Genomic DNA, 115343 nt, shown 5'->3' on the forward strand with positions numbered 1-115343 from the left:
TGCCGGGCACCGACGCAGCGCTGGCACACCTGCGCGCTTATTATCCGGTGCTGCGGTTACGTGATGCGCGGTTTGGCCGCCGGGCCCGGCATACTGAACACGACGCTGAATATCGTGCCACAACGCTGACAGCGTTAGCGCAGGAAGTGGAAAAACTGACGCGAGATTTGGTCGTGCGGCCGCAGACTCTCAGTGATGATCTTCTTCGGCAGGGATTACACACCATGCAGCAACTGCTGGAGCACTATTTTCTGGTGCAGCAATCAAGTAGTAGCGCGGTAAGGGTTGCCCCGGAAATGCGGGAGGGGAGCCAGGGTTGGCGCTCACTCGATAAGCTCAACCATCTTATTGCGGGCACGGAATCGCGGAGCCGTCAGGTGATTTTGCTGCGCATGTTTTCATTACTTATTCAGGCACACGGTAACGAGGCGCTGCCCGCGGGTGCGCACCCGCTGCTGTTGGTGGAAGATCCTGAAACGCGGCTGCATCCTATTATGCTGTCAGTGGCGTGGAATTTACTGGAGCTGATGCCACTCCAAAAAATTGCGACCACCAACTCGGGTGAACTGCTTTCGCAAGTACCGCTGGAGAACGTGTGTCGCCTGGTGCGTGAACCTACCCGCGTGGCGGCATGGCGCATTGGTCCTGAAGGCTTGAGTGCTGAAGAGAGTCGTCGCATCGGTTTTCATATTCGTGTTAATCGTCCCTCCGCGCTCTTTGCCCGCTGCTGGCTTTTGGTGGAGGGCGAAACGGAAGTGTGGATCATTAATGAACTGGCACGGCAACACGGCTATCACTTTGCGGCGGAAGGCGTAAAAGTGATTGAGTTTGCGCAGTCGGGTCTTAAGCCTTTACTGAAGTTTGCCCAACGAATGGGCATCGCCTGGCATGTTCTCACCGATGGAGATCAGGCGGGCAGCAAATATGCTGCTACCGCCCGCAGTCAGCTCCCTTCGCACGGTCGCGAAGAGGAACATCTCACACAATTTCCGGCACCGGACATTGAACATTTTCTCTACAAGCAGGGTTTTAGCGATATTTATCATCAAATGGCGCACCTGCCGTTAAACGTCCCCATGAATCCGCGGCGTATTATTACTAAAGCGATTCAACACAGCTCAAAGCCTGAGTTAGCGATTGCCGTTGCCATGGCCGCGGCAGAACGTGGGCCTGGCGCCATCCCGCCTCTGCTTGAACAGTTGTTTTCCCGCGTAATGTGGTTAGCGCGTGGTCGAGCAGATTAAGGAAGGCGGAGTTCGCCAAATAAAAATGCCAGCGTCTGCGGCTGGCATTTTTTTTCGGGAGTGGTCAGAATACGTGAAACAGCATGCGCGTTAAGCGACCGCGGCTTGCGTGGCTTCACAGGGCACTATCAAGCTGGCGTGATTGCCTTTTGGTCCTTCATGGACATCAAACTGAACCTGCTGGCCAGCTTTCAGCGTTCTGTATCCCTCCATCTGGATCGTGGAGTAGTGTGCGAAGATATCGTCGCCGCCGCTAATCGGACAGATAAAACCGAAGCCTTTGGCGTTGTTGAACCATTTTACTGTACCCGTCTCCATGCTTTTACTTCCCTCGCAAGACATTTTGATAAGTAGGTGAGGTCATTGAAGCTGTGAGTCGAGCTTGTTTAAAACTCAATCAGCTTGTGTTAGTAGAATGTAGAGAAACGGACCTTATCGTCAAGCAAACGGCCCTGGCGGATGGGGATAAATTCATCAAAATTTGAGGCAGTTAACGCTATTGCAAATTTTGTGATACAGGTCGCGCATGTGCTTTTAGGGCCACTTTTTAGCAAGTAAAAGCCGGCTTGACAGGCATGTTAAACTTTAGGAATGGGCGCAGAAATGTGCACAACCGTAACGCAGAATTTCGACGGAACATTATGGCAAACACAAACGACTGGCTTAATTTTGAACATCTCGCCGAAGATAAAGTACGCGAAGGGTTAAAGCCGCCTTCAATGTATAAAGTCATTCTGAATAATGACGATTATACACCTATGGAATTTGTTATTGACGTTCTGCAAAAGTTCTTTTCTTATGATATTGAACGTGCAACGCAGCTGATGTTGAAAGTTCACTACCATGGAAAAGCAATCTGTGGTGTATTCACTGCAGAAGTGGCGGAGACCAAAGTAGCCCAGGTGAACAATTACGCACGAGATAATGAACATCCGTTGCTGTGTACGCTAGAAAAAGCCTGAGACCATCTCCATATAGGAAATAGGTTGTCAGAGCGATAATTGTGGGAGGTGCCAAATGCTCAATCAAGAACTGGAACTCAGTTTAAACATGGCTTTCGCCAGAGCGCGCGAGCACCGTCATGAGTTTATGACCGTCGAGCATCTGTTGCTGGCATTGCTCAGTAACCCGTCGGCCAGAGAGGCACTGGAAGCCTGTTCGGTGGATATCGTGGCTCTGCGTCAGGAACTCGAAGCATTCATCGAACAAACCACACCGGTGCTGCCAGCCACTGAAGAGGAGCGCGATACCCAACCTACGCTCAGCTTCCAGCGTGTGCTGCAGCGTGCAGTATTCCACGTCCAGTCCTCCGGTCGCAGCGAAGTCGCCGGCGCCAATGTGCTGGTCGCGATTTTCAGCGAGCAGGAGTCACAAGCGGCTTATCTGTTACGTAAACACGAAGTGAGCCGTCTCGATGTGGTTAACTTCATCTCCCATGGTACGCGTAAAGACGAACCCGGCCAGCCGCAGAACAATGCGGAGAATCCGGTTAACGAAGAGCAAGCAGGCGGGGAGGATCGTATGGAAAACTTCACCACCAATCTTAATCAGCTTGCTCGTGTCGGCGGAATCGATCCGCTGATCGGCCGCGATAAAGAGCTGGAGCGTGCCGTACAGGTGTTATGCCGTCGTCGTAAGAATAACCCGCTGCTGGTGGGCGAATCGGGCGTAGGTAAAACCGCGATTGCTGAAGGTCTTGCCTGGCGTATTGTGCAGGGCGACGTGCCTGAGGTGATGAAAGAGTGCACCATTTACTCTCTCGACATCGGCTCGCTGCTGGCCGGTACTAAATATCGGGGTGATTTTGAAAAACGCTTCAAAGCGCTACTGAAACAGCTGGAACAGGACAGCAATAGCATCCTGTTTATTGACGAAATCCATACCATTATCGGTGCCGGTGCGGCATCGGGTGGCCAGGTGGATGCGGCAAACCTGATCAAGCCATTGCTCTCCAGCGGTAAAATCCGCGTGATGGGTTCAACTACTTATCAGGAGTTCAGCAACATCTTTGAGAAAGATCGTGCGCTGGCGCGTCGTTTCCAGAAGATCGATATCACCGAGCCTTCTGTGGAAGAGACCGTGCAGATCCTCAATGGTCTGAAGCCGAAGTACGAAGCGCATCATGACGTGCGCTATACCGCGAAAGCGGTGCGTGCGGCGGTGGAGCTGGCGGTGAAATATATCAACGATCGTCATCTGCCCGATAAGGCAATTGACGTGATTGATGAAGCTGGTGCGCGTGCGCGCTTGGTGCCGGTGAGTAAGCGTAAGAAAACGGTCAATGTCTCTGATATTGAAACGGTGGTTGCGCGTATTGCACGTATTCCCGAGCAGAGCGTGTCACAAACCGATCGTGATACGCTGAAAAATCTCGGTGATCGCCTGAAGATGCTGGTGTTTGGTCAGGATAATGCGATTGAAGCACTGACTGAAGCAATCAAAATGAGCCGTGCTGGTTTGGGGCAGGATCGTAAGCCGGTGGGTTCGTTCCTGTTTGCTGGACCTACAGGTGTGGGTAAAACCGAAGTCACAGTTCAGCTGGCAAAAGCGCTGGGCATTGAGCTGCTGCGTTTTGATATGTCCGAGTATATGGAGCGTCACACCGTTAGCCGTTTGATCGGTGCACCTCCGGGTTACGTCGGCTTCGATCAGGGTGGTTTGCTGACCGATGCGGTGATTAAGCATCCACATGCTGTGGTGTTGCTGGATGAAATCGAGAAAGCACACCCGGATGTGTTCAACCTGCTGCTGCAGGTGATGGACAACGGTATGCTGACCGATAACAACGGCCGCAAAGCAGATTTCCGCAACGTGGTGCTAGTGATGACCACCAATGCTGGCGTGCGTGAAACGGAACGTAAGTCGATTGGCCTGATTCATCAGGACAACAGCACAGACGCGATGGAAGAGATTAAAAAGATCTTTACGCCAGAGTTCCGCAACCGTCTCGATAACATTATTTGGTTCCGTCACCTGTCACAGGAGGTGATTCATCAGGTAGTGGACAAATTTATCGTCGAGTTGCAGGCTCAGCTGGATGCTAAGGGCGTATCGCTTGAAGTGAGTGATGATGCGCGAGATTGGCTGGCTGATAAAGGTTATGACAAAGCGATGGGTGCGCGTCCGATGGCACGTGCCGTCCAGGAAAATCTGAAGAAACCGTTGGCGAATGAACTGCTGTTTGGTTCGCTGGTTGATGGTGGATCGGTGTCAGTCGCGCTGGATAAAGAGAAAAACCAGCTTACTTATCATTTCCTGAGTGCGGAAAAACGTAAAACCGAAGGTACCGTTCACTGATTGTGGCGTAGATATGAAAAAGGCCGGATGCGAATCCGGCCTTTTTTTCGCGCTAAATAAAGGTAACCAACGCGAGGTGTGAACAGTTACTTAGCGACTACGGAAGACAATGCGGCCTTTGCTCAGGTCGTACGGGGTCAACTCGACAGTCACTTTGTCGCCCGTCAGGATGCGGATGTAGTTTTTGCGCATTTTACCGGAGATATGAGCGGTAACCACGTGCCCGTTTTCAAGCTCTACGCGGAACATGGTGTTCGGTAACGTATCCAGTACGGTACCTTGCATTTCAATATTGTCTTCTTTGGCCATCGAATCCTCTGGGTGTACTACCAAACTGTTGAACCGGCAAGATAATGCCGAATTCCATGATTTATGTAAAGAACCGTTGATGATTTTGCCAACGCTTCGCCGTGCGTCGCGCCGTTGCGCGTGCAGTACGGATAAATTAGGGTGTTTTTTGACGTCTGCGGGGGATTAGCGGGCTAAGAATCTGTAGCAATCGGCATCAGGTGCACAATCAAAACAGCTTCGGGAAATGTGTGAGATTCCCAACCTGGCAATTCCGGCTCGCCACAGCGAAGCGCGGACGACATACCAAACTCGCTTATTGTATCACTTTTGTCGGGAATTGTGTGCAAAACATCTGGGAGCAATGTCAAAAAAGGGTTTGTGTTTGCCAGCAATGATCTAAAACGGGTTGCCACGCCAGCGTTTGCACGTACTGTAAGTAATCGACACGGGGGATTTCAACCGCTCCCAGCGAGGCAGTATGCGGATTCAGTACCTGGCAATCTATTAACCGCCCATGATGAGCAAGAAAATGCTGCGAGAACACCCAAAGCGCAGTTTTTGAGGCATTTTCCTGGCGGCTAAACATCGACTCGCCGCAAAAGATTTGTCCCAGCGCCAATCCATACATGCCACCTACCAGTTGCTGATCGTTCCACACCTCAATCGAATGCGCATGGCCTAATTCGTATAAACGTAACCAGGCGCGTTTCACTTCAAAAGTGATCCAGGTACCTTCCTGGCGATTGCTGGCGCAGCCTTCCAGCACCTGAGGAAAGGCATGATTCATGGTGACACGATAAGGCGATCGCTTATGGAAGCGCGCCATACTGCGGCTGAGATGGAATGATTCCGGCAACATCACTGCGCGAGGATCCGGCGACCACCAAAGTATGGGATCGCCAGGAGAAAACCACGGGAAAATGCCACGCTGATAAGCATTCATTAAACGGGCAGGGGAGAGATCGCCGCCCATCGCCAATAATCCATTTGGCTCGCGCAGTGCCATTTCAGGGGGGGGGAAATTTAATGAATCCCGTGAAAGCTGTATCAGTCTCATTGCATTAATCACACTCAGTGCTGTTGGCTAAGACTATAGCGTAAAGCGCTGATGGAAACGCCAGTAGCGGCCTGCTTTTGAGATTAATTCGGCGTGGGTACCGGATTCAACAATCTGCCCCTGATCCATCACGCAAATACGATCCATTGCGTCTAAACCGGTCAAGCGATGCGTCACCATAATCAACGTTTTACCGCTGCTCACGTGCCGCAACAGCGCAAGAATCTGCTGTTCGGTGCTGGCATCCAAACCTTCGGTGGGCTCATCGAGTAACCATAAATCGCCATCGTGCAGCAATGCACGAGCAATCGCCAGGCGACGCATTTCGCCGCCGGATAGCGGTCGGCCGCCATCACCCATCCATGCATTCAAACCTTCGCTCTGTTCGACAAGCTGTGGCAAACCAACGTGATGCAGCACCTCAACTAACTGCTCATCAGTGGCGTTTGGTTTGGCCAGCAACAAATTATCGCGCAATGTTTGGCTGAACAAATGTACGCGCTGCGTAACGACGCTAATGCGGCTTCGCAACGTTGCTTCATCCCAATCAGCCAGCGCGATGTCATTCAACGTGATTGAGCCTCGTTGTGCTTCCCATCCTCGGGTAATCAGGGCTAACAGACTCGATTTGCCGCAGCCAGTCGGCCCAAGGAGTGCCACATGTTCGCCAGCACGAAGTGATAAGGAGAAATGCTGTAATACGGGTTCTGGACGTTGCGGATAGCTGAAGCAGATGTTTTCCAGTTTTAAGTGAATACCCGCAGCGCTTTCAACCTTAACGCTGGGGAAACGAATGGCTGCGGGTTGTTCAATGATCTCCTGCACGCGCTGTGCAGCGCCGCTCACCTGCGCCAGAGGCAGAAAGGCGGCGGCAACCGGTGCAAGGGCTTCAAAGGCCGCTAATCCACAGAATACAAACAGCGCAATCAGTGCACCTGGAGCAGAATTATCGCCTACGCCGTTGGCAGAAATCCACAGCAGAAGCGTGACCGTAGCTCCACTGATCAGCATTAACAGACTTTGCGCCAGCGCCTGCAAACGATGCTGCCGGCGTTGTGCCTGTTGCCAGCGGAACTCTTCTAGATTGAGATGTTTGCGCCATAGCTGCGCTGCGCCATAGATCTTCAGCTCAGATAATCCGGTAAGCCAATGTGTTAATTGCATGCGCCAGCGGGATTGATGTTGCGCAATTTGATGTCCAGATGCCGTACCTAAACGCCAGAAAAGCGGTGGCATAAGTAGCAGCGTAAGTAGCATGACGCCTCCCAACAGCAGTGCTAACGGGACATCCAGCAGGGCTAAACCGCAGGTGACGACCACGATGACGACGGCTGCGCCAACCAGGGGGGAAATCACCCGCAGATAAAGGTGATCTAGCGTATCCACATCGCTGACGAAGCGGTTCAGTAATTCACCCTGACGAAAACGCGCTAACTGTTCAGGTGCCAACGCAATAAGTTTGCTGAAGGTGAATACCCGCAAATGTTGTAGTACGCGGAAGGTGGCATCATGGCTTACCAAACGCTCAAAATAGCGTGCTGCCGTCCGCGTAATAGCCGCACCTCGCACGCCTGCGGCAGGCAGCATGTAATTGAAGCTGTAAAGTCCAGCGACACCCGCCAGGGAAGATGCGGCGAGAAACCAGCCTGATAGCGTTAGTAGTCCAATGCTAGCGAGTAAGGTGACGATCGCGAGAATAATGCCAAGTCCCAGTCGCCACGGGTGACGACGAAAAAGACGCAGAAAGGGCAATAAGCTGTTCATCATGCGATCTCCTTCAGACGATGTTTAACCATCTGGCGTAACGGTCCATCCTGTGCAATCAACTGCTGCCAATGACCTTGCTGGATCAACTGTCCCGCCTGCATGACCCACACTTCGTCCCAGTTCTCCAGATCGTTAAGTTGATGGGTGATCATGAGCGTGGTCTGTTGTGTTGCCGCCTCGTGTAATGCGTTGATAACGTGTTGTTCACTTTGACTATCAAGGCCAGATCCGGGCTCATCAAGCAGCAACAGTTGCGCGGGTTTAAGTAGCGCACGCGCAACAGCAACACGCTGCGCCTGACCAACGGAAAGGCCAATTCCTCCATCGCCCAGAACGGTATCTAATCCTTGTGGCAGACGGTCTAAAAATTCAGTTACTCCCGCTTTCTGAAGCACGGCTTTAAGCGTGACGTCATCCACGTGGTTGTTCAGCAGCAAGTTTTCACGCAGCGTCAAGGCGGGTAAATGCGGATTTTGTCCTACCCATGCGAGATGGTGTTGCCAGCTATCGCGATTGATCTCCCGCAGTTCCTGGCCATTTATCCATAGAGAACCCTGGTAAGGCAGGAAGCCGAGCAGTACGTTCATCAACGCCGTTTTCCCGGCACCGCTTTGTCCTACCAAAGCGACACGCTTACCGGCAGCAAGGGTGAAATTCAGCGGCTGCGATAATGCTTCGCCTCTGGCGGTCATCACGACCAAATTCTTCGCCTGTATCACCAGCGGTGCAGCGAGGGAAAGCACAGTCGAATCTTGTTCAGTGACGGTATCGGGGCTTTCGCGGAGAAACTGATCCAGCGCATCTGTTCCACCAATCGCCTGGGCTTTAGCGTGATAGAAGGTGCCTAAGTCGCGCAAGGGTTGGAAAAACTCCGGTGCCAAAATCAACGCCAGGAATCCGGCAAAGAGCGTTACGCCGGTACCGTAATGGCCAAAATTTAATTCGCCAAGATAGGAGAAGCCGAAATAGACCGCCACGACCGCTATCGCCAGAGAAGCGAAAAACTCCAGCACGGCGGAAGAGAGGAAAGCCAGGCGCAACACTTCCATGGTGCGCTGGCGGAAATCTGTAGTGCTATTGGCGATTGCCTGTTCTTCGGCGGCGGCACGATGGAACAGGCGCAGCGTTTCACGACCCCGCAAACGATCGTAGAAATCGCCGCTAAGCCTTGCCAGGGCCAGGAAGTTACGACGATTCGCATCCGCTGCCCCCATACCGACCATTGCCATAAACAGCGGAATGAGCGGTGCGGTCACGAGTAGAATCAGCCCGGCTGCCCAATTGATTGGGAATAGGGCAATCAAAATGGCCAGCGGAATAAAGACAGCGAGTGACATTTGCGGCAAATAGCGCGCGTAATATTCCTGCATCTCTTCGATTTGTTCGAGCAGCAGTGTAGCCCAGCTACCAGCGGGCTTGCCCTGTATCCAGGCAGGACCTAATGCACTGAGCCGATCCAGCACCTGCTGACGTAGCGCACGACGAATCGCGACGCCAGCACGATGTCCTGCCATTTCGCGTGCATAGTGCAAACCTGCTCGTAGAACAAAGCACAGCAGTAATAGCAGGAAATCGTTGAGAAGCGTTGCGCGAGGCTGTTGCGCCACAATCAGATTTTGTAAAAGCGACGCCAGTAGCCAGGCTTGCGCGATAATCACTAATGCGCCAGCAAAACCCAACAGTGAAGCCACGCGTAAGCTGCGCGCACCATGATGCCGTTGCTGACGAAGCCAGCGGAGAAGTTCTTGTTGCCGTGATTTGTTCATGCGATGCCGTTTGGTAACTCAAAAGAGATGTAAATCCCGGATGAAAACCCAGCAATGTCGGGCGCCTGAACTGTAGCATGCAGGTAACAAAAAAGGCGACCAAAACTGGCCGCCTCGTAGCGATTATGATCAGGTTATTAACAACTTACTTATCGTTTTTAACCAAGCCATCGAGGAAACGTTCGGCATCCAGTGCTGCCATACAACCGGTGCCAGCGGAAGTGATCGCCTGGCGATAGATATGGTCCATAACATCACCGGCAGCGAACACCCCAGGAATACTGGTTTGCGTGGCATTGCCGTGCAAGCCGGACTGCACTTTGATATAGCCATTTTCTAAATCCAGCTGACCATCAAAAATCGCAGTATTTGGGCTGTGGCCGATGGCGACAAAGAGGCCCGCGACGTCGAGGGACTCTGGTGCCTCGCCTTGCGTCGACAGCAGTTTTACCCCCGTTACGCCCATTTGATCGCCAACCACTTCGTCGAGTGTACGGTTGGTGTGCAAAACGATATTGCCATTGCGTACTTTTTCCATCAGACGATCGATGAGAATTTTTTCGGCGCGGAAGCTATCGCGCCGGTGAATCAAATGTACTTCAGCAGCGATATTTGCCAGATAGAGGGCTTCCTCAACCGCGGTGTTACCCCCGCCTATCACGGCAACTTTCTGATTGCGATAGAAGAAACCATCGCAGGTGGCGCAGGCTGAGACGCCTTTACCTTTGAAGGCCTCTTCAGAAGGTAAGCCGAGATAGCGTGCTGATGCGCCTGTCGCAATGATCAACGCGTCCGCTGTGTATTCTCCGCTATCTCCCACCAGACGGAACGGGCGGTTCTGTAGATCAACGGTATGAATATGGTCAAAAATGATCTCGGTGTTGAACTTTTCGGCATGCTCTTGCATGCGTTCCATCAGCGCTGGCCCCGTCAGGTCGTTGGGATCGCCCGGCCAGTTTTCTACGTCGGTAGTGGTAGTGAGCTGGCCGCCTTTTTCCAGTCCGGTAATTAAAACCGGGTTCAGATTAGCGCGCGCTGCATAAACCGCAGCGGTATAACCGGCAGGACCGGAGCCCAGAATGAGCAGCTTACTGTGTTTGGCCGTACTCATACGTTCCTCAATATTTTTGACAACATAGTTTTTGATTGTAGGGAAATTAACGCTGCAAAAAAAGGTTTCAGCAATTTTGTTAACAATCACTGCAAATGGCGTAGACGATGAGCGGAGATTCTGCACGCGCGTTGCGCTAAAAGGGGGCAATGCTCGGCAATTAGTGGTGCAGCAGCATAAAAATTCTCATTTAAAAACAGCAACCCAGATCTCTATCTGGCATCTTGTACTGAATTTGGATGTTTTACTTTGACAATCGCCTGCGCTTTTGCGAAAACATTGGGAGAAGCAGAGAATATTTAGCGATTCGAAACAGAATTTCCTTTCTGTTTTGGGCTTTTTAGCCGAATAAACTCAGCCTGACATTGGTAATGACGCATGGTGTGGACAGACAACATGCGTCATACGGATGGATGCATCACTGCACAGGCTTAATGTCTTCACTTCAGTAAGGCCCTGAACAATGAGCGTTTTCAGGGTGTGGCAGGTAAAGGGAAGGAATTAAGAGAGACAATAATAATGGTAGACAATAAGAAACGCCCCGGAAAAGATTTAGATCGTATCGACAGAAATATTCTGAATGAGCTGCAGAAAGACGGTCGTATTTCCAATGTCGAGCTATCGAAACGGGTTGGATTATCGCCGACACCTTGTCTTGAGCGCGTGCGTCGCCTGGAGCGTCAGGGCTTCATTCTGGGTTACACCGCTCAGCTCAACCCACATTATCTGGACGCTTCACTGCTGGTATTCGTTGAGATTACTCTGAATCGTGGCGCGCCTGATGTGTTTGAACAATTTAACGCCGCAGTGCAAAAACTTGAGGAAACTCAAGAGTGTCACCTGGTTTCAGGTGACTTTGACTACCTGCTGAAAACGCGCGTACCTGATATGTCCGCCTATCGTAAGCTGCTGGGTGAAACCTTGCTACGCCTGCCGGGCGTAAACGACACCCGTACCTACGTGGTGATGGAAGAGGTCAAACAGAGCAATCGTCTGGTGATCAAAACCCGGTAGTGCAGGGCAGGTGCAAAGCTTGCAGGATTTCGGTACACTCCTGTGAATTCATACAGGACCAGCGTCGGGCATGCCCGACGTTGTTGCCTTCTTAATTTACAGGCACCTGGAGAGTTCTCTTGAGCCAGGAATATACAGAAGATAAAGATGTTTCGTTACAACCGCTGAGCAGTGGACGTCGTCTGCTGGAAGCGTTGCTCATTCTTGTGGCCTTGTTCGCCATCTATTTGATGGTGTCGCTGGTTAGTTTTAACCCTTCAGATCCAAGCTGGTCACAAACCGCATGGCACGAGCCCATCCATAATCTGGGTGGCAGCGTCGGCGCATGGCTGGCAGATACGCTGTTATTCATTTTCGGCGTGATGGCCTACGCCATTCCTCCGGTCATTATTGGTCTTTGTTGGATCACTTTCCGTCAGCGTGACCGCCAGGATTACATCGACTACTTTGCCGTTGGTCTGCGCCTGATTGGTGTGCTGGCATTAGTCGTGACGACTTGCGGTCTTGCTGCGCTGAACGTCGATGACATCTGGTATTTTACCTCAGGCGGCGTTATTGGCAGCCTGGTAAGCAATGCCATGGCACCTTGGTTTAGTTCAGCGGGCGGCACGCTGACGCTGCTGTGTGTATGGGCGGCAGGCATCACGCTGTATACCGGTTGGTCCTGGCTGACTATCGCTGAAAGAATCGGCGGTGTCGTGATGGGCGTTCTGACGTTTGCCAGTAATCGCTCACGACATGAAGAACCGTGGCAGGAAGAGGAGTATGACGACGAGGAGCAGTCTGATGATGTGCCGGTTTCATTGCCTGCAGCTCAGTTTGAAAGCGCAGACGATGATGTATTGTTGGCGAAACCCCGCAAAATTAGCGAACCCGTCACAGAAGCGTTAGGTGATGATCCGCTGCTGGCCAAAGCCAGTGCCGCAACTGCCGCTGCGATTGCTGTCACCACGCAAGCCGCACAACAAGCGCCAGCAGCCGCGCAGCCAGGGAACAGCGCGTCCGTAGAACCTGCACCTGTACCACGTTCTGTTGAACCCGTGCCAGCGTCGACTTTTGCTCCCGAGCCCGTTACTGCGACACCGGAACCGGTCGTGCAATCCTCGACACCGCGTTATCGCTTCGAAGTGCCAAATGAACCGGTGCCTTCACCCTATTCGCCTGCCGAGGATGACGAAGGCCCAAGCATGGGCAACTGGCAGGATGCAGCCCCGTCTTCAGCGCCATTAAATACCGCCGCTGCCGCATCATTGGCCGCGGGGGCGATAAAAACGGCGTCATCAACTTCGGCCTACTCGCCAGCATTTGATATCGTGCCCGAGCGTGATTACAACCCGCAAGTGAAGCAGGGCATTGGCCCAGAATTGCCGCGTCCGAACAAAGTCAAATTACCAACGCGTCGTGAATTGGCGTCGTATGGTATTAAGCTGCCTTCACAACGTATGGCGGAAGAGCAGGCAAAAGAAGCTGAACAGCAGCAGCCTGAGGTGACGGCCAGCTATAGCGCGACGTCGCATGAGGATGATGTTGCGTTACAGGAAGCGCAATTGCGTGAGGCCTTCCAGTCTCAGCAGCAGAATCGTTATGGTGAAAGCTGGCAGAATGTGGCTGAGCCCGAAGATGAAGATGCGTTGCAGCAAGCGCAACTTGCTCGTCAGTTTGCCGATCAGCAGCAGCAACGCTATAACGAACCTGCGGAAAAGGAGACTCCAGTCTTTAATCTGGATACGTCTTCTGCCTTTGATTTCTCACCAATGAAAGATTTGGTTGATGATAGCCCAAGCGAGCCGCTGTTCACGCTTTCTGCAGCTCCAGAGGCTGAAGAGCCAGCGCATTGGCAGCAACCTGAGCCGTCACAACCTAAACCGATGCCTTCATTGAGTGAAGAAAGCAGCCCCTGGTCTTCGCCCGAGCAGGAAGCGTATTCTGCGCCGGCGGCCCCCGTAAAACCTGCCGCGCCGGTTCAGGACAGTTTGTTCCACCCGTTCCTGGTTCGCCATGAGCAGCCGCTGGAAAGACCGTCTACGCCGCTGCCAACATTGGATTTGCTCACGCCGCCGCCATCAGAGGAAGAACCCGTTGATATGTTTGCGCTCGAGCAAACGGCGCGTTTGGTTGAAGCGCGACTGGCCGATTATCGTGTGAAGGCCGAAGTCGTTGGTATTTCACCGGGCCCAGTTATTACCCGTTTCGAACTCGATTTGGCGCCGGGCGTTAAGGCTTCACGCATCTCAAATCTGTCGCGAGACCTGGCCCGCTCACTCTCTGCCGTCGCAGTACGCGTAGTGGAAGTGATCCCCGGTAAACCTTACGTTGGGCTTGAGTTACCTAATAAACATCGTCAAACCGTTTATCTGCGCGAAGTGCTGGATTGCCCTAAGTTCCGTGAAAATCCTTCTCCGCTTGCGGTGGTGTTGGGTAAAGACATCGCTGGCCAGCCGGTCGTGGCTGATTTGGCGAAAATGCCTCACTTACTGGTTGCTGGTACTACCGGTTCCGGTAAATCAGTGGGCGTTAACACCATGATCATCAGTATGTTGTATAAAGCTACCCCGGAAGAGGTGCGCTTTATCATGATCGACCCCAAAATGCTGGAGTTGTCAGTCTATGAAGGCATTCCGCATCTGCTGACCGAAGTCGTTACCGATATGAAAGATGCGGCGAATGCGCTGCGCTGGAGTGTGGGTGAGATGGAGCGTCGCTATAAGCTGATGTCAGCATTGGGCGTGCGTAACCTTGCGGGTTACAACGAAAAGATTGAGCAAGCTGCAGCGATGGGCCGACCAATCCCCGATCCATTCTGGAAGCCGGGCGATAGTATGGATACCACGCCACCGGTACTGGAAAAACTGCCGTACATTGTGGTGTTGGTCGATGAATTTGCCGATCTGATGATGGCCGTGGGTAAGAAAGTCGAGGAGTTGATTGCTCGTCTGGCACAGAAAGCGCGTGCGGCGGGTATTCACCTGGTGCTGGCGACGCAGCGTCCTTCAGTTGACGTCATCACCGGTCTGATCAAAGCCAACATTCCAACACGTATTGCCTTTACAGTTTCCAGTAAGATTGATTCACGCACCATTCTTGATCAGGGTGGCGCGGAATCACTGTTGGGGATGGGTGACATGCTCTACATGCCGCCTAACTCCTCCATGCCTGTGCGTGTGCACGGTGCGTTTGTACGCGATCAGGAAGTGCATGCAGTGGTTCAGGACTGGAAAGCACGTGGTCGTCCGCAGTACATCGAGAGTATCACCGCCGGTGAAGAGAGCGAGGGCGCTGCGGGTGGGATGATGGGCGATGAAGAGTTAGATCCGCTGTTCGACCAGGCCGTCTCTTTCGTGGTGGAAAAACGGCGTGCATCAATCTCCGGAGTTCAGCGTCAATTCCGCATTGGTTATAACCGTGCAGCGCGCATCATCGAGCAGATGGAAGCGCAAGGCATTGTTTCTGAACCTGGACACAATGGTAACCGCGAAGTGCTTTCGCCGCCGCCACACGAGATGTAATTTCTGCGTACAGTTGTTTGCTCATGGGCCAGTTAACGCTGGCCCATTGTTTATCTGTTGGTCGATCCCCATATTTTCGGGAGCTTTCGGCTTTTTCTCCTGTCGAAGAGACAGGGCGGCAACTACGTTTAATGTTGTAAGTGTCGGGAAACAATGAATAAGGAATCGAATCAGATGAAATTACGCGTTATTGCCTGCGGCCTATTGGCCAGTTTTGTTTCCGCTTCAGCTTTGGCGGATGCGTCTAGCGATCTACAACAGCGTCTAAATAAAGTGAACAGCTTCCACGCCAGCTTTAGTCAGAAAGTGACTGATGGCAGCGGTGCGAATGTGCAGGACGGTGAAGGCGAACTTTGGGTCAAACGTCCGAGTCTGTTTAACTGGCACATGACTGCGCCAGACGAAAGCGTAATTATTTCTGATGGTAAGAATCTGTGGTTCTATAATCCATTCGTTGAGCAAGCGAGTGTCAGCCTGCTGCAAAATGCCGCGAGTAATACCCCGTTTATGCTTATTGCTCGTAATCAGCCAAGTGACTGGAAGCAATACAATATCTCGCAGAAAGGCGATAACTTCGAGCTGACCCCAAAAAGTAGTGACGGCAATCTTAAGCAGTTCACTATCAATGTTACCTCCTCCGGCACAATCAATAAGTTCAGTGCTGTTGAGCAAGATGGTCAGCACAGCGATTATCAGCTAAAAAGTCAGAATAATGGCGCAATTAGCCCGGATAAATTCACCTTTACTCCGCCAAAAGGAGTAACGGTGGACGATCAACGACAATGAGGTAATGGTGAGTAATCTGTCTCTGGATTTTGCCCCATCAAATGAGTTTCAACCGCTGGCCGCACGCATGCGGCCGGCTACGTTGCAACAATATATTGGGCAGCAGCATCTGCTGGCGCCTGGCAAACCACTGCCGCGCGCCATCGAGGCAGGACATCTGCATTCAATGATTTTATGGGGACCACCAGGGACAGGTAAAACAACGCTCGCAGAAATTATTGGTCATTATGGCAAAGCCGATGTGGAGCGCATCTCTGCCGTGACCTCTGGTGTCAAAGAGATACGTGAAGCCATTGAGCGAGCACGTCAAAATCGACAGGTGGGACGGCGTACTATTCTGTTTGTCGATGAAGTGCATCGCTTCAATAAAAGCCAGCAGGATGCTTTCCTTCCACACATCGAAGACGGCACGATAACCTTTATTGGTGCCACGACAGAAAACCCCTCATTTGAGCTGAACTCGGCGCTGCTTTCGCGTGCGCGCGTATATTTACTCAAATCTCTTACCACAGCCGACATTGAGCAGGTTTTGCTGCAAGCCATGCAAGATGACGATCGCGGTTACGGTAAGAGCGATATTCTGCTACCGGATAATACGCGTCGCATGATTGCCGAGCTGGTGAACGGTGATGCACGGCGTGCGTTGAATACGCTGGAAATGATGGCGGATATGGCAGAGAACAATGCGCAAGGCCAGCGTGAACTAACGCCACAACTGCTCAATGAAGTATCAGGTGAAAGGGCGGCGCGCTTTGATAATAAAGGCGACCGTTTCTACGATTTGATTTCCGCCTTGCATAAATCTGTTCGTGGCTCTGCACCGGATGCTGCGCTTTATTGGTATGCCCGTATCATCACTGCAGGTGGCGATCCTCTGTATGTCGCACGTCGTTTACTGGCTATCGCTTCGGAAGATGTCGGCAACGCCGATCCACGAGGCATGCAGGTTGCGCTTGCTGCCTGGGATTGCTTCACTCGCGTTGGTCCTGCTGAAGGCGAGCGAGCTATTGCACAGGCTATTGTTTACCTCGCCAGCGCCCCCAAAAGTAATGCCGTTTACACCGCTTTCAAAGCAGCGATGCGTGATGCGCGCGAATTTCCAGATTATGATGTGCCGGAACATTTACGCAATGCTCCAACCAGGTTGATGAAAGAGATGGGACTGGGCAAAGAGTATCGCTACGCACATGATGAAACCAACGCCTATGCGGCCGGGGAAGTCTATTTTCCACCTGAAATGGCTAAGACGCGATATTACCAACCTACCAATCGCGGGCTTGAAGGAAAAATTGGTGAAAAACTCGCCTGGCTCGCTGAGCAGGATCAAAATAGCCCGATAAAACGCTACCGCTGATAAACACCTTACGGTAAGGTGAGCAAGGATTTCATTGCATTCCATAGGGATGCGTCCCGCCTTTCATTCAATCAACCTTTTATTACACAGGATTAGCATGCTCGATCCCAACCTGCTGCGTAATGAGCCAGACGCAGTCGCAGAAAAACTGGCACGCCGAGGATTCAAACTGGATGTGGAAACGTTACGTTCGCTCGAAGAGCGTCGTAAAGTCTTGCAGGTAGAAACTGAAAATCTACAGGCTGAGCGTAACTCCCGATCCAAATCCATCGGTCAGGCCAAAGCACGTGGGGAAGATATCGAGCCGCTGCGTCAGGAAGTGAACGCACTGGGCGAACGCCTGGATGCGGCTAAAGCAGAACTGGATGTCCTGCAGAATGAAATTCGTGATTTTGCTCTCGCGTTGCCAAATTTGCCGGTTGATGAAGTTCCACTGGGTAAAGATGACAGCGAGAATCAGGAAATCAGCCGTTGGGGACAGCCGCGTCAGTTTGATTTCCCGGTAAAAGATCACGTCGAGCTGGGTGAAGCCGCCAAAGGCCTGGATTTTGCCGCAGCGGTAAAACTGACCGGCTCACGTTTCATTGTGATGCAAGGGCAAATCGCGCGTCTGCATCGTGCGCTGAGCCAATTTATGCTGGATCTTCATACGCAGCAGCACGGTTATCTCGAAACCTATGTTCCGTATCTGGTGAATCAGGAAACGTTATTTGGTACCGGTCAGTTGCCCAAGTTTGGTGAAGACCTGTTCCACACCAAACCTTTGGGTGAAGAAGCGGGAAGCAGTAATTATGCTCTGATCCCAACGGCGGAAGTGCCACTGACTAATCTGGTGCGTGATGAGATTGTTGAGGAAGAAGCGCTGCCAATTAAACTCACCGCGCACACGCCATGCTTCCGTTCAGAAGCGGGCTCATACGGACGCGATACGCGTGGTTTAATTCGTATGCACCAGTTCGACAAAGTTGAGATGGTGCAGATTGTTGCGCCTGAAACCTCAATGGATGCACTCGAAGAGCTAGTCGGCCATGCAGAGAAAGTGCTGCAGCTGCTGAATCTACCTTACCGCAAAGTGTTGCTATGTACGGGCGATATGGGCTTTGGTTCAGCCAAAACATACGACCTGGAAGTGTGGTTACCTGCGCAGGATACCTATCGCGAAATCTCATCATGTTCCAACATGGGTGATTTCCAGGCGCGCCGTATGCAGGCGCGCTGCCGCAGTAAAACCGACAAAAAGCCACGTTTGTTGCATACCCTTAACGGTTCAGGCTTAGCGGTTGGCCGTACCTTGGTTGCGGTGCTGGAAAATTATCAGCAAGCTGATGGCCGTATTGAGGTACCTGAAGTGTTGCGCCCCTACATGGGTGGCCTGGAATTTGTAGGCTAATTAACACTCTGATATACAAACCCGGCAATGCCGGGTTTTTTTATAACTTAAGCGGTAAAATAATTATTTTTTAGTCGAAATTAATCACAAATAAACGTTATCGACATTATTTGCATGCCAATGGCTAAAAACACTAAATTCAAGTAGATAGATATCCACTCAAGACCGTTCTTATCTCTTCTAACCTGCTGAAGATAAGAAAAATAAATTGTTCCGCAGCAAATCGTGCTGCGACTATTTTTTGCACGTTGACTTTACATTAGCGGATGGCAAACTGCGCGCAATTATCTTCATCTCTTTTGGTTTTACTCCCTATGTCAACCTGGTCGCGCCCCGTCATTTTGCTGCTCTGTGGCTTAATGCTTATGACGGTGTCTATCGCTGTGCTCAATACGCTGGTACCGCTATGGCTTACTCACGATCTGCTGCCAACCTGGCAAGTCGGTATGGCGAGCTCATCGTATTACACTGGTAATTTGCTGGGCACTCTGTTGGCTGGCTGGTTGATCAATCGTTATGGTTTTAATCGCTGCTTCTATCTGGCCAGTGTTCTCTTTGCCTTGGCGACCATGGGTATGGTGCTGCTTGATGGGTTCTACAGCTGGACGATGCTGCGTTTCACCGCAGGTGTAGGTTGTGCATTGATTTGGGTTGTCGTGGAAAGTGCTTTGTTGTGCAGCGGTACCGTACGTAATCGGGGCCAACTGCTCGCTGCTTACATGATCATCTACTATCTGGGTACTGTCGCTGGCCAGTTGCTGGTCAGCCGTGTCTCTACAGAGCTGCTGCATGTTATTCCGTGGGTTACTGCTCTGATTATCTGTGCTGTATTACCGGTGGTTTTTGTACAGGTTACTGTCACTGCGGCAACCGAAGAGGCATCAACTGGGCGCATCTGGATTATGCTGCGCCGTCGCAGTTCTCGTTTAGGAATTAATGGCTGCATCATTTCCGGTATCGTTCTGGGTTCTTTATATGGCCTGATGCCACTTTATCTGTCTCATCAGGGCATGAGCGATGCTACCGTCGGTTATTGGATGGCGCTGCTAGTCAGCTCAGGCATTATTGGCCAATGGCCGGTTGGACGTCTTGCCGACCGTTTCGGACGTCTGATGGTACTGCGCGTGCAGGTTTTTGTGGTCATTTTGGGGGCTATCGCCATGCTTAGCGGTGCCGCGATGGCACCGGCGCTGTTCGTACTCGGTCTGGCTGGCTTTACGCTCTATCCGGTGGCGATGTCATGGGCATGTGAAACTGTGGCCCACCATGAGCTGGTGGCGATGAATCAGGCCTTACTCTTCAGCTATACCGTAGGAAGCTTAGTGGGACCCGGGATGACAGCGCTGCTGATGCAGAATTACTCTGATCGTCTACTGTTTGTGATGATTGCTGCTGTCGCGCTGGTTTATTTGGTTATGCTGTTGCGTAAGGCCGATCATCAGGCAACGCCCGTTGCCCATGCGTAACGTAATCAACATATTAAAAAGGGGAGCCAATGTGGCTCCCCTTTTATTATACGTTTAGTACATCACTTCGTGACCGTAGCTGGCGAGAATATTCTTTACTCGCTCCATAGTTTCTTTGCTCGGCGGCTTAACGCCGTCTAACTTGTACTCTTCACCCATGGCAATCCATTTGTGTTTGCCTAATTCGTGGTAGGGAAGGAGTTCAATCTTTTCGATGTTATCCATATCTTTGGTGAACTCGCCCAGACGGTGAACAGAATCATCATCATCGGAGTAACCGGGTACGACGACAAAACGAATCCAGGTGCGCTTACCCTTCTTCTGCAAATAACGTGCAAAATCCAGGGTGCGATGATTGGAAACACCAACCAGAATCTGATGCACATCATCGTTAATCTGTTTCAGGTCGAGCATCACTAAATCAGTGGCTTCCAGAAGTTCATCGATTACCGGGTCGTAACGGCGAACAAAGCCATTCGTGTCCAGGCAAGTATGGATCCCTTCTGCCTGGCAGGCGCGAAACCAGTCTCGTACAAATTCGGCTTGTAAAATCGCCTCACCACCTGATGCCGTAACGCCACCGCCTGATGCATTCATAAAGTGACGATAGGAGAGGACATCCTTCATCAACTCATCAACGGTGATTTCCTTACCGCCATGCGTATCCCAGGTATCGCGATTATGGCAGTAAAGGCAGCGCATCAGACAGCCCTGGAAAAAGGTGATAAAACGGATGCCTGGGCCGTCAACGGTACCGCAGGATTCAAAAGAGTGGATACGACCGATGGTTGACATTGCGATGTATTCTCCAGGTAAGCCTGAGTATCAGGCAGCACAATCTTTGTTGTGCTTAAAGTGAAAGTCGATTTTGCCAGATTGCCGGAACAAGCAAGCTGGCAAAACAGACTTGTGAAGAAAAGGCCCCCGCAGGAGCCTTTAATCTTAGCGAAAAGCGATTACAACGACTGAGTGAAAGTACGAGTAATTACATCTTTCTGCTGCTCTTTAGTGAGCGAGTTGAAGCGAACAGCGTAACCAGATACACGGATGGTTAACTGAGGATAGTTCTCAGGATGTTCCATTGCATCCAGCAACATCTCACGGTTCATCACGTTGACGTTAAGATGCTGGCCGCCCTCAATGTTGGCTTCGTGATGGAAATAACCATCCATCAGGCCAGCAAGGTTGGTTTTACGCACGTTATCATCTTTACCCAGCGCATTTGGCACGATGGAGAAGGTATAAGAGATACCGTCTTTAGCGTAAGCGAACGGCAGTTTCGCGACTGAAGTCAGTGATGCAACGGCACCTTTCTGGTCACGACCATGCATTGGGTTAGCACCTGGTCCGAATGGCGCACCAGCACGGCGGCCATCTGGGGTATTACCGGTTTTCTTGCCGTAAACCACGTTAGAAGTAATGGTCAGTACCGACTGGGTTGGAACCGCGTTACGGTAGGTTTGCAGTTTCTGAATTTTCTTCATGAAACGTTCAACCAGATCGCAAGCCATGTCATCAACACGCGAGTCATTGTTACCGAACTGCGGATATTCGCCTTCAATTTCGAAGTCTACCGCTAAGCCATCAGCATCACGGATGGTTTTAACTTTGGCATACTTAATTGCAGACAGGGAATCAGCCGCAACCGATAGGCCAGCGATACCACAGGCCATGGTGCGATAGACGTCGCGGTCATGCAGCGCCATGAGTGAAGCTTCATAGCTGTACTTATCGTGCATGTAGTGAATGATGTTCAGGGAAGTGACGTACTGTTTCGCCAGCCAATCCATGAAATGATCCAGGCGAGTCATTACGGTATCGTAATCGAGCACTTCGTCAGTGATTGGCGCTTCTTTCGGGCCAACCTGCATTTTCAGTTTCTCATCCACACCGCCGTTGATTGCGTACAGCAGTGTTTTTGCCAGGTTGGCACGCGCACCGAAGAATTGCATCTGTTTGCCGACAATCATCGGGCTCACACAGCAGGCGATAGCATAGTCATCGTTATCAAAATCAGGACGCATCAGGTCATCATTTTCATACTGCAATGAAGAGGTATCGATGGAGACTTTTGCTGCGTATTTTTTAAAGTTAACCGGCAGTTTTTCTGACCACAGAATGGTCATGTTAGGTTCCGGAGATGGACCCATAGTGTACAGCGTGTTCAGGAAACGGAAGGTACTTTTGGTGACCAGCGTACGGCCATCTACGCCCATGCCTGCCAGCGATTCTGTCGCCCAGATTGGGTCACCTGAGAACAGCTCATCGTATTCAGGGGTACGCAGGAAACGCACCATACGCAGTTTCATCACCAGATGGTCAATCAGTTCCTGTGCAGCTTCTTCGGTGAGCTTACCTGCTTGAATATCGCGATCGATGTAAACATCAAGGAAAGTGGATACGCGACCAAAGGACATTGCCGCACCGTTCTGCGATTTCACTGCCGCCAGGTAGCCGTAATAGGTCCACTGTACTGCTTCTTGTGCGTTCGTGGCTGGCAGAGAGATATCCGAACCATATTTTGCCGCCATCTCTTTAATCTGGCCCAGCGCACGATGCTGTTCAGAGATCTCTTCACGCAAACGGATGGTGGCTTCCAGATTAACGCCATTCTCCATGTCACTTTGCAGTGAATTGAACTGCGCTACCTTATCTTTCATCAGGTAGTCGATGCCGTACAGCGCAACGCGACGATAGTCACCAATGATACGGCCACGGCCATAAGCATCTGGCAAGCCGGTCAATACACCTGATTTACGGCAGCGCATGATATCTGGAGTATAAACATCGAAAACACCCTGGTTATGGGTTTTACGATAATCTGTAAAGACTTTTTTCAGCGCTGGGTCCAGCTCGCGGCCATAAACCTTACAGGAACCTTCAACCATTTTGATGCCGCCAAACGGTATGATGGCACGTTTAAGAGGCGCTTCAGTTTGCAGACCGACGATTTTTTCCAGCGATTTGTTAATGTAACCGGCGTCGTGAGAAGTAATGGTTGATGCCAGGTCGGTATCAAAATCAACCGGAGCATGGGTGCGGTTCTCAATTTTGATGCCTTCAAGCACGCTATCCCACAATTTAGTGGTTGCCGGAGTCGCACCGGCCAGGAAGGACTCATCGCCTTCATACGGTGTGTAGTTTTTCTGGATAAAATCACGGACGTTGACACTATTCTGCCATTCGCCGGCGCTAAATCCTTCCCAGGCTGACGCCATTTTTTCATTCAGTTCGGACATGATATACCTGCCTTATTTAGGGAGACTTTGACGATGGCGCGCTAACTCAGCACGCCCGTATCAATTAATTAATGCACCGACTCATTGCCACGCAGATAGATTACCCAGTAGGTCAAACCGACGAGCAATCCTCCGCCAATAATGTTGCCGATGGTCACTGGAATGAGGTTGTTAAGAATAAAATCGCTAATACTGAGTGCTGGAAATTGTGCTGCACTTGCCCCGGCCATTTGCCAGAACTCAGGGCTGGCAAAATCACGAATAACAATGGCCATCGGAATCAGGAACATGTTGGCGATACTGTGTTCGAAGCCAGAAGCAACAAACATCGCGACGGGTAAGATCATCGCGAACATCTTATCCATTAAGCTGCGGCCGGAATAACTCATCCAGACAGCCAGACAAACCAATAGGTTAGCCAGCGTACCAAGACAGACAGCTTCAATAAAGGTGTGATGCATTTTATGGTCGGCCGTTTGCAGAACATTTAAGCCCCAGGCTCCATTCGCCACCATGTGTTCACCAGCGAACCAAATTAGCGCCACGAAGAACAACGCGCCAAACAGGTTGCCGACATAGACGTTTAACCAATGTCGACCCAGTTGCAGCCAGGTAATACGTCCGCTAGCTTTAGCCACCACGATCAGTACGGTCGAGGTGAAGAGATCCGCACCGCATACAACGACCAACATTAAACCTAATGAAAAACACACACCGCCGATGAGCTTGGCTATACCATAGGGTATCGCTCCACTACCGGTTGTCGCAGTGATGTAGAAAACAAAAGCAATTGAAATAAATACGCCAGCAGTGATGGCCAGGAAGAAAGTGGTTAAAGGGTGTTTTGTTGCTTTATAAATGCCGGCCTCTTCTGCAACTTTCGCCATGGCTGCCGGTAATAATGAATTAAAAGGGTTGTCAGCTTTCACACTAACGCTCTCCAAAAATTGCCTGTAAAGATACTAACAAAGGAGTATAGGTCAGAAATTGACATGGATCATATTTGCCCGAAGGGTGGGTAGTAAGCGAAGCGTTTTGGAGTGAAATTTTTGGTTAAGCACTTGAATATAAATGAATAAATAATTTTTAATTTATGCGAAATAAGTTGAATGGCTATCTATTCCTTACTGTGAATTGTTAAATTGCATTAATAAATGAAGCTCAGTTGTTATTTATTTTTCGGCAAAACGGCTGCTGAATTTGCATTATATAAAAATGGCACTGATTTCTTTCAGTGCCATTTACGTTTGAGCTAATCAGCATGTTTAAAAATTAAATAATGATGATTATTTTTGTGACCAATAACGACGCTTAGCGGCCTGCAGTTTTTCATAAGCTGCTAACAGTGATTGATGCGCAGGGAACGCTTTCAAATCCAGGTCTACAGCTTGCAATCCATAGAATGGTGCTTCGCCGCTGATTGCCGCGGAAGCCGCATCAACAGCTGATTCGCCATACATACGAATAAAGGCGCGATGATATTGAAGCGGATCGCGTTCTTCTTCCATCGCCAGCAGCAGCAGAGTTTGCAGGCAACGGTAATAGTTAGCGCGCTCTTCGCTGAAGATCGACTGATTGAATTCCATTGTCCATTCAGTCCAAATCAACGCCTGGTCCAAATCACCACCGGCCAGAGCCAGCATCGCTTTTAACTCACCAATACGCAGTGTGTACCAGCCATTGTCTTTGCCCGATGCCAGACCTAATAACTCGCGCACGCGGGTAAAATCATCGTGACCTTCTTCATCTAACTGCTCGATAAGCTCGAGGTAGGCTTCAGGTTCCCAGTGGCTTTCTGGTAATGCGATCAAGGTCTCACGCAGCGATGCGCCCATGCTGTTATTAGCTAATAAAAGATCTTCAGCAGGATAGATATCGGACATGCCAGGCACGATGATGCGACAGGCGTAAACGCTCAAGTGCTCGTAATCAGCGATATACACTTCTTTATCTTCCGCACGGAAGATTGCCATTAGTGTATCGAACTCTTCCTGAGTTGTACCCGCAAAGCTCCAGTCGACAAAGGGATAATCCGCATCGTCTTTAAACAGATCCCAGGAAATCAGGCCGCTGGAATCGATGAAATGCGTTTCGAGATTCGCGTGCTCTGCAACTTCTTCATCATCAAAAGTAGGTGGCGTAAAGACATCGAGATCTTTCAGACCACGACCCTGCAATAGTTCAGTTACGGTACGCTCCAGCGCAACGCCGAAGTCTGGATGTGCACCGAACGAGGCGAAGCAGGTGCCGTTTTTGGGATTAAATAGCACAACGCAAATAACCGGATATTTGCCACCCAACGAAGCGTCATAGGAGAAGATGGGGAAACCTTCGGCTTCAAGACGTTCTATCGCTTCAATCACGCCCGGATAGCGCTGCATCACCGCTTCAGGAATCTCTGGCAGACTAATGGATTCTGCGATAATACGATTCTTGATATGGCGCTCAAACACTTCAGACAGGCCTTGCACGCGCGCTTCATTGGCGGTGTTACCCGCAGACATACCATTCGAAACGTACAGATTACCGATGATGTTCATCGGAATATAAACGGTTTGCTGATCTGATTGGCGGGTAAAAGGCAGGCCGCAAATACCGCGCTCGTTGTTGCCCGATTGCAGATCAATCAGTTCTGATGCACCCAGACTCTCTTCAGGATCGTAGAACTTGCGCAGACGCGCATCCAGAATGCCTTCCGGCAAGCTGTCATCTTGCGTGAGCGGGAACCATTTTTCATTTGGATAGTGAACGAAGTCACCGTTCGCAATAGATTTACCCAACCAAAAATCCGCGAAGAAATAGTTAGTTGAGAGGCGCTCAAAATATTCGCCCAGCGCTGAAGCCAGTGCCGCTTTTTTGCTGGCACCTTTGCCGTTCGTAAAGCACAGCGGGCAATCGCGATCGCGAATGTGCACTGACCAGACGTGTGGTACCGGGTTCAGCCAGGAAGCTTCTTCAATGTTGAAACCCAGGTCTTGCAGTTTCTGCTGAAAGCGGGCAATGGAATCTTCCAATGCGGCGTCTTTACCGGGGATAAACGTTTGCGTCATGATGGCGCTCTCTCAAGTCAATGGGGTGGGCGTAAAGCGCGCAATAATACGGGTTTTACGCATGCTTCGCTATTCAGTCCGCCAAATTTATCTCGGCATGATGATGGCGTATACGCCATCTGCCCTTCTGATTTTGACTTCAGGAAGCCGCCTCACAAAATTCCAAAGCTTAATGCATTTATGACATAAGCTGCGGTGGAGCCGGCTCTGGAAATGTGATCGCTGCCGGATTAATGATTGCAGCCATTCGGAGGCAATGATAAAACCGGGGAAGTATTCATAACCGTTCGATATGACAGTGGTGAGGGGAAATGACGCAGGTTTATAATTTTAGCTCCGGTCCGGCTATGCTGCCGGTGGAAGTGCTCCGTCGCGCAGAACAAGAACTGACAAACTGGCATGGATTAGGCACCTCGGTGATGGAAATAAGTCACCGCAGTAAAGAGTTTATTGCTGTCGCGGAAGCGGCCGAACAAGATTTTCGCGATCTGCTAAAGATCCCAGCCAACTACAAAGTTTTGTTCTGCCACGGCGGTGCGCGTGCGCAGTTCGCGGCGATCCCAGGAAACTTACTGGGTGACGCCAAAACGGCGGATTACATCGACGGCGGTTACTGGGCTCATAGTGCCATCAAAGAAGCCGAAAAATTCTGCGTACCCAATACTATTGATGTAAAAACCACGCGTAACGGTAAACGCGCTCTGTTGCCTATGCGCGAATGGCAGTTGAACGATGATGCGGCTTATGTTCATTTCTGCCCGAACGAAACCATTGATGGTATTGCTATTGATGAAGAACCCGATTTTGGCGATAAAGTTGTGGTTGCGGATCTCTCTTCAACTATTTTATCGCGTCCAATTGATATCAGCCGCTACGGCGTTATCTATGCCGGTGCGCAAAAAAATATCGGTCCGGCGGGTTTGACGCTAGTCGTTGTGCGTGAGGATCTGCTAGGTAAAGCACAGCGTTATGTGCCCTCAATTCTTGATTACAAAGTACTAGCTGAAAACGAATCAATGTTTAATACCCCGCCGACTTTTGCGTGGTATCTCTCTGGGCTGGTATTTAAATGGCTGAAAGAGAAGGGCGGTGTTGCTGAGATGGACAAGCTGAATCAATCTAAAGCCGATCTTTTATATGGCGTGATTGATAACAGTACGTTTTATCGCAACGATGTCGCAACCGAAAACCGCTCGCGTATGAACGTGCCATTCCAGCTTGCGGATTCGGCTCTGGATAAAGTGTTTCTTGAGGAGTCTCTCAACGCCGGTCTGCACGCGTTGAAAGGCCATCGCGTGGTTGGCGGTATGCGTGCATCGATCTACAATGCGATGCCGTTGGAAGGCGTTAAAACACTGACTGAATTTATGGTCGACTTCGAACGTCGCCACGGTTAATCCCTCTTTTCATGCCAGTCTGACTGGTATCAGGCCCCGTCACACGATGGGGTCTCGTATTTTCTGGAGATTTGGTTTCACATGCAGGACTCCCTGACTCTACAACCGATTACTCGCGTTGACGGCACGGTAAATTTGCCGGGTTCCAAAAGTGTTTCTAACCGCGCACTTTTGCTGGCTGCACTTGCAAAAGGCACTACGCGCCTGACCAATTTGCTTGATAGCGATGACGTCAAACATATGCTGAACGCGCTACATGCGTTAGGTGTCCAATTCACTCTCTCAGCCGATCGCACGGTGTGTGAAGTTGTAGGTAACGCTGGACCTTTGCAAGCAGAAAAATCGCTCGAGCTATTTCTCGGTAATGCAGGAACGGCAATGCGCCCATTGGCGGCTGCGCTGTGTTTGGGCCAGCAATCGGTAGTGTTGACTGGCGAACCGCGTATGAAAGAACGCCCGATTGGCCACCTGGTTGACGCACTGCGTCAGGGTGGGGCGAATATCGATTATCTGGAGCAGACCGACTATCCACCCGTGCGTCTCAATGGTGGATTTGTGGGCGGTGAAGTTAGCGTAGATGGCAGTGTTTCCAGCCAGTTCCTAACCGCATTGCTGATGACTGCACCGCTGGCAGAGCAAGATACTATTATCTCCATCAAAGGCGATTTGGTTTCCAAGCCCTATATCGACATCACGCTGCATCTGATGCGTAGTTTCGGCGTAGATGTTGATAACCAAAACTATCAGCGATTTGTCGTTCAGGGACAACAGCAGTACCTGTCGCCGGGTGAATACCTTGTGGAAGGTGATGCGTCTTCAGCCTCATATTTTCTCGCTGCGGCAGCCATTAAAGGTGGTACGGTGCGCGTGACGGGCATTGGTCGCAACAGCGTTCAAGGTGACATCCGTTTTGCAGATGTACTTGAAAAAATGGGCGCAGTGATTGAATGGGGAGATGACTACATCTCTTGCACACGTGGTTCACTTAACGCTATCGACATGGATATGAACCATATTCCCGATGCGGCGATGACTATTGCCACGACCGCTTTGTTCGCTCAAGGCACCACCCTGATGCGTAACATTTATAACTGGCGCGTGAAAGAGACCGATCGTCTGGCTGCCATGGCTACTGAATTGCGTAAAGTCGGCGCTGAAGTGGAAGAGGGACACGATTTTATTCGCGTTACACCACCTGAACAACTGCAGCATGCGGACATCGGTACGTATAACGATCACCGGATGGCAATGTGTTTCGCTCTTGTCGCGCTTTCCGATACGCCGGTAACGATCCTTGATCCCGGCTGTACGGCGAAAACCTTCCCGGACTATTTCCAGCAGCTGGCGAAAATTAGCCACGCTTCTTAATGACCCAGCCCGGTGCATCGTACCGGGCTTCTTTGTTCTCACCTGGCCTTATCAGGCGGAAATTTCTCTGAATCTGTCTATATTTCTAGCGCTGTCTAAGCTAAAGGGTAACGAACCTCTCGCAGGCAGCGTATAATGCCGCGCAATCCAAGGCGGCCAAGAAGGCTGACAATAAGCACGCAGCAACAGGAGAGAACAATGACGGCAATCGCCCCGGTTATTACCATCGATGGGCCAAGTGGCGCGGGTAAAGGGACATTATGTAAAGCGATGGCGGAGTCGTTGCAGTGGCACTTGCTGGATTCAGGCGCCATTTATCGCGTTTTGGCGCTGGCTGCCCTTCACCATCAGGTTGATATCGAATCTGAAGAAGCATTGGTGCCGATGGCTGCGCACCTCGACGTGCGTTTTTTATCGGTAGAGGGTGAAATGCAGGTTGTATTGGAAGGTGAAGATGTCACTGGTGAAATACGTACGCAAGAAGTGAGTAATACCGCATCGCGGGTTGCCGCTTTTCCACGTGTACGTGAAGCGCTTTTGCGCCGCCAACGAGCCTTCCGCGAAGAGCCCGGTTTAATCGCCGATGGAAGAGACATGGGCACGGTGGTTTTCCCTGATGCTCCAGTGAAAATCTTCCTCGACGCCAGCTCGGAAGAGCGCGCGCACCGCCGTATGCTACAGTTGCAGGAGAAGGGCTTTAATGTTAACTTTGATCGCCTTTTATCCGAGATAAAGGAACGTGATGACCGCGATCGTAGTCGCGCAATCGCGCCTTTAGTGCCTGCCACAGATGCTTTGGTACTGGATTCAACCAGTATGTCTATCGAGCAAGTGATTGAAAAGGCACTTGATTATGCCAAAAGTAAATTAGGCATTTAATCGTCGGCAAATGAATTGCTGTAACCCTGTACCAAGGACCCGGTGCAGGGCATGTGAAACAACCCCATCCGACAATGAAGTCAGGTGGACGTTAAATTGAAGAATCCTAAGATTATCAATATGACTGAATCTTTTGCTCAACTCTTTGAAGAGTCCCTGAAAGAAATCGAAACCCGTCCGGGTTCCATCGTTCGTGGCGTTGTTGTCTCTATCGACAAAGACGTAGTCCTGGTTGATGCGGGTCTGAAATCTGAATCTGCTATTCCTGCAGAGCAGTTCAAGAACGCAGCCGGCGAACTGGAAATCCAGGTGGGTGACGAAGTTGACGTTGCGCTGGACGCAGTAGAAGACGGCTTCGGTGAAACCCTGCTGTCCCGTGAGAAAGCTAAACGTCATGAAGCTTGGATCACGCTGGAAAAAGCTTACGAAGACGCTGAAACCGTTACCGGTGTTATCAACGGCAAAGTTAAAGGTGGCTTCACAGTTGAGCTGAACGGTATTCGTGCGTTCCTGCCAGGTTCACTGGTAGACGTTCGTCCGGTTCGCGACACACTGCACCTGGAAGGCAAAGAGCTTGAATTCAAAGTAATCAAGCTTGATCAGAAACGTAACAACGTCGTGGTTTCACGTCGCGCGGTTATCGAATCTGAGAACAGCGCTGAGCGTGATCAGCTGCTGGAAAACCTGCAGGAAGGCATGGAAGTTAAAGGTATCGTTAAGAACCTCACTGACTACGGTGCATTCGTGGATCTGGGTGGTGTTGACGGCCTGCTGCACATTACCGATATGGCTTGGAAACGCGTTAAGCATCCGAGCGAAATCGTCAACGTGGGCGACGAAATCACTGTTAAAGTGCTGAAGTTCGACCGCGAGCGTACCCGCGTATCTCTGGGCCTGAAACAGCTGGGCGAAGATCCATGGGTAGCTATCGCTAAGCGTTATCCGGAAGGCACCAAGCTGACCGGTCGTGTAACCAATCTGACTGATTACGGCTGCTTCGTTGAAATCGAAGAAGGCGTTGAAGGTCTGGTACACGTTTCAGAAATGGACTGGACCAACAAAAACATCCATCCGTCTAAAGTTGTTAACGTAGGCGACGTGGTTGAAGTAATGGTTCTGGACATCGATGAAGAACGTCGTCGTATCTCCCTGGGTCTGAAGCAGTGCAAATCTAACCCATGGCAGCTGTTCGCAGAGACCCACAACAAAGGCGATCGTGTTGAAGGTAAAATCAAGTCAATCACTGACTTCGGTATCTTCATCGGCCTGGACGGTGGCATCGACGGTCTGGTTCACCTGTCTGACATCTCCTGGAACGCGACTGGCGAAGAAGCCGTTCGTGAGTACAAAAAAGGCGACGAAATCGCTGCCGTTGTACTGCAGGTTGATGCAGAGCGCGAGCGCATCTCTCTGGGCGTGAAGCAGTTGGCTGAAGATCCATTCAACAACTACATCACCCTGAACAAGAAAGGCGCTATCGTGACGGGTAAAGTCACTGCAGTTGACGCGAAAGGTGCTACAGTAGAATTAGCTGACGGCGTAGAGGGTTACCTGCGCGCTTCTGAAGCTTCTCTGGACCGCATCGAAGACGCAACTCTGGTTCTGAGTGTTGGTGACGACGTTGAAGCGAAATTCACCGGCGTTGACCGTAAGAACCGCGTTGTAAGCCTGTCTGTTCGTGCTAAAGACCAGGCTGATGAGAAAGAAGCTATCAACACTGTTAACACTAAACAGGATGAAGGCAGCAACTTCTCTAGCGCAATGGCTGAAGCGTTCAAAGCGGCTAAAGGCGAGTAATCGACCTAAAGCACCGGACGATGCAAATCGTCCGGTTTCGGTAAAAGCTGTCATACCTTTCCAAACAAGGATTAACCGGAGGTTACATGACCAAGTCAGAACTGATTGAAAGACTTGCTGGCCAGCACACTCATATTCCGGCGAAAGTCGTTGAGGATGCGGTCAAAGAGATGCTTGAGCACATGGCCACTACGTTGGCACAGGGCGAGCGCATTGAAATCCGGGGATTCGGCAGCTTTTCTTTGCATTACCGTGCACCACGTACCGGGCGTAACCCGAAAACGGGTGATAAAGTGGATTTGGAAGGTAAATACGTTCCCCACTTTAAGCCGGGCAAAGAATTGCGTGACCGTGCGAACATCTACGGCTAAGCCGTTACCGAACGATAAAACGACACTTTCGAGTGTCGTTTTTTTTGACTGTAACCAGGCGTGTGCTTTAGCTCCCAAAATGCTGTTGCAGCAAATGTAATATCTGAAAAACTTCTGAATCCCTCTCTGTAAGCCACTTTTTCACCAAAGCTAAATGTTCGTCTGCGATGCAAACTCTTACTCTTCTCAAGGAGAGTAACAATGCAGATGAGCTGGATAGTGCTGGCCAGAATAATGATAGTGGCAGCGTTGCCATTAGGAGTATTGCCGCATATACCCCAAACCAGCGTAATAATCGCCACCGTGGGATTTGCTGTTCTGCTCGGACTGATGCCGCAGCAATGGTTACGTCTGGCCGGCGTTGGCTTATTAATGCTGGCTTGGGCGCTGATGGAAGCCCGGCATATTATCAATACCATCGAGTATTTGGCTGCTGCCCCTGTAGACGCAACAGTACGTATCACCGACGTTCGCGAAGAAAAGCAGCAGTTAACCGTACAAATCATGCGTGTCGGCGAGCGTTATCAGTTTCCGCCAATATATGCCTCACTTAACTATGTCGCGGCGGAACAACCATTCTGCGCCGGTCAACGCTGGCAGATGAAGCTGCGATTACGTGCTATTCACGGCAGGCTAAACGAAGGCGAGTTCGATATTCAGCGCTTTGCATTATCCAACCATATACCGCTGCAAGGTCGAATTATCAGCCAGCGGCCAGAATCGCTAACTTGTAGTTGGCGAACGCGCTTAATCAATTATCACTTGCCTGCTTTTTCTGCATTACAGCAACCTGCAATTGTGCAGGCCCTCGCGTTTGGTATACGTGACAATATGACCGATGAGCAGCGACGGCTACTGCGTGAAACCGGAACGGCTCATTTGATGGCAATCTCTGGCATGCATATCGCGCTTGCGGCTAGCGTGGGGTGGCTGTTGGCGCGTGTCATACAGGGGATCCTTCCGGCACATTTAATGAGCTATTTGTTTCCGCTAGCAGTCAGCGCTTTTACCGCAGTAATTTATGGCTGGGTCTCCGGCAACCATGCCCCGGCACAGCGTGCGTTGATAGCCCTCATGCTCTGGATAGCAATCCGTGCTGCCGGTTGGCAAATGAGTGGATGGCAAGTTTGGACGCTCTGCATTGCGGGATTACTGTGGCTTGATCCGCTAACCGTGTTATCAGAAAGCTTTTGGTTATCGGCACTTGCGGTTGCAATGTTGATTGCATGGTATCAGTGGTTTGCTTTACCCCATCATTTTCGCAGTAAGCGACGATGGTTACCTCTGCAACTGCTGCACCTCCAGTTAGGCATGATGATCCTGATGGCACCGTTACAGATTTTTCTGTTCCAGGGAATTAGCCTAAGTGCTCTGATCGCGAATCTTATCGCGGTCCCCGTCGTCTCTTTTATCACGGTGCCATTGATATTGTTGGCCATGCTCTTTCCTTTGCCATCGATTTCGAATGGGTTGTGGCACCTGGCCGATTTTTCGGTAAGTAAAGTGATGCAAGGATTACAGTGGTTACCTGCGGGCTGGTGGGCATGGAGCGATACGTTGCCCGCTCTCATGCTGATTTGGGGGGGATTGCTATTCTGGCGTAGCGGGTTGATTTATCGCAGCATAATGCCTTGTATTAGTTTGACCGTCGTCCTTTTCCTTTGGCGTAGTAATACACAGCGTGATGATTGGCAAATCGACATGATTGATGTAGGCCACGGTTTAGCGATTGCCATTACGCAGGGTGATGACGTGATGCTGTATGACACTGGCCCAGGTTGGAAGCAGGATGATGCGGGGGCGCGCGTTATTCTGCCGTGGCTGCACTATCACGGCCGCAAGCTGCATTCACTGATATTAAGCCACAAGCATCTGGATCACCGCGGTGGACTACACTCACTCGTTAGCGCTAATCCGAGCATAGAAATTCGTAGCGCCTTGTCAGAAGCGGGGCATATGCCTTGCCATCGAGGGCAGCAATGGCAATGGGGTAAATTGCGATTCACCGCCATATGGCCGCCAGTTAATCAAACGGAAGGGCAAAATAATGATTCATGCGTGGTTCGCGTCGACGATGGACGAGTGAGTCTTTTACTCACGGGAGATATTGAGTTAGAAGCGGAGAGAAAAATTGTCGCGCTGGAAAAAGAGGCGCTGAAAGCGACGTTGTTACAGGTTCCTCATCATGGCAGTCGCACATCTTCGGGACCATTACTGTTACGTAATGTTGCAGGGCAGGCGGCATTTGCTTCGGTGGCACGTTATAACGCCTGGCGTATGCCGGCACAAGCCGTAGTCCAGCGCTATCTTCAGCAGGGTTACATGTGGTTTGACACCGCTCAATCTGGGCAGATTCATATCAGTGTCAGGCAGGGGCATTGGCAAATTAAGGGGTTAAGAGAACAAATAAAGCCTCGTTGGTATCATCAGTGGTTTGGCGTCAAACGTGATTCCAGGTAGAATGAGCGGCTATTTCAAACAGCGTGAATAAATAATGCATCAAGATAAAGATCTCTCAACGTGGCAGACATTCCGCCGACTCTGGCCGATGATTGCGCCCCACAAGGCTGGCCTCTATGTGTCAGCAGTGGCGCTGATACTCAATGCGGCAGGCGACACCCTGATGCTCTCTCTGTTGAAACCTTTACTGGATGACGGCTTCGGTAAAGCTGACAGATCCGTAATGCTGTGGATGCCGCTGGTGGTGATCGGCCTGATGTTGGTCCGTGGCGTAACCAGCTATATCTCAAGCTACTGCATATCCTGGGTTTCCGGCAATGTGGTAATGAACATGCGCCGTCGTTTATTCGGCCATATGATGGGCATGCCGGTAACATTTTTTGACCAGCAATCAACGGGTACCTTGCTGTCACGCATTACCTATGATTCTGAACAGGTTGCCTCATCTTCTTCGAGCGCACTGGTCACGGTCGTGCGTGAAGGTGCTTCGATCATCGGCCTGTTCATCATGATGTTTTACTACAGTTGGCAACTTTCACTGATTCTCATCGTGTTAGCTCCAATTGTCTCCTTTGCGATTCGTACTGTTTCCAAACGCTTCCGCAGCATCAGCAAAAATATGCAGAACACGATGGGACAAGTCACCACCAGTGCCGAGCAAATGCTGAAAGGTCATAAAGAAGTATTGATCTTTGGTGGCCAAGAAGTGGAAGCTAACCGTTTTTCCCAGGTGAGCAATAAAATGCGTCAGCAGGGCATGAAACTGGTGTCGGCATCTTCTATCTCTGACCCTGTTATTCAGCTGATTGCATCGCTGGCGCTTGCTTTCGTGCTATATGCAGCAAGCTTCCCAAGCGTAATGGATACGCTCACCGCCGGGACCATTACCGTGGTGTTTTCTTCCATGATTGCGCTGATGCGACCGCTTAAGTCGTTAACCAACGTAAACGCGCAGTTCCAGCGCGGTATGGCAGCTTGTCAGACCCTGTTCTCGATTCTCGACAGCGAACAGGAAATTGACGAAGGTAAACGTGAAATAGAACGTGCTCATGGTGATGTTGAATTCCGGAATGTGACCTTTACTTATCCAGGGCGTGAAATCCCCGCGCTGCGCGATATTAATCTGTCGCTGCCTGCTGGCAAAACAGTGGCGCTGGTTGGCCGTTCAGGTTCTGGTAAATCCACTATGGCCAGTTTGCTGACGCGTTTTTATGATATTGATAGCGGTGAAATTCTGCTTGATGGTCACGATCTGCGTGAATATACGCTGCGCTCATTGCGTAATCAGGTGGCTCTGGTTTCTCAGAATGTGCATCTTTTCAACGATACCATTGCCAACAACATCGCCTATGCCCGCAACGGTCAGTACACCCGTGAACAGATTGAACAGGCCGCAACCATGGCACATGCCATGGACTTCATCAAAAAGATGGATAATGGTCTGGATACAGTGATCGGTGAAAATGGTGTGCTGCTCTCAGGGGGACAGCGCCAGCGTATTGCCATTGCCCGTGCATTGCTGCGTGACTGCCCAATTTTGATTCTTGATGAGGCAACCTCCGCGCTCGATACCGAATCAGAACGTGCGATTCAGGCCGCGCTGGATGAGCTGCAAAAAAATCGTACATCGCTTGTTATTGCGCATCGCCTGTCGACCATTGAAAAAGCCGATGAAATCGTCGTTGTGGAAGATGGTCGCATCGTGGAACGCGGCACGCACAGTGTGCTGCTAGAACAGAAGGGCGCGTATGCGCAACTTCACAAGCTGCAGTTCGGTCAATGATTGAACGCATCTGGAGCGGGCGCTCACCGTTATGGCTGCTGCTCTGGCCGTTGAGTGTATTGTATGGGGCGATCACCTGGCTGATTCGCCTCAGCTTTCAACGCGGCTGGCGTAAAAGCTGGCGTGCGCCATGCCCCGTTGTGGTAGTCGGTAATCTTACCGCGGGTGGTAATGGTAAAACACCGGTGGTGATCTGGCTGGTGCAGGCATTACAACAACGCGGGTTACGCGCTGGCGTAGTGTCGCGTGGTTACGGTGGTAAGGCAGATCGTTATCCACTACTGGTAACGGGGGAGACCTCTACGGCATTAGCCGGGGATGAACCGGTATTGATCGCGCAGCGTACTCAGGCGCCGGTTGCCGTTGCACCCCAGCGTCGGCTGGCTGTGGAAGGCTTGCTTGCTGTACACGATCTGGACGTCATCATTACCGATGATGGCCTGCAGCACTATGCATTGCAGCGCGATCGCGAAATTGTGGTGGTGGATGGTATGCGCCGCTTTGGTAATGGCTGGTGGTTACCGGCTGGGCCAATGCGAGAGCGCGCCTCTCGGCTTCGGGAAGTCAATGCGGTGATCGTTAACGGTGGGGAGGCGCAAGGCGACGAAATCGCTATGACATTGCAGCCGGGTCAGGCAATAAATCTCATGAGTGGTGCCACCGCATCGCTGGACCAATTACCTGAAATCGTGGCAATGGCTGGCATTGGACATCCTCCTCGCTTCTTCAATACGCTCAAACAGCAAGGCATCAAGGCAGTAGCAGAAATCGCCTTTGCCGACCATCACGCATACAGCGAAGACGAATTATCCCGGCTGACAGATGCTAAACAATGCCTGCTCATGACGGAAAAAGATGCGGTGAAATGCCGTCAGTTTGCCCAACCTAATTGGTGGTACCTGCCAGTAGATGCTCATTTGCAAGGTGCAACCGTTTCAACCTTGTTAGACGATATCGTCCAACTCTGTTCGATGGCGCGCTACGCCCGCTCGCACTAACCTTCGCAATGGGAAAAGAGTTATGAACCTCGCTGCTTCCCTGTCATTACAAACCGCTCGCCATTTGCACCTGGCTGCCCAGGGACTGTTACGTCCTTTGGTCCGGCGCGCACGTTTCACCGATATTCACGCTACCGTGCGCCAGATGTCCTTGCTGCAGATTGACACAATAAATGTTGTAGCGCGTAGCCCTTATCTGGTGCTGTATAGCCGTCTTGGTGCTTATCCTGCCCATTGGCTGGAGGAGGCGCTGGCAGCCGGTGAGTTGTTTGAGTACTGGGCGCATGAAGCCTGCTTTATCCCCTTCGAAGATTACCCCTTGCTTCGCCATCGTATGTTGCAACCGCAGCGACTTGGCTGGAAGTACAGCGCGCAATGGGTAGATGAACATCAGCAGGAAATTGCTGAGCTACTGGCGCACATTGCAGCTAATGGTCCGGTACGCGCCGCCGACTTTAGCCATGATAAACAAACCAAACCCGGCTGGTGGGCGTGGAAGCCTCACAAACGGCATTTAGAAAACTTATTTAGCGCCGGTGAGCTGATGGTGGTGGAGCGACGCAATTTCCAGCGGGTTTACGATCTGCATAGCCGCGTGATGCCAGACTGGATTGATGAACAGCATGCGTTAAGCGAAGAGGAAGCGGTAATACAGATGTTGCATCACAGCGCGCGCAGTCTTGGCATTTTTCGCGTCAGTTGGTTAGCGGATTATTATCGTCTTAAACGTGCGCCGCTAAAAGCGTGGCTGGCGGAAACTGCAGCGCGTGGGGAGATAGTTCGCGTTGAGGTGGAGCAGCTCGGGGAAATGTGGCTGCACCAAACACTGCTACCGTTGCTGGAAAAGCCGCTGTCGGCAACGCATACCGTCCTGCTCTCGCCGTTTGATCCGGTGGTTTGGGATCGGCGGCGCGCGCTAGAACTGTTTAATTTTGATTACCGTATTGAGTGTTACACGCCCGCAGAGAAGCGCAAGTATGGCTATTTTGTCTTGCCGGTATTGCATCGCGGGGCACTGAAGGCTCGCATTGATGCCAAAATGGAGCGCCAGGCACAGCAGTTGGTCATTCGCGCATTCTGGCTGGAGCCGAGTGTGCGCCTGAGCAACACCTTTCTTAATGACGTAAAGAAGGCCATTAATCGCTTTGCTCAGTGGCAAGGTGCTACAGAAGTGATTATCGAAAATGCGCCTGCTGAATTGCTGGCAGCGTGGTCAAGCCGCTGGTTGATTGGATGCTGAAGCCGTTGTGATACGGGCGTCGGTACGCCCATTTCGCGCACGCTATTATGATATGCTAATCGTCTGAATCGGTCCTGAAGGAGAAGATAATGGATCATCGTTTACTCGAAATCGTTGCCTGCCCGGTTTGCAACGGAAAACTGTATTTCAACAAAGAGCAGCAAGAGCTGATCTGTAAACCTGATGGCCTGGCTTTCCCGGTACGTGACGGGATTCCGGTACTGCTCGAAGTAGAAGCTCGTACGCTCTCTGTTGAAGAGATCCATCCATGAGTTTTGTTGCCATTATTCCGGCGCGTTTCGCCTCAACACGCCTGCCGGGTAAACCGCTGGTGGATATTCAGGGCAAACCCATGGTGCTGCACGTAATGGAACGCGCCCGTGAATCGGGAGCCGATCGGGTGATTGTCGCGACCGATCATCCTGATGTGGCTGCGGCCGTAACGGCAGCGGGTGGCGAAGTGTGCATGACGCGCGTGGATCATCAATCGGGTACCGAACGTCTGGCCGAAGTCGTTGAGAAGTATCAGTTTGCTGACGATACCATTATCGTCAATGTTCAGGGCGACGAGCCAATGATCCCGGCGGAAATAGTACGCCAGGTGGCCACCAATTTGGCACAGTCCGAGGCGGGCATGGCAACGCTGGCGGTACCGATTATCGATGCGGAAGAGGCATTCAATCCTAACGCCGTTAAGGTCGTCATGGATGCTAAAGGTTACGCGCTGTACTTCTCGCGAGCCACCATTCCATGGGATCGTGAACGTTATGCCCGTTCGCGTGAGCAGATTGGCGACACGCTGCTACGGCACATTGGTATTTACGCCTATCGCGCCGGTTTTATTCGTCGCTATATAGCATGGGAACCTTGTCCGCTAGAGCACATTGAGCTACTCGAACAGCTGCGGGTGCTATGGTACGGTGAGAAAATTCACGTCGCGGTGGCAAAAGCCATACCCAGTGTTGGGGTGGATACGCCGGAAGACCTTGAGCGGGTTCGCCTCGCGATGCAAGGTTAATCTCCGACCGGCCAGCGGCTCTCGCTGGCCTTAAAGTTTGATCTGGCGCTAAGTTTCTCGCCACCATCACCTCCAGCATATTCTAGCCTTTTGACTTCGGAGGATATCGCATGGAACAGCTCCGTTCAGAACTGGCGCTGGTGCTGGGTGAAAGCATCAGCCGCCTCGAAACTATTAGCGAGCAGGCGCATACGCGGCTGTACGCGCTTTACGATAACGCCGGCAAGCCGATGCCGCTGGTGGCGAAGTATTTTCGTCATCAGGGACGCGCCGCGCTGGAAGCGAAAAAACTCACGATGCTGGGCCATGATGGCTTGATCGCCGTGCCTGCGGTATTTGGATTGGTGCTTAGCCAGCAAAAACCCGCGCATGAGATGCTGCTAATGGCGCGTTTTAATGGCGTATCAGCGGAAGCCCCAACGCGCAACGCCGCGCGCTGGGAGCAATTATGCGAACAAATTGTGGAAGGCGTGCTGGCCTGGCACCGCATCGACAGTCAGGGTTTAGTCGGCAGCGTCGACAGCGTACAAGAAAATACCTGGCCTGCATGGTATCGCCAGCGAGTTGATGTGCTGTGGTCGACGCTAGGATATCTGACGCCGCCCTTTTTCACGCTGGAAGATCGGCAGATTTTGTTCCGCAGTCGCCAACTATTGCCGCGTTTTTTTAATGGATTTGACGATCCGTGCGTGTTAATTCACGGCAACCTTCGCCTCGCCAGCATGCTAAAAGATGCACATAGCGATCAGCTGATTGCGATGATGCAGCCTGGCAATATTCTCTGGGCTCCGCGCGAATATGAGCTGATGCGGCTGGCGGATAGCGGAGCCGAAGCGTCATTATTGCAACACTATTTACAGCGTGCGCCTGTTGCAGAAGGGTTTATCTGGCGACGCTGGTTATATCAGCTGTGGGATTGCGTCGACACGCTGGTGAGTAGCGGACAGTTTGACCGTCCGCGCTTCGATCACGCGCGCACGCAATTACTCCCCTGGTTGGGTTGAGCTGAGCTCGTCACCGCGCAGTTTCTGCCAGATTTGCCCCAGCGATTCATAGGTCGCGCGCTCACTGTGGCCAAGCCACAATGGCGACGGGATTGCGCGTTCCCACCAGTTCAATGGCGAGGTTACCGCCAGTTGATTAGCCGGTGCTGCGAGCGGATTCATGCCGGCGCTTTGGAAGAACTGCATTGCACGTGGCAAATGATTGGCAGAAGTCACGAGCAGAAAGGGATGTTCGCCAATGGTTTGTTTCACCGCCCGCGCTTCGCCAAGGGTATCTCGGGGCTGATCCAGTTGGATTATCGCGCTGCGCGGCACGCCAAGACTTTCTGCCACTTCAGCGGCAACGCTGGCGCTGCTGCGTGGATTCTCTCCTGCGGCCGCACCTGTAAAGATCATTTTTGCCTGCGGATAGCGTCGCCACTGGCGAACACCTTCGGCCACGCGCGGCAGGCTATTGCTGATTAAGTTGGAACTCGGCGCCCAATTCGGATTGAAGGTGTAGCCGCCACCCAGCACCACGATATAATCAACCGGCTCATGACCGTTCCAGGTCGCATAGTGCGTTTCCAGCGGCGACAGCAGGCGATCGGCCACCGGTTGCAGGCTCAGCAGCAACAGCAGCAGCCAGCTGCAAGAGATGAGGATTTTACCGCTTTTTTGCCAGCGGCTGAACCAGAGCAGCAAAAGTCCCGCTGCCATCAGTAATAACAGCAGCGGCAAGGGTAGCAACATCCCACCAATGACTTTTTTTAATGCGAAAAACATTGAATATTGCTCCTTTTGTCCGAAAAAACAGCAGCCAGACAGTTACTGCGGCATGAAAGGTTCATTCTTGATGAGCCTGTGACAAAATAGCACAAGTTGAATGCAGCAAAGCGGAGCCATCATCATGCAGGATCGTAACTTTGACGATCTGGCGGACAAATTCTCACAGAACATTTATGGCACGCGCAAAGGCCAGGTACGGCAGGCGATTGTTTGGGACGAGCTGGAAGCCCTGCTGCCAACGTTGCCCGCCGGGCCGCTTTCGGTGCTGGATGCCGGTGGGGGCGTTGGACAAATCTCCAGCGGCTTAGCCGCGCGCGGTCATCAGGTGCTGCTGTGCGATCTCTCTGCCGAGATGTTGAAGCTGGCGGAAGCCCATGCGCATAACGCGGGTGTGAGCCACAACATGCAATTCAAACAAATTAGCGCCCAGCAGGTGGGCGAACATTTGGATACGCAGGTTGATCTGGTATTGTTTCACGCGGTGTTGGAATGGGTCGCGCAGCCAGAAGAGGTGCTGCAGGCGTTATGGCATACATTAAAGCCCGGCGGCGTGCTGTCACTGATGTTTTATAACGCACACGGCTTAACCTTCCGCACCCTGACGCTCGGCAATTTCGGCTATATGCGCGCCAATATGAGCAAACGCAAAAAGCGTACTTTGTCGCCGGATTTCCCACGCGATCCTGATGATGTGACGCGCTGGCTAACACACTGCGGATTTGAAATTGAACGACGTGCGGGCATTCGCGTCTTCTGCGATTACATGAAGCCGCAACCCGGCGCAGGGAAGAGCGTTGAGGAAATCATTGAGATGGAACGGCGTTTCTGTCGCCAGGAGCCCTTTTTAAGTTTAGGGCGCTATATCCACGTGACCGCGCGCAAACCCAGCTAGAAGGATCAACTATGAGCGAATTTTCCCAGACGGTCCCCGAATTGGTGGCATGGGCGCGCAAGAACGACTTTTCGCTTGCGTTGCCGGTAGAACGTCTGGCCTTTTTGCTGGCTATCGCCACCTTAAACGGTGAGCGCATGGACGGCGAAATGAGTGAAGGCGAGCTGATTGACGCGTTTCGTCACGTTAGCAAGGCTTTCGAGCAAACCCACGAAACCGTGCAGGTGCGTGCTAACAACGCCATCAATGACATGGTGCGTCAGCGCTTGCTCAACCGCTTTACCAGCGAGTTGACGGAAGGGCACGCTATCTATCGCCTGACGCCGCTGGCCATTGGCATTACCGACTATTACATTCGTCAGCGTGAGTTCTCTACGCTGCGTCTCTCGATGCAGCTGTCGATCGTGGCGCAGGAGCTGAAACGCGCCGCCGATGCCGCCGAAGAAGATGGCGACGAATTCCACTGGCATCGCAACGTCTTTGCGCCGCTCAAATATTCGGTGGCGGAAATCTTCGATAGCATCGATATGACGCAACGCCTGATGGATGAGCAGCAGCAAGCGGTGAAAACCGATATCGCCGATCTGCTCAACAAAGATTGGCGCGCGGCGATCTCCAGCTGTGAAATGTTGCTGTCAGAAACCTCCGGTACCCTGCGCGAGTTGCAGGATACGCTGGAAGCCGCGGGTGATAAACTGCAGGCCAATCTACTGCGCATTCAGGACGCCACGCTCAGCAGCCCCGATCTCGGCTTTGTCGATAAGCTGGTGTTTGATCTGCAAAACAAGCTGGATCGCATCATCAGCTGGGGTCAGCAGGCTATCGATCTGTGGATCGGCTACGACCGCCACGTACACAAATTTATTCGTACCGCCATCGACATGGATAAAAACCGCGTTTTTGCGCAGCGTTTGCGCCTGTCGGTGCAAAACTATTTCGACCAGCCGTGGGCGCTGACATACGCCAATGCCGATCGTCTTTATGATATGCGCGATGAAGAGATGACGCTGCGTAATGACGAAGTGATGGGCGAGCTGCCGCCGGAAATGGAATATGAAGAGTTTAATGAGATTCGCGAACAGCTGGCCGCGATGATCGAAGAGGCGCTGCAGATCTACAAGCTGGAGCAGAAGCCACTCCATCTTGCCACGGTGATGCGCGACTACCTGTCGCAGTATCCACGCGCGCGTCATTTTGATCTGGCGCGTATCGTCATTGATCAAGCAGTACGACTCGGCGTGGCCGAAGCTGATTTAGCCGGTCTGCCCGCGCAATGGCAGGCCATTAATGATTACGGAGCCAAGGTGCAGGCACATGTCATCGACAAATATTGAACAAGTGATGCCAGTTAAACTGGCGTTGGCCCTGGCAAACCCGATTTTCCCGGCGCTTGATAGCCAGTTACGCGCGGGTCGCCACATTGGTATTGAAGAGCTGGATAATCACGCTTTTCTGATGGATTACCAGGAATATCTTGAAGAGTTTTACGCGCGCTACAACGTGGAGCTGATCCGCGCGCCGGAAGGCTTTTTCTACCTGCGTCCGCGTTCTACCACGCTGATTCCACGCTCGGTGCTCTCCGAACTGGACATGATGGTGGGCAAAATTCTTTGTTATCTCTATCTCAGCCCGGAACGATTGGCGAATGAGGGGATTTTTACCCAGCAGGAGCTGTACGACGAACTGCTGTCGCTGGCGGATGAGAGCAAACTGCTCAAGCTGGTAAACCAGCGTTCCACGGGTTCCGATCTTGATCGCGCCAAGCTGCAGGAAAAAATGCGCGCCTCGCTCAGCCGCCTGCGCCGCCTCGGCATGGTGTGGTTTATGGGCAACGACAGCAGCAAATTCCGCATCACCGAATCGGTATTCCGCTTTGGCGCTGACGTGCGCAGCGGTGACGATGCGCGTGAAGCGCAGCTGCGCCTGATTCGTGACGGCGAAGCGATGACGCTGGAAAGTGCGCCAGCTGCGGCAGAAAACGATGAAGCGGATAATGATATTGACGCTGAAAGCGACGCGAGTGATAACGCGGAGGATGAGCAAGCATGATTGAACGCGGTAAATTTCGTTCGCTAACGCTGATCAACTGGAACGGCTTCTTTGCCCGTACCTTTGATCTTGATGAATTGGTGACCACCCTGTCGGGCGGTAACGGTGCCGGCAAATCCACCACCATGGCCGCCTTCGTCACGGCGATGATCCCAGACTTAACGCTGCTGCACTTCCGTAACACCACCGAAGCCGGTGCAACATCGGGTTCTCGCGATAAAGGTCTGCACGGCAAACTGCGTGCCGGCGTCTGCTATTCAGTGCTGGATGTGGTCAACTCCCGCCACCAGCGCGTGATAGTGGGCGTGCGTCTGCAACAAGTGGCGGGACGCGATAAAAAAGTCGATATCAAACCGTTCAGTATTCACGGTTTGCCGACCGATTCGCAGCCGACCGATATGCTGACTGAAATCCTTAATAGCCGTCAGGCGCGAGTGCTACCGCTGTCGGAAGTGAAGGAACGCGTTGAAGCGCAGGAAGGCGTGCAATTCAAACAGTACAACTCCGTAACCGACTATCATGCGGTGCTGTTCGAGCTTGGCGTGGTGCCGCGTCGCCTGCGTAACGCTAGCGATCGCAGCAAGTTCTATCGCCTGATCGAAGCCTCACTCTATGGTGGTATCTCTAGCGCCATTACCCGCTCGCTGCGCGACTACCTGCTGCCGGAAAACGGCGGCGTACGCAAAGCCTTCCAGGATATGGAAGCGGCGCTGCGCGAAAACCGCATGACGCTCGAAGCCATTCGCGTCACGCAGTCCGATCGCGATCTGTTTAAGCATCTGATCTCGGAAGCCACAAGCTATGTTTCCGCCGACTATATGCGCCACGCCAACGAGCGACGAATTCATCTCGACGGCGCGCTGCAGCTGCGTAATGAGCTGTTCACCAGTCGCAATCAGCTGATCTCCGAGCAGTATCGCCATATTGAAATGGCGCGAGAACTCTCTGAACACAACGGCGCCGAGAGCGATCTGGAAACCGATTATCAGGGCGCCAGCGATCACCTGAATCTGGTGCAAACCGCGATGCGTCAGCAGGAGAAAATCGAGCGTTACGATGCCGATCTGGAAGAGCTGACTTACCGCCTTGAAGAGCAGAACGAAGTTGTTGCCGAAGCGCGTGACGTGCAGGAAGAGAATGAAGCGCGTGCCGAAGCGGCTGAAATTGAAGTGGATGAGCTGAAAAGCCAGCTCGCCGACTTCCAGCTGGCGCTCGACGTACAGCAAACGCGTGCTATTCAATATCAGCAGGCCTTACAGGCGCTGGAAAAAGCGCGTACGCAGTGCCAGCTGCCTGACCTCAGCATTGATAACGCCGCTGAATGGCAGGAGACCTTCCAGGCGCGTGAAGAGGAAGCCACCGAGCAACTGTTGCGTCTGGAACAAAAACTGAGCGTTGCTGAAGCGGCACACAGCCAGTTTGAACAGGCGTTAGCATTAGTGACCAGCATCGCGGGTGACGTGAGTCGTCAGGATGCGTGGCAGGTAGGGCGCGAATTACTGCGTGACGCGGGCAATCAGCGCCACCATGCCGAACAACTCTCCTCGCTGCGTTTACGCCTCAATGAATTAGAAACGCGTCTGCGCGAGCAACACGATGCCGAACGTTTACTGGCGGATTTTTGTAAACGTCAGGGACAGCAATACGATGCGGATGCGCTGGAAGGTTTGCAGCGTGAGCTTGAAGCGCAGATTGAACAGCTGAATGAGAGCGTATCGGATGCTGGCGAACGCCGCATGTTAATGCGTCAGGAGCTGGAGCAGCTGCGTGAACGGATTACCGCGCTTACCGCGCGTGCACCACACTGGCTGGCGGCCCAGGAGATCCTCACCCAACTCAGCGAGCAAACCGGCCAGGAGCTGACCAGCAGCCAGCAAATCACTGAATTTATGCAGCAGCTGCTGGAGCGTGAGCGTGAAACCACCGTTGAGCGCGATGAACTGGCGGCGCGTAAGCGTGAAGTTGAGCAGCAGATTGAACGCCTGAGCCAACCGGGCGGTGCGGAAGACGCGCGCCTGACGCAGCTGGCGGAACGTTTTGGCGGCGTGCTGCTCTCTGAAATTTATGATGATGTCACGCTGGATGACGCGCCTTACTTCTCCGCGTTGTATGGTCCTTCGCGTCACGCCATTGTGGTGCCGGATCTGTCGCTGGTGCGCGAACTGCTCGATGGTTTAGACGAGTGCCCGGAAGATCTCTATCTGATTGAGGGTGATCCGCAGGCGTTTGACGATAGCGTATTCAGCGTTGAAGAGCTGGAAAAAGCGGTGGTCGTCAAAGTGGCGGAGCGGCAATGGCGCTACTCCCGCTTCCCGAAAGTGCCGCTGTTTGGCCGTGCGGCGCGTGAAAATCAGCTGGAACTGCTGAACAATGAACGGGAACAGCTGGCTGAGCGTTATGCCACGCTGTCGTTTGACGTACAGAAAACTCAGCGTCTGCACCAATCCTTTAGCCGCTTTATTGGTAGCCATTTAGCGGTGGCCTTTGATGAAGATCCCGAAGCGCTGATTCGTCAACTCAACAGCCGTCGCGGCGAGTTAGAGCGGGCTTTGGCGCAGCATGAAAACGACAATCAACAGCAGCGCGCGCAGTTTGAGCAGGCAAAAGAGGGCGTCAGCCAGCTGAACCGCCTGTTGCCGCGCGTTAATCTGCTGCTCGACGACACGCTCGGCGACCGTTGTGAAGAGATCCGTGAGCGCGTGGAAGAAGCGCAGGAAGCCGCGCGTTTCCTGCATCAGCATGGCAGCAAACTCAGCAAGCTGGAGCCGCTGATTTCGGTATTGCAGAGCGATCCGCAGCAGCATGATCAGCTGCAGCGTGATTATCAGCAAGCCCAGCAGCAGCAGCGTGATGCGCGCCAGCAGGCCTTTGCGCTGACAGAAGTGGTGCAGCGTCGGGCGCACTTCAGCTACGAAAGTTCAGCGGGAATGTTAGGCGGTAATACCGATCTCAATGAACAGTTGCGTCAGCGTCTGGAGCAGGCGGAAGGCGAGCGCAGCCGCGCGCGCGAACGTCTGCGCGGACATCAGGCGCAGCTGACGCAGTATTCGCAGGTATTGGCATCGCTGAAAAGTTCTTACGATGCTAAACGCGACATGCTGAAAGAGCTGCAGCAAGAGATGCAGGACATTGGTGTGCATGCAGATGCCAGTGCGGAAGAGCGGGCGCGTATTCGTCGTGATGAGCTGTATACCGCGCTGAGCCACAACCGTGCGCGTCGTAACCAGCTGGAAAAACAGATCACCTTCTGTGAAGCCGAAATGGAGAGTTTGCAGAAGAAACTGCGCAAGCTGGAGCGCGACTATCATCAGATTCGTGAGCAGGTGGTGAGCGCCAAAGCGGGCTGGTGTACGGTGCTGCGCATGGTTAAAGAGAACGGCGTTGAGCGTCGTCTGCATCGTCGTGAATTGGCGTACCTCAGCGGTGATGAGCTGCGATCCATGTCGGATAAGGCGCTCGGTGCACTGCGTCTGGCGGTGGCGGATAACGAACATCTGCGCGATGTGCTGCGTATGTCAGAAGATCCGAAACGTCCTGAACGCAAGATTCAGTTCTTTATTGCGGTGTATCAGCATCTGCGCGAGCGTATTCGTCAAGACATCATTCGTACCGACGATCCGGTTGAAGCGATTGAGCAGATGGAGATTGAGCTGAATCGTCTGACGGAAGAGCTGACGGCGCGCGAACAGACGCTGGCAATCAGCTCACGCAGCGCGGCGAACATCATTCGTAAAACCATCCAGCGCGAGCAGAACCGTATTCGTCAGCTAAACCAGGGCTTGCAGGCCGTGAGCTTTGGCCAGGTACGCAGCGTGCGTCTCAACGTGAACGTACGTGAAGCGCACTCCACGCTGCTGGATACGCTGTCGGAAGAGCATGAGCAGCATCAGGATCTGTTCACCAGCAATCGCCTCACCTTCTCGGAAGCGCTGGCGAAACTCTATCAACGTCTGAATCCGCAGATCGATATGGGGCAGCGTACGCCGCAGACCATCGGTGAAGAACTGCTCGACTACCGCAACTATCTGGAGATGGAAGTGGAGGTCAACCGTGGTTCGGATGGCTGGCTGCGTGCAGAAAGTGGGGCGCTCTCGACCGGTGAAGCGATCGGTACCGGGATGTCAATTCTGGTGATGGTGGTGCAGAGCTGGGAAGAAGAGTCGCGTCGCCTGCGTGGCAAAGATATTTCACCCTGCCGCCTGCTGTTCCTCGATGAAGCGGCACGCCTTGACGCACGCTCTATCGCCACGCTGTTTGAACTCTGCGAACGACTCGAGATGCAGCTGGTGATTGCTGCACCAGAAAATATCAGTCCTGAGAAAGGCACCACCTATAAGCTGGTGCGTAAGGTATTTAACAACACTGAACATGTGCATGTGGTGGGACTGCGCGGCTTCTCGGCAGATCCTTCGCCGGTGAAACAGGAAAATACGGGAATAGGACTGCAAACCGAAAATACCTAGCGCTGAATCTGGTTAAAAAACGGCACTACGTTTAATCTGTAAGCGGCATTTGCACTCAGAGGCAGATGCCGTTTTTTATTCGTATACTCAATATTAAGAGTGTGGCTGTACATGGCGATTACAGGGCGCCGTGTCTTTGGTGAGAAGGGGGCAGGGATGTTGCTAAACAATAAGATCAAAATGAGTCGTGCTGCAGTAGCACTCGGTTTATCACTGCTGTTGTCTCCGTTAGCAGTAAGCTATGCGGCGATCACCTCAACGTTGCCGAAGTCAACGCACAATACCCTCTCGGTTGCTGCGAGCCAGCAGCAGATCCAGCAGGCGTTTAGCCCAACTGAACAACCTTTCTATTTACCTGGCCTTGCGGGCATTTATGCGGCGCGCGATATGGCGCCGTTATGGCAAGACCAGCAGGCAGTGCAGGTTTTCCAGCAGCAGCTGGCGGAAGTCGCACTCTCCGGTGTACAGCCGCAGTTTACCCGGTGGGTAGAGCGGTTAACGAATCCCAACATTAAAGGCTTAGCGCGCGATATCGTGCTCAGCGATGCCATGCTGGGCTACCTGCAATTTGTAGCGAATGTACCAACGCAGGGTGAAACCTGGCTTTACAGCAATGTGCCCTATAAGTTGACCATGCCAACGCTGGCGGCTATTAACCAATGGCAGAATGCGGTCAATGCCGGTAACAGCCGTACATTTGTCGTTTCACTGCAGCCGCAGCATCCACAATATGCGCCCATGCACAACGCGTTGAAAATGTTACTAACTGATAATCGTCCGTGGCCGCAACTACGCGACAGCGCTACGCTGCGCCCGGGGCAAATCAGTAATGACGTGCCTGCGCTGCGCGAGATTCTGCAACGTACCGGCATGTTAACCGCCAGCCACAGTACGACACCAACGCCGGCGGAAGATGCGGTGCCTACGGCACCCGTTCCGGTGGGGCAAAGCAATCAGCCGGTGGCGATCAGTCCGTCTGCTGCAAACTTTGATGATATTGATGCCGGTTCGGCTCTCGCCACAACACCTGAAGTGGCCAATAATGTTGCTGCAGATCCGACAGCATCCGGCCCTAACGTGTATGACACCGCGCTAGTGGAGGGGGTGAAACGCTTCCAGCACTGGCAAGGATTGGCCGATGATGGCGCGATTGGCCCGCGCACACGTGAGTGGCTGAATGTGCCACCACAGATGCGAGCATCGCTGCTGGCGCTGAATATCCAGCGCCTGCGACTACTGCCGGATGATATGCATAATGGCATCATGGTGAATATTCCCAACTATTCCCTCACCTACTACAACAATGGTGCCACTATCCTGTCGTCACGGGTAATTGTAGGTCGTCCCGATCGTAAAACGCCGCTAATGCGCAGCGCGCTGAATAATGTGGTGCTTAACCCGCCGTGGAACGTGCCGACAACCCTGGTGCGTCAGGATATTGTGCCGAAGGTGAAGCAGGACCCCTCTTATCTGTATAAGCATGGCTATACCTTGCTGTCGGGCTGGAGTGCGGACGCCGAGGTGATCGATCCGTCGATGATTGATTGGCACATGGTGTCAGCCGCGAATTTCCCTTACCGCATTCGTCAGGCGCCGGGCGCGACCAACTCACTGGGACGTTACAAGTTCAATATGCCTAGTTCGGATGCCATTTATCTGCACGATACGCCAAATCATGCGCTGTTCCAGCGTGATATTCGTGCGCTTAGCTCGGGCTGCGTACGCGTTAATAAAGCCTCGGAATTGGCCGACCTTCTGCTGCAGGATGTCGGCTGGAATGATGGTCGTATTTCAGACACGCTGAAACAGGGTGATACTCGCTATGTGCCGATTCGTCATCGCATTCCGGTCAACCTTTACTATTTAACCGCCTGGGTGGCAGATGATGGGCAACCGCAATATCGTACAGATATTTACAATTATGATAATCCTGCCCGTTCAGGCAGTCAGGCACTCAAAAAAGCGGGGCAACTGCTGCTCTAGTGCTTGATTTGGCTGTTTTCTTAGCGGCGTAAACTCTTCAAAACCCGTGGCGAAAATTTGACTTCGCGCGGGTTTTGCTCATTCTGAGCCGTATTCCGGGTTGACTGAGATTTTGGCTGCGGTTAATGTTCGGCCTTGTGTACTTTTCGCACATATTTTATCCGCTTTAGATTAGGTAACTCCGCTTCATGGCTAATTTTGATTCTCAACGTCGTCGATTACTCCTGATTGGAGGGGCAGCAGCAGGCTTATCACTGCTTCCTGGCTCCGCACTGGCTTCGCTTTCCACCTCCCGCCCTCGAGTATTGACGCTTAGTAACCTTCACACCGGTGAAACCCTTAAAACTGAGTTTTTCAACGGTAAGCGTTATGACAAGGATGAGTTAGTCCGCTTAAATCACTTCTTCCGCGATTATCGTGCTAATCAGGTGAAGAACATCGATCCCCATCTTTTTGATCAGCTTTATCGCCTGCAGGCGCTGCTTGATACGCGTAAACCGGTGCAGCTCATTTCGGGATATCGCACGCTGGCAACCAATAATATGTTGCGTGAATCAGGGCCGGGCGTCGCCAAGCATAGTTATCACACCAAAGGACAAGCGATGGATTTCCATATTGAAGGGATTTCATTGAGCAATGTTCGCAAAGCGGCGTTATCTATGCGCGCTGGTGGTGTAGGATATTACCCGCGCAGCAACTTCGTACACATAGATACCGGGCCTGCAAGGCACTGGTCCTGATACCGGCAGCGCTGCGTGTGTCGGTCATGGAGCGCTATGAATTACCAAATTATTCCGGTTACCGCCTTTTCCCAGAACTGCTCAGTGATTTGGGATGACGAAACCCAACAAGCGGCCTTAGTCGATCCCGGCGGTGATGCGGAAACCATTAAAGCTGTGCTGGCAGAACGCGGTTTAACGCCGTCACAGATCCTGCTTACGCATGGACATCTCGATCACGTAGGTGCTGCTGCTGAACTCGCCGCACATTACCAGGTGCCGATTGTCGGCCCGCACCCGCTTGACGCCTTCTGGCTGGATAATCTGCCCACGCAAAGCCGTATGTTTGGTTTACCTGAATGCGCACCGCTTACTCCCGATCGCTGGCTGGAAGAGGGCGAAACCGTGCAGCTGGGCAACATCACACTGGAAGTGCTGCTTTGTCCGGGTCATACGCCGGGGCATATTGTGTTGCTGGATCGCGCGGGGCGTCTGCTCATTTCAGGCGATGTGATTTTCAACGGTGGCGTGGGACGTACCGATTTTCCACAGGGTAGCCACAGCGATTTGATCGACGCGATTAAAACCAAGCTGCTGCCGCTCGGCGATGACATCACCTTCGTGCCGGGTCATGGACCTATCTCAACGCTCGGCCGTGAACGTATCAGCAATCCGTTCCTGCAATAAAAAATGGGCCAATATGGCCCATTTATTCGCTGAAAAGGATTACAGCACCGCGACAATCGCCTCACATAGCGCAGACATATTGTCTGGCGTCATTCCCGCCACGTTAACGCGACCGGAGTTCACGGCGTAAACGCCGAACTCCTCACGCAAACGTACCACCTGATCTTTGGTCAGGCCGCTGAACGAGAACATACCGTTTTGCTTGATGATAAAGCTAAAGTCTTGCTTAGCACCTTTCTCCGCTAGCGTATTCACAAACAGCTGACGCATACGCTGGATACGCTGACGCATATCGGTTAGCTCTTGAACCCAGATAGTACGCAATGCCTCATTGCTGAGGATTGTCGCCACCACTGCCGCACCGTGTGAAGGCGGGTTTGAATAGTTGGCGCGAATGGTGTATTTCACCTGGCTGAACGCCGTTTTTGCGATGTCGCTGTTAGCTGCAACTAACGTTAACGCGCCTACGCGCTCGTTGTATAAACCAAAGTTCTTCGAGAAGGAGCTGGCAACAATCAGTTCCTGGTGAGAGGCGGCAAAAATACGCAAGCCTTCCGCATCTTCATCCAGACCACGAGCGAAACCCTGGTAAGCGAAATCGAACAGCGGTAGCCAGCCTTTCTCTTGCGACAGCTGCGCCAGTTGCTGCCACTGCTCTGCAGAAGGATCAACGCCGGTTGGGTTATGGCAGCAGCCGTGGAACAGCACCACGTCGCCCGCTTTGGCTTCCTGCAGCGATGCCACCATGCCATCGAAATCAAGGCTATGGCTTGCTGCGTCGTAATAGTGGTATTCGCACACTTCCAGACCGGCAGCGTTGAACACATTCTTATGGTTTGGCCAGCTAGGGTTGCTCACCCAAACGCGTTTTACGCTGGTTTGATTCGCCAGAAAATCGGCTGCAACGCGCAGGGCTCCGGTGCCGCCTGGCGTCTGTGCTGTTGTGGCGCGACCGTCAGAAATCAGCGAGCTCTCTTTTCCGAACAGTAGCTCCTGTGTACACCGCGCGAAATCTGCCAGACCATCAATGCTCAGGTAATTCTTGGTGGTTTCGTTTTCCAGCAGATACTGCTCGGCTTTCTTAACGCTGGTAAGCACCGGCGTTTTACCGGTTTCATCTTTATAGACGCCAATACCAAGGTTGATTTTATTCGGGCGGTCATCGGCGCGAAAAAGGTCAGCCAGTCCAAGAATAGGATCGGCGGGTGCGGCAGAGATCGATTCAAACATGAGTCAGTTCCGTTTGGGTGAACTTTAGCGAAATGAGCTATCAGGTTAGCGTCAGACGAGAAGATTTCCAACCGCTGAAATAAAAAAGAAATAACTCCCGTGTATAAAGTAGTGGCGCTAATTGAGAAGCCGATCACTGAATAGCAAAACGGAGCCCGAAGGCTCCGTTTTTAGGTAATCCGCGTTGCTAATCGAGTGATTAGAACTGGTATACCAGACCAACAGCCACTACGTCGTCGGTAGCCAGACCCAGTGGGTTGTTGTCATCCAACTGGTTGATTTTGTAATCAACGTAGGTAGCCATGTTTTTGTTGAAGTAGTAGGTTGCGCCCACATCGATGTATTTAACCAGGTCAGCATCGCCAACGCCTTCGATGTCTTTGCCTTTAGACTGAACGTAGGCGATGGACGGACGCAGACCGAAGTCGAACTGGTACTGTGCAACCACTTCGAAGTTCTGAGCTTTGTTAGCGAAGCCAGAAACGGTAGCCTGAGTGCCATCAGCCAATGTGGCTGTTGCACCTGAAATTGGCGTTGAGTTACGGGTTTCACCGTACATTGCGGCCAGGTAAACGTTGTTAGCGTCATATTTCAGAGCGGTTGCCCAGTTTTCAGCACGTTTACCAGCACCAACGCCAGTCGCTACAACATCACCATCGCTATTTACGACAGAACCAGCAGATTGGAGGTTAGTACGGTCGCTGCTGCTATATGCTGCAGCAATACCTACACCGATTGGTGAGGTGTAAGAGGTTGACAGGCCATAGCCGTCACCGTTTGCACGACGGATATCAGAGCGATCGTTTTTGCCCTGGTACTGTGCAGCGAAGTTCCAGCCGTCAACCAGACCGAAGAAGTTGGTGTTACGGTAGGTCAGCAGACCGGTGCTACGACCGTTCATGAAGTTGTCTGAGTAACCTGAGTCGCCACCGAATTCTGGCAGTACGTCAGTCCAGCCGATTGCATCGTAAACTACACCGTAGTTACGGCCGTAGTCGATTGAACCCGCATCGCCAAATTTCAGACCTGCGAAGCCCAGACGGGTTTTGTTGCCGTCTTGTGCATCAGAACCTTCAGAGTTGTTAGCCTGAACGTTGTATTCCCACTGGCCGTAACCGGTCAGCTGGTCATTAATCTGAGTTTCACCCTTGAAGCCGAAGCGAACATAAGTCTGGTCGCCGTCGCTGCCAGCGTCATCCGAGAAGTAGTGCAGACCAACAGCTTTACCGTACAGGTCCAGCTTGTTGCCGTCTTTATTATAGATTTCTGCTGCGTTTGCTGCGCCGGCAGCTAACAGAGCAGGGATAACCACTGCAAGAATGTTGCGCTTCATCATTTTTTATTACCCTCATTGGAGTTATTTGGACATCTGCCACTGCTGCCAAGAAATCTTTACAGAACCTTGAGAGAAGTTTGATGTCTCCTGTGTCTGCACGCATCTTTCCATCACGGGGTTGCTAATTCTAGCCCGAAGATGATTCAAATCTCGCAATTAAGTATCAAAAGGAAAAATTGTATGACAATTTGTAAAAATCCGGGAACTTTGTGAGAGAACTCTAAATTTACAAAAATAAAAAAAGGCCGGCTAAGCCGACCTCTTTATATATATGAATTACTTATAATTAATCGCGAAATTTAGAAATTCGCATTGCGTGGAGTACGTGGGAAGGGGATAACATCCCTTACATTTTGTACGCCAGTGACATAGGCGATTAATCGTTCGAAACCTAATCCAAAGCCAGCATGTGGCACGGTGCCGTAACGACGCAGGTCACGATACCACCAATAATCTTCTTTATTGAGGCCCATTTCTGCCAGTCGCGCATCTAGCACATCCAGACGCTCTTCACGTTGTGAACCACCGATGATTTCGCCGATACCCGGCGCCAGCACATCCATCGCCGCTACGGTTTTGCCATCGTCGTTCATACGCATGTAGAAGGCTTTGATGTCTTTCGGGTAATTTTTCACAACGACCGGCGCTTTGAAGTGCTGCTCTGCGAGATAACGTTCGTGCTCGGATGACAAATCCACACCCCATGAAACCGGGTTCTCGAAGGTCTGGCCGCTCTTCAGGAGAATCTCTACCGCATCGGTGTAATCCACCTGCGCAAAGTCGGTCTGAACGAAACGTTCAAGACGGGCAACCGCATCTTTGTCTACACGCTCAGCAAAGAACGCCATATCATCGGCGCGTTCATTCAGCACGGCCTGGAATACGTACTTCAGCATGGCTTCAGCCAGCGCGGCCGCATCATCCAGCGTGGCAAAAGCGACTTCCGGTTCCAGCATCCAGAATTCCGCCAGGTGACGACTGGTATTGGAGTTTTCCGCACGGAAAGTCGGACCGAAGGTGTACACCTTGGAGAGCGCGCAGGCATAGGTCTCAGCGTTGAGCTGACCCGATACGGTCAGGAAGGCTTCTTTGCCGAAGAAATCTTTGTCGAAATCTATTTTTCCCTGCGGGTCGCGCGGCAGGTTCTCCAGATCCAGCGTGGAAACGCGGAACATCTCGCCTGCGCCTTCGGTGTCCGATGCGGTGATCAGCGGGGTCGACACCCAGAAATAGCCGTTTTCATGGAAGAAGCGATGCAGCGCCTGCGCCAGCGTATGACGCACGCGCGCCACGGCACCCACGAGGTTAGTACGCGGGCGTAAATGGGCGACTTCACGCAGATATTCGATGCTGTGACGTTTGGCCGCCATCGGGTAGGTATCCGGATCATCAACCCAGCCGGTGACCTCAACCTGGGTCGCCTGCAGTTCAAACGCCTGGCCTTCGCCCGGGGATTCCACCACTTTGCCGGTAATGATTACCGAGCAACCGGTGGTCAGACGCAGGACTTCGTCCTGATAATTATTCAGAGAATTATTGACGACAGCCTGAACGGGATTAAAGCAGGAACCGTCATAAACGGCGATAAAGGAAAGACCGGCTTTTGAATCTCTTCGGGTACGCACCCAACCACGTACGGTGACTTCACTGTCAACCGCGACACGGCCGTGCAGTACATCCGCTACAGGCACTACGCTCATAAATTTCTCTCTTTATATAAGGAGGTTGATAAAAAGCCCCTTTTCCGGGGTTTTGCTATGTTACTTGTGAGCCAACAGGAAACAAGCAAAATTGGCAGGAGAAAGGGAGATTTGTTGACGAGGAGCAGGGTGCAAGCACCCTGCATTAAGAATTAGCTGGCTCTTTTGACCAGCGGGAGATCAAAGGCCTTACGCAGGGCGCGTACAAAGGCTTTATCCTGACAAATGGTTTTGCCGGGGCTGTCGGAAAGCTTTGCCACCGGTTTGCCATTGCAGCTCACCAGTTTAATCACGATGTTCAGAGGCGTAACGCCGGGAATGTCGCACGTCAGGCGCGTACCGATGCCGAACACCACATTCGCACGTTGACCAAAGTGGCGATAGAGCGCCAGCGCTTTATCCAGATTAAGATTATCTGAGAACACCAGCGTTTTACTTTTCGGATCAATATCCAAACGCTGATAGTGCGCAATGGCTTTTTCACCCCATTCCACCGGATCGCCGGAGTCATGGCGCAGGCCCTGATAACGATGGGCAAAGCCTGGACCAAAATCGCGCAAGAAGGCATCCATGGTGATGCAGTCGGTCAGCGCGATGCCCAATTGATCGTCATACTCATCCAGCCAGGATTGCAGCGCGGCGCGTTGGCTATTCGCCAGCACCGGGCTGATTTGCTGATGCGCCTGGAACCACTCATGCGCTTGCGTACCCACCGGATTGAGCTGCAGGCGACGAGCCAAATCGTAGTTGCTGGTCCCCACCAGCCACGGAAATTCGGTTTTCAGCGTGCTGACTATCGCTTCCTGCACCGCTTTGGAGTAGCGGCGTCGCGTGCCGAAATCCATCAGCTGGAAGCGCGACATATCCAAATCGCCAACCTGCTCACGGAAATCCACCAGCTTGCGCTGCAAATGCGATACCGCCTGCTCCACGCCCATTTGCGGGGTACGATGACGATGCACGACTTCACTGATCAACGCCAGCAGCGGGACTTCCCACAGGATGACTTCGCGCCATGGGCCATGAATCTGAATCGTCAGCCGGCCATGATCGTTACGCACATTAACCTGCGAAGGATCGAGGCGGAACTGGCGCAGCCAGTTAACGTAATCGGTTTGAAAGAAAGGGAGACCGCTGAGGTAGTGGTATTCATCGTCACTCAGTGCGAGCGCTTGCAGGGTTTCAATCTGTTCACGGATCTCGTCCGCATAGAAGCCCAGCAGTTCATCGCCACGGCAGCGAAATTCAGCCGTCACCGGGACATCGTAATAGCGATGATATACGGCCTGCTGCATATGAAGCTTGTACGCATCGGTATCAAGCAGCGTGGTTAAAATCGGGGAAGCATGTCCAGTCATGGTGCGTTTCAGCATCCTCTTCCGCGGAGCAGAGCCCGGTGTTCAACAAAGTCATAAAGACGCAGGAGTATAAAACAGTAATGACCGCGATCACACCATAATTGCGGGTGGCAGGTCGAGGGTCATTTGTGCCATTGTTAATGAATTGTAGCCTTTTCAACGAACGCACGCATTGTACGTGGCAACGAAGGCACAACCCGCTTAGACTTTGACGGGTCAACATATTAACGATTAAAAGATGCGAGAAGGATTTATGACGCAACAGCCGCAAATTAAATATCGCCACGATTACCGTGCGCCGGATTACACCATTACCGATATCGACCTGACTTTTGATCTGGATGCCGCCGCAACGCGCGTTACCGCGGTGAGCCAGGTGAAGCGACTCGGCGCGGCGGATGCGGATCTGCGTCTGGATGGTGAAGATCTTACGCTGGTATCGCTGGCAGTGGATGGCAATCCGTGGCCGCATTACCGCCAGGAAGAGGGCGCGTTGTTCATCAGCCAGCTGCCGGACAATTTTACGCTGGCCATCATTAATGACATCCACCCGGATAAAAATACCGCGCTGGAAGGGTTATACCAGTCCGGCGAGGCGCTTTGCACGCAGTGTGAAGCGGAAGGTTTCCGCCATATTACCTGGTATCTTGATCGCCCGGATGTGCTGGCGCGTTTCACCACCACCATTATTGCGGATGCCGCACGCTATCCTTATTTGCTGTCAAACGGCAATAAGCTGGAGAGCGGACGCCATGAAGATGGCCGCCATTGGGTGAAGTGGCAGGATCCTTTCCCGAAACCCTGCTACCTGTTTGCGCTGGTGGCCGGAGATTTTGACGTACTACGCGACAGTTTTACCACCCGTTCGGGCCGCGATGTGGCGCTGGAAATCTTTGTCGACCGCGGCAATCTCGATCGCGCCGACTGGGCGATGACGTCACTGAAAGCCAGCATGAAGTGGGATGAAGAGCGCTTCAATCTTGAGTACGACCTCGACATCTTTATGATCGTCGCGGTGGATTTCTTCAACATGGGTGCGATGGAGAATAAAGGCCTCAACGTCTTTAACTCCAAATACGTGCTGGCAAAAGCCGAAACGGCCACCGACAAAGATTATCTCGGTATTGAAGCGGTTATCGGTCACGAATATTTCCATAACTGGACCGGTAACCGCGTGACCTGCCGCGACTGGTTCCAGCTTAGCCTGAAAGAAGGGCTAACGGTGTTCCGCGATCAGGAGTTCAGTTCAGACCTGGGCTCACGCGCGGTTAATCGTATCGATAACGTGCGTGTGATGCGCGGCGCGCAGTTTGCGGAAGATGCCAGCCCGATGGCGCATCCGATCCGCCCGGATCAGGTGATCGAGATGAACAACTTCTACACCTTAACGGTGTACGAGAAAGGTTCGGAAGTGATCCGCATGATGCACACTCTGCTGGGCGAAGAGAATTTCCAGAAAGGGATGCAGCTGTACTTCGAACGCCATGATGGTAGCGCTGCAACCTGTGATGATTTCGTGCAGGCGATGGAAGATGCGTCGAATGTCGATCTGTCTCAGTTCCGTCGCTGGTACAGCCAGGCGGGTACGCCGATCCTGACGGTACGCGATGACTACAATCCTGAGCTGGAGCAGTACACGCTGCACGTCACGCAACGTACGCCAGCCACCGCCGAGCAGAAAGAGAAGCTGCCGCTGCACATTCCGCTGGATATCGAGCTGTATGATAATGAAGGCAACGTGATCCCGCTGCAGCACAACGGTCATCCGGTGCATCATGTGCTGAATGTTACCGAAGAGTTCCAGACCTTCATCTTCGACAAGGTGTATTTCCAGCCGGTGCCCTCACTGCTGCGCGAATTCTCCGCGCCGGTGAAGCTTGACTACAAATGGAGCGATGCGCAGCTCACCTTTCTGATGCGTCACGCACGCAACGATTTTGCCCGCTGGGATGCGGCGCAAAGCCTGCTGGCAACCTACATTCGCCTGAACGTCGCACGTCATCAGCAGGGCCAGCCGCTGTCGCTGCCGCTGCATGTCGCCGATGCGTTCCGCGCGGTGCTGCTGGATGAGCAGGGCGATCCGGCGCTGAAAGCGTTGATTCTTTCGCTGCCGTCTGAGAATGAAATTGCTGAACTGTTTGATGTCATCGATCCCCTGGCCATTGCTGCGGTGCGCGATGCGCTGGTGCGTACGCTCGCCACTGAGTTAAATGACGAGTTCTTTGCGCTCTATCTGGCCAACCAAAGTAGCGAATATAAAATTGAGCATGCAGAAATTGGCAAGCGCACGTTGAAAAATGTCTGCCTCGGTTATCTGGCCTTTGCCGATGCTGCCCAAGCGGACAAATTGGTGCAGGCGCAATATCAGCAGGCGAACAACATGACCGATGCGTTAGCAGCGCTGTCCGCGGCAGTTGCAGCAAATCTGCCATGCCGCGATACGCTGCTGGCCGCTTACGACGAGCGCTGGCATCAGGATGGTTTGGTGATGGACAAATGGTTTGTGCTGCAAGCCACCAGCCCGGCGGCGGACGTGCTGAGCAAGGTGCGCGAACTGCTGCATCACCGCTCGTTCACCATGGGCAACCCGAACCGTATTCGTTCGCTGATTGGTGCATTTGCTTCCGCTAATCCGGCGGCATTCCACGCCAAAGATGGCAGCGGTTATCAGTTCCTGGTGGAGATGTTGACCGATCTCAATACGCGCAATCCGCAAGTTGCTGCGCGCATGATCGAGCCATTAATTCGTCTGAAACGTTACGATGCCGATCGTCAGGCGCTGATGCGTAAGGCGCTGGAGACGTTGAAAGGGCTGGATAAGCTGTCGGGGGATTTGTACGAGAAGATCACGAAGGCATTGAACGCTTAATCATAGTGGTCGCCATGAATGGCGACCCTACGCGGATTTTACCGGGTGCGCATTTATGCGCACCTTTTTCAACTCTGCTGCGCAAACTTCAGCGGCTGCTCCGATGAACCCCGTTTCATCACGCGATCCAGCACTTCGGCTTCAAGTTCCGCCAGACGCGCAGAGCCGCGACGGCGCGGACGCGGCAAGTCGACGATCAAATCCAGACCAATCTTTCCTTCTTCAATCAGCAAAACGCGATCGGCGATGGCGACGGCTTCGCTGACATCGTGCGTCACCAGCAGCACGGTAAAGTTATGCTGCTGCCACAAGGACTCAATCAAGCCCTGCATTTCAATACGCGTTAACGCATCCAGCGCCCCCAGCGGCTCATCAAGCAGCAGCAAACCGGGACGATGAATCAACGCACGCGCCAGCGCCACGCGCTGTTTCTGGCCACCGGACAATGCTGCCGGCCACTCGTTAGCACGATCGGCAAGGCCAACGGCCTCCAGCGCTTCCAGGGCGGCGGCTCGCCATTCGCGACCTTTTAGCCCGAGCCCAACGTTATCAATCACCTTTTTCCACGGCAGCAGACGTGAATCCTGGAACATCAAACGCGTATCTTCACGTGCTTGCGATAACGGCGCGTTGCCCGCCAGCAGCGCACCGCGCGTAGTCGATTCCAGGCCAGCTAATAGGCGCAGCAGGGTACTTTTACCGCAGCCGCTGCGACCCACCACCGCGACAAATTGCCCGGACGGAATATGCAGATCAATATTGTTCAGGATGGTGCGATCGCCATATTGCTTGCTGACACCATTCACACCAACCGGCGTACCGCGATTCAAACGCGCCGGATTTAGGGTTGCGTTGCTCATGCGTTCTCCTTTAATTGGTAAGCCGGATGCCAGCGCAGCCACACGCGCTCAAGCAGTTGTGCCGCGACGTCGGCCAATTTGCCGAGCAGGGCATAGAGAATGATGGCTACCACCACCACATCGGTTTGCAGGAATTCGCGGGCATTCATCGCCAGATAACCGATGCCGGAGTTGGCTGAAATGGTTTCGGCCACAATCAGCGTCAACCACATCAGGCCAAGAGCAAAACGCACGCCAACCATAATAGAAGGTAGCGCACCCGGCAGAATGACCTGAATGAACAGGCTCCAGCCGGATAAACCATAGCTACGCGCCATCTCCACCAGGCCACGGTCAATATTACGAATACCGTGATACGTGTTCAGGTAAATTGGAAACAGGGTGCCGAGGGCCACGAGAAAAATTTTTGCGGATTCGTCGATGCCGAACCACAAAATGACCAGCGGGATCAGCGCCAAATGCGGCACGTTACGCAGCATCTGTACGGAAGTATCCAACAGGCGTTCACCCACACGTGATGTGCCGGTGATTAATCCCAGAATCAAACCAATGGAGCCGCCGATGGCAAAACCAATGGCGGCGCGCCAGCTGCTGATGGCCAGGTTCTGCCACAGCTCACCGCTCACCGTCAGTTTCCAGAAGGTGATGAGGATATTTTCCGGCGACGGCAAAATACGCGTCGACAGCCAACCCACCTGCGATGCCAGTTGCCACAACGCGATCAGCACCACCGGTAACACCCAGGGCAGCACGGCATTACCCAGCTGTTTTTTTACGTTTGCCATCCTCGGCTCCTTTAGCTCTGCGACACTTTTTGCGGCGTGAAATCATGGGCTACCGCTTCGCCGTGCGCCTGCATCACACGCGGCTGTGGCACTTGCGGAATCGCCAGATCGAGGTGCGGGAACAGCAGCTCACCCACGCGATAAGCTTCTTCCAGATGCGGATAGCCAGAGAGAATAAAGGTTTCGATGCCGAGATCGCTGTACTCCTGCATGCGTGCCGCCACGGTTGGGCCATCGCCCACCAGCGCCGTGCCTGCGCCACCACGAACCAGGCCAACACCGGCCCACAGATTCGGGCTGATCTCCAGCTTATCGCGCCGGCCACCGTGAAGTGCGGCCATGCGCTGCTGTCCAACCGAATCGGTACGCGCAAATGCGGCTTGCGCTTTGGCAATGGTGGCATCGTCGAGATGGGCGATGAGGCGGTCCGCTGCTTGCCAGGCTTCTTCATTGGTTTCACGCACAATCACATGCAGGCGAATGCCGAAGCGGACGGTGCGTCCCTGCGCGGCGGCTTTGGCACGCACTTGTTCAATCTTCTCCTTTACTAACGCCGGCGGCTCGCCCCAGGTGAGATAAACATCCACCTGCTCGGCGGCCAGATCCTGTGCCGCATCCGACGATCCGCCAAACCACAGCGGCGGACGCGGTTGCTGCACCGGCTTAAACATCAGGCGCGCACCGCGCACTTTGACGTGCTTGCCATCGTAATCGACGGTTTCACCTTCCGAAACGCGACGCCAGACGCGAGTAAATTCGGCAGACTCTTCATAGCGTTCACGGTGATCGAGAAACACGCCATCGCCAGCAAGCTCTTCCGGATCGCCGCCGGTCACCAGATTAAACAGCGCACGGCCATTCGACAGCCGATCGAGCGTGGCCGCCTGACGCGCCGCCTGAGTCGGCGAAATCACCCCCGGGCGCAGCGCCACCAGGAAACGCAGACGCTGGGTGACCGGGATTAATGAAGCCGCCACCAGCCAGGCATCTTCACAGGAGCGGCCGGTGGGAATCAGCACCCCGCCGAAGCCGAGACGATCTGCCGCCTGGGCAATCTGTTGCAGGTAACCATGATCAACCGGGCGCGCGCCTTCCGCGGTGCCAAGATAGTGACCATCGCCGTGAGTCGGGAGAAACCAAAATACGGATACGCTCATGATTAATTTCCTTTCGGCTGGGCAGATTGTGGCTGCCAGATGCGGTCAGCGATATTCACTTTCACCGGCATCAGATGATTGGCATAAAACAGATCGGCCGTTTGCTGTTGGGCCTGCGCGGTATGGGCGCTGACCGGCGTAATAGTGGTAGGCGGACGATGGTCGAGATAGCTGGCAATGACCGGTTTCGGCAAGCCCATCGCCTGTGCCAGTAAATCAATACTTTGGTCGCGTTGGCTGCGGGTTAATGCATCGGCATCGCTGAAGGTATTCAACACGTGCTGTACGAATGCCCCGTTCGCCTCGGTGTATTTGCGCGTCGCTAAATAGAAGGAGCCGGTTTGATTGAGTTTGCTGCCGTCAACCAGCACGCGTACGTTGCCTTGCAGCAGGGCAGCCGAGTAGTAGGGATCCCAAATCGCCCAGGCATCCACGTCACCTTGCTGGAACGCGGCGCGCGCGTCGGCGGGAGTCAGATAGGTTGGCTGAATGTCTTTAAAACTCAGCCCAGCTTGCTCCAGTGCGCGCAACAGCAGGTTGTGCGAGCTGGAGCCTTTCTGGAATGCCACTTTGCGGCCTTTGAGGTCGGCTACGCTGTGAATCGGGCTGTCCTTTGGCACCAGAATCACTTCTGCCTGCGGTTTAGGCGGCTCGGAGCCGACGTAAAGTAGATCCGCACCGGCGGCCTGCGCAAACAGCGGTGGAATATCGCCGGTACTGCCTAAATCAATACTGTCGACGTTGAGCGCTTCCAGCATCTGCGGGCCAGCCGGGAATTCCACCCATTTAATTTGCGTGTGTGGAAAACGCTGCTCCAGTAGCTTATGGCTTTTCGCTAATACCATGCTCACTGAACCTTTCTGATAACCGATGCGCAGTTGCTCGGGAGCATCAGCGGCGTGTGCAGTAATGCTTAAAGAGAGCAGAGCGACCATCGCTGGCATCAGCCAGCCCGTTACTATCCGTTTCATAACGCTTCCTTTATACCGCTTGTGCATAGGGTTGGTGGCGACGATGCAGCGCGTGCCAGAACGTATCTAACGCTTCATCTATACGTTGTGACAGCAGCGGATCTAACTGTGGTTGACGATCGTAATGGGTAATCTGCACATCCGTTGCAAATACGCCGTGCAGAACTTCCTGCGCCTTGAGCGCGTTGAGCACCGGCTTAAGCGCGTAATCAACCGCGAGCAAATGGGAAGCGCTGCCGCCGCTGGCCAGTGGCAGCACCACTTTATGCTCCAGCGCGCGCTCAGGTAGCAAGTCGAGCAGCGTTTTCAGCGCCCCTGAAAATGATGCTTTATAAATAGGTGTGGCGACGATTAAGCCGTCCGCCAGCGCTAAATCGGCTTTTAGAGCAGCTAATGCTGGAGAATCAAAACGCGCGTAGAGCAAATCTTCAGGCTGAAAGTTGTGAATATTCCACGGGATCACCTCAACACCGCGTGCTTCCAGCGCGTGCTGGCAGAGGCTTAGCAGCGCAGTAGAGCGTGAAGGGAAGCGAGGGCTGCCCGCCAGCGTAATAACCCGCATGGTCACTCCTTATAACTGAAAGTTATTGATTATCTGATATTCAGAACTGATAGCTTCAATACTGTCAGAGCAGGGGGGATGGCTTAAATGATTTATCCGGCAATCAAAAGGTGGAAAATGCAAAAAGAATAAGAGGGGATAAAAACAAGTCAGTTTTCAGCGCATACGCATTTACGATTAGTCTTAAAACCCGCCGTTAAGTCCATTAGCATTGATTACAAACCATGATTTAAAAACCGTTTTACCGTTACGCTTAACCCTGAACTGCGCGTCGGATGTAATTGTAACTGCGGTTACGTTTGGTCAAATTTGTCCTGTATTGGACAGCGAAATAGATTCAAGAGGAAATGTGGCTGAGCAACGTTAAAAAACAGTGTTAAATCAATTGAAGAACGCGTTTTTAAACGACGCTTTTATCTTCCAGGCAAAAAAGGTGCCGCAAAGGCTATCTCTTTATTTTTTATTAAGTAAACCCTCGTAAGATTTTCCGTGAAAAAATGTGTGTCATTATTCGCTGAGATGACACAAAGCTTAAGAGTGGTAATGTTTTTTTACGAAATCAAAGCGAAGTGTTTAGAGGGGGTAATGTATCTGCATTGATTTATTTTTCTTAATTATGATTGGTCCTGTGATTTAAAATAACAATCTGCTTAACTGAGAGCGAAATCAAAACTCTTGCCGTTTATATTGCGTTTAAATAATTGGCGTAATGTTTTATGCCGTGATGTCGGCAGCTTAAGACTTGCTTTTTTCTATCTACTCCAGGAAAGGTTTATGGCTAAAATCCTATTATCCATCATTATCCCTACCTACAACGTAGAGAATTATATTGTCGAGTGTGTGGATTCGTTATTGAAGCAAAAGGGGGCGTCCAGTGAGATCATTATTGTTAATGATGGTTCTACCGATGGCACGCTGGCTTTGGTGGAGCAGCACTATGGGCATCTACCGCAGGTAAAAATTATTACCACACGTAATGGCGGAGCCGGTAAAGCGCGTGATATCGGGTTAGATGCAGCACTCGGAGAATTTGTATTCTTCTGTGATCCCGATGATATCGTCGCCGACGGTTTCCTGGCTGAACTGCAGCAGGTTTATCAGGCACATCCGGAAATTGACCTGTTCTGCTTTAGCTCACAAATGTTTGAAGATGGACACCGTGAGCGCATCCGGCCCAAAGTGCGCCACGAGGTTTTTGGTCTGCAGCCGCCGCAAAAAGTCCTCTCAAGCCTGCTGCGTAATGGCTCGTACACTTCCGCAGCGTGGAACTATGCGCTGAAAAAGAGTGTGGCAACCCAGTATGATTTACGCTTTGTCGACCGCGTCCACGAAGATCACAAATACACGCTGTCTGCATTTGTCCGCGCTCGTCATGCATGGGTGAGTAAGCATGTTTATTACTACCAGCGGGTGCGAAACGGCTCATTAACTAACAGCCGCAAGAGTGAAGAGTACTTCCTACAGCGCTATAACGCCTTTATGCACGCTTTTAGTACGCTCAAGCATGCACTTGATACATCGCCGGCCAGCAAAGCGCTGGAGAAAGACTATCTCATGCACTCTTTCCGGTTGATGATTTATCTCTCGCTTTATAACGGTACGCCTGTACCTGAATATGTTATTAATGCCATTCGCTTTATGGGTGGGCAGCATGAGCCAGCAAATATTAAAGAGTGGTTGTTAATCAATCGGCCGCAAATATTTATCATGCTGCAAAATTTAAAAGTGACGAAAGAGTTGAAACGTGCCGCCTGATTCGTGATTATTCCATCAGTAACAAATAATGGTAGAAGCAGAAAGTGAATAGCGTTAATTGCATCTGTATGTAAAAAAGATCGTCACTTCTGCAAACTCTGTTACAGATGATGTTTGCCTCATATGCAGGCCACTTTTGATAATAAAAAGGTGGCCTGTTTTTTAGGATAACCGAAATAAGCGATTTACGGCTTGTAAACTAAGATTAGTTACTCACCTCAGCACCACTGATAAATTTAAGATTAAGTCTGGTAGGCAGCTATGTTGTTCTGTGTCAGTCTTGGTTTTTCAGCTAATTTTTAGACGCCGCCATACTTATGTCAATAAAACGTAACGCGATTGCCAACTATGTTGGTCAGATTTACCTGACGCTATCGGGTATTCTGGTTGTACCGCTCTATATTCAACATTTGGGCATGGAGGCTTACGGTTTAGTCGGATTTTTTTCGATTTTATTAACCTGGCTTCAGCTATTAGACGCCGGTGTTTCAACCACCTTAATGCGGGAAGCGGCGCGTTATCGCGCTAATCAAGCCGAATTCATTTGGTTCCCTCCGCTGTTTGCCGCGCTGTCAAAATTCTTCCTGCTCTCAACGCTTGTACTGGTGGTCATTGGCTGGCTAGCAACACCGTGGATTGCACACAACTGGTTGGACGCACAGCACCTGCCTTCAGGTGATGTGGTTACTGCGGTTGCAATTATGGTGATTACTGCCGCGATACGCTGGCGGACCAGTCCTTATCGCAGCGTCATTGTCGGCTTTGAACATCAGGTATGGCTGAATGGTGTCAACCTGATCATCGTGACATTGCGTACCTTTGGCGCAGTGCTAGTGATTCAATTATTCTCCAACCCGGTGTTGAGCTTCTTTATATGGCAGCTGCTGGTCTCGATTGCCGAGGCGGCATGTCTTATCTACAAGTGCCTCCAATTGGTGCCGGCATCCGCGCGTAAAGAGAAACGTTCAGATCTTAAAGAGGTGTTAAAACCTTTTATTCGTTTTGCACTGAGCGCCGCTTATGCCAGCGCAGTGTGGACGTTTATTTCGCAGATAGATCGCCTGGTTTTATCGAAAACCCTGCCGTTGAGTGAATACGGATCCTTTACCGTGGTCGCTACGGCGGCAACCGGCATTATTCTGTTGAGCAGCCCGATCATGCAGGCCATTGTGCCGCGTATGACGGGCATGAAAACCAAAAAAGAGGGCGATTCACAATCGCTAATCCTCTATCGCTATACCACGCAGGCGGTGTCCATCTTTATGGCGCCGCTTAGCATTACGATTGCCTGTTTCTCCGCCCCTCTGCTTTGGGCCTGGACGCAGAATACTCAGGTTGTCACTGAGATGTCGTTTGTTCTCAGCTTATATGCGATAGGGAGCGGCGTGCAGGCGATTTGCGGTCTGCTTTATCATCTGCAATACGTTAATGGCAACCTTAAGCTGCATATCAAAGGTTTCTCCTGTTTTGCCATTGTGCTGGTGCCGCTGAATATCTGGGCGGCCATTCACTATGGGGCGCACGGCACGGGTTGGCTCTGGCTGGGTCAGAACGTCTTTTATCTGTTTGGCTGGGCGTGGCTGGTACATCGCCGCTTTGCACCGGGTATCCATTTCACCTGGTTGACGCGCGATGTGTTGCTGATTTGGCTGGTGGCGGGCGTTATCGCCGGCCTGGCAACCCTGCTACCGATTGCCTGGGATCAAAACCGCTGGCTCAATTTGCTGTGGCTGGGACTGATTGGCATGGTCAACCTTGCCGTATGCTGTCTGCTTCATAGTTTGGTCATCAAGCGTTTGCCGCGACCGTTTAATAAAGGCTTTAACGTTGAGGAAAGAGAATGATCGCACGGAATCACGCTGCATCCGCTGCAACCATCACGGTTATTGTCCCGAACTGGAACTGCGCACCCTGGCTGACGGAAGCGATGGCGTCACTGCTTGGACAATCCTCGCCACCCGAGCAGATCATCGTCATCGATGACGGTTCAACCGATAACAGTGTTGAACTGCTGCGCGCTATGGCCGCCAAACATCCTGAAATCGTTCTGCTGCAAGCAGAGCGCGGGGGAGTAAGCGCCGCACGTAATCGCGGGCTGGAGATCGCTAGCGGTGACTTCATCTACTTTATGGATGCGGATGATTTCGTTGGCAACACGCTGTTCGCCGATTTCCGAAACGCCCTCGTGCAACATCCAGAGATGGAGATGTTCTGCTTTGGTGCCAAAATGTTCACTGATCTACCCGTTGAGCAGCGCGATTATCAGCTGTTTCATCAGCGCCGTATTAGCGGCGCCTTCGCGGGTGGCAGCGCAACGCTGCGTAAAATGATTGCCAACCAGTCGGCACATCGCGTGCTGTGGAGCAGCATCGTTTCACGCGCTCTGATTAAGCGTGTGGGCGTGCAGTTTCTGCCAATTCAGAACCATGAAGATGCGCCTTATATGTTTGCACTCTATATGCAGGCGAACACGGTGGTGCTCTCGAGTGAAAGCTATTACTTCAAACGCTTTATGGTCACGTCTTTGTCGCAGCGCAAAGCGACCTTTTCCTGGGTGGAGAATTACTTCATTGCGCGCGGCAACAGCGAGAGCTTTATGCAGCAGTGGGGCTTGCCCGCAGATGAGTCACTCCTTGATCGTTACTACGAACCGGTGATGTATGGCTGTCTGATTGAAATGCGCAAAAATAACATTGAAGTTCCGCAGGCGTGGCGCGTCACGATTGATCAGCTGATCCGCAAGGTGACGGGTGAAAGCAGGCGCATGAAATTGCAGTGGTATTACCCAACGTTGTACAACGGTTTGAAAGCCAGCCGCAGTTTGCTGGCGCGCTATACCGGCAAGCGCTGATTTCGATCAACTCTCCGTCTCTCAATAGAATTTACTTTTGCGCCAGAGCACCTTACCATTCTGGCGCACAAATTCCCGTGCACCCCGACTTCCCTGGTTCCCGTCATTGAGGAGAGTGCATGTTATATCCTATCGTCCGGCCGGCGCTGTTTAAGCTTGATCCTGAGCGAGCGCACGAACTCACCTTTCAGCAGCTGCGTTTTATCAGCGGTACGCCGCTTGAAGGGCTGATTCGCCAGTCGCTGCCATCACGTCCGGTTACCTGCATGGGATTGACGTTCCCGAATGCGCTCGGCTTAGCCGCCGGTCTCGACAAGAATGCCGAATGCATTGATGCCTTCGGCGCCATGGGCTTTGGTTTTGTCGAAGTCGGTACGGTGACACCCCTGGCGCAGCCAGGTAACGATAAGCCACGCATGTTCCGCCTGGTTGCCGCCGAGGGGATTATTAATCGCATGGGCTTTAATAATCACGGTGTTGATCATCTGATTGAGAACGTTAAAAAGTCGCGCTTTAAAGGCGTTCTAGGGATTAATATTGGCAAGAATAAAGACACGCCGGTAGAGAAGGGCAAAGACGATTATCTCATCTGCATGGAAAAGGTGTATGCCCATGCTGGTTATATCGCCATCAATATTTCCTCGCCAAACACCCCAGGATTACGCACGTTGCAATATGGCGAAGCGCTGGACGATCTTCTTTCTGCTATCAAATTAAAACAAAAAGAGCTGCAAGAACGCCATCTTAAATATGTGCCGGTGGCAGTAAAGATCGCGCCGGATCTTTCAGAAGAAGAATTGATTCAGGTTGCCGACAGTTTAGTGCGCCATGAAATTGATGGCGTGATTGCCACCAATACGACGCTCGATCGCTCGCTGGTGACTGGTCTGAAATATGCTGAGGAGATGGGAGGATTAAGTGGTCGTCCGGTCCAGTCGCGCAGCACTGAAGTGATTCGCCGCTTGTCGCAAGAGCTTCAGGGCCGCTTACCCATTATTGGCGTCGGCGGTATTGATTCCCTGGTTGCAGCACGCGAGAAAATCGCCGCAGGTGCAACGTTGGTGCAGATATACTCCGGATTCATTTATAAAGGCCCGGGTTTAATTAAAGATATCGTGACTCACCTCTAAGACATTTCCCACTTTACTGCGCCGAGGGGTTTATTTATCCCTTCGGCTCGTTTATATTTTGTCCTGCTGGTGTATTTTTCAGCCTTTTCTCAGATTTACTTTTTCTAATTTAGCGCTATTTAGCGCAGCGAAAAACTACAGGGCAGATCATGAAAATCAAACCTGATGACAACTGGCGTTGGTATTTTGACGCAGAGCATGACCGTATGATGCTGGATTTAGCCGATGGCATGTTATTTCGCTCGCGCTTCTCACGCAAAATGCTTACGCCCGATGCGTTTAATGTCAGCGGTTTCTGCGTTGATGACGCCGCGCTCTATTTTACCTTTGAAGAGCGTTGCCGTCAGAGTGGATTAAAAGGCGATCAGCGTGCTGAATTAGTATTAAATGCGCTGGTGGCGAGCCGTTTTCTTAAACCCTTAATGCCGAAAAGCTGGCATTTTACCAATCATGCGCACAGCTGGCAGCCTGCTGCGGGCGAAATGGTTGCTGTAACCCTGGCGGATAGTGGTGAACAGGCGCAGTTATTTGTGGTTGAAAGCGGTGAGAATGCGGCGCTGTGCTTATTAGCGCAAAACGCGTTAACCGTGGCAGGGAAGGGCATGCAGCTAGGTGATGCGATTAAGATCATGAACGATCGTTTGCGTCCGCAGCAGCAGGAACAAACCGCCCACTTTGCGCGGGCGGTTTAATTACTTCAGGCCAGTTCGATATCGCCAGCGGGAATACAGCTGCAGCTTAGAATGGTGCCATCGGCACGCACCGCGCTTTTCTTTAACGCCTTCACTTCACCTGCAACCAGTGTGACTTTGCAGCTGCCGCAAATACCGGCGCGGCAAGAGTAGGGAATACGAAATCCCTGCATCTCCAATTGTTCCAGCAACACCTGCTGATTATCACCGTTAAAGGCAGTGCCCTGATAATCAATAGTGACTGCGCGGTGGCTAGTGGTGGTTGGCGCCAGCGTTTCAACCACGGCGCCTGAGCCGTAAGCACGTGGCGACTGTTGCTGCAGAATCGTGACCGTATCGCCCACGCGAATAATGCCGCTATTCATCGCAATCAAATTCAGGCCGAAATCAATATCCCCGCTGCCATCCTGCGCGCTACGAAAACCTTGCAACGTGGTGAGCGGTTCGCCATCAGGATGTTTGCGTCCGCTTTCGGTACCCACGGTGGTGAACACGCAGCGACTGCACGGCTTGGGCATCTCAAAGACGATCTCGCCAATTTGCAGGCGTTTCCAGCTGTCCTCTTCCCATGCCGCCGCGCCGCTAACCACCAAATTGGGGCGGAACTGCTCAACGCGCACGCTGGCCGGGCAGCGCTGTTGCAGATCCTGCAGCGACGCCATATTCACCAGCAGGAAGGGAAAACCGTCGGCAAAACTCAGCGGCACATGATCAAATCGCTTCACTCGACGCGTGGGTTCTACACCGGTCCAGCGCAGCTGCACCGGACGCGGGAAGAACGCACTTAACCAGCTATTAATCTCGTCGGGCGCGATACGCGCGGTGAAATGGTTGCCCCACACTTCGGTTGGCGCCTGCTCAGGAGTAAAGTCGGCAAAGCGGATCAGCGCTTGTGTTCCATCGGGTGCCTGAAGAAACAGGCCGTCCGGCAGCAGCGCAGGCGTAAAGCGCACCATTTCTGGATATTGACGCGCGGTCACAAAGGTTCCATCCGGTTCTGTCACCATGAAGATGCGATCAAAGGCCAGACCGCTCTCCAGCACCTGCGCATGCGACAACTGCAGGCCGCGCATTGATTTAACGGGATGAATAAAAAGGCGAGATAACGTGATCATAGCGTTCCCGGTAAAGGTATTCGGCAAAAAGAAGCTAACTTTATGACATAGCACGCTGATTCGCTATAATGCGCAGCAATTTAAGCAAGAGTAAAAAGTGACGATATGAATTCTCTGTTTGCCAGTACGGCGCGTGGGCTCGAAGAGCTGTTGAAAAGTGAGCTGGACGCGCTGGGTGCGCAGGATTTGCAGGTGGTGCAGGGCGGCGTCCACTTTCAGGCCGACGACCATGTAATGTACCAAAGCCTGCTGTGGAGCCGTTTGGCTTCGCGCATTTTGCTGCCGCTGGGAGAATTTGGCGTATGGAGCGATCTCGATCTCTACGTGGGGGCGCAAAGTATTCCGTGGACCGACATGTTCGATAGCAACACCAGTTTTGCCATCCATTTTAGCGGTACCAACGAGGTGATCCGCAATAGCCAGTTTGGCGCGCTGCGCATTAAAGATGCCATCGTCGATAGCTTTACGCGTCAGGGGCTGGAACGTCCAAGCGTCGACCGTGAACAGCCGGGCATTCGTATCAATGCGTGGCTGAATAAAGATCGCGTCAGTATCGCCCTGGATCTAAGCGGTGATTCACTGCATCAGCGTGGCTACCGCCAGCAAACGGGCGCCGCCCCGCTGAAAGAAACGTTAGCCGCGGCAATCGTAATGCGTTCCGGCTGGCAGAGCAGCACGCCACTGGTCGATCCGATGTGTGGCTCCGGCACGCTGCTGCTGGAAGCAGCGCTGATCGCCTGCGATCGTGCGCCAGGCTTACTGCGTACCCATTGGGGCTTTCATCGCTGGAAAAAACACAATCAGGTGATATGGCAAGACGTTCACGCTGCAGCAAAAGAGCGTGCTCGCGTGGGAACCGCTGCCGCGACGGCCCGTTTCTTTGGTTATGACAACGACAGCCGCGTGCTGGAGTCCGCACGTGCCAATGCCCGTCGTGCAGGCGTGTTCGAGCTGTTCACCTTCACGCAGCAGGACGTGATCAAGCTGAAAAATCCGCTGGCCGGGCAGGACATTACCGGTACGGTATTGAGCAACCCGCCATACGGTGAGCGTCTGGAAAGTGAACCGGCGCTGATCGCGCTGCATAGCCAGCTTGGCCGCATCATGAAGCAGAATTTTGGCGGCTGGAATCTGTCCTTATTCAGCGCATCGCCCGAGCTATTAAGCTGCCTGCAACTGCGCGCCGATCGCCAGTTCAAAGCCAAAAATGGTCCGCTGGAGTGTGTGCAGAAAAATTATCAGCTGGCCGCAACCAGTGGCGAAGGCAGCGCGCAGATTGCCGAAGATTTTGCTAATCGTCTGCGTAAAAACCTGAAGAAGCTGGAAAAGTGGGCGCGTCAGTCGAATATCGACTGCTACCGTCTGTATGATGCCGATCTGCCCGAGTACAACGTGGCGGTCGATCGCTACGCCGATTGGGTGGTGATTCAGGAATATGCGCCGCCGAAAACCGTGGATGCGAACAAAGCGCGTCAGCGTTTATTCGATGTCATCAGCGCCACGCTGAGCGTGCTGGAGATTCCGGCCAATCGTCTGGTGATGAAAACGCGCGAGCGTCAGAAAGGCAAAAGTCAGTATCAAAAGCTGGGCGAGAAGGGCGATTTCTTCGAAGTGCAGGAATTTGATGCGCGCCTGCTGGTTAATCTCACCGATTATCTGGATACTGGCCTGTTCCTCGATCACCGTATTGCGCGCCAGATGCTGGGTAAAATGAGCGCAGGTAAAGATTTCCTTAACCTGTTTGCTTATACCGGTACTGCCAGCGTACACGCCGGCCTGGGCGGGGCGAAAACCACCACCACGGTGGATATGTCGCGCACCTATCTGGAGTGGGCTGAGCGCAACCTGCGTCTGAACGGGTTGACCGGACGTCAGCATCGGCTGATGCACGCAGATTGTCTAAGCTGGCTGCGTGAGAGTGATGAGCAGTTCGATTTAATATTTATCGATCCGCCGACGTTTTCTAACTCTAAGCGCATGGAAGATGATTTCGACGTGCAGCGCGACCATATGATGCTGATGCAGAATCTGAAACGTCTGCTGCGTCGCGGTGGCACCATTATGTTCTCTAACAATAAGCGCGGCTTCAAAATGGATCTCGACGGTTTAGCTCGTCTGGGTCTGCAGGCGCAGGAAATTACCCAAAAAACGCTGTCGCAGGATTTCGCGCGCAACCGTCAAATTCACAACTGCTGGCTGGTTAGCCACGCCGGTAAGGAATAAGTTTTATGTCACTGATCAGTATCCATGGCGCTTACCTCTCATTCAGCGATGCGCCGCTGTTGGATAACACCGAGCTGCATATCGAAGAAGGCGAACGCGTCTGTCTGGTAGGTCGCAACGGCGCCGGTAAATCGACGCTGATGAAAATTATCAACGGCGAACAGCCGCTGGATGATGGCCGCATCATTTATGAGCAGGATTTGGTGGTGGCGCGTCTGCAACAGGATCCGCCGCGTAATATTACCGGTTCTGTTTACGACTTCGTCGCAGAAGGCGTGGCCGAGCAGGCTGAACATCTCAAGGCTTATCACGCTATTTCCCATCTGGTGATGGAAGACCCGAGCGAGAAGAATCTTAACGAAATGGGCCGCCTGCAAACCATTCTCGATCATCAGAATCTGTGGCAGCTGGATAGCCGCATCAATGATGTGTTACAGCAGATTGGTCTTGATGCCGATACCGAGTTGTCTTCGCTCTCAGGCGGCTGGCTTCGTAAAGCAGCACTCGGTCGTGCGTTGGTGAGCAACCCGCGCGTACTGATGCTTGACGAGCCCACTAACCACCTTGATATCGAAACCATCGACTGGCTGGAAACTTTTTTAAAGACTTTCACCGGCAGCATTGTCTTTATCTCGCATGACCGTTCGTTTATCCGCAACATGGCGACGCGTATTGTCGATCTCGATCGCGGCAAGCTGGTTTCATGGCCGGGCAATTACGATCTGTTCCTGACCGGCAAAGAAGAAGCGCTGCGCGTGGAAGAGATGCAGAACGCCGAGTTTGATCGCAAATTGGCGCAGGAAGAAGTGTGGATCCGCCAGGGCATCAAAGCGCGTCGTACGCGTAACGAAGGCCGCGTGCGCGCCCTGAAAGCGCTGCGTAACGAGCGTTCGGCGCGCCGTGAGGTGATGGGCAAAGCCAACATGCAAGTCGGCGAAGCAGCCCGTTCAGGCAAAATCGTATTCGAGATGGAAGATGTCAATTACAGCGTGGGTGGCAAAATCCTGGTAAAAGACTTCTCTACTCAGGTACAGCGCGGCGACAAAATCGCCCTGATTGGCCCGAACGGCTGCGGTAAAACCACCTTGCTGCGCCTGATGCTGGATCAGTTGAAGGCCGATAGCGGCCGCGTGCATTGTGGCACCAAGTTGGAAATTGCTTACTTCGACCAGCACCGTGCTGAGCTGGATCCGGATCGTACCGTCATGGATAACCTCGCTGAAGGTAAGCAGGAAGTGATGGTTAACGGTAAACCGCGTCACGTGCTTGGCTATCTGCAAGACTTCCTGTTCCATCCGAAACGCGCCATGACGCCGGTGCGTGCGTTGTCCGGTGGTGAGCGTAACCGCCTGCTGCTGGCGCGTCTGTTCCTGAAGCCAAGCAACCTGCTGATCCTCGATGAACCGACCAACGACCTCGACGTCGAAACGCTGGAACTGCTGGAAGAGCTGGTGGATGGTTATCAGGGCACCGTGATGCTGGTGAGCCACGATCGTCAATTCGTTGACAACACCGTAACTGAGTGCTGGATTTTTGAGGGCAACGGCGAGATCGGCACCTTTGTAGGTGGCTATCACGATGCGCAACAGCAGCGCGCTGCCTACAAACAGCTGAAATCCGCGCCAGTAAAATCAGCCCCGGCGGCCAAATCGGTAGAGAAAAATGATGCCGCCAAACGTTCCGCCAGCAAGCTAAGCTATAACCTGGCACGGGAACTGGAACAGCTGCCGCAAAAGCTGGAACAGCTGGAAACACGCATCGGTGAGCTGCAAGCCAAAATGAGTCACCCGGACTTCTTCAGCCAGCCACATGATAAAACCCAACCGGTGCTGGATGCGTTAGCGCAGACAGAACAGGAACTGGAAGTGGCGTTTGAGCGTTGGGAAGAGCTGGAAGCGCTGAAGAACGGCGCATAATTGGAAGGAGTCAGCATGTGTGCAGCGGATCAGGCGCATCAGTGGAGTCTCTGTCCACAGTGTGATTTAACAGTAAAGCTGCCCGCAGTACCGGTAGGCAGCCGTGCGCGTTGCCCGCGTTGCCATACAACGCTGTTGGCCAACTGGCAGGAGCCGCGCAGACGACCTACCGGTTATGCCATCTCAGCGTTATTTATGCTGGTGCTGGCCAATCTGTTTCCTTTCATCAATATGCACGTGGCGGGATTAAGCAGCCAGATATCGCTGCTTGAAATCCCGCAGGTGATGGAACGCGAAGATTATCGCAGCCTGGCAACGCTGTTTCTGCTGTTTGTACAGGGAATTCCTGCCTTCTGCATGATCACCATTATCCTGCTGGTGAATAACGTACGCATGCCGCATAACCTGCGACTTGGCCTTGCGCGTATTTTGTTCCAGCTGCGTAGCTGGGGCATGGCTGAAATTTTTATGGCAGGCGTGTTGGTCAGCTTCGTTAAGCTGATGGCGTATGGCGAGATCGGCCTTGGCAGCAGTTTCTGGCCATGGTGTTTGTTCTGCGTGCTGCATCTGCGTGCGTTTCAATGTGTCGATCGCCGTTGGGTTTGGCAGCGCATCGATCCTATGCCGCCGTTATCAACGTTGCCGCAGGCCGGTATCAGCGGCCTGAAGCAAGGTTTGCGCAGCTGTCCATGCTGTACTGCCATTTTGCCTGCTGACCAACTTGCTTGCCCACGTTGTGGGGTGAAAGCGCATGCGCGCCGCAAGCACAGTTTGCAATGGACGTTGGCGCTGCTCATCACCTCGGTGATGCTTTACATTCCCTCCAATATTATGCCGATCATGGTGACCGAAACGCTCGGCTCGCAATATCCCTCGAACATTATGGCCGGGGTAATTTTGTTGTGGAGCGATGGATCCTGGCCGGTAGCGCTGGTGATCTTTATCGCCAGTATTATGGTGCCGTCGCTGAAAATGCTAGCGATTGCCTGGCTGTGCTGGCACGGCAGCGGACGAGGCGGGCGTGACGATGAAAAAATGCACCTGGTTTATGAGGTGGTTGAATTTGTTGGCCGCTGGTCAATGATTGATGTGTTTGTAATCGCCGTTCTCTCTGCGCTGGTGCGCATGGGAAGGCTGATGAGTGTGTATCCTGCGCCGGGCGCGCTGCTGTTTGCTATGGTGGTGATTCTCACCATGTTTGCAGCAATGACCTTTGATCCGCGCCTGCTTTGGGATCGACAACGGGAAACTGAACGTAAGGAGCCGCGTCTTGACGGACAACCATCACGAGACTGCTAAAGTCGACCAGATTAAACGCTGGTCACCAGTCTGGATTGTACCCATCGTTACGCTGTTAATCGGCGGATGGATTCTATTTTATCACTTCAGTCATCAAGGCCCGGAAGTGACGCTGATTACCGAGAATGCTGAAGGTATTGAGGCCGGCAAAACCACGATTAAAAGCCGCAGCGTTAATGTTGGCGTGGTGGAGAGCGCGGTGCTCACCGACGATCTGCATCACGTAGAAATCAAAGCGCGACTTAACTCCGGCATGGAAAAACTGCTGCAAGGTGACAGCGCATTTTGGGTGGTGAAGCCGCAGATTGGACGTGAAGGCGTTACCGGTCTCGGCACGCTACTCTCTGGCGCCTATATTGAGCTGCAGCCGGGTTCCAAAGGTGATAAACCTGAACGCTACCAGCTGCTGGATGCGCCACCTTTAGCACCGCCGGATGCCAAAGGCATTCGCGTGACGCTTGACAGTAAAAAAGCCGGTCAGCTTAATGCGGGCGATCCGGTGCTGTTCCGTGGCTATCGCGTCGGCTCGGTAGAGACCAGTAACTTTGATACCGATAAACGCATGATGACCTATCAGCTGTTTATTGCTGCGCCATACGATCGACTGATCACCACCAATGTCCGTTTCTGGAAAGATAGTGGTATTGCGGTGGATATGTCCGCGTCCGGTATGCGAGTGGAAATGGGATCGCTCACCACGCTGTTTAGCGGGGGCGTCAGCTTTGACGTGCCGGACGGCGCTGAATTGGGTCGAGCTGCGGAGAACAAAGCGGAATATCATCTGTTCGACGATCAACGCAGTATTCAGGATTCGCTGTATACCAGTCATACCGATTTCCTGCTGTTCTTCACCGATTCGATTCGCGGTTTGCAGGTGGGAGCACCGGTTGAGTTCCGCGGTATTCGCCTGGGTACGGTGTCGCAGGTACCGTATATGATTCCTGGCGTTAACCAGGCGCTGAATAATGACTACCGTGTGCCGGTGTTGATTCGTATTGAGCCGGATCGCTTTGTTAATCGTCTGGGTGGCGATTTCAATCTCGAGCAGCATCTGCAGGAAGGCAAAAAACGCGGCCTGCGTGCCACGCTGAAAACCGGCAATCTTTTGTCAGGTGCACTGTTCGTCGATCTTGATTTCTACGACAACGCCCCAGCCTATAAAGGGCCAAATGCTGTCGCAGGTTTAGAAGTGATCCCAACCGTTAGCGGTGGTCTGGCGCAGATTCAGCAGAAACTGATGGCGGCACTGGATAAGATTAACGGCTTGCCACTCAATCCTCTGCTTAACGAAGCGACCGGGACGTTGAAAGAGAGCCAGCGCACACTGCAGCAGCTGCAGAAAACGTTGGATAACCTCAATCAAATCACGGCCAATCCAGCGATGAAGACGCTGCCGGCAGATATGCAGCAAACCTTGCGTGAACTCAACCGCAGCATGAAGGGGCTGCAGCCGGGATCGCCAGCCTATAGCAAGCTGGTGGGCGATATGCAGCGACTCGATCAGGTACTGCGTGAGTTGCAGCCGGTATTGAAAACGCTGAATACCAAAAGTAACGCGCTGGTGTTTGAAGCCAAACCGGGCCAGGATCCACAGCCAAAGAGGGCGAAACAGTGAAAAAAGGGCTGATTATCGGTGCGCTGCTGCTGCTGGCAGGCTGCAGCAGCACCATTGAAAATACCTATTATCAGCTGCCTGCGGGCAGTGATGTGGCGCGCGTTGACAGTGCATCGTCTGGTAATCAACCGATGATTTGGGTTGAGCAGGTGACAGTGCCGGATTACATGGCGGGCAACGGTCTGGTTTACCAGACGAGCGATGTGAAGTACGTGATCGCGGCCAATAACCTGTGGGCTAGCCCGCTCGATCAGCAGCTCCAGCAAACGTTGATTAGCAATCTCAGCAAAGCGCTGCCTGGCCGCCTTGTTGCCGGTTCGCCTTTGGGCGAAACGCACGATACGCTCTCAGTTAACGTTACTGGATTTCAGGGGCGTTATGATGGACAAGTCGTCGTCAGTGGCGAGTGGCTGCTGCAGCATCAAGGACGTCTAATCAAACATGGCTTTAATCTGACACTGCCACAATCTGAAGATGGCTATGACGCATTGGTGCGTACTCTGGCTATGGGTTGGCAGCAAACGGCGCAACAAATCGCCAATAGTATCGTTTCGCTAAATTAAGATTTGTTCGATACTTATGATAAGTCCTTGATTTGCTGCAGTGTGATCGCAGTCAAATCAGGGGCTTTTTTTATTGCCGAATCAGCCAGATATACAATTAACTGACAATTTTACATGTCGATTTGACGTCAAAAACATGACATTGGCGTGAATTTTGCGCATTGACCTTTCTTCTGCGTCGGGTTAGAACATTACTGTGGTTGAACATTATATCGCCACTCTTTCTTTCCACCCAGATTCCACCAGACCTAAAATGAGGGAAACGAGGCATGAAGAGACAGAAGAGAGACCGCCTGGAACGAGCACATTCTCGCGGCTATCAAGCGGGTATTACGGGCCGCTCAAAAGAGCTATGCCCCCATCAAACGATCGATGCGCGGTCTCACTGGTTGGGAGGTTGGCGTCAAGCCATGGAGGACAGGTCGGCAGTGACCTAACATTGTCGAATGTCTATCGTTAAAGAAGAAACCTCCGCTACGCGCGGAGGTTTTCGTTTGGAGGCTTAGAAAGCGGAGGTATCTTTGAACAGACCCACTTTCAAATCTGTCGCGGAATAGATCAAATTTCCGTCGACGAAGACTTCCCCATCTGCCACACCCATTACCAGCTTGCGATTGATAACGCGCTTGAAGTGAATTTTGTAAGTCACTTTTTTGGCGGTTGGCAGGACTTGTCCGGTGAATTTTACTTCACCCACGCCTAATGCGCGTCCTTTCCCTTCTGCACCCAGCCAGCCAAGGTAAAAGCCTACCAGCTGCCACATGGCATCAAGACCCAGGCAGCCTGGCATTACCGGATCACCGATGAAGTGGCAATCAAAGAACCACAGGTCAGGGCGGATATCCAGTTCGGCTTCGACAAAACCTTTGTCGAATTTGCCGCCGTCCTCGGTCATTTTAACCACGCGGTCCATCATCAACATGTTGTTAGATGGAAGCGGCGGTCCATTTTCGCCAAACAGTTCGCCGCGACCCGAGGCAACCAGGTCTTCTTTACTATAGGATTCGCGTTTATCTACCATGTTCTCAATATGCCTTCTTTTAGTGAAGCCCGAATATTAGCGAACAGTTGTACGCTGAGCAATGTAATCAGCTGTGGTTAAACCAGTTGAGCCAACGTAATGGCCACGGACGCAGGCGTGCTTCCTGCTGATTCAGCTGTGTAATGCGCTCCTGAATCGCGCTAAGCAGCGACTCTCCACTTTCACTCTGCCAGGCAATGCCAGTCAGCAGTGGCAGTGCTTCATCCACGCTTTCAATCGCCCAGAGATGGAATTGGCCCGCCTTAACTGCCTCTACCACTTCCTGGTTTAGACTAAGGTGGCGAGCGTTACTGGCTGGGAAAATCACGCCTTGTTTGCCCGTCAGCTCACGTGAGTGACAGATGTGGAAGAAGCCTTCAATTTTTTCGTTGAGGCCACCAACCGGTTGTACATTACCAAACTGATCGACTGAGCCGGTCACCGCAATTTGCTGATTGACCGGCTGATTGGCCAGCGCACTGATTAATGCGCACAGCTCGGCAAGCGATGCGCTATCGCCATCTACTTCTGAATAAGATTGCTCAAACACCAGCGATGCGGAGAAGGGCAGTTGCTGCTCAAGTTCCAGTTCAGCGATCAGATAGGCTTGCATAATCATCATGCCTTTCGCATGGATGTTGCCGCCCAGTTCAGCTTTGCGTTCCACATCAGTGAATTCACCATCGCCAGGATGAACCACACAGGTAATGCGTGACGGTTCGCCCCATGGACGTGGATGACCAGGAAACTCAACAACCGAAAGGCCATTAATTTGCCCAACGACTTCGCCTTCGGTTTCAATCATGATCTGATTGAGCAGAATCTCATCGCGCATGCGATCGGCAAGGAAGCTCTCACGCCACTGGCGTGCTTCAAGCGCGTCTTTTAACGCTTCGCCGTTCAGGCTCTCGCCGTGCAGTGCGGCTTCCTGCAGCTGGCGACGCAGCCAGCGCGGGCACAACGGCAAGGTATCTTGATCACCTGTCATACGGGCCGCTTCCGTAATTAACACCGGCCAGAAATCGGCTTCAGGCGATGCTAAATTCGCTTGTTCGGCTTGAGTTAACGTCCATTGGCACCACGACGTCATGTCCTCTTCGTCCAGCACCTGCAGGCTCTCTTCAAACTCGCTATAAAGTGCCATCTCATGCACTTCAACATCCAGTTCCTGGAAAGCGGCCAGCGCATCACGATCGCCGCACAAGATCAGGCGCAGTTGCAACGGGAGTGGCGGGATCGCCACCGGTAACGGTTGCCGCTCATCCTGCGAATACCAATCGAAGCGGCCTTGTTCAATACACTTACGCAGGCGCAACCACAGCAGCGGCTGGGCCAGCAAGGTGTTGACGGCAAGGATTAACGTGCCGCCATTCGCGCGGTGCAACAAGCCGGGTTCAGGTTGAACACGATCTTTATACTGACGCACACAGCCAAACAGCTGCTCAGATTCAATCCAGTCGGCGAAATGTACGCCGCCCTGGCTGGTGAACGGACGATTGATATCGCTGGGAGCAAGTAAGCTGACGGTATCGCCCATAACATGGTAGTCACCACCGTACAGCGAGAGCTCTTCAGGCTGAAAACGTTGTGCCGCATCCGCGATGCAAGCAAGATAGTCGCTGTTTTCCTGACTGCGCAGCAACAGCAGTGGAAAACCCAGCGTTTGATGATGCAAATGCGCCAGCGCATTCAGCAGACGCGGCTGAACCGCGGCAAGACTATCGCAATCTTCCAGTGAGACGTTTGAGAAAATGGATTGGTAGCGGTCGCTATCCGGCTGCAGGGCTTGCCACGTAATTTGAGTGCTGGTCAAAATATTCGCATTAGTCTGATTTAGGAAAAGCGCGATTATACAGGAATCGACCTGGTTAATCACGGCGGAGTTCCGGGCCGGATTGTGACGGATACAACATGTTTTTCCTTGCTGCATCCAGGAAAAAAGCTGTTATTCTTAGTTTGTTACGTGATCACGATGAGATTCCGATGAAATACCAGCAACTCGAAAATCTTGAAAGTGGATGGAAGTGGAAATACCTGGTGAAAAAGCATCGGGAGGGTGAATTGATCACTCGTCATCTTGAATTAAGTGCTGCGCAAGCCGCGGTCGATATGCTGCTGGGAATGGAGAATAGCCCGGTTGAGGTTAATGAGTGGATCGCCCAGCATATTCACCCCGATTTGGAGAATCGTCTCAAGCAGACGATTCGTGCACGCCGCAAACGTCACTTTAATGCCGAGCATCAGCACACGCGTAAAAAATCGATCGACCTGGAATATTTGGTATGGCAACGTCTGGCGGGATTAGCGCAGCGTCGCAGTAGTACGCTTTCAGAAACGATTGTGCAATTAATTGAAGATGCTGAACGCAAAGAGAAGTATGCCAGCCAGATGTCGACGTTGAAGCAGGATTTGCAGGCGATTCTGGGAAAAGGCGGATCGGACAGCGAATAAAAAAGCTTTCGATATTGCAAAATTGCAGCATAAAAAAACCCCGCCGAAGCGGGGTTTTTATTGCGCGATAACTTAAGCCTGTGGCTGAGTTACAACGTCTTTGATACCTTTCACGTCGATTTCAACGCGACGGTCTGGCGCCAGGCAGTCGATCAGGGCATTGCGGCCTTTCACGCTGTCACAGGTGTTGCCAGTAACTGGGTTAGATTTGCCCATACCACGTGCAGAGATCTTGTTAGACGGGATACCTTTTGATACCAGGTAATCGACTACAGACTGAGCGCGTTTCTCAGACAGTTTCTGGTTGTACTGCTCTGAACCGATGCGATCGGTGAAGCCCAGTACGACAACAGAACCGTCTTTCGGATCCATTGAGCTCAGCTGGCTGTACAGCTGATCCAGAGCCTGCTGGCCTTCTGGCTTCAGGGTTGCTTTGTTGAAGGTGAACAGCACGTCAGACTTCAGGGTGAAACGCTTGGTTTCAACAACTGGAGCTGGAGCTGGAGCCGGAGCTACAACTGGTGCTGCATCTTCATCCTGACCGAAGCGGTAAGAAACGCCGACGCTCAGCATGCTGTTGTCAGGACGCGCACCAACGGTACCTGCGTCACCGATGTTGTTAACCCACTGGTAGTCCAGGCGAGTCGCCCAGTTTTTGGTCAGTGCGTATTCAACACCAACAGCAGCCAGCGGAGAAACGCCGGTGTCGTGATCGCTGTGACGAACGCCATCGGTGCTCTGAGTAGAGTCTGCACGCCATACCATGCCACCCAGACGGGTGTACACGTCGAAATCTTCAGTGATTGGGTAGCTCAATTTAGCAGCCAGCTGAACGCCTTGTGCTTTGAACGCGCCATTGGTCACGTTACCTTTGTTAGGCATACGGCCCAACCAGTCGTAACCCAGCTCGAAGCCCAGGTACGGGTTAGCTTGGTAACCTGCGAATGCACCAGCTCCCAGCTGAGATTCGTGGGTTGGACCGTCGTTGTTCTCGTAACCGTTACCGTAGTAACCAGTATCGTGATACTGAGACCAGCCCAGTTTAGCACCGGTGTACCAGGTGTTATCTTTAGGAGCGGCCTGCGCTACGGTAGCGAAGCCAGCCAGTGCCACTGCAATTGCGATAGCTGTCTTTTTCATTTTTGCGCCTCGTTATCATCCAAATAGGCAATGAGCAAAAAGGTTGCTCTTTGTGTTAATCCTTCGCCGGGTCTAAACGCTCGCTTTTGACTCTACCGAAAAAACGGAGGTTATTGAGCACCCTGGCGAGCTAAAGTCTACAACGAGATTGGAAAGTTACAAGTATGATGTGAGGTCGAGCAGTAAAAAAACAGGGATTTATACACACATTTTAACAAATGACGTGGCAAAATCTTCGGTACTGAAATGAAAAAAAGCAGCTAAGCCATTGTCATAGCTGGCGGGAAAAGAATCAGTGGCTTAGCTTCAACTTCTGCAAAAAAAATGCTGAGAAAATTCCTGGATTTACTTAATGAAACAAATCTGACGGAATTTTTGCTGCTTTAGGTTGTCTGGAATGAGCATATTGATGCCCCTGCGGACGCAAAATGAGCCCAAGAGCATCACCTTCTGCAGCTGCTTTTTCCAATTCTGCACGCTCTTCATCACTTAATTCGTACGGAATCCAGGCTAATACCACGCTATAATTGCCCGTGCGCAGCGCTTTAACCATACTTTCTACCGTATTGAATCGCTCAGATTCAGTAATATGCATACTCTTTTCTAACGGTAATCCTGACTGTTGCATCCAGCTACGATTCGGCTTTTGCGCAGGAGTTAGCCATAGCTGCCAACGTGATTGCTCACTCAACTGTTTTAGTACCGGTAGAAGCATGAGTTGCATCATTCCAGGTTGTTCGCTGGATCGCAGTTCAGTGATTCCACCCAGCGAAGGCTGCGCTAAGCTTGAAGAAGCAAAACGATGAGAACGATCAGCAGGGCCAGAGAAATGAGTACGCATATTTTAATCACTCAGTAATGAACTGTATGAATATACAGTAATGGCTTCCTGGATAAAGATCAACCTCATTTTCTGATAATGCCTCGCAATTTCTGCACAAGATCCCTCGCTTCTGCTTTTATTCATTGAACAGCTAAATCGTTTTTTTTATCTTCTAAGCAAATGAATCTGAGAGCTTTTCTAGGAAATTTCCCGTGCATGGACTGAAATGAGGGGGCGTTATGAAAAGAAATAATCCGGTTGTTGAGCAATCTAAAGCGCAGTTAGCAGCATTAGGTAAAATTGAGTCCCGTACGCAATTTGGTGGTTATGCGCTGACCGTTGAGAAGGTGGTTTTCGCCTATATCAATGAGGATGCACTCTATTTACGTGCCAGTGAGGCACTCCATCACTATAACGCGAAGCGTTCTCTGGAACCGCTAGTCTATCGTAAGCGCGGGATGCCGGTAACACTGAGCTATTTCAAAGTCGATAAACTGCTTTGGCAAGACCCAGAACAATTACTGCATTTGTCGGCAAGCTCTCTACGTGCCGCTCAGGATGAAGCCGCGAGCAAATTAGTCTCATTGCGCTTGAAAGATTTGCCCAATCTTAGCCTGCGGTTGGAGTTGATGCTGCATAAAGTCGGTATCAGTTCGGTAAGGCTTCTGTGTGAAATAGGATCACGCCAAAGCTGGCTGAAGTTAAGGGCGGTGAATAAGCATATTGGCTTGAAAACGCTACTGGCATTAGAGGGCGCGATTTCAGGACACCATGAAGCGGCATTGCCAAGCGCAATTAGGGAGGAACTTTGTGCTTGGTATCTAAAAACGCTCCGCCAACATGCAGCGGCGGAGCATCTGCAACCTTAGTGGTTAATAAGTGAACGGCGCAGACGTGCAATCTCTGGCAGCAGTGCGATCAGCAAACCTAATTGTTGGACGACTAATGGTGCACGTCCATCTGAGCTGGTCTTCAACTCGCCTAAGCGCTGCATCAGGGCCTGCTGCATGTCTGTGGCCTGTGAATCTGTGACGCGTTCTACCTGCAGCACATCTTCAATAAAGCAGACCGCGTCATCCAGTAAGGTAAGCAATGTTCTATCCGCCAAACGCTCTCGATGTGCTCCAAGCGCCGAAATATAACTCAGGAAGGAGTGGTTCAGGCACAGTAGTCGAAACGCGTTTTCACGGAGCGGTTGCTGAAGCTTAAGTTCGCTACTGATGTTTGATACCACCGATGCAAGTTCTGCATCAGCATTGTGGGCATCACGGCGCGCCACGCGATAAGCCAGACGATTGTCCTTACCTTGGTGATATTGCTCCATTATCGCATCAAGATAACGGCAGTTCGCATCCAATGTCCGATCGGCCACCGCAGTAATTTTGCGGAAACGCCAATCCGGCCATACAAAGGCCACGGCTAGCCAGGCTAAACCACAGCCAAGTAAAGTATCCACCACTCGTGGCAATGCCACTTCAAATCCTTCACCCAGCAAATTAAAACAGAGCAGGACCAGCAAGGTGATAAATAAAGTGGCTTGCGCGTATTGAATCTGTCGAAAGGCGAAGAAGAGAACACCACTCAACACAATCAATACCAGCTGACCCTCAATGGAGGGGACCAGCCACAACACGGGAAGGCCGATGGCAATACCTGCTAGCGTGCCGCCAATACGTAGGGCAAGCCGTCTGCGAGTGGCATGGTAATTGGGCTGGCAGACGAACAGGCTGGTAAGCAAAATCCAGTAACCACGCTCTACGCCGGTGATTTGAATAAATGCATAGCCAACACAAAGTACCAGTGACATTCGCACCGCGTGGCGAAACAGCGCGGAGTGGGGGCTGAGATGGCGGCTTAAACGTAAGCGAATATCCGCCCAGCCGCTAAGACCTTCGCGTGAGAGATGGTTATCGCTCTGGATTGCGGGCTCAGTAAGCAGTTGTTCCGATTCAATGGATGCCAGCTGCGCATCAATGGCGCGCAAATTACGCAGCAGCCAAAACAACGCGCGAATATGGGGATCCTGTGGCTCATTTTGCTGCAGACGCTGCAGAGCGGTTTCCAGCCGCTGGAAGGCCCGTTCAAAGTGGCTGTCATGATGCCAGGATTGACGCAGTAAAATCGTCTCCGCCAGTTTTCGGCACGCCTGCGCCTGCATATTCATCAATCGCTGGAAGCGGAACAGCACTTCGTTATAGCGCCAGTTATCACGCAGCAGGTGATATTGCAGATGTGAAGAGCTGGCCCGTTCATGGATATCCTGAGCGACAAAATAGTAGTGCAGGCTTCGACGTGTACTACGCGACCCACGATCGCCTCGTAGCCGGCTTTGAATAGTCGTTTTCGTGAGATTGAGCTGCGCGACTAATTGGCTGTTCACCATTGCCGTAGCAACAAGCGTGGCATCATCCTGTTCGCCGCCGTCGGGATCGAACAAGTTTGCTTTGGCTTCGAGATAGCGTGCCAGTTGGGAAAAGCTTCCCGCCAGTTGTTCCTGTACGGGACGCACCGGAAACATCAAATGACCGATAAACGTCAGTAAGTTATACCAGAGGGCGCCAATCAGTAGCAGCGAAGGTTGCAGCCACCACTGCGTAAACAGTCCTATACCGAGCATGGTATAGACTGCAATCAGCAGTGCGCCGAAGGCGATAGTGGCGTAGCGTTGCCCCAGTGCGCCGAGCAAAATAAAGCCCCAGCTGGAAAGCGCCAGGCCTAACCCAAATGCCCACGGATGCGGGAACAGAAGTTCGACCGAGACCGACGCGATGCAGAAACAGATAAGCGTAATCAAAAGATTGCGAACGCGCCCAATCCAGCGGTCGTCAAGGTCGGCCAGAGCCGCCGCTACCACGCCGAGCGTCAGCGGAATCGTCCACTCAATTTGGTGCAGCCACCACGGCACCGCCGCACATCCGGTCAAGGCAAAAAAGATGCGTAGCAGATAGCGTAAGCTGCTATTGAAAAAATAGCGGCGCCAGCCCGGCAAGGCGTTATGCATCATTGAACGGCCTCAGTAGCGACGACGCGCATTGGCTTCACGCGCTGCCTGCGCTTCTTCTACCGATACCACGCGACGTCCCACTGGCCACAGCGCAATTGCAGCAATTTTAAAATTGGCGATGCCAACAGGAATGCCAATGATAGTCAGGCATTGCACAATACCGGCTGAGATGTGGGCCAGACATAGCCACCAGCCAAACAGTATTAACCAGAAAATATTCAGGAAAGTGCCGCCGGTGTTCATCACATGGCTTTTGCTGTCAGGACGCAGTACATCAACATGTACCGCTTCGTTGCCGAATGGCAGCAGCGATAATTTGGTAATTTCCCAGCAGGAGCGCGTCAGCGGCAGCGTAAAAATCAACACAATGCTGATTAAGGTGGCAAATAGCCAACTCAATGTGGTGAAAAAACCACCGAGAATAAAATTCAGTATATTTAAAACAGTACGCATAACGCGATTTTCCTTTTGCAATCCGCAATATGTGGCGCCAAGTTTAGCGCTTTTTAAGGCTGGAGCGTCAAGTGTCTGACAGGTAAACTGCGCGATAATCGAATTCCATATGACGGTGCGGGAATGGAACTGAAAGCAACATCAATGGGTAAGCGTCTGGCACAGCATCCCTATAATCGGGTTCGACTGCTGGCTGCTGGCGTGGAAGTCAGTGGCGATCGCCATGAATATTTGATCCCGTTTAACCAGTTAATCAGTATTGCCTGCAAGCGTGGCATGGTGTGGGGCGAGCTGGAATTTCAGTTGCCAGATGAGAAAGTTGTTCGCCTGCACGGCACCGAGTGGCAGGAAACGCAGCGCTTTTTCCACTATTTACAGCACGCATGGCAGCAGTGGAGCCTGGAGATGAGCGACGTGAGCGCTGAGGTGCTTGTCGCGCTGGAACAGGAAATCCATGCTTTCATCCAGCAGGACCGCTGGTTGAAACGCAGTGAGCTGAATACGGTAAAAGAGAGCATCATGCGGCAGTTTTCCGCGTTACCGCTACCTCTTGCTCGCATTGCAGAATTCGATAATTGCCGTGACCGCTGGCATTTCTGTCAGCAATGGCTGGATCAAGGTGAAACGGCCATTCGCCAGCGCAATCGCGAATGGACCGCCAGGATCCTCAAGGATTATCACGAATTTTTCTCCACGGTAGAAACCACGCCGCTGAATTCCTCGCAGTGTGAAGCCGTGGTAAATGGCGAAGATGCACTGCTGGTGCTGGCGGGTGCGGGTAGCGGTAAAACATCTGTGCTGGTGGCGCGAGCGGGTTGGCTGCTGCAACGAAAGCTAGCGCAACCGGATCAAATTTTGCTGCTGGCGTTTGGGCGTCAGGCGGCTGAAGAGATGAATGACCGCATTCAGACGCGTCTGGGCGAGAGCGCGATTCAGGCGCGTACCTTCCATGCGTTGGCGCTACATATCATCCGCGAAGGCAGTAATAAACAGCCGGTAATCAGTAAGCTGGAAAGCGACAGCAAGGCGCGGCGGCATCTGCTGATAGAAACCTGGCGTGAGCAGTGCAATAGCAAAAAAGCGCAGGCCAGCGGTTGGCGCCAGTGGTTGCAGGATGAGCTTGAGTGGGGGATCCCCGAAGGACCGTTTTGGCAGGACGACAAACTGGCGCAGCGTGTAGCCTCACGCATGGAGCGCTGGCTCGGGTTAATGCGTATGCATGGCGGCGCGCAGGCAGCGATGATTGCAGATGTGGCAGAAGAACAGCGCGACAGCTTTAGTAAGCGCGTTAAGCTGATGGCACCCCTGCTTAAAGCCTGGAAAAGCGCCCTGAAAGAGGAAGGCGCAGTCGATTTTTCCGGGCTGATCCATCAGGCAATCGCCATTCTGGAAAAAGGCCGTTTCATCAGCCCGTGGAAGCATATTCTGGTGGATGAATTCCAGGACATCTCACCGCAGCGTGCTGCATTACTGACGGCTTTACGCCAGCAAAACAAACGAACCAGCTTGTTTGCCGTGGGCGATGACTGGCAGGCCATATATCGCTTCAGTGGCGCAGAGATGAGCCTGACGACAGCGTTTCATCACTATTTTGGTGAAGGGGATCGCTGCATACTCGATACCACATATCGTTTTAACGATCGCATTGGTGAAATTGCGAATCGTTTCGTCCAGCAAAACCCGCACCAGCTGCGCAAGCCGCTTAACAGCCTGAGTAAAGGCAATAAGAAATCGGTGACGCTATTACCGCAGGATCAACTTGAGCCGCTGTTCGATAAGCTTAGTGGTTATGCAAAACCTCATGAGCGGGTGCTGCTGCTGGCGCGCTATCATCATTTGCGACCGGCTATCCTGGATAAAGCCAAAACACGCTGGCCGAAACTGCAGATCGATTTTATGACGATGCATGCCAGTAAAGGACAGCAGGCGGATTTCGTGATTGTGCTTGGTTTGCAGCAGGGACGTGACGGTTTTCCGGCCGAAGCGCGGGAATCGATCATGGAACAGGGGTTACTACCGCAGCCGGAAGATTTCCCGGATGCGGAGGAGCGGCGTCTGGCATATGTGGCGATGACGCGCGCACGCCAACAGGTGTGGTTAATGTTCGATAAAGATCGGCCCTCAGTCTTTGTTGAACACTTCCGCGAATTGGGCGTGCCGCAAAGTCGTAAGGCCTGATGATTATGATTTCAGGCGATCGGCGAGGTAACGCTGATAGTCTGGAATTTGGATCTCAACCTGCTCAGCAAACATTGGCGACTGGATAATAAAATTGGCGGTGGTGCGATTAGTGGCGACAGGGATGTTCCAGACGGTCGCCAGCCGAAGCAGCGCTTTTACATCCGGATCGTGCGGTACCGCATTGAGCGGGTCCCAGAAGAAAATCAGCACATCAATTTTCCCTTCCGAGATCAACGCGCCTACCTGCTGGTCGCCGCCCATCGGGCCGCTCAGCATGGCGTTGACGTCCAATCCCGTATGACGATTAATCAGATTTCCCGTGGTGCCGGTAGCGTACAGGACATGGGTTTGCAGCGTATTTTGGTTGAATTGCACCCATTCCAGCAGCGAGGCTTTACAGTGATCGTGCGCAACGAGGGCGATATGTTTTTGAACGTTAAGGGTACGAACGGTTTGCTCCATAGGGCTTCCTGATTCTTCTCATGCATTATTTGTTAATGCAGGAGTTTACCCCTGGCGTTTCATTACTATCAACTTGTGCGTAATGTTTTCATCCAACTAATAAAACGCAGACGTGTGGCAGCATCAAAACGCTTAAACCAGCCCTGCAATGCGGGCAAATCGCTGGCGTCCTGCCAGGCATAGTCAAGATCCGACTGCTCTGCGGTGATAGTTAACGAATGAACGGCAAAACGCGGCACGGAGGCGGTATGTGCATCGCGGTTATAGTTCAGCATCGCCTTTTCGAAATCGTTATCACTTTCCCGCGGTAAACGATCGCGCAGACTTGTAATTTCATTGCCACTTTCATCAATTAGCTGGAAGTTGAGTGTTTTATCAAAGACGTTGCGTTCGTGACGATTATTCAGTGCCGGTAAGCGAATCGCAACGGAATGAGCATTGGCGGTAAAAGTGACAATCATTGGCACTGACTGAAAGTGAGTGGTATCTGCCGCTGGTTTTTCAACCCGAAAGAGAAATTGATGCTGTCCTCGTTCTAGCTCAAGACTTCCTGCACCTTTTAACAGCGAACCCGAAATTTTACGTCCATCCAGCACCAGCAGTTCAATCTCAGGATTGAGCTTAAGGGTGATGGCATGGCAAGACGCCGATACGAGCAACACGAGTAAACTCGTAACAGTCCAAGACAGCTTCATTTCAACTCCCGGCAGCAGGGGGGATAAATCGATTATGTGTAGCAAATTATTACATTATGGCAGTTAATTTACATTTTAACATATTTATTCGTGCTGCTGCGCAAACTTCTCATGCAAGGCGCTTGCAGTGAAGATCGCATTGCCATCTACACTTAAGCGAATGAACCAGGAGAAAAAAGATGAATGATCAAACAATCCGCGATGTGCTAACCAAAACTAAACGTATCGCATTGGTAGGCGCCAGCGATCGCCCCGACCGACCAAGCTATGGCGTAATGAAATATCTGCTCGATCAAGGCTATGAGGTGATTCCAGTGAGTCCTAAACTGGCTGGGAAGCAGCTGCTTGGCCAAACGGCGTATGCCACGCTGGCAGAGGTTCCAGGAAAAGTGGATATGGTTGATGTGTTTCGCAATGCCGAAGCAGCATGGGGCGTGGCGCAGGAAGCGATCGCTATTGGTGCGGATACCTTATGGCTGCAGCTGGGCGTAATAAATGAACAGGCCGCGGTTTTAGCGCAGGATGCCGGAATGACGGTAGTGATGGACCGCTGTCCTAAGATTGAAATACCGCGACTGGGGATAACGCATTAAGTAGAAACGGCGACCTGAGTCGCCGCTTTCGTTAATGTCGCAGGCTTGGTGCCTGCAGCTGCTGCCGAATAGAAGCGGCTAACTCATCCATTGAGGGTTGTTCAGGATGCTCGAACGAGGTTTCACCCGCGAGCTGCACCTCAGCGACGTAAGTATGCACCTGATCGCCTTCTTCATCTTCCATTACCACGTGATACCAGGGCGCGGCGCGTAATGCTTCGCTAGAAGCAACATCATCGACTTCTGGCTCATCAAGCGAAAACTCCGGATCGACATCCACGATAACGCCGAGCACCCCGGAGAGACGATGCCGGACTTGCTGTCCAATTCCAAATTTAGTCGTAATCATTGTGACCTCCCAAAAGACTGCCCTGCTACCGATATGGAGGCAGGAACAGCGTTTTCAAGTCACAGCACGCGGCAGGCAAAACCTTTCAGATAAAGCCCTTCAGGATAGCTGGCGATCACTGGATGGTCGGCTGCCTGACGGAACTGCTCTATAAATTGTACATCACGACCAGCATCTACGGCGGCATCGGCGATGATTTTCTGGAATAAATCGGTCGGCATCAGGCCAGAGCAAGAGAACGTCAGCAGCACGCCACCGGGATTCAACAGCTGAATTGCCAGCATGTTGATATCTTTATAACCGCGACATGCCCCCATCAGCTGGTTCTTGTTTTCGACAAATTTCGGCGGGTCCATGACGATTACGTCAAACTTCTCCCCGCTGTCGCGATAGCGGCGCAGCAGTTTAAATACATCGTCACGCACGAACTGCGCGCGCGACACATCGAGGCCATTCAGCTCAACGTTTTGTTTCGCCACGTCGAGCGCATCCTGCGACGTATCAACGCTGATCACCTCGCGGCAGCCGCCCATCAACGCAGAAACCGCAAAACCGCCGGTGTAGGAGAAGCAATTCAGCACGCGTGCGTTTTCAGAGTAGCCACGCGTGGCATAACGGCTATCACGTTGGTCGAGGTAATAACCGGTTTTATGACCGCCCTGTATATCTACCAGCAACTTCATACCGTGCTCGGTGATAGGCAGCAGCGGTGGCGGCAGTTCACCTGAAACCGGCCCTTGCGCCAGTTCCAGTCCCTCTTTTTTACGTACCGCGACATCCGAACGATCGTATATAGCACAATCCGGGAAGCACTGTTGCAACGCTGAGACAATGGCCGGACGCTGATACTCGGCGCCGGCTGACAACAGCTGCAACACGAGGAAGTTGCCGAAACGATCGATGGTAACGCCTGGCATACCATCAGACTCACCGGCGATCAGGCGATAGCTATCCAACCCATCGCGTTTTGCCAGCCAGTCACGCCACAGCTGCGCTTGCTCAAAGCGGCGCACGAAGAAGGTGATGTCGATTGACTCATCCTGCTGCCAGCTCCAGACGCGTGCGCGAATTTGTGATTGCGGAGAATACGCGGCGCGAGCCAGCCACTTGCCATTGCTATCGCAGACATCAATGGTTTCACCAGACTGGGCTTTACCTTCCATACGTGCAACGGCACCCGAGAACACCCATGGATGGCGACGGAGCAGGGATTTTTCACGTCCCTTTGCGAGAATCAATCGAACGGTCATAGTTTGCTATGCTTACCTGAAAAAATGAGGCGCCATTTTCCGGCGGATGGCGGCAAATTGCAACGCAAGGTGAGGGGAGAACGTAATGGCAACCACATGCTGTAAAATTTGGGTGCATGGCATCGTGCAGGGCGTGGGATTTCGCTATCACACACAAACCCAGGCCAGGGCATTGAATGTTAACGGCTATGCACGCAATCTGGCGGATGGCAGCGTTGAGGTTTTGGCTGCCGGTGAAGCGCAGCAGGTCGATGCATTAATCAGCTGGTTAAAAGCAGGTGGGCCGCGCAGCGCGCGCGTGGATAAAGTGCTGGTGGAGCCGCATCAGCCGACAGAGCACCCCACCCGTTTTACTACCGGTTGATTACAGGCACTTAGCCGGTTTTGGCAATCCCGCGATTTTGGTGGCTTGTTTTGCTGGACCTTCCGGAAACAGGCGGAACAGGTAGCGGCTGTTACCTTTCTCCTCGCCATATTTTTGCGCCATAGCCTTTACCAGCATGCGCACTGCGGGTGAGGTATTAAATTCCTGATAAAACGCCCTGACAAAGTGCACAACTTCCCAATGTGCTTCACTCATCACGATCGCTTCCTGCTCCGCAATAGCGGCGGCGAGCGGCTCGCTCCAGTCCGCGCTATTTTTCAAATAGCCTTCCGCGTCAGTGGCAATCTCTTTACCGGCAAAAATCACAGTTGTTCCTCATTACGTTAATCGACACATTGTAAGTTCGCCCGGCCACAAAAAGCAAAAACCCCGCCGAAGCGGGGTTTAACAACCGTTGCGTTAATTTAATCGCGGTTAGCGAAGCCCAACAGGCTCAACAGGCTAACAAAGATATTGTACAGCGATACATACAGGCTCACGGTCGCGCGAATATAGTTGGTTTCGCCACCCTGAATAATGTTGCTGGTTTCCCATAGGATGGCGCCAGCAGAGAACAGGATGAACAGGGCGCTAATGGCCAGATGCAGCGCAGGCAGCTGCAGGAAAATGTTGGCAACCACGGCTACCAGCAGTACCACAAAGCCCGCCATCATCATGCCGCCGAGGAAAGACATATCGCGGCGGGTCGTCAGCACATAGGCCGAGCAACCGAAGAACACCAGCGCGGTACCCCCCAGCGCCATGGCAATCACATCACCCATGCCTGCGGTAAGGAACGAGCTGAGGATCGGGCCAAGGCAGTAACCGAGGAAACCGGTGAAGGCGAAGGCCGCGAGAATACCTGCTGGGCTGTTGGCGAGGCGATGCGTCAGGAACATCAAGCCATAAAAACCAACCAGCATCAGAATTAAGCCCGGTGAAGGCAGGGCAAACACCGTACTGAGCGTGGCGGTCACTGCAGAGAATGCCAGCGTAAAGCCGAGCAGGAGATAAGTATTGCGCAGCACTTTGTGGGTGCTGATTAACGACTGCTGCGACGAGCTAATAACTCTTTCCATCACGCGCTCCTTAAAGAGAGAAACACCAAATATGGCAAGAGGATACGCAGCGTCTCAAAGAGAGAAAAGGCGTTTTACCCATCTTTACGCGATAAATTGCTGTTTCACTGAGCAGAATGGCGAATTTGACGCCGAAAAAATAGAATTTGGCTGTTTTTCAGCCGAACGATTCAATACGGGCTTTACATCTATCGGGGGGGTGTTTATAGTGCGCCTCGTTGCGGAGAGATGGCCGAGTGGCTTAAGGCAACGGTCTTGAAAACCGTCGATGGGAAACCATCCCAGAGTTCGAATCTCTGTCTCTCCGCCACTCACTCTTGCAGAGTGACGCAACAAAAAAACAATCCGGAGGGATGGCCGAGTGGCTTAAGGCAACGGTCTTGAAAACCGTCGATGGGAAACCATCCCAGAGTTCGAATCTCTGTCCCTCCGCCATATTAAAGAAGCCCGCAGCAATGCGGGCTTTTTGCTTTTCTGCGTTCATAGATTCCGAAAAACATCGCGTTGCTTTTCAATCTGCTGCCGTTGCCCGACGGCACGCGCGTTTACTGCTATATTCCATTCACGGTTTTTGCAAACATCTGGCGATTTTCCGATGCAAGCTGGGTTACACTGTGCGGTAATTCGCTCTTTGGCGAGCTAATCGTTTGAAAGCCAGAGTGTTTCACTGATGAATTATGGAATAGGCACAATGATCAAGAAACTGAGTCTTTGCGCGTTGTCAGTTATCGCTGCGCTCCCGATGGGCATGTCCGCCTACGCGGCGGATGGAGATATGCAACTCCAGCAGGTGCTGATGTTAAGCCGTCATAATCTGCGTGCACCGTTAGCGAATAACGGTAGCGTGCTGGAGCAATCCACTAAAAAAAGCTGGCCGCAATGGGATGTTGCGGGTGGTGAGTTAACCACCAAAGGTGGCGTGCTGGAAGTTTACATGGGTAATTACACCCGTCAGTGGCTGGCGCAGCAGGGCCTGGTACAGAATGGCACGTGCCCAGATAGCAGCAATGTCTTTGTGTATGCTAACAGCCTGCAGCGCACTGTTGCTACCGCGCAGTACTTTATCACCGGCGCTTTCCCTGGATGTGACATCGCGGTTACGCATCAGGATGCGATGGGCACCATGGATCCTATCTTCAATCCCGTGGTTACCGACGGCAGCGATGAGTTCAATAAGAAAGCGCTGGCGGCGATGACAGCCGCGAATGAAAAACTGGCGCTTAAGCCGGCTTTCCAGCGCCTGGAAAAAATCGTTGATTACAAATCTGCACCGGCCTGTAATGGCAAAAAGCAGTGTGATTTGAGCAGCGGTGATAACACTTTCAGCGCGGATAACGGTAAAGAGCCCAACGTGAATGGACCGCTGAAGATCGGCAATTCGCTGGTGGATGCGTTCACGCTGCAATATTACGAAGGCTTCCCGGCCGATCAGGTGGCGTGGGGACAGATTAAAACACCTGAGCAGTGGAAAGAGCTGGCGGCGATCAAAAACGGTTATCAGGATGCGCTGTTTGCCTCCCCTGAAGTGGCGCGCGAAGTGGCCGCACCGCTGGTGGATTATATCCGCAGCCAGTTAGTCGATCAGGACAAAGCCAATGCGCCCAAAGTGACGCTGATGGTTGGGCATGATTCCAACATTGCCTCTTTACTCAGCGCGCTGCAGGTGAAGCCCTATGAGCTGCCGGGCAACGATGAGAAAACGCCAATTGGCGGTCAGGTTGTGTTTGAGCGTTGGCACGATGCGAAAAACAATAAAGATCTGCTGAAAATTGAGTACGTGTATCAAACCGCCGATCAGCTGCGCGATGCCGATGTGTTGAGCCTGAAGAATCCACCAAAGCGTGTCACGCTACAACTGGCAGGTTGTGAAACGGATGCCAACGGCTATTGCAGCTGGGATCAATTCTCTGGCGCATTGAATGGTGCACTGCAAGGTACACCGCTGCAACCCGCTGCGGCCCCAGCGCCGGCGGAACAGCCTGCACCAGCAGCTGCGAATGATGACGCGAAGCAGAAAGATCAGGCCGCGGCTGATAAAGCAGCAGCAGACAAAGCAGCAGCGGATAAAGCGGCGGCGGATAAAGAAGCGGCACAAAAAGCAGCTGAGGCCAAAGCGGCAGAAGAAAAAGTGAAAGCCGATAAAGCAGCTGACGATAAGGCTAAAGCAGAGAAAGCTACTGCACAAAAAGCGGCGGATGACAAAGCTAAAGCCGATGCCGCCGCAGCGCAGAAAGCACAAGCGGATGCGACGCCAGCCAAGCCGGCAGAAGCAGCCAAACCGGCACCGGCAACCAGTAACTAAAGTTGATACCAAAAGAAAACCCCGCCTCGGCGGGGTTTTTTATGCTGATTAATCTAGCCAGCCACGACCACCAGCTTATGGTTGGCAAACTCTTTGATGCCTAGATCTGACAGTTCGCGTCCATAGCCTGAACGTTTTACCCCACCAAACGGTAGCTCGGCAGAGGTATCACTCTGTGAATTGATGAATACCATGCCGGTTTCAATTTGTGAGGCCATTTTACGGCCGCGGGTGATGTCCTTCGTCCACACTGAACCACCAAGGCCATAATTAGAGTCATTAGCCAGCGCTACCGCAGCGCGATCGTCTGCCACAACATACACTTGGGCCACTGGACCAAAGAACTCTTGATAGTAAGCTGGATTTTCCGGTGTTAACCCAGTAAGGACCGTGGGCTGGTAATAACAGCCAACACCTTCAATCGCACGGCCGCCAAACTCTACGCGCGCGCCATGTTTCACCGCGTCATCCACCTGTTTTACCAGGCGATCGCGCGCATCTTTCGAGGAAAGTGGACCCAGCGTGGTTTTCTCATCCAGCGGGTCACCCGGCGTGGCGGACTGCAGGGCGGCGCTGAATTTCGCCATAAAGGTGTCCGCAATTTTCTCATGCAGAATAAAGCGTTTGGCCGCAGTACACACCTGGCCGCAGTTGCTGAGGCGGCCTTGTGCGCCCTGGCGAACCGCTTCATCAATATCGGCATCGTCCAGCACCACGAACACATCGTTACCGCCCAGTTCCAGCGTTGATTTTTTCAGGTGTTTACCCGCTTGCTCAGCTACCGCGCTGCCAGCACGTTCGGAGCCGGTTAGCGCCACGCCTTGTACGCGATGGTCGGCAATCAAATCCGCCACCTGATCGGTAGAGATAAACAGGTTAGTCCAGGCACCTTGAGGTGCTCCGGCTTCGGCTACCAGTTTCTCAAACACATCAGCGCAGTGCGGCACAATGTTGGCATGTTTCGCCAGCACCGGGTTACCCAGCGCCAGATTCGGTGCCAGTACACGCATCAGCTGGTAATAAGGAAAATTCCACGGTTCGACGGCAACAATCACACCAATCGGATGATATTCAAGCCAGGCGTCACCGACATCACTTTGATAGGGCTGCGGCTGTAAAAATGTGGCGGCATGTTCGGCGTAGTAGCGGGCGATTTGTGAACAGATTTTCACTTCCCCGCGGCTCTGCCCAATAAGTTTGCCCATCTCTTTACTGGCAATCGTGGCGAGTTCCTCAGCGCGTTGATCGATCAAATCGGCTAAACGATGCAATACCTGCAGCCGGGGCTGAATATCGCCTTTGCTCCACGCGGAATGAAAAAGCTCGTCAGCGGTTTTCAGTGCCTGCTGTGCATAGGCATCATCGTGCTCGTTCCACGCTTTTAACAGTTGGTTGTTGGCCGGATTGATACTTTGATAGGCTGACATACAGGACTCCCTGGAGATGTAAAGATAACGAAGGCGGGACATTGCCCGCCCAGAATTCAAACGTTTTTGCGCTCAACGGTTTTGTCATCCCAGGTCAGAACATCCTGGTCGGTCTTTTTGAAAGCGCGAATCAGCACGTCATCACTGCCTTGCTGACTCCAGATCTGCTCTGCCAAACGTTCGTCGTAGTTGGCTACCTCAAAAATGGCTTCAGCGATTTCGCGCGAGGTGTGGCGCAGCGAAGCCCATTCGCCCACGTGATGCTCTTTCGACTGTTCTGTTGTCATAAAAGTCTCCTGTTGTGGATTTTATCCTTGCAGCTTTACCGCCAGTTCGGCGACGTGTTGGCCCTGGTAACGGGCTATATCCAATTCTTCCGCCGAGGGTTGACGTGATCCATCTCCACCGGCAAGCGTGGTTGCGCCATAAGGCGTGCCACCACGCACGTGCGAGATGTCAAAAAGTTCTTTGGTGCCATAGCCGATGGGAACAATAACCATGCCGTGGTGGGCAAGGGTGGTCCACACCGAGGTGATGGTTTGTTCCTGCCCGCCGCCAGTGCCTGTTGAGGCGAAGACGCTGGCGATTTTGCCGTACAGTGCGCCCGAGGCCCACAGCCCACCGGTGCGGTCCCAGAAATTGCGCATCTGACCCGCCATATTGCCGAAGCGAGTAGGGGTGCCAACGATAATGGCATCGTACTGCGTTAGATCTTCCGGCACAGCTTCACGTGCCGCCTGATTGACTTTGCCGCCAACCTGGGCAAAACGCTCCGCGTCCATACTTTCCGGCACGCGGAGAATGGTAACGTCTGCACCGCTTACGCGCTTTGCGCCTTCCGCCACGGCCTGCGCCATGGTTTCAATGTGTCCGTACATCGAATAATAGAGCACTAAAATTTTTGCCATTGTTTTCATCCTGCTGGGGTGATGAGTACTCAGAAGTATAGAAGAGCCTGCGTAGGCTGCTGTACAGAGGATGACCAGACGCCAATAATGCGCGTCTAACTGCTTGTAACGCGGCGGTAAATTTGGCTTTTAGCAGATAAATGAGTGAATTATGTGTTTCAAAGTATGAATACGGGGCGGGATTTATCATGCTATTGGCTATTCTTTAAGCAGGTGAGCGGTATATCCTCACCCTGCTTTTCGCAGCGGCATTGTGAAAAGTCCTCAACCTGAATGCTCAATCCTGGAGGAAATGATGGCGCAACATCGTGGAGGATCAGGCAATTTCGCAGAAGATCGTGAAAGAGCCGCAGAGGCAGGTCGTAAAGGCGGCAAAAACAGCGGGGGTAATTTTAGAAACGACCCGCAACGCGCCTCTGAAGCAGGTGAAAAGGGGGGACGCAGTCGCAGCAAAAAATAGCGCGTCTGTTCACCATTCCCCCAACCGCCGGGTTAGCCCGGCGGTAACAATCATTGCAATTTCCATTCTCTCTAAGCAAACTGACCGCCAATTCACTCTTTTGGTGCGTTATGTCCGTTTCATCCTCTCGTTTCAGCTTACGCATTTCGCGTCAGGAGCTGGTGCTCATTTTTATTACCATGGTTTGGGGTGGCACCTTTTTGGTGGTGCATCGAGCGATGGCGCATTCCGGTCCGTTTTTCTTCGTAGGGCTGCGTTTTGCCACGGCTTCGCTATTGCTGGTGTTTTTCTTCCGTAGCTATCTTAAGCAGGTCACCTGGCTGGAAATTAAAGCTGGCGCGCTGATCGGCGTGGCGATTGCCGGCGGCTATGGGCTGCAAACCTGGGGCATGCAGACCATCTCCAGTAGTCAATCGGCGTTTCTCACCGCGCTGTATGTGCCGGTGGTGCCGCTGTTGCAGTGGGTGTTCCTGCGTCGTCCACCGGGGTTGATGGCGTGGCTGGGGATTTTACTGGCATTTACCGGTCTGGTGCTGGTAGCCGGTCCGCAGGATGGTAGCCTGACGTTAAATGCAGGCGAAATCGCCACCTTACTCAGCACGCTGGCTATCGCAGCCGAGATCATCCTGATTAGCCGCTATGCCGGACAAGTCGATGTACGTCGGGTGACGCTGATCCAGTTGATGGTCGCATCCGCTTGTGCCTTCGTCTTGATGATCCCGAATGGTGAATCGGTTCCTGCCATGTCAATGCCACTGCTGCTCAGCGCGCTGGGCTTAGGTGCGGCCAGCGCATTAATCCAGGTGACGATGAACTGGGCGCAGCGTAGCGTATCGCCAACGCGTGCTACGGTGATTTATGCCGGGGAGCCGGTTTGGGCGGGCGTAGTAGGGCGTATCGCAGGGGAGCGTTTGCCTGCCGCTGCGCTGCTGGGCGCGGCACTGATTGTGTGCGGGGTCATCGTCAGCGAGCTGCGTATCCGTCGGAAGAAAGCGGTGCCCGATGAGGCACCGCTCGAACCTTAAGGATGTTGCCGTGCCGCCTGGTTCGCCAATGCGGCGCCGCGGCGTTGCAAAATCGCGTTAAGAATGATGGCACCAAAGGTCGCGGTGCCAATACCGCCAATAGTGAAGCTACCAATCTTCAGCGCAAAATCACCGGCACCCAACACCAGCGTGGTCGCCACCATGATCAAATTGCCGTTCTGATTGAAGTCGACGTGGTTCTGCACCCAAATACGCGCGCCTGCTACCGCAATCAAACCAAACACCACAATCGATGCGCCGCCAATCACCGGACCGGGAATGGTGTGAATCAACGCGCCAAATTTTGGTGAAAAGCCGAGCACCAGCGCAATCACCGCCGCCGCGACGAAAGCTAAGGTCGAGTAGACTTTGGTCACCGCCATCACGCCGATATTTTCGGCATACGTCGTCACGCCACTGCCGCCCATCGAGCCGGATAGCATGGTTGCTAATCCATCGCCGACGAATGCGCGGCCCATCCACGGATCGAGGTTGCGCCCGGTCATGCCTGCCACGGCTTTGATGTGTCCAAGATTTTCCGCCACCAGAATAATCGCTATGGGCGCAATCATCACGATGGCCTGCATATCAAAGATCGGCGCGGTGGTATGCGGCAGACCAAACCACGCCGCATTGGCGAGACCGCTAAAATCCACCGGTTTGCCGAAACCCAGCACGTTGGTCAGCAGCGTGTAGATCGCCCACGCTACAATCAGCCCTACCAGAATCAGCAGGCGCTGAATCATGCCGCGCGTAAACACCGCCACCAGCCCAATGCACAGCACCGTCATCACCGCCATCCAGCTGTCGAACATCGAGCCGGATACGCCGTGTACCGCAATCGGTGCCAGATTGAGGCCAATTGCCATTACCACCGCACCGGTCACCACCGGCGGCATCAGGCGTTCTATCCAGCCGGTGCCGACTTTCATCACCACCAGACCAATCAGCGTATAGAGCGCGCCGCAGGCGATTACGCCACCGAGCGCCAGCGCCAGATTGGGATTGAGTCCCTGGCCGTTAAAGCCGGTTACCGCAATAATCACGCCCACAAACGCCGCGCTGGAGCCGAGATAGCTGGGTACGCGACCGCCAGTGACGACAAAAAACAGCAGCGTACCGATACCGGAAACCAGAATCGCCAGATTGGGGTCAAGTCCCATTAGCAACGGCATCAATACCGTTGCGCCAAACATTGCCACAGCATGCTGCAGGCCAAGGATGACCGTCTGCGCCAACGGCAGCGTTTCATCCGGCGCGATCAGCCCATCATCGGTCAAGACTGACTTTTTCTGCCAGCGGGGGAACCAGGAACTCGCCATCGTCATCTCCAGGGTGTCAGTGAAAGCGGGCCGCACAGTGCGGCGTTAGCGGGCATCCTGCCGTAAAAGGTGATGATATCCACGGTCAAACCATGCCAGGCCGTGCGTCTCATCGTTGCGCACCAGCGCCTGCACTTCGCAAAACAGAATGTCGTGTGTGCCAACGCTCACCACCTGCGCGACCTTGCAGTCGAACGACACCAGCGCGCCCTCTAACAGCGGGGAACCGCTGGCGAGCGTATGCCACTCGGCTGCCGCGAAGCGTTCTCCCATCGGCGTTTTGCCACCAAACAGCGTCGAGAGTGCTTCATGCCCGGCGGCCAGCGTGTTGACGCACAGATAACCGTTATCGCGAAAAATCGGCCAAACCGATGCCGATCGATTCAGGCATACCAGCAACGTTGGCGGTGTATCGGTTACGCTGCACACCGCTGAAGCGGTAAAACCGGCGCGTCCGGCGGGGCCATCGGTGGTGATGATATTCACCGCTGCGCCTAAGCACGCCATAGCGTTACGAAACGCATCGCGCTCCACAAGGGGTAAAACAGGTAGTTCGTGCACGCTCATCAGCGGCTCCTGTGATTAGCTGGCCGCACGTTGGGCAGGCGTAGCCGTATCGGCCAGCCAGCGCAACAGCAGCGCGTTAAAGTTGTCGGCATCCGTCACGCTCATGGCGTGCCCGCCCCAGGCCATCTCAATCAGGCTGCCGTTGGGCAAGGCTTGCGCCAGCTGTGGCGAGCAGCTCCACGGCACCAGCAGGTCGTCCTGACTGCAAATCGCCAATACCGGCTGCGCGATCCGCGCCGCCTGCGCACGGAAATCGGCGCTTTTAAGTGCGTGTAAACGGCGCAGCAGATTTTCCATGCCCTGAAAATGGGCCACATGGTGCGCATCTTCCGCCGCAATACGCGCCTGATTACGCGCCAGCCATTCAGCGGGATACAGGAACAGCGGCTGTGCGCGCACAAAGGCTTCAACACCGACGTTCATCAACAGATCCTGACGCACCTGGAAGCAGCGCTGCGTATGCGCATCCAGCGACAGCCAGCCGTTGATCACCACCACGCGGCCCACGCGCGAGGGGAAATTCAGTGCCAGCTGCAGGCCAATCAAACCGCCCAGCGCATGACCGATAATGTCGTAATATTCAATGCCCCGTTGTTCCAGCGCGTCGGCCAGTTCCGCCGCCATCATCGCCATGCTGTAGCCATCCGGTAACGTAGCCGCGCTGCGGCCGGTGCCGCGCTGATCGTAGGTGATTACGCGATAATGCGGCGTCAGTGCTGCCAGCTGCGGCTGCCAAAAACCGGCTACGCCGCCTAACCCCGAAGAGAGCACGAGCGTCGGCGCATCCTTATCGGTTAAACCCTGAATCTCCAGATGCATCAGGCCTCCTGCTTGCCGATGTGGGCAACGGTGGCGATTTCGATCAAGGCATCTGGCTTCACCAGTCCGCATTGGATGCAGAAGCGCGCCGGTTTATCGCCGGGAAAGTATTCGGCATAAATCTGGTTTATCGCCGCGTAGTTGCTCCAGTCGGTGAGAAATATCGAGTTGAACGTCACGTCGTCCATGGTGCCGCCAGCGGTTTCAATCACCTTTTTGATGGTTTCCAGCACGTGGCGCGTTTGCGCCGCCGCATCACCCACGTGCACCACATTGTTGCTGGCATCGAACGGCAAGGTGCCGGAAACATACACCACGCCATCGGCTAAGGTGCCGGGCACGAACGGGGCAATCGGCGTACCGCTGCCGGGCGGAATAATCACACTCTTAGGCATGGCGAAATCCTCTTTTTATCGGTTTGCAGGTGCAACGGCGCATTAGCTTTTTAGCGCTTCACAGAACGTATCGGTATCGCTTACCCAGCCAAAAAACGTTTCGATATTAAAAATTGCCGCCTGCTGGGCGAACGCCGGACCCGCTTGATAAGTCGCGTCTTCCAGCACCACGCCGAAATACTCAAGGAAGAAGCCGTCGCGCAGCGTCGATTCCACGCAGACATTGGTGGCGATGCCGGTAAACACCAAATGGCGAATGCCGCGGCTGCGCAGCATGCTGTCGAGCGGCGTGTTGAAAAAGCCGCTGTAGCGCGGTTTCGGCAGCACGATGTCGCCGGCCTGCGGCACCAGTTCATCCACCAGCGCATAATCCCAGCCGCCTTTCGACAGCAGCGTGCCCTGCAGTTCCGGACGTTTGCGCATGGTCTTCAGCGCGTTGGATTTGTGGAAATTGGGGGAACCGGCATCGCCAGCCTCCACGTATTGATCGTCCCAGCCATTCTGGAACCAGATGATCTGTATACCGGCGGCGCGCGCGGCGGTCACTGCCTGGTGAATTTTGGCAATTACCGGTTTAGTGGCAGAGACATCAAAGCCCGCCAGGTCGAGATAGCCTCCTTCGGTGGCGTAGGCGTTCTGCATATCCACCACAATCAGCGCACTTTGCGCCGGCGGCAACGCGATAGCTTCCGGGCGCGCGGGCAAAGTGATGTTCGGTAAACTCTCGGTATGGGCGCAAACAACGGTACTCATCAGGCAACCTCCTGCTGGGATGCAATCAAATTGTGGCGGCACTGCATTAATGGTTGGATACGTTCACCGAAATCTTCGATGCCTTGCAGGAAGTCGTCGAAGGTCAACAGCACGCCTTGCGTGCCATCGACTAATGCAACTTCATCCAACATTCGTGCCACATTGGCGTAAGAGCCGACTAATGTGCCCATATTGATGTTGACGGCGGAGGTGGGATCGGCCATCTGGCGCACGTTGGTGTCGCTGCCGGATTTAGTGTCCTGCTGGCTTTGGGTGGTGAGCCAGGCGAGCGCCTCTTCATCGGCACCGGCTTTGTAGTGCTCCCATTTGGCGCGTGCGGCGTCGTCGCTTTCGGCGGCGATAATCATAAACAGCACATAAGAACCGACATCACGACCGGCTTTGTCGGCGGCCTGTTTCATGCGCGCGGCGGTAGGTGCGAAGGCGGTTGGTGTGTTGACGCCTTTGCCGAAGCAGAAGTTGTAATCGGCATGCTGCGCCGAGAACGCCATGCCAGCATCGCTCTGCCCGGCGCAGATTACCTTCATCGGTTTTTGCGGCTGCGGGCTGACGCGGCAATCGTTCATGGTAAAGAATTCGCCTTTGAAATCGCTCTGGCCGGTGCCCCATAAATCGCGCAGCACGGTGACGTATTCGGTTAGATATTGGTAGCGGCTGGAGAAGTAGGCATCGCCCGGCCACAGGCCCATCTGCTCGTATTCCGGCTTCTGCCAGCCGGTGACAAGGTTGACGCCAAAGCGGCCATTCGAGATGGAATCAATGGTGGATGCCATACGCGCGACAATCGCTGGCGGTAACGTCAGCGTGGCGGCGGTTGCGTAAATCTCAATGCGTGAGGTCACTGCCGCGAGGCCCGCCATCAGCGTGAAGGATTCGAGGTTGTGATCCCAAAACTCGGTTTTACCGCCAAAGCCACGTAGCTTGATCATCGAAAGCGCAAAGTCGAAATGATAATGCTCTGCTTTCAGCACAATCGCTTTGTTCAGCTCAAAGGTTGGCTTGTATTGCGGCGCATGGGTGGAGATCAGCCAGCCGTTATTACCAATCGGGATAAAGACGCCAATTTTCATGTGAAACCTCTCTGCATTAGACGGGGATTGCTTCACGCGCTGCGCTGCTTCCTGCACGCATCCTACGGTCGGCGCTCGATCACAATTCTGCAAAGGCTGTGCCACATTTTTAAAAGGCTTATACAACAATGTGTTAAAAATATTAGCGGTTTTAAACTGGAGTGATTGGTCCAAAACAGACCGTTTGGTCAAAAACTTCTGCACGTTTTTCATGCGCCGCATGGTCAAAAAAGGTGCAGATGGGCGATTAGGCAGGAAAGGAGGCCTTTGTTATGATGCATTTACGCAGGACGGATGAGGTAACAGTGTGAAAAGCGATGAAAAAAAACCGGGACGCCGCTCGCGAGCGGTCGCCGCAAAACGGGCGGCCATACTCGAAGCGGCCTTAGCCTTCTTCTCGCAATTCGGCATTCACGGCACCAGCCTGGATAAAGTGGCCGAGCGCGCCGATGTCTCCAAAACCAATCTGCTGTATTACTTTCCGTCGAAAGAAGTGCTGTATGTGGCGGTTCTGAAAGAGATCCTTGATGTGTGGCTGGCACCGCTGCGTGCGCTGCAGCACGATCACGATCCGCTGACGGCGATTCGCCAATATATCCGTCTGAAACTGGAAGTCTCGCGCGATCACCCGCAGGCCTCGCGCCTGTTCTGTCTGGAAATGTTGCAGGGTGCGCCGTTGCTGAAAGGTGAACTGGCCGGTGATTTAAAGGCGCTGGTGGATGAGAAGGCGGCGATTATCGAGCAGTGGATCGCCGAAGGTCGCCTGGCGGGCGTGCAGCCACAGCACCTGTTTTTCCTACTGTGGGCCACGACTCAGCACTACGCGGATTTCGCCTCGCAGGTGGAAGCGATTACTGGCCAAACGTTGCACGATGCGGCGTTCTTTGAACAGACGCTGGAGAATGTACAGCGCATGATTATTGAAGGGATCCGCGTGCGCTGATCCCGCTTTTTCAAGGAGAGAGCATGGATTCCTTATCGCAGCTGACGTTAGGTGCGGCAGTTACCGTCGCCGTGATGGGCAAACGCGTGCCGGTTTGGCAGGCGGCGCTGGTGGGCGCGATCGCCGGCACGTTGCCGGACCTCGATGTGTTTATCGATCACGGCGATGCCATCCGCAATATGACGCTGCATCGCACCGAAAGTCATGCGCTGATATTTCTCACCTTAATCGCGCCGCTGCTCGGCTGGCTGGTGGCGGGCGCGATGCGCAGTCGAACTCACTGGCGCGGCTGGACGCTGGCAATCTGGCTGGCGCTGGTGACGCATCCACTGCTGGATCTTACTACCGTTTACGGCACCCAGCTGGGTCTGCCGCTTACCGATTTCCCCTATGCTATTGGCAGCATGTATATCGTCGATCCGCTCTATACCTTGCCATTGTTAATTGCACTGCTGATCGCCCTGTGGCGACGTGATGCCGTGGGCTTGCGCTGGAATCGGATGGGATTATTAGTGAGTACGCTGTATCTCGGCTGGAGCATGGTGGCACAACACATCGCCACGCAGCACATTGAGCAGGATTTGGCGCAACAAGCGGTGCAGCCTGAGCAGGTTCTGGTGACGCCGACGGCGTTTAATACGCTGGTGTGGCGCACGGTGATTATGACGCCGGATCGTTATGGCGAAGCGTATTGGTCGCTGTTATCACCGGGTCGCCCGCTGCACATAAGCTGGCACGATCGTCAACCTGAATTGTTTGTCCCGTTTAAAGGCCAATGGCACGCCGAACGCGTGGCGTGGTTTAGCCATGGTTTCTACGCGATGCAGCAGCAGGGCGAGCGAACGTTGATTAGCGATTTGCGCATGGGGGAAGAACCGAATTACACCTTCACCTTCAATCTGGGATCGCCGCAGTCGCCTGAGGTGGCGCCACAGCGTGAACCTTCGCTGCGTCCCGCTTTAGGCGAAGCGTGGCGAAAATTGCTAGAGAGGTTATAACGAGAAAGGCCCGGTGAAATCACCGGGCCTTTGGCTGTGAAAATCAAGCCTTACGACGACGCAACAACCATCCCATCGTCAGAATCACAAACCACAGCGGCGTCACCATCAGCGCCTGACGGGTATCTTCCTGCAACGTGAGCAGCACCAGTACAAAGGCAAAGAACGCCATGCAGACCCAGCACATAAATTTACCCAGCGGCATTTTGAATTTCGATTCCGCATGACGCTGCGGATGCTGCTTACGGTATGCCAGATAGCTGCACAGGATGATGGTCCAGACAAACATAAACAGAATGGCCGACACCGTGGTGACCATGGTAAATACGGTCATCACATCCGGAATCAGATAAATCAGCGCCACGCCCGCCAGCAGGCACAGGCAGGAGAAGAACAGACCGGTCGTCGGCACCGCACGCGCCGAGAGGCGGCCAAAGGCTTTATGCGCCACGCCCTGTTCTGCCAGGCCATACAGCATACGGCTGGTAGAGAAGATGCCGCTGTTCGCGGACGAGGCCGCAGATGTCAGCACCACGAAGTTAACGATGCTGGCCGCGGCAGGCAGGCCAATCAGCACAAACATCTCAACGAACGGGCTGCGATTCGGCAACACCTGATTCCACGGTGTTACCGCCATGATTACCATCAGCGCCAGCACGTAAAACATAATGATACGCAGCGGAATAGCGTTGATGGCACGCGGTAAGACTTTATGCGGATCTTTAGTTTCAGCCGCGGCGGTACCTACGAGTTCAATACCAACAAAAGCAAAAACCGCAATCTGAAAACCGGCAAAGAAACCGCTCAGCCCTTTCGGGAACATGCCGCCGTGATCCCAGATATTGCTCAATGAGGCGGTGCCGCCGTTCGGGGAGGGATAATGCATGCTCACCAGCACAACACCGGTAATGATCAACGCGACAATGGCGACGATTTTGATAATCGCGAACCAGAACTCCATCTCACCGAATAACTTCACCGTGGCGATATTCAACGCCAGGAAGACAAAGACGCACAGCAGGGCGCTCATCCAGATGGAGAAATCCGGGAACCATAGCTGGAAATAGGCGCTGATCGCCACCACGTCGGCGATGCCGGTCACCACCCAACAGAACCAGTAGGTCCAGCCGGTAAAATATCCCGCCCACGGTCCGAGTAAATCGGCGGCAAAATCGCTGAAGGATTTGTACTCGAGGTTGGAGAGCAGCAGTTCGCCCATGGCGCGCATGACGAAGAACAACATAAAACCGATGATCATATAGACAAAAATGATCGAAGGGCCGGCCAGGCTGATAGTTTTACCCGACCCCATAAATAGCCCGGTGCCGATGGCACCACCGATAGCGATTAACTGGATGTGACGATTATGCAGGTTACGCTGGAGCTTATCCGGCTGTTCGGCCTCAACTAGCGCCTCTTTCGATTGATCAACCATAAGTTTTTCTTTCCTGTCGGGATGTTGTGTCAGCTCTTTTGGCTGATAAGGTATGTGCCTTTGTAAGGGCAAGGGGCATAAGATAGTGGAAAGCCAGGCTGTTTCGGTAATGGTTTTTTACCTTTTGTGACCTTTTACGAGCTTTGCTCTGTCAGCAAATATTTACAGGGTATAAAGCAGCGTCATTTTGCGTAAATCTTCAACAAGTAAGACATTTACGCCGCTCTCCTGCCACGCGACCTCTACACTTGTTTATTCATTTCGTCAGGAAAAGTGAGGCACTGTGCGCGCTCTGTTCGCCGTGGCATTGCTGGCTGTTTGCGGCTGGCTCAGTTTACCGTGGTTGAAGATCCATCTGCCGCCGCAGTGGAATCCCTTTACGCCGCTTAACGTAACCGATCCGCCAGGTTGGATGACGCGCTACAAGCTAAAGAGGTTAAGTAATGATCCGGCTGCCTGTATGGCGGTGATGCGGCAGGCCAGCGAACAGCGGCTGGTGCAATTCCGCGCGGTGCCGCCAATGCAAGGTGATTGCCCCATTGAACAGCTGCTGCGTATTAGCGGTTACGGTGACGTCACCCTTAGCAGTAGCTTTCTTGCTAGCTGCCCGATGGCGGTGACCAGCACGCTGTTCGTGATTAATAGCCAGAACGCTTTGCGCCAGGCAGGTATCACCAGTCCGCTGAAACGGATTTCCCACGTAGGGAGTTATGCCTGCCGTAATATTTATCATCGACAGGAAGGAAGATTAAGTGAGCACGCCAGCGCCGATGCCTGGGATGTTACCGGCTTTCAATTGGCGAACGGTCGCTGGTTACAGGTAGGTAAGAACTGGCAGCAGCCAGAGGATGCTGCTGCAGGATTGCATGCGCTGTGGCGCAATGGTTGCGCGACATTCGGCAATGCGCTGGGGCCTGATTACAACGCCGCGCATGCCAGTCACTTCCATCTTGGCATGCGCGGGACCGGTTATTGCCGTTAGTTACACAACGGGATTAAGTCCACGTTTTATCAGAAAATGATTAGCTGGCCATGAGAAAAGAAAGCCAATCATTATCGCCAGTTGCAGCATAAACCAGAATACGATCAGCAGCGGGTTAATCTGCTGCGCAAGAACGAATTTCAGAGCCAATGCCATAAAGAAAAAAATCCCTAACTGGTATATCAGCACAGGGAAAACTTCGGTTTTCAGAGCGAGCAATAAGGCGCTATAAAATGAATGTTTTTCACGTTGGCGAATGGCGAGAAACTGGAAAAGTAATCCAATAAACAATGAAACTATCACGCAAATAATTGCTTGCATCCAAAGGGCAGGTGTAATTGCAAAGTGTTTCAGCAGCGTGACTATCGGGATTGTCATTATATCGCCGAATATACAAGCCGCTGCGGTTAACGAGGTGGAAATAAAAATGGTTTGCCAGTTCGTCGTTTTTTGCATTTTACGTGGGATCAGCAGCGCAATTTTCAGCTGATGAGAAGGTTTGCGGCCCAGATACCACCAGGCAAGCCATCCAATAAAAGGCATATACAAACCGGTTAAGGGCCAAATGATATTCATAACCGCAACCGGATGGGGATGGCGAAAAAGGTCTTTAAGAATCATTAGGGCAGTGCAACCGCCCAACACAAGGAAAGGTAATGCCAACTGGTTCAACATAGTCTGTTCCGCTGATTTTCCCAACTACCTGTGACAAAGCGCCTTTCGTACCCAGCGGCATTGTCTCCCCTTGCAACGGGTGATACACAACACTGTTCTCAAGTAATAAGCGTAGCCGCAAATTAGATTGAGATAAATCACACCGTGCGATGCTGCCTTACCTCATCCGCAGAAATAAGTGGAATTAAGATTAAGTTGAAACTCATTCTCTGTATAACCCCCTTTCTCAGCAAAAGAATCTGCTCCGACCTTTGATAATTTTAGTTAATGACGATGCTGAAATTTATCGGTTGGATGTTCATTTTCGATGAATAGGGTGATTGAAACTACTTCAGAAAAATCCTATTCTAATCTGATAAGGAATTAAAGTTGTGAGCTCGCTTACAAATAGCGTGAGCTGATTCCTTTTTCTGATGTTAACGCGTTGACAATAATAGGGTTTTACTCATTGCTTACAGGTTTGCTCTCTTTTCAATCAATATTTTTACTCTAGTTAATTTATTTTTTGCGTTAACCCGAACAAATTACAAGGCGTGAAAGCGTGAAACAGCGCTAAGGCAATAATGACGACCGATAATTATTTCGCCTGGCGAGGCGAAATGGAAAATGAATTTCAGGCAGTGACAGAAGTGATGCAATTGAAATCACTTTTACAAACCCAGATTGAAATGCTGGGTTTTGATTACTTTGCTTTTTTGGTCCAGCATCCGGTGCCGTTTACCCGACCACGACTCTTTTTGTTTAGTACGTATCCCGAAAGCTGGGTGAAACGCTACGAAACTGAGAACTATTATGCGGTCGATCCGGTGTTATTACTCTGCCAGAGACCGGGCAGAGGAGTGGAGTGGACGCACGATTTATTTACCAATGCGGGTAATTTATGGGCTGAAGCCAACGCTGCAGGTTTGCTAAGTGGCTTTTCCTGCTCAGCAATGGCACCAAATCGAACCATTGGTATATTATCTATTGCATCACAGTTTCACAGTAAGACTCAGCATTTGCGCCTACAGCTAGAAGTAAAACTGCATCTTCTGGCGGAACTGAGTTTGCGCGTGTTAGAGCGTCTTAACGACAATTCAATGGTCGTTTTATCGAGTGATTTTAGTCAGCGTGAGCTGGAAATCCTGAAATGGACGGCAGAAGGAAAAACCTCTGCGGAAATTTCACTTATTTTAGCAATATCTGAACATACGGTGAATTTTCACCAAAAGAATATGCAAAAGCGTTTTAATGTTTCCAATAAAACGCAGATTGCCTGTTATGCGGCAGCGATTGGCCTGATTTAGCGAAAAGGCAACTACCAATTTTAGTAGTTCCTTCTCCACAGTCAGTTGTCTACCCTGCGCGCAATGTTGCCAGGCTGGCTCAAATAAATCATTGCATACATGGGGATGTCAGAGGCGCATGATGAAAGTAATTCAAACACAGCTTAAGGATATGCCGTCCTCACTATTGGCAGAACTTGGAACGTATCGGTATAGCGTTTTTGCGCGCGGCGAAGGGTGGTCGATTCCACCAAGATTAAGTACGCCTGGGCAGGAATACGATCGTTTTGATCGTTCGGATGTGACCTGGCTGATCGCCTGGAACGCGCGTCAGGGGATATGCGGCTGTGCACGCCTGCTGCCATGGCATGAGCCTGAAGTGCCAGAAGGGTTTGTTCTACCCTTTGATCAGGAGAAAGTGTGGGAAATGTCGCGCTTTTCGGCGCGCCTTGAAGTGGATGCGGAGCTGCCGTTAAGCATTTTGTGGCACTCGGTACAGTTAGCCGAGTTGAGCGGGATGGAGTATTTAATCAGCTCGGCAACGCCGATGCTGGAGAAGATGTTTGAACAGCATCAAGTGGTGTACGAGCCGCTGTCTCCGGGCTTGATCCAATCAGAAGATAATCTTTTTGCTATTCGCATTCCGGTTGACCAACCGGCACTGGCGGAGAAATACCGCGGTACAAGACGCTTTAGCCCGGAAGAAGTGTTGCCGTCGCTGGGCGTATCGGTGAACTGGCAATCACACAGTTAAACACCCCGCGCATCGCGCGCGGGGCATACTGCTTATTGGCGGTAAGCGGTTTTGATCTGACGAATGGTGTTGTTAAACACTTCCGCCTGAGGCTTATCGCCTAAAGAGGCCTGTACATAACGCTCCATGTTGATGATCACCTTACCGGCATCGGCTTGACCCATTCCCTTCAGAATTAATGTCACCATCATCTTCAGACAGGCGACTTCGTCTGCCAGCGCTTGTGTGTCACGTGAAGTTGCAAAATCTTCATCACTCATAATTGGCTCCTTGGTGGTGTTACTCAATGGGGACACATTCTTCCTGTGCGTAAAGAAGAGAGTATATCATAGGGTTGTTCAACGAATTTAATGCAGACGAAACGGTAAAACTACGCGTGGGGTTTAATTGGACCTGGTGCTATTTTGCCGCTATTGAAAAGGGGGAGAAGCCGTTATTTATTCGGCAAACAGAAGAAAGCAATAAAATCGAGCTATAAATTATAACATAATGATATTAGTCACAATTTTACTTCATAATTTGCGCATGCTAATGCATTTTTCCTTAAATGCCTTTAACAGCCCAATGTAATTGATTTGCATCATTTCATTTGAGATTTATCTGGTGTGATAGATGTTTTTTCCACCTGAAACCCGGTAAGATGTTTCACCAATAATATATTTCCCTTCACTAACCTGCGGAGTACGTCCCGTTGATCAGCCTGCTTCTTGTTGATGACCATGAACTGGTACGCGCCGGTATTCGCCGCATTCTGGAAGATATGAAGGGACTTGTCATTGCAGGTGAGGTGGCCTGTGGCGAAGACGCCGTGAAATGGTGCCGCAACAATCCGGTTGACGTCGTGTTAATGGATATGAACATGCCCGGTATCGGCGGACTTGAAGCAACGCGTAAAATCGTGCGCTACAACCCTGATATCCGCATCATCATGCTGACCATTCATACCGAAAATCCTCTACCCGCTAAAGTCATGCAGGCGGGTGCTGCAGGTTACCTGAGTAAAGGCGCTGCGCCGCAGGAAGTGGTGAGTGCAATTCGCTCAGTACATGCGGGGCAGCGTTACATCGCCTCAGATATTGCTCAACAGATGGCGCTGAGCCAGATTGAGCCACAAAAAGCCGAATCACCGTTTAGCTGTTTGTCGGAAAGGGAATTG

Annotated in this window: 99 protein-coding genes and 2 tRNA genes (2 of these 101 only partly in view); 56 read left to right on the plus strand and 45 right to left on the minus strand. The window is 52.5% G+C overall.

Features of this window, described 5'->3' with window-relative positions; all coding sequences use genetic code 11:
* Window positions 1–1244 carry the 3' portion of a DUF2813 domain-containing protein gene (locus AC07WB_RS06640; RefSeq protein ID WP_097094381.1) on the plus strand. 397 nt of this gene lie to the left of the window's left edge, so 1244 of the gene's 1641 nt are visible here — the last part of the coding sequence; its start codon lies beyond the left edge, outside the window; its stop codon occupies window positions 1242–1244.
* Between the two features lie 90 nt (window positions 1245–1334).
* On the opposite strand, the gene cspD is transcribed toward AC07WB_RS06640, so the two are convergent.
* A complete protein-coding gene (cspD, locus tag AC07WB_RS06645) occupies window positions 1335–1562 on the minus strand; it encodes a cold shock-like protein CspD (protein ID WP_007887624.1) in 228 nt (75 codons plus the stop codon).
* Between the two features lie 323 nt (window positions 1563–1885).
* Between cspD and clpS the strand changes: the two genes are divergently transcribed.
* Window positions 1886–2206, plus strand: a complete 321-nt coding sequence (gene clpS / locus AC07WB_RS06650) for an ATP-dependent Clp protease adapter ClpS (RefSeq protein ID WP_007887621.1) — start codon at window positions 1886–1888, stop codon at window positions 2204–2206.
* A gap of 55 nt (window positions 2207–2261) precedes the next feature.
* Window positions 2262–4541, plus strand: coding sequence for an ATP-dependent Clp protease ATP-binding subunit ClpA (gene clpA / locus AC07WB_RS06655; RefSeq protein WP_097094380.1), 2280 nt, complete (start codon window positions 2262–2264; stop codon window positions 4539–4541).
* A 90-nt stretch (window positions 4542–4631) separates the two neighbouring features.
* Here the strand turns inward: clpA and infA are convergent, their stop codons facing one another.
* From infA to trxB, 5 genes are all read right to left on the minus strand, one after another.
* Window positions 4632–4850: a translation initiation factor IF-1 gene (infA, locus tag AC07WB_RS06660; RefSeq protein WP_002211347.1), complete on the minus strand. Its 219-nt coding sequence runs from the start codon at window positions 4848–4850 to the stop codon at window positions 4632–4634.
* A 346-nt stretch (window positions 4851–5196) separates the two neighbouring features.
* Complete coding sequence (gene aat, locus AC07WB_RS06665) at window positions 5197–5889, minus strand: leucyl/phenylalanyl-tRNA--protein transferase (RefSeq protein ID WP_345826979.1); 693 nt, start codon at window positions 5887–5889, stop codon at window positions 5197–5199.
* A gap of 33 nt (window positions 5890–5922) precedes the next feature.
* Complete coding sequence (gene cydC, locus AC07WB_RS06670; RefSeq protein WP_345829906.1) at window positions 5923–7653, minus strand: heme ABC transporter ATP-binding protein/permease CydC; 1731 nt, start codon at window positions 7651–7653, stop codon at window positions 5923–5925.
* Window positions 7653–9422 carry a heme ABC transporter permease/ATP-binding protein CydD gene (gene cydD / locus AC07WB_RS06675; protein ID WP_494940219.1) on the minus strand — a complete coding sequence of 590 codons (1770 nt, stop codon included), beginning with the start codon at window positions 9420–9422 and terminating at the stop codon, window positions 7653–7655. The genes cydC and cydD overlap by 1 nt, the downstream gene beginning before the upstream one ends.
* Before the next feature lie 145 nt (window positions 9423–9567).
* A complete protein-coding gene (trxB, locus tag AC07WB_RS06680; protein WP_494940220.1) occupies window positions 9568–10533 on the minus strand; it encodes a thioredoxin-disulfide reductase in 966 nt (321 codons plus the stop codon).
* 519 nt (window positions 10534–11052) lie between these two features.
* Between trxB and lrp the strand changes: the two genes are divergently transcribed.
* From lrp to AC07WB_RS06710, 6 genes are all read left to right on the plus strand, one after another.
* Window positions 11053–11547: a leucine-responsive transcriptional regulator Lrp gene (lrp, locus tag AC07WB_RS06685; RefSeq protein WP_006118610.1), complete on the plus strand. Its 495-nt coding sequence runs from the start codon at window positions 11053–11055 to the stop codon at window positions 11545–11547.
* Window positions 11548–11666: 119 nt separating this feature from the next.
* The gene (locus AC07WB_RS06690) at window positions 11667–15053 is read left to right on the plus strand and encodes a DNA translocase FtsK 4TM domain-containing protein (protein ID WP_494940221.1); all 3387 of its coding nucleotides are present in this window, start codon (window positions 11667–11669) and stop codon (window positions 15051–15053) included.
* A gap of 174 nt (window positions 15054–15227) precedes the next feature.
* A complete protein-coding gene (gene lolA / locus AC07WB_RS06695; protein WP_097094376.1) occupies window positions 15228–15839 on the plus strand; it encodes an outer membrane lipoprotein periplasmic chaperone LolA in 612 nt (203 codons plus the stop codon).
* 7 nt (window positions 15840–15846) lie between these two features.
* Window positions 15847–17193 (plus strand): replication-associated recombination protein A, encoded by a 1347-nt coding sequence (locus AC07WB_RS06700; protein WP_097097561.1) that lies wholly within the window; start codon window positions 15847–15849, stop codon window positions 17191–17193.
* A gap of 97 nt (window positions 17194–17290) precedes the next feature.
* On the plus strand, window positions 17291–18583 hold the full coding sequence (gene serS, locus AC07WB_RS06705; protein ID WP_097094375.1) for a serine--tRNA ligase: 1293 nt from the start codon (window positions 17291–17293) through the stop codon (window positions 18581–18583).
* Between the two features lie 314 nt (window positions 18584–18897).
* A complete protein-coding gene (locus AC07WB_RS06710) occupies window positions 18898–20049 on the plus strand; it encodes an MFS transporter (RefSeq protein WP_097094374.1) in 1152 nt (383 codons plus the stop codon).
* A 54-nt stretch (window positions 20050–20103) separates the two neighbouring features.
* Here the strand turns inward: AC07WB_RS06710 and pflA are convergent, their stop codons facing one another.
* The 4 genes from pflA to ycaO all read right to left on the minus strand — a co-directional run bounded on the left by pflA (window position 20104) and on the right by ycaO (window position 26338).
* Entirely contained in the window at window positions 20104–20844 is a 741-nt protein-coding gene (gene pflA / locus AC07WB_RS06715; protein ID WP_097094373.1) for a pyruvate formate lyase 1-activating protein, read from the minus strand.
* 161 nt (window positions 20845–21005) lie between these two features.
* Window positions 21006–23288, minus strand: coding sequence for a formate C-acetyltransferase (gene pflB / locus AC07WB_RS06720; protein WP_494940222.1), 2283 nt, complete (start codon window positions 23286–23288; stop codon window positions 21006–21008).
* Window positions 23289–23356: 68 nt separating this feature from the next.
* Window positions 23357–24217 carry a formate transporter FocA gene (gene focA / locus AC07WB_RS06725; RefSeq protein ID WP_097097560.1) on the minus strand — a complete coding sequence of 287 codons (861 nt, stop codon included), beginning with the start codon at window positions 24215–24217 and terminating at the stop codon, window positions 23357–23359.
* A gap of 357 nt (window positions 24218–24574) precedes the next feature.
* Window positions 24575–26338 carry a 30S ribosomal protein S12 methylthiotransferase accessory factor YcaO gene (gene ycaO, locus AC07WB_RS06730; protein WP_097094371.1) on the minus strand — a complete coding sequence of 588 codons (1764 nt, stop codon included), beginning with the start codon at window positions 26336–26338 and terminating at the stop codon, window positions 24575–24577.
* 311 nt (window positions 26339–26649) lie between these two features.
* Between ycaO and serC the strand changes: the two genes are divergently transcribed.
* The 12 genes from serC to AC07WB_RS06790 all read left to right on the plus strand — a co-directional run bounded on the left by serC (window position 26650) and on the right by AC07WB_RS06790 (window position 40653).
* Window positions 26650–27735 (plus strand): 3-phosphoserine/phosphohydroxythreonine transaminase, encoded by a 1086-nt coding sequence (gene serC / locus AC07WB_RS06735; RefSeq protein WP_345826971.1) that lies wholly within the window; start codon window positions 26650–26652, stop codon window positions 27733–27735.
* An 81-nt stretch (window positions 27736–27816) separates the two neighbouring features.
* A complete protein-coding gene (aroA, locus tag AC07WB_RS06740) occupies window positions 27817–29103 on the plus strand; it encodes a 3-phosphoshikimate 1-carboxyvinyltransferase (protein WP_345826970.1) in 1287 nt (428 codons plus the stop codon).
* A gap of 198 nt (window positions 29104–29301) precedes the next feature.
* Window positions 29302–29982 carry a (d)CMP kinase gene (gene cmk, locus AC07WB_RS06745; RefSeq protein ID WP_097094368.1) on the plus strand — a complete coding sequence of 227 codons (681 nt, stop codon included), beginning with the start codon at window positions 29302–29304 and terminating at the stop codon, window positions 29980–29982.
* 120 nt (window positions 29983–30102) lie between these two features.
* A complete protein-coding gene (rpsA, locus tag AC07WB_RS06750; RefSeq protein WP_049851017.1) occupies window positions 30103–31779 on the plus strand; it encodes a 30S ribosomal protein S1 in 1677 nt (558 codons plus the stop codon).
* A gap of 86 nt (window positions 31780–31865) precedes the next feature.
* Window positions 31866–32150, plus strand: a complete 285-nt coding sequence (gene ihfB, locus AC07WB_RS06755) for an integration host factor subunit beta (protein WP_003849360.1) — start codon at window positions 31866–31868, stop codon at window positions 32148–32150.
* A 201-nt stretch (window positions 32151–32351) separates the two neighbouring features.
* Window positions 32352–34610: a DNA internalization-related competence protein ComEC/Rec2 gene (locus AC07WB_RS06760; RefSeq protein ID WP_494940223.1), complete on the plus strand. Its 2259-nt coding sequence runs from the start codon at window positions 32352–32354 to the stop codon at window positions 34608–34610.
* Window positions 34611–34644: 34 nt separating this feature from the next.
* The gene (gene msbA, locus AC07WB_RS06765; RefSeq protein WP_097094366.1) at window positions 34645–36393 is read left to right on the plus strand and encodes a lipid A ABC transporter ATP-binding protein/permease MsbA; all 1749 of its coding nucleotides are present in this window, start codon (window positions 34645–34647) and stop codon (window positions 36391–36393) included.
* Window positions 36390–37391, plus strand: a complete 1002-nt coding sequence (gene lpxK, locus AC07WB_RS06770) for a tetraacyldisaccharide 4'-kinase (RefSeq protein ID WP_097094365.1) — start codon at window positions 36390–36392, stop codon at window positions 37389–37391. The genes msbA and lpxK overlap by 4 nt, the downstream gene beginning before the upstream one ends.
* Before the next feature lie 22 nt (window positions 37392–37413).
* Window positions 37414–38631 carry a winged helix-turn-helix domain-containing protein gene (locus AC07WB_RS06775; RefSeq protein ID WP_494940224.1) on the plus strand — a complete coding sequence of 406 codons (1218 nt, stop codon included), beginning with the start codon at window positions 37414–37416 and terminating at the stop codon, window positions 38629–38631.
* Between the two features lie 89 nt (window positions 38632–38720).
* Window positions 38721–38903 (plus strand): Trm112 family protein, encoded by a 183-nt coding sequence (locus AC07WB_RS06780; protein ID WP_039332435.1) that lies wholly within the window; start codon window positions 38721–38723, stop codon window positions 38901–38903.
* Window positions 38900–39649, plus strand: a complete 750-nt coding sequence (gene kdsB / locus AC07WB_RS06785; protein ID WP_494940225.1) for a 3-deoxy-manno-octulosonate cytidylyltransferase — start codon at window positions 38900–38902, stop codon at window positions 39647–39649. Before AC07WB_RS06780 ends, kdsB begins: the two co-directional genes overlap by 4 nt.
* A 110-nt stretch (window positions 39650–39759) precedes the next feature.
* On the plus strand, window positions 39760–40653 hold the full coding sequence (locus AC07WB_RS06790; protein ID WP_097094362.1) for a YcbJ family phosphotransferase: 894 nt from the start codon (window positions 39760–39762) through the stop codon (window positions 40651–40653).
* Here AC07WB_RS06790 and elyC read toward each other — a convergent pair.
* The gene (gene elyC / locus AC07WB_RS06795; RefSeq protein ID WP_494940226.1) at window positions 40633–41418 is read right to left on the minus strand and encodes an envelope biogenesis factor ElyC; all 786 of its coding nucleotides are present in this window, start codon (window positions 41416–41418) and stop codon (window positions 40633–40635) included. The genes AC07WB_RS06790 and elyC overlap by 21 nt on opposite strands.
* A 124-nt stretch (window positions 41419–41542) precedes the next feature.
* On the opposite strand from elyC, the gene cmoM reads away from it, so the two are divergent.
* The 7 genes from cmoM to AC07WB_RS06830 all read left to right on the plus strand — a co-directional run bounded on the left by cmoM (window position 41543) and on the right by AC07WB_RS06830 (window position 52214).
* The gene (gene cmoM / locus AC07WB_RS06800) at window positions 41543–42313 is read left to right on the plus strand and encodes a tRNA uridine 5-oxyacetic acid(34) methyltransferase CmoM (protein ID WP_097097559.1); all 771 of its coding nucleotides are present in this window, start codon (window positions 41543–41545) and stop codon (window positions 42311–42313) included.
* An 11-nt stretch (window positions 42314–42324) separates the two neighbouring features.
* On the plus strand, window positions 42325–43647 hold the full coding sequence (gene mukF / locus AC07WB_RS06805; protein ID WP_097094360.1) for a chromosome partition protein MukF: 1323 nt from the start codon (window positions 42325–42327) through the stop codon (window positions 43645–43647).
* Window positions 43628–44362: a chromosome partition protein MukE gene (gene mukE, locus AC07WB_RS06810; RefSeq protein ID WP_097094359.1), complete on the plus strand. Its 735-nt coding sequence runs from the start codon at window positions 43628–43630 to the stop codon at window positions 44360–44362. Before mukF ends, mukE begins: the two co-directional genes overlap by 20 nt.
* Window positions 44359–48825, plus strand: coding sequence for a chromosome partition protein MukB (mukB, locus tag AC07WB_RS06815; protein WP_494940227.1), 4467 nt, complete (start codon window positions 44359–44361; stop codon window positions 48823–48825). The genes mukE and mukB overlap by 4 nt, the downstream gene beginning before the upstream one ends.
* Window positions 48826–48981: 156 nt before the next feature.
* Complete coding sequence (gene ldtD, locus AC07WB_RS06820) at window positions 48982–50808, plus strand: L,D-transpeptidase (protein ID WP_494940228.1); 1827 nt, start codon at window positions 48982–48984, stop codon at window positions 50806–50808.
* Between the two features lie 188 nt (window positions 50809–50996).
* On the plus strand, window positions 50997–51548 hold the full coding sequence (gene mepK / locus AC07WB_RS06825; protein ID WP_097094356.1) for a peptidoglycan L,D-endopeptidase MepK: 552 nt from the start codon (window positions 50997–50999) through the stop codon (window positions 51546–51548).
* Window positions 51549–51584: 36 nt separating this feature from the next.
* Window positions 51585–52214 carry an MBL fold metallo-hydrolase gene (locus AC07WB_RS06830; protein WP_097094355.1) on the plus strand — a complete coding sequence of 210 codons (630 nt, stop codon included), beginning with the start codon at window positions 51585–51587 and terminating at the stop codon, window positions 52212–52214.
* A gap of 39 nt (window positions 52215–52253) precedes the next feature.
* Here the strand turns inward: AC07WB_RS06830 and AC07WB_RS06835 are convergent, their stop codons facing one another.
* From AC07WB_RS06835 to pncB, 4 genes are all read right to left on the minus strand, one after another.
* Entirely contained in the window at window positions 52254–53444 is a 1191-nt protein-coding gene (locus AC07WB_RS06835; protein ID WP_097094354.1) for an amino acid aminotransferase, read from the minus strand.
* 199 nt (window positions 53445–53643) lie between these two features.
* The gene (ompF, locus tag AC07WB_RS06840; RefSeq protein WP_097094353.1) at window positions 53644–54780 is read right to left on the minus strand and encodes a porin OmpF; all 1137 of its coding nucleotides are present in this window, start codon (window positions 54778–54780) and stop codon (window positions 53644–53646) included.
* Window positions 54781–55079: 299 nt separating this feature from the next.
* Window positions 55080–56480: an asparagine--tRNA ligase gene (gene asnS, locus AC07WB_RS06845; protein ID WP_097094352.1), complete on the minus strand. Its 1401-nt coding sequence runs from the start codon at window positions 56478–56480 to the stop codon at window positions 55080–55082.
* A gap of 152 nt (window positions 56481–56632) precedes the next feature.
* Window positions 56633–57838, minus strand: coding sequence for a nicotinate phosphoribosyltransferase (gene pncB / locus AC07WB_RS06850; protein ID WP_176519189.1), 1206 nt, complete (start codon window positions 57836–57838; stop codon window positions 56633–56635).
* 253 nt (window positions 57839–58091) lie between these two features.
* Between pncB and pepN the strand changes: the two genes are divergently transcribed.
* Window positions 58092–60707: an aminopeptidase N gene (gene pepN, locus AC07WB_RS06855; RefSeq protein ID WP_097094350.1), complete on the plus strand. Its 2616-nt coding sequence runs from the start codon at window positions 58092–58094 to the stop codon at window positions 60705–60707.
* A 68-nt stretch (window positions 60708–60775) separates the two neighbouring features.
* Here pepN and ssuB read toward each other — a convergent pair whose 3' ends face one another.
* The 5 genes from ssuB to ssuE are packed head-to-tail and all read right to left on the minus strand — an operon-like array spanning window position 60776 to window position 65042.
* A complete protein-coding gene (ssuB, locus tag AC07WB_RS06860) occupies window positions 60776–61567 on the minus strand; it encodes an aliphatic sulfonates ABC transporter ATP-binding protein (protein ID WP_097094349.1) in 792 nt (263 codons plus the stop codon).
* On the minus strand, window positions 61564–62352 hold the full coding sequence (gene ssuC, locus AC07WB_RS06865) for an aliphatic sulfonate ABC transporter permease SsuC (RefSeq protein ID WP_097094348.1): 789 nt from the start codon (window positions 62350–62352) through the stop codon (window positions 61564–61566). The genes ssuB and ssuC overlap by 4 nt, the downstream gene beginning before the upstream one ends.
* An 11-nt stretch (window positions 62353–62363) precedes the next feature.
* Window positions 62364–63509: an FMNH2-dependent alkanesulfonate monooxygenase gene (gene ssuD / locus AC07WB_RS06870; RefSeq protein WP_097094347.1), complete on the minus strand. Its 1146-nt coding sequence runs from the start codon at window positions 63507–63509 to the stop codon at window positions 62364–62366.
* A gap of 2 nt (window positions 63510–63511) precedes the next feature.
* Window positions 63512–64480 carry a sulfonate ABC transporter substrate-binding protein gene (locus tag AC07WB_RS06875; protein ID WP_141400222.1) on the minus strand — a complete coding sequence of 323 codons (969 nt, stop codon included), beginning with the start codon at window positions 64478–64480 and terminating at the stop codon, window positions 63512–63514.
* Window positions 64481–64490: 10 nt separating this feature from the next.
* Window positions 64491–65042, minus strand: coding sequence for an NADPH-dependent FMN reductase (gene ssuE, locus AC07WB_RS06880; RefSeq protein ID WP_097094346.1), 552 nt, complete (start codon window positions 65040–65042; stop codon window positions 64491–64493).
* Window positions 65043–65816: 774 nt separating this feature from the next.
* On the opposite strand from ssuE, the gene AC07WB_RS06885 reads away from it, so the two are divergent.
* From AC07WB_RS06885 to AC07WB_RS06905, 5 genes are all read left to right on the plus strand, one after another.
* Complete coding sequence (locus AC07WB_RS06885; RefSeq protein ID WP_097094345.1) at window positions 65817–66797, plus strand: glycosyltransferase family 2 protein; 981 nt, start codon at window positions 65817–65819, stop codon at window positions 66795–66797.
* A gap of 317 nt (window positions 66798–67114) precedes the next feature.
* Window positions 67115–68641 carry a lipopolysaccharide biosynthesis protein gene (locus AC07WB_RS06890; protein WP_400455296.1) on the plus strand — a complete coding sequence of 509 codons (1527 nt, stop codon included), beginning with the start codon at window positions 67115–67117 and terminating at the stop codon, window positions 68639–68641.
* Window positions 68638–69648 carry a glycosyltransferase family 2 protein gene (locus tag AC07WB_RS06895; protein ID WP_097094343.1) on the plus strand — a complete coding sequence of 337 codons (1011 nt, stop codon included), beginning with the start codon at window positions 68638–68640 and terminating at the stop codon, window positions 69646–69648. Before AC07WB_RS06890 ends, AC07WB_RS06895 begins: the two co-directional genes overlap by 4 nt.
* 119 nt (window positions 69649–69767) lie before the next feature.
* Window positions 69768–70778: a quinone-dependent dihydroorotate dehydrogenase gene (pyrD, locus tag AC07WB_RS06900; RefSeq protein ID WP_097094342.1), complete on the plus strand. Its 1011-nt coding sequence runs from the start codon at window positions 69768–69770 to the stop codon at window positions 70776–70778.
* A gap of 149 nt (window positions 70779–70927) precedes the next feature.
* On the plus strand, window positions 70928–71470 hold the full coding sequence (locus AC07WB_RS06905; RefSeq protein WP_097094341.1) for a cell division protein ZapC: 543 nt from the start codon (window positions 70928–70930) through the stop codon (window positions 71468–71470).
* Window positions 71471–71475: 5 nt separating this feature from the next.
* Here the strand turns inward: AC07WB_RS06905 and AC07WB_RS06910 are convergent, their stop codons facing one another.
* Window positions 71476–72585: a YcbX family protein gene (locus AC07WB_RS06910; protein WP_400455302.1), complete on the minus strand. Its 1110-nt coding sequence runs from the start codon at window positions 72583–72585 to the stop codon at window positions 71476–71478.
* Between the two features lie 105 nt (window positions 72586–72690).
* Here AC07WB_RS06910 and rlmKL point away from each other — a divergent pair, with 105 nt between their 5' ends.
* The 6 genes from rlmKL (at window position 72691) to rmf (ending at window position 80638) form a co-directional block, all read left to right on the plus strand.
* The gene (rlmKL, locus tag AC07WB_RS06915; RefSeq protein WP_494940229.1) at window positions 72691–74808 is read left to right on the plus strand and encodes a bifunctional 23S rRNA (guanine(2069)-N(7))-methyltransferase RlmK/23S rRNA (guanine(2445)-N(2))-methyltransferase RlmL; all 2118 of its coding nucleotides are present in this window, start codon (window positions 72691–72693) and stop codon (window positions 74806–74808) included.
* 5 nt (window positions 74809–74813) lie between these two features.
* Window positions 74814–76724, plus strand: coding sequence for an ABC transporter ATP-binding protein (locus AC07WB_RS06920; RefSeq protein ID WP_097094338.1), 1911 nt, complete (start codon window positions 74814–74816; stop codon window positions 76722–76724).
* Window positions 76725–76739: 15 nt separating this feature from the next.
* Window positions 76740–78023 (plus strand): membrane integrity-associated transporter subunit PqiA, encoded by a 1284-nt coding sequence (gene pqiA / locus AC07WB_RS06925; protein WP_097094337.1) that lies wholly within the window; start codon window positions 76740–76742, stop codon window positions 78021–78023.
* On the plus strand, window positions 77995–79638 hold the full coding sequence (pqiB, locus tag AC07WB_RS06930; protein WP_097094336.1) for an intermembrane transport protein PqiB: 1644 nt from the start codon (window positions 77995–77997) through the stop codon (window positions 79636–79638). The genes pqiA and pqiB overlap by 29 nt, the downstream gene beginning before the upstream one ends.
* Window positions 79635–80201: a membrane integrity-associated transporter subunit PqiC gene (pqiC, locus tag AC07WB_RS06935; protein WP_345826940.1), complete on the plus strand. Its 567-nt coding sequence runs from the start codon at window positions 79635–79637 to the stop codon at window positions 80199–80201. The genes pqiB and pqiC overlap by 4 nt, the downstream gene beginning before the upstream one ends.
* Window positions 80202–80470: 269 nt before the next feature.
* Complete coding sequence (rmf, locus tag AC07WB_RS06940; RefSeq protein ID WP_097094334.1) at window positions 80471–80638, plus strand: ribosome modulation factor; 168 nt, start codon at window positions 80471–80473, stop codon at window positions 80636–80638.
* 65 nt (window positions 80639–80703) lie between these two features.
* Here rmf and fabA read toward each other — a convergent pair whose 3' ends face one another.
* Together fabA and AC07WB_RS06950 are read right to left on the minus strand one after the other, a co-directional pair.
* Entirely contained in the window at window positions 80704–81222 is a 519-nt protein-coding gene (gene fabA, locus AC07WB_RS06945; protein ID WP_007887361.1) for a bifunctional 3-hydroxydecanoyl-ACP dehydratase/trans-2-decenoyl-ACP isomerase, read from the minus strand.
* A gap of 67 nt (window positions 81223–81289) precedes the next feature.
* A complete protein-coding gene (locus AC07WB_RS06950) occupies window positions 81290–83152 on the minus strand; it encodes an AAA family ATPase (protein ID WP_097094333.1) in 1863 nt (620 codons plus the stop codon).
* Window positions 83153–83205: 53 nt separating this feature from the next.
* Between AC07WB_RS06950 and matP the strand changes: the two genes are divergently transcribed.
* Window positions 83206–83673 carry a macrodomain Ter protein MatP gene (gene matP / locus AC07WB_RS06955; RefSeq protein ID WP_141400221.1) on the plus strand — a complete coding sequence of 156 codons (468 nt, stop codon included), beginning with the start codon at window positions 83206–83208 and terminating at the stop codon, window positions 83671–83673.
* 72 nt (window positions 83674–83745) lie between these two features.
* Here matP and ompA read toward each other — a convergent pair whose 3' ends face one another.
* Together ompA and sulA are read right to left on the minus strand one after the other, a co-directional pair.
* The gene (gene ompA, locus AC07WB_RS06960; protein WP_097094331.1) at window positions 83746–84813 is read right to left on the minus strand and encodes a porin OmpA; all 1068 of its coding nucleotides are present in this window, start codon (window positions 84811–84813) and stop codon (window positions 83746–83748) included.
* A 349-nt stretch (window positions 84814–85162) separates the two neighbouring features.
* Window positions 85163–85654: an SOS-induced cell division inhibitor SulA gene (gene sulA, locus AC07WB_RS06965; RefSeq protein WP_097094330.1), complete on the minus strand. Its 492-nt coding sequence runs from the start codon at window positions 85652–85654 to the stop codon at window positions 85163–85165.
* Between the two features lie 221 nt (window positions 85655–85875).
* Here sulA and AC07WB_RS06970 point away from each other — a divergent pair, with 221 nt between their 5' ends.
* The gene (locus AC07WB_RS06970; protein ID WP_494940230.1) at window positions 85876–86505 is read left to right on the plus strand and encodes a TfoX/Sxy family DNA transformation protein; all 630 of its coding nucleotides are present in this window, start codon (window positions 85876–85878) and stop codon (window positions 86503–86505) included.
* Here AC07WB_RS06970 and yccS read toward each other — a convergent pair.
* The gene (gene yccS / locus AC07WB_RS06975) at window positions 86502–88640 is read right to left on the minus strand and encodes a YccS family putative transporter (protein WP_097094328.1); all 2139 of its coding nucleotides are present in this window, start codon (window positions 88638–88640) and stop codon (window positions 86502–86504) included. The genes AC07WB_RS06970 and yccS overlap by 4 nt on opposite strands.
* Window positions 88641–88649: 9 nt before the next feature.
* Entirely contained in the window at window positions 88650–89093 is a 444-nt protein-coding gene (locus AC07WB_RS06980) for a YccF domain-containing protein (RefSeq protein WP_097094327.1), read from the minus strand.
* 123 nt (window positions 89094–89216) lie between these two features.
* Here AC07WB_RS06980 and helD point away from each other — a divergent pair, with 123 nt between their 5' ends.
* Window positions 89217–91271, plus strand: a complete 2055-nt coding sequence (helD, locus tag AC07WB_RS06985) for a DNA helicase IV (protein ID WP_494940231.1) — start codon at window positions 89217–89219, stop codon at window positions 91269–91271.
* Window positions 91272–91274: 3 nt separating this feature from the next.
* Here helD and AC07WB_RS06990 read toward each other — a convergent pair whose 3' ends face one another.
* Window positions 91275–91736 carry a methylglyoxal synthase gene (locus AC07WB_RS06990; protein WP_097094325.1) on the minus strand — a complete coding sequence of 154 codons (462 nt, stop codon included), beginning with the start codon at window positions 91734–91736 and terminating at the stop codon, window positions 91275–91277.
* Window positions 91737–91804: 68 nt separating this feature from the next.
* Window positions 91805–92431 carry a YccT family protein gene (locus AC07WB_RS06995; RefSeq protein ID WP_345826934.1) on the minus strand — a complete coding sequence of 209 codons (627 nt, stop codon included), beginning with the start codon at window positions 92429–92431 and terminating at the stop codon, window positions 91805–91807.
* Window positions 92432–92610: 179 nt separating this feature from the next.
* Between AC07WB_RS06995 and AC07WB_RS07000 the strand changes: the two genes are divergently transcribed.
* The gene (locus AC07WB_RS07000; protein ID WP_097094323.1) at window positions 92611–93024 is read left to right on the plus strand and encodes a CoA-binding protein; all 414 of its coding nucleotides are present in this window, start codon (window positions 92611–92613) and stop codon (window positions 93022–93024) included.
* Between the two features lie 31 nt (window positions 93025–93055).
* Here AC07WB_RS07000 and hspQ read toward each other — a convergent pair whose 3' ends face one another.
* Both hspQ and rlmI read right to left on the minus strand, forming a co-directional pair.
* Window positions 93056–93373 (minus strand): heat shock protein HspQ, encoded by a 318-nt coding sequence (hspQ, locus tag AC07WB_RS07005; RefSeq protein ID WP_097094322.1) that lies wholly within the window; start codon window positions 93371–93373, stop codon window positions 93056–93058.
* Window positions 93374–93432: 59 nt separating this feature from the next.
* A complete protein-coding gene (rlmI, locus tag AC07WB_RS07010) occupies window positions 93433–94623 on the minus strand; it encodes a 23S rRNA (cytosine(1962)-C(5))-methyltransferase RlmI (RefSeq protein ID WP_345826933.1) in 1191 nt (396 codons plus the stop codon).
* 85 nt (window positions 94624–94708) lie between these two features.
* Here rlmI and yccX point away from each other — a divergent pair, with 85 nt between their 5' ends.
* The gene (gene yccX, locus AC07WB_RS07015; protein WP_097094320.1) at window positions 94709–94987 is read left to right on the plus strand and encodes an acylphosphatase; all 279 of its coding nucleotides are present in this window, start codon (window positions 94709–94711) and stop codon (window positions 94985–94987) included.
* On the opposite strand, the gene tusE is transcribed toward yccX, so the two are convergent.
* On the minus strand, window positions 94988–95314 hold the full coding sequence (gene tusE, locus AC07WB_RS07020) for a sulfurtransferase TusE (protein WP_097094319.1): 327 nt from the start codon (window positions 95312–95314) through the stop codon (window positions 94988–94990).
* Window positions 95315–95412: 98 nt separating this feature from the next.
* A complete protein-coding gene (gene yccA, locus AC07WB_RS07025) occupies window positions 95413–96066 on the minus strand; it encodes an FtsH protease modulator YccA (protein WP_097094318.1) in 654 nt (217 codons plus the stop codon).
* A 222-nt stretch (window positions 96067–96288) separates the two neighbouring features.
* On the opposite strand from yccA, the gene AC07WB_RS07030 reads away from it, so the two are divergent.
* The 3 genes from AC07WB_RS07030 (at window position 96289) to agp (ending at window position 98368) form a co-directional block, all read left to right on the plus strand.
* Window positions 96289–96376: transfer RNA gene (locus AC07WB_RS07030), tRNA-Ser, on the plus strand.
* Between the two features lie 37 nt (window positions 96377–96413).
* Window positions 96414–96501, plus strand: a tRNA-Ser gene (locus AC07WB_RS07035).
* Window positions 96502–96757: 256 nt separating this feature from the next.
* Window positions 96758–98368 (plus strand): bifunctional glucose-1-phosphatase/inositol phosphatase, encoded by a 1611-nt coding sequence (agp, locus tag AC07WB_RS07040; protein ID WP_494940232.1) that lies wholly within the window; start codon window positions 96758–96760, stop codon window positions 98366–98368.
* A 53-nt stretch (window positions 98369–98421) separates the two neighbouring features.
* Here agp and AC07WB_RS07045 read toward each other — a convergent pair whose 3' ends face one another.
* Genes AC07WB_RS07045 through wrbA form a run of 3 tightly spaced genes read right to left on the minus strand, consistent with a single transcriptional unit; the run spans window position 98422 to window position 100703 of the window.
* Entirely contained in the window at window positions 98422–99795 is a 1374-nt protein-coding gene (locus tag AC07WB_RS07045; protein ID WP_494940233.1) for an NAD-dependent succinate-semialdehyde dehydrogenase, read from the minus strand.
* Between the two features lie 56 nt (window positions 99796–99851).
* Window positions 99852–100082 (minus strand): YccJ family protein, encoded by a 231-nt coding sequence (locus AC07WB_RS07050; RefSeq protein ID WP_097094315.1) that lies wholly within the window; start codon window positions 100080–100082, stop codon window positions 99852–99854.
* Between the two features lie 21 nt (window positions 100083–100103).
* Window positions 100104–100703 (minus strand): NAD(P)H:quinone oxidoreductase, encoded by a 600-nt coding sequence (wrbA, locus tag AC07WB_RS07055; RefSeq protein ID WP_097094314.1) that lies wholly within the window; start codon window positions 100701–100703, stop codon window positions 100104–100106.
* Window positions 100704–100998: 295 nt separating this feature from the next.
* Here wrbA and AC07WB_RS07060 point away from each other — a divergent pair, with 295 nt between their 5' ends.
* Window positions 100999–101163 carry a con-10 family general stress protein gene (locus AC07WB_RS07060; RefSeq protein WP_071845623.1) on the plus strand — a complete coding sequence of 55 codons (165 nt, stop codon included), beginning with the start codon at window positions 100999–101001 and terminating at the stop codon, window positions 101161–101163.
* Between the two features lie 110 nt (window positions 101164–101273).
* Window positions 101274–102188 carry a DMT family transporter gene (locus AC07WB_RS07065; protein WP_494940234.1) on the plus strand — a complete coding sequence of 305 codons (915 nt, stop codon included), beginning with the start codon at window positions 101274–101276 and terminating at the stop codon, window positions 102186–102188.
* Here the strand turns inward: AC07WB_RS07065 and rutG are convergent.
* Genes rutG through rutA form a run of 6 tightly spaced genes read right to left on the minus strand, consistent with a single transcriptional unit; the run spans window position 102185 to window position 107135 of the window.
* Window positions 102185–103510, minus strand: coding sequence for a pyrimidine utilization transport protein G (gene rutG / locus AC07WB_RS07070; protein WP_494940235.1), 1326 nt, complete (start codon window positions 103508–103510; stop codon window positions 102185–102187). The genes AC07WB_RS07065 and rutG overlap by 4 nt on opposite strands.
* A 45-nt stretch (window positions 103511–103555) precedes the next feature.
* Entirely contained in the window at window positions 103556–104077 is a 522-nt protein-coding gene (rutF, locus tag AC07WB_RS07075; protein WP_097094311.1) for an NADH-dependent FMN reductase RutF, read from the minus strand.
* Window positions 104078–104092: 15 nt separating this feature from the next.
* The gene (gene rutD / locus AC07WB_RS07080; protein WP_494940236.1) at window positions 104093–104896 is read right to left on the minus strand and encodes a pyrimidine utilization protein D; all 804 of its coding nucleotides are present in this window, start codon (window positions 104894–104896) and stop codon (window positions 104093–104095) included.
* Window positions 104896–105291, minus strand: a complete 396-nt coding sequence (gene rutC, locus AC07WB_RS07085; RefSeq protein WP_097094309.1) for a pyrimidine utilization protein C — start codon at window positions 105289–105291, stop codon at window positions 104896–104898. Before rutC ends, rutD begins: the two co-directional genes overlap by 1 nt.
* A gap of 42 nt (window positions 105292–105333) precedes the next feature.
* The gene (gene rutB, locus AC07WB_RS07090; protein WP_097094308.1) at window positions 105334–106044 is read right to left on the minus strand and encodes a pyrimidine utilization protein B; all 711 of its coding nucleotides are present in this window, start codon (window positions 106042–106044) and stop codon (window positions 105334–105336) included.
* Complete coding sequence (gene rutA, locus AC07WB_RS07095) at window positions 106044–107135, minus strand: pyrimidine utilization protein A (RefSeq protein WP_097097557.1); 1092 nt, start codon at window positions 107133–107135, stop codon at window positions 106044–106046. Before rutA ends, rutB begins: the two co-directional genes overlap by 1 nt.
* Window positions 107136–107442: 307 nt before the next feature.
* Between rutA and rutR the strand changes: the two genes are divergently transcribed.
* Window positions 107443–108078 (plus strand): HTH-type transcriptional regulator RutR, encoded by a 636-nt coding sequence (rutR, locus tag AC07WB_RS07100; protein WP_345826926.1) that lies wholly within the window; start codon window positions 107443–107445, stop codon window positions 108076–108078.
* Window positions 108079–108101: 23 nt separating this feature from the next.
* Window positions 108102–109076, plus strand: coding sequence for a metal-dependent hydrolase (locus AC07WB_RS07105; protein WP_345826925.1), 975 nt, complete (start codon window positions 108102–108104; stop codon window positions 109074–109076).
* 43 nt (window positions 109077–109119) lie between these two features.
* On the opposite strand, the gene cycA is transcribed toward AC07WB_RS07105, so the two are convergent.
* A complete protein-coding gene (gene cycA, locus AC07WB_RS07110; protein ID WP_097094305.1) occupies window positions 109120–110511 on the minus strand; it encodes a D-serine/D-alanine/glycine transporter in 1392 nt (463 codons plus the stop codon).
* 283 nt (window positions 110512–110794) lie between these two features.
* Here cycA and AC07WB_RS07115 point away from each other — a divergent pair, with 283 nt between their 5' ends.
* Entirely contained in the window at window positions 110795–111493 is a 699-nt protein-coding gene (locus AC07WB_RS07115; protein WP_494940237.1) for an extensin-like domain-containing protein, read from the plus strand.
* On the opposite strand, the gene AC07WB_RS07120 is transcribed toward AC07WB_RS07115, so the two are convergent.
* Window positions 111494–112168: a DUF4396 domain-containing protein gene (locus AC07WB_RS07120; RefSeq protein ID WP_345826923.1), complete on the minus strand. Its 675-nt coding sequence runs from the start codon at window positions 112166–112168 to the stop codon at window positions 111494–111496. It abuts the gene before it with no gap.
* A gap of 563 nt (window positions 112169–112731) precedes the next feature.
* Here AC07WB_RS07120 and AC07WB_RS07125 point away from each other — a divergent pair.
* Window positions 112732–113454: an autoinducer binding domain-containing protein gene (locus AC07WB_RS07125; protein WP_345826922.1), complete on the plus strand. Its 723-nt coding sequence runs from the start codon at window positions 112732–112734 to the stop codon at window positions 113452–113454.
* Window positions 113455–113575: 121 nt separating this feature from the next.
* Window positions 113576–114187 (plus strand): acyl-homoserine-lactone synthase, encoded by a 612-nt coding sequence (locus AC07WB_RS07130; RefSeq protein ID WP_008102322.1) that lies wholly within the window; start codon window positions 113576–113578, stop codon window positions 114185–114187.
* 32 nt (window positions 114188–114219) lie between these two features.
* Here the strand turns inward: AC07WB_RS07130 and AC07WB_RS07135 are convergent, their stop codons facing one another.
* Complete coding sequence (locus AC07WB_RS07135; protein WP_007887303.1) at window positions 114220–114447, minus strand: DUF2594 family protein; 228 nt, start codon at window positions 114445–114447, stop codon at window positions 114220–114222.
* Window positions 114448–114878: 431 nt separating this feature from the next.
* Between AC07WB_RS07135 and uvrY the strand changes: the two genes are divergently transcribed.
* On the plus strand, window positions 114879–115343 hold the 5' portion of the coding sequence (uvrY, locus tag AC07WB_RS07140) for a UvrY/SirA/GacA family response regulator transcription factor (RefSeq protein ID WP_097094301.1). Its footprint extends 195 nt past the window's final position; 465 of the gene's 660 nt are visible here — the first part of the coding sequence; the start codon lies at window positions 114879–114881; its stop codon lies beyond the right edge, outside the window.

It is taken from the genome of Pantoea sp. GW821-FHT03E06, from assembly GCF_059420725.1.

Coding starts and splice junctions, on each gene's coding strand:
- AC07WB_RS06775 (WP_494940224.1), top strand. CDS start 37,414: ATGAACCTCGCTGCTTCCCTGTCATTACAAACCGCTCGCCATTTGCAC.
- fabA (WP_007887361.1), bottom strand. CDS start 81,222: ATGGTAGATAAACGCGAATCCTATAGTAAAGAAGACCTGGTTGCCTCG.
- yccA (WP_097094318.1), bottom strand. CDS start 96,066: ATGGAAAGAGTTATTAGCTCGTCGCAGCAGTCGTTAATCAGCACCCAC.
- ompF (WP_097094353.1), bottom strand. CDS start 54,780: ATGATGAAGCGCAACATTCTTGCAGTGGTTATCCCTGCTCTGTTAGCT.
- yccS (WP_097094328.1), bottom strand. CDS start 88,640: ATGATGCATAACGCCTTGCCGGGCTGGCGCCGCTATTTTTTCAATAGC.
- pflA (WP_097094373.1), bottom strand. CDS start 20,844: ATGTCAACCATCGGTCGTATCCACTCTTTTGAATCCTGCGGTACCGTT.
- wrbA (WP_097094314.1), bottom strand. CDS start 100,703: ATGGCAAAAATTTTAGTGCTCTATTATTCGATGTACGGACACATTGAA.
- mukB (WP_494940227.1), top strand. CDS start 44,359: ATGATTGAACGCGGTAAATTTCGTTCGCTAACGCTGATCAACTGGAAC.
- ldtD (WP_494940228.1), top strand. CDS start 48,982: ATGTTGCTAAACAATAAGATCAAAATGAGTCGTGCTGCAGTAGCACTC.
- AC07WB_RS06890 (WP_400455296.1), top strand. CDS start 67,115: ATGTCAATAAAACGTAACGCGATTGCCAACTATGTTGGTCAGATTTAC.
- AC07WB_RS06905 (WP_097094341.1), top strand. CDS start 70,928: ATGAAAATCAAACCTGATGACAACTGGCGTTGGTATTTTGACGCAGAG.
- AC07WB_RS06995 (WP_345826934.1), bottom strand. CDS start 92,431: ATGAAGCTGTCTTGGACTGTTACGAGTTTACTCGTGTTGCTCGTATCG.
- clpA (WP_097094380.1), top strand. CDS start 2,262: ATGCTCAATCAAGAACTGGAACTCAGTTTAAACATGGCTTTCGCCAGA.
- pqiA (WP_097094337.1), top strand. CDS start 76,740: ATGTGTGCAGCGGATCAGGCGCATCAGTGGAGTCTCTGTCCACAGTGT.
- ycaO (WP_097094371.1), bottom strand. CDS start 26,338: ATGACGCAAACGTTTATCCCCGGTAAAGACGCCGCATTGGAAGATTCC.
- ssuB (WP_097094349.1), bottom strand. CDS start 61,567: ATGAGCAACGCAACCCTAAATCCGGCGCGTTTGAATCGCGGTACGCCG.
- serC (WP_345826971.1), top strand. CDS start 26,650: ATGACGCAGGTTTATAATTTTAGCTCCGGTCCGGCTATGCTGCCGGTG.
- AC07WB_RS06830 (WP_097094355.1), top strand. CDS start 51,585: ATGAATTACCAAATTATTCCGGTTACCGCCTTTTCCCAGAACTGCTCA.
- pflB (WP_494940222.1), bottom strand. CDS start 23,288: ATGTCCGAACTGAATGAAAAAATGGCGTCAGCCTGGGAAGGATTTAGC.
- AC07WB_RS07105 (WP_345826925.1), top strand. CDS start 108,102: ATGGATTCCTTATCGCAGCTGACGTTAGGTGCGGCAGTTACCGTCGCC.
- cydC (WP_345829906.1), bottom strand. CDS start 7,653: ATGAACAGCTTATTGCCCTTTCTGCGTCTTTTTCGTCGTCACCCGTGG.
- pyrD (WP_097094342.1), top strand. CDS start 69,768: ATGTTATATCCTATCGTCCGGCCGGCGCTGTTTAAGCTTGATCCTGAG.
- cspD (WP_007887624.1), bottom strand. CDS start 1,562: ATGGAGACGGGTACAGTAAAATGGTTCAACAACGCCAAAGGCTTCGGT.
- mukE (WP_097094359.1), top strand. CDS start 43,628: ATGTCATCGACAAATATTGAACAAGTGATGCCAGTTAAACTGGCGTTG.
- AC07WB_RS07045 (WP_494940233.1), bottom strand. CDS start 99,795: ATGTCAGCCTATCAAAGTATCAATCCGGCCAACAACCAACTGTTAAAA.
- lrp (WP_006118610.1), top strand. CDS start 11,053: ATGGTAGACAATAAGAAACGCCCCGGAAAAGATTTAGATCGTATCGAC.
- AC07WB_RS07130 (WP_008102322.1), top strand. CDS start 113,576: ATGAAAGTAATTCAAACACAGCTTAAGGATATGCCGTCCTCACTATTG.
- rmf (WP_097094334.1), top strand. CDS start 80,471: ATGAAGAGACAGAAGAGAGACCGCCTGGAACGAGCACATTCTCGCGGC.
- AC07WB_RS06920 (WP_097094338.1), top strand. CDS start 74,814: ATGTCACTGATCAGTATCCATGGCGCTTACCTCTCATTCAGCGATGCG.
- AC07WB_RS07120 (WP_345826923.1), bottom strand. CDS start 112,168: ATGTTGAACCAGTTGGCATTACCTTTCCTTGTGTTGGGCGGTTGCACT.
- rpsA (WP_049851017.1), top strand. CDS start 30,103: ATGACTGAATCTTTTGCTCAACTCTTTGAAGAGTCCCTGAAAGAAATC.
- rutF (WP_097094311.1), bottom strand. CDS start 104,077: ATGAGCGTGCACGAACTACCTGTTTTACCCCTTGTGGAGCGCGATGCG.
- AC07WB_RS06780 (WP_039332435.1), top strand. CDS start 38,721: ATGGATCATCGTTTACTCGAAATCGTTGCCTGCCCGGTTTGCAACGGA.
- cydD (WP_494940219.1), bottom strand. CDS start 9,422: ATGAACAAATCACGGCAACAAGAACTTCTCCGCTGGCTTCGTCAGCAA.
- ssuD (WP_097094347.1), bottom strand. CDS start 63,509: ATGAGCGTATCCGTATTTTGGTTTCTCCCGACTCACGGCGATGGTCAC.
- cmoM (WP_097097559.1), top strand. CDS start 41,543: ATGCAGGATCGTAACTTTGACGATCTGGCGGACAAATTCTCACAGAAC.
- AC07WB_RS06875 (WP_141400222.1), bottom strand. CDS start 64,480: ATGAAACGGATAGTAACGGGCTGGCTGATGCCAGCGATGGTCGCTCTG.
- AC07WB_RS06760 (WP_494940223.1), top strand. CDS start 32,352: ATGCAGATGAGCTGGATAGTGCTGGCCAGAATAATGATAGTGGCAGCG.
- hspQ (WP_097094322.1), bottom strand. CDS start 93,373: ATGATTACGACTAAATTTGGAATTGGACAGCAAGTCCGGCATCGTCTC.
- infA (WP_002211347.1), bottom strand. CDS start 4,850: ATGGCCAAAGAAGACAATATTGAAATGCAAGGTACCGTACTGGATACG.
- rutD (WP_494940236.1), bottom strand. CDS start 104,896: ATGCATCTGGAGATTCAGGGTTTAACCGATAAGGATGCGCCGACGCTC.
- mepK (WP_097094356.1), top strand. CDS start 50,997: ATGGCTAATTTTGATTCTCAACGTCGTCGATTACTCCTGATTGGAGGG.
- rutB (WP_097094308.1), bottom strand. CDS start 106,044: ATGAGTACCGTTGTTTGCGCCCATACCGAGAGTTTACCGAACATCACT.
- aroA (WP_345826970.1), top strand. CDS start 27,817: ATGCAGGACTCCCTGACTCTACAACCGATTACTCGCGTTGACGGCACG.
- trxB (WP_494940220.1), bottom strand. CDS start 10,533: ATGAGTACGGCCAAACACAGTAAGCTGCTCATTCTGGGCTCCGGTCCT.
- AC07WB_RS07125 (WP_345826922.1), top strand. CDS start 112,732: ATGACGACCGATAATTATTTCGCCTGGCGAGGCGAAATGGAAAATGAA.
- ihfB (WP_003849360.1), top strand. CDS start 31,866: ATGACCAAGTCAGAACTGATTGAAAGACTTGCTGGCCAGCACACTCAT.
- rutA (WP_097097557.1), bottom strand. CDS start 107,135: ATGAAAATTGGCGTCTTTATCCCGATTGGTAATAACGGCTGGCTGATC.
- rutG (WP_494940235.1), bottom strand. CDS start 103,510: ATGGCGAGTTCCTGGTTCCCCCGCTGGCAGAAAAAGTCAGTCTTGACC.
- AC07WB_RS07000 (WP_097094323.1), top strand. CDS start 92,611: ATGAATGATCAAACAATCCGCGATGTGCTAACCAAAACTAAACGTATC.
- clpS (WP_007887621.1), top strand. CDS start 1,886: ATGGCAAACACAAACGACTGGCTTAATTTTGAACATCTCGCCGAAGAT.
- agp (WP_494940232.1), top strand. CDS start 96,758: ATGATCAAGAAACTGAGTCTTTGCGCGTTGTCAGTTATCGCTGCGCTC.
- AC07WB_RS07060 (WP_071845623.1), top strand. CDS start 100,999: ATGGCGCAACATCGTGGAGGATCAGGCAATTTCGCAGAAGATCGTGAA.
- cycA (WP_097094305.1), bottom strand. CDS start 110,511: ATGGTTGATCAATCGAAAGAGGCGCTAGTTGAGGCCGAACAGCCGGAT.
- AC07WB_RS06835 (WP_097094354.1), bottom strand. CDS start 53,444: ATGTTTGAATCGATCTCTGCCGCACCCGCCGATCCTATTCTTGGACTG.
- AC07WB_RS06790 (WP_097094362.1), top strand. CDS start 39,760: ATGGAACAGCTCCGTTCAGAACTGGCGCTGGTGCTGGGTGAAAGCATC.
- pepN (WP_097094350.1), top strand. CDS start 58,092: ATGACGCAACAGCCGCAAATTAAATATCGCCACGATTACCGTGCGCCG.
- elyC (WP_494940226.1), bottom strand. CDS start 41,418: ATGTTTTTCGCATTAAAAAAAGTCATTGGTGGGATGTTGCTACCCTTG.
- AC07WB_RS07050 (WP_097094315.1), bottom strand. CDS start 100,082: ATGACAACAGAACAGTCGAAAGAGCATCACGTGGGCGAATGGGCTTCG.
- lpxK (WP_097094365.1), top strand. CDS start 36,390: ATGATTGAACGCATCTGGAGCGGGCGCTCACCGTTATGGCTGCTGCTC.
- AC07WB_RS06710 (WP_097094374.1), top strand. CDS start 18,898: ATGTCAACCTGGTCGCGCCCCGTCATTTTGCTGCTCTGTGGCTTAATG.
- ompA (WP_097094331.1), bottom strand. CDS start 84,813: ATGAAAAAGACAGCTATCGCAATTGCAGTGGCACTGGCTGGCTTCGCT.
- AC07WB_RS06895 (WP_097094343.1), top strand. CDS start 68,638: ATGATCGCACGGAATCACGCTGCATCCGCTGCAACCATCACGGTTATT.
- msbA (WP_097094366.1), top strand. CDS start 34,645: ATGCATCAAGATAAAGATCTCTCAACGTGGCAGACATTCCGCCGACTC.
- AC07WB_RS06990 (WP_097094325.1), bottom strand. CDS start 91,736: ATGGAGCAAACCGTTCGTACCCTTAACGTTCAAAAACATATCGCCCTC.
- AC07WB_RS06910 (WP_400455302.1), bottom strand. CDS start 72,585: ATGATCACGTTATCTCGCCTTTTTATTCATCCCGTTAAATCAATGCGC.
- AC07WB_RS07065 (WP_494940234.1), top strand. CDS start 101,274: ATGTCCGTTTCATCCTCTCGTTTCAGCTTACGCATTTCGCGTCAGGAG.
- asnS (WP_097094352.1), bottom strand. CDS start 56,480: ATGAGCGTAGTGCCTGTAGCGGATGTACTGCACGGCCGTGTCGCGGTT.
- mukF (WP_097094360.1), top strand. CDS start 42,325: ATGAGCGAATTTTCCCAGACGGTCCCCGAATTGGTGGCATGGGCGCGC.
- sulA (WP_097094330.1), bottom strand. CDS start 85,654: ATGCGTACTCATTTCTCTGGCCCTGCTGATCGTTCTCATCGTTTTGCT.
- AC07WB_RS06970 (WP_494940230.1), top strand. CDS start 85,876: ATGAAAAGAAATAATCCGGTTGTTGAGCAATCTAAAGCGCAGTTAGCA.
- lolA (WP_097094376.1), top strand. CDS start 15,228: ATGAAATTACGCGTTATTGCCTGCGGCCTATTGGCCAGTTTTGTTTCC.
- matP (WP_141400221.1), top strand. CDS start 83,206: ATGAAATACCAGCAACTCGAAAATCTTGAAAGTGGATGGAAGTGGAAA.
- rutC (WP_097094309.1), bottom strand. CDS start 105,291: ATGCCTAAGAGTGTGATTATTCCGCCCGGCAGCGGTACGCCGATTGCC.
- yccX (WP_097094320.1), top strand. CDS start 94,709: ATGGCAACCACATGCTGTAAAATTTGGGTGCATGGCATCGTGCAGGGC.
- helD (WP_494940231.1), top strand. CDS start 89,217: ATGGAACTGAAAGCAACATCAATGGGTAAGCGTCTGGCACAGCATCCC.
- ssuC (WP_097094348.1), bottom strand. CDS start 62,352: ATGGCAAACGTAAAAAAACAGCTGGGTAATGCCGTGCTGCCCTGGGTG.
- aat (WP_345826979.1), bottom strand. CDS start 5,889: ATGAGACTGATACAGCTTTCACGGGATTCATTAAATTTCCCCCCCCCT.
- rlmKL (WP_494940229.1), top strand. CDS start 72,691: ATGAATTCTCTGTTTGCCAGTACGGCGCGTGGGCTCGAAGAGCTGTTG.
- rlmI (WP_345826933.1), bottom strand. CDS start 94,623: ATGACCGTTCGATTGATTCTCGCAAAGGGACGTGAAAAATCCCTGCTC.
- pncB (WP_176519189.1), bottom strand. CDS start 57,838: ATGACTGGACATGCTTCCCCGATTTTAACCACGCTGCTTGATACCGAT.
- ssuE (WP_097094346.1), bottom strand. CDS start 65,042: ATGCGGGTTATTACGCTGGCGGGCAGCCCTCGCTTCCCTTCACGCTCT.
- cmk (WP_097094368.1), top strand. CDS start 29,302: ATGACGGCAATCGCCCCGGTTATTACCATCGATGGGCCAAGTGGCGCG.
- kdsB (WP_494940225.1), top strand. CDS start 38,900: ATGAGTTTTGTTGCCATTATTCCGGCGCGTTTCGCCTCAACACGCCTG.
- AC07WB_RS07135 (WP_007887303.1), bottom strand. CDS start 114,447: ATGAGTGATGAAGATTTTGCAACTTCACGTGACACACAAGCGCTGGCA.
- AC07WB_RS06980 (WP_097094327.1), bottom strand. CDS start 89,093: ATGCGTACTGTTTTAAATATACTGAATTTTATTCTCGGTGGTTTTTTC.
- AC07WB_RS06950 (WP_097094333.1), bottom strand. CDS start 83,152: ATGCAGCAAGGAAAAACATGTTGTATCCGTCACAATCCGGCCCGGAAC.
- AC07WB_RS06885 (WP_097094345.1), top strand. CDS start 65,817: ATGGCTAAAATCCTATTATCCATCATTATCCCTACCTACAACGTAGAG.
- serS (WP_097094375.1), top strand. CDS start 17,291: ATGCTCGATCCCAACCTGCTGCGTAATGAGCCAGACGCAGTCGCAGAA.